The 114,798-nt window shown below is 67.2% G+C and carries 105 protein-coding genes, 1 tRNA gene and 2 pseudogenes (2 of these 108 cut by a window edge); 39 read left to right on the forward strand and 69 right to left on the reverse strand.

What is annotated here, in order from left to right; genetic code table 11:
- The 7 genes from F1D05_RS12575 to F1D05_RS12605 all read left to right on the forward strand — a co-directional run.
- Window positions 1-283, forward strand: the 3' end of a protein-coding gene (locus F1D05_RS12575; RefSeq protein WP_246486638.1) for an RHS repeat-associated core domain-containing protein. 4,592 nt of this gene lie to the left of the window's left edge; the window shows 283 of its 4,875 coding nt (coding positions 4,593-4,875); its start codon lies off the left edge, out of view; the stop codon is at window positions 281-283.
- A gap of 31 nt (window positions 284-314) precedes the next feature.
- A complete protein-coding gene (locus F1D05_RS12580; RefSeq protein WP_185447838.1) occupies window positions 315-689 on the forward strand; it encodes a hypothetical protein in 375 nt (124 codons plus the stop codon).
- A gap of 145 nt (window positions 690-834) precedes the next feature.
- Window positions 835-1,233, forward strand: a complete 399-nt coding sequence (locus F1D05_RS12585; RefSeq protein ID WP_185447840.1) for a nucleoside triphosphate pyrophosphohydrolase — start codon at window positions 835-837, stop codon at window positions 1,231-1,233.
- A 189-nt stretch (window positions 1,234-1,422) separates the two neighbouring features.
- Window positions 1,423-1,869 (forward strand): DinB family protein, encoded by a 447-nt coding sequence (locus tag F1D05_RS12590; RefSeq protein ID WP_185447842.1) that lies wholly within the window; start codon window positions 1,423-1,425, stop codon window positions 1,867-1,869.
- Complete coding sequence (locus F1D05_RS12595) at window positions 1,866-2,507, forward strand: hypothetical protein (protein WP_185447844.1); 642 nt, start codon at window positions 1,866-1,868, stop codon at window positions 2,505-2,507. Before F1D05_RS12590 ends, F1D05_RS12595 begins: the two co-directional genes overlap by 4 nt.
- A 1-nt stretch (window position 2,508) precedes the next feature.
- Entirely contained in the window at window positions 2,509-3,282 is a 774-nt protein-coding gene (locus F1D05_RS12600) for a GNAT family N-acetyltransferase (RefSeq protein WP_185447846.1), read from the forward strand.
- A 106-nt stretch (window positions 3,283-3,388) separates the two neighbouring features.
- A complete protein-coding gene (locus tag F1D05_RS12605; protein WP_185447847.1) occupies window positions 3,389-4,297 on the forward strand; it encodes an SDR family oxidoreductase in 909 nt (302 codons plus the stop codon).
- Here the strand turns inward: F1D05_RS12605 and F1D05_RS40105 are convergent.
- Genes F1D05_RS40105 through F1D05_RS12620 form a run of 3 tightly spaced genes read right to left on the reverse strand, consistent with a single transcriptional unit; the run spans window position 4,294 to window position 7,169 of the window.
- A complete protein-coding gene (locus F1D05_RS40105; RefSeq protein WP_246486639.1) occupies window positions 4,294-4,824 on the reverse strand; it encodes a GNAT family N-acetyltransferase in 531 nt (176 codons plus the stop codon). The two genes, F1D05_RS12605 and F1D05_RS40105, sit on opposite strands and share 4 nt — an antisense overlap.
- The gene (locus F1D05_RS12615) at window positions 4,825-5,601 is read right to left on the reverse strand and encodes an aminoglycoside phosphotransferase family protein (RefSeq protein ID WP_185449130.1); all 777 of its coding nucleotides are present in this window, start codon (window positions 5,599-5,601) and stop codon (window positions 4,825-4,827) included.
- Window positions 5,602-5,651: 50 nt separating this feature from the next.
- Window positions 5,652-7,169 carry a phospholipase D family protein gene (locus tag F1D05_RS12620; RefSeq protein ID WP_185447849.1) on the reverse strand — a complete coding sequence of 506 codons (1,518 nt, stop codon included), beginning with the start codon at window positions 7,167-7,169 and terminating at the stop codon, window positions 5,652-5,654.
- Between the two features lie 52 nt (window positions 7,170-7,221).
- Here F1D05_RS12620 and F1D05_RS12625 point away from each other — a divergent pair, with 52 nt between their 5' ends.
- The gene (locus F1D05_RS12625) at window positions 7,222-7,554 is read left to right on the forward strand and encodes a hypothetical protein (protein WP_185447851.1); all 333 of its coding nucleotides are present in this window, start codon (window positions 7,222-7,224) and stop codon (window positions 7,552-7,554) included.
- A gap of 91 nt (window positions 7,555-7,645) precedes the next feature.
- Window positions 7,646-8,020: a hypothetical protein gene (locus F1D05_RS12630; protein ID WP_185447853.1), complete on the forward strand. Its 375-nt coding sequence runs from the start codon at window positions 7,646-7,648 to the stop codon at window positions 8,018-8,020.
- Here F1D05_RS12630 and F1D05_RS12635 read toward each other — a convergent pair.
- Window positions 7,928-8,965 (reverse strand): LacI family DNA-binding transcriptional regulator, encoded by a 1,038-nt coding sequence (locus tag F1D05_RS12635; RefSeq protein ID WP_185447855.1) that lies wholly within the window; start codon window positions 8,963-8,965, stop codon window positions 7,928-7,930. The genes F1D05_RS12630 and F1D05_RS12635 overlap by 93 nt on opposite strands.
- Window positions 8,966-9,060: 95 nt before the next feature.
- On the opposite strand from F1D05_RS12635, the gene F1D05_RS12640 reads away from it, so the two are divergent.
- Window positions 9,061-10,065, forward strand: a complete 1,005-nt coding sequence (locus F1D05_RS12640) for a hypothetical protein (protein ID WP_185447856.1) — start codon at window positions 9,061-9,063, stop codon at window positions 10,063-10,065.
- On the opposite strand, the gene F1D05_RS12645 is transcribed toward F1D05_RS12640, so the two are convergent.
- Window positions 10,062-11,420, reverse strand: a complete 1,359-nt coding sequence (locus F1D05_RS12645) for an FAD-binding oxidoreductase (RefSeq protein ID WP_185447858.1) — start codon at window positions 11,418-11,420, stop codon at window positions 10,062-10,064. The two genes, F1D05_RS12640 and F1D05_RS12645, sit on opposite strands and share 4 nt — an antisense overlap.
- Before the next feature lie 126 nt (window positions 11,421-11,546).
- Here F1D05_RS12645 and F1D05_RS12650 point away from each other — a divergent pair, with 126 nt between their 5' ends.
- The gene (locus F1D05_RS12650; RefSeq protein ID WP_185447860.1) at window positions 11,547-12,794 is read left to right on the forward strand and encodes a lactate racemase domain-containing protein; all 1,248 of its coding nucleotides are present in this window, start codon (window positions 11,547-11,549) and stop codon (window positions 12,792-12,794) included.
- Window positions 12,795-12,816: 22 nt separating this feature from the next.
- Window positions 12,817-14,274, forward strand: a complete 1,458-nt coding sequence (locus F1D05_RS12655) for a flavin-containing monooxygenase (RefSeq protein WP_185447862.1) — start codon at window positions 12,817-12,819, stop codon at window positions 14,272-14,274.
- Between the two features lie 521 nt (window positions 14,275-14,795).
- Here F1D05_RS12655 and F1D05_RS12660 read toward each other — a convergent pair.
- Window positions 14,796-16,169: a cystathionine beta-synthase gene (locus tag F1D05_RS12660; RefSeq protein ID WP_185447863.1), complete on the reverse strand. Its 1,374-nt coding sequence runs from the start codon at window positions 16,167-16,169 to the stop codon at window positions 14,796-14,798.
- Window positions 16,170-16,267: 98 nt separating this feature from the next.
- On the opposite strand from F1D05_RS12660, the gene F1D05_RS12665 reads away from it, so the two are divergent.
- Window positions 16,268-17,308, forward strand: a complete 1,041-nt coding sequence (locus tag F1D05_RS12665; RefSeq protein WP_246486640.1) for an SGNH/GDSL hydrolase family protein — start codon at window positions 16,268-16,270, stop codon at window positions 17,306-17,308.
- A gap of 484 nt (window positions 17,309-17,792) precedes the next feature.
- Window positions 17,793-18,023 (forward strand): DUF4287 domain-containing protein, encoded by a 231-nt coding sequence (locus F1D05_RS12670; protein ID WP_185447866.1) that lies wholly within the window; start codon window positions 17,793-17,795, stop codon window positions 18,021-18,023.
- Between the two features lie 81 nt (window positions 18,024-18,104).
- On the opposite strand, the gene F1D05_RS12675 is transcribed toward F1D05_RS12670, so the two are convergent.
- From F1D05_RS12675 to F1D05_RS12685, 3 genes are all read right to left on the reverse strand, one after another.
- Window positions 18,105-18,542 (reverse strand): VOC family protein, encoded by a 438-nt coding sequence (locus tag F1D05_RS12675; protein ID WP_185447867.1) that lies wholly within the window; start codon window positions 18,540-18,542, stop codon window positions 18,105-18,107.
- 109 nt (window positions 18,543-18,651) lie between these two features.
- Window positions 18,652-19,473: a Bax inhibitor-1/YccA family protein gene (locus F1D05_RS12680; protein ID WP_185447868.1), complete on the reverse strand. Its 822-nt coding sequence runs from the start codon at window positions 19,471-19,473 to the stop codon at window positions 18,652-18,654.
- 141 nt (window positions 19,474-19,614) lie between these two features.
- The gene (locus F1D05_RS12685) at window positions 19,615-20,049 is read right to left on the reverse strand and encodes a winged helix-turn-helix transcriptional regulator (RefSeq protein ID WP_185447869.1); all 435 of its coding nucleotides are present in this window, start codon (window positions 20,047-20,049) and stop codon (window positions 19,615-19,617) included.
- A gap of 66 nt (window positions 20,050-20,115) precedes the next feature.
- Here F1D05_RS12685 and F1D05_RS12690 point away from each other — a divergent pair, with 66 nt between their 5' ends.
- The gene (locus tag F1D05_RS12690) at window positions 20,116-21,027 is read left to right on the forward strand and encodes an NADP-dependent oxidoreductase (RefSeq protein WP_246486641.1); all 912 of its coding nucleotides are present in this window, start codon (window positions 20,116-20,118) and stop codon (window positions 21,025-21,027) included.
- An 80-nt stretch (window positions 21,028-21,107) separates the two neighbouring features.
- Window positions 21,108-21,752 (forward strand): DinB family protein, encoded by a 645-nt coding sequence (locus F1D05_RS12695; RefSeq protein ID WP_206686185.1) that lies wholly within the window; start codon window positions 21,108-21,110, stop codon window positions 21,750-21,752.
- A 16-nt stretch (window positions 21,753-21,768) separates the two neighbouring features.
- Here F1D05_RS12695 and F1D05_RS12700 read toward each other — a convergent pair whose 3' ends face one another.
- The 4 genes from F1D05_RS12700 to F1D05_RS40110 form a co-directional block, all read right to left on the reverse strand.
- A complete protein-coding gene (locus F1D05_RS12700; RefSeq protein WP_185447870.1) occupies window positions 21,769-22,137 on the reverse strand; it encodes a YciI family protein in 369 nt (122 codons plus the stop codon).
- A gap of 291 nt (window positions 22,138-22,428) precedes the next feature.
- Window positions 22,429-23,190, reverse strand: a complete 762-nt coding sequence (locus F1D05_RS12705; RefSeq protein ID WP_185447871.1) for a hypothetical protein — start codon at window positions 23,188-23,190, stop codon at window positions 22,429-22,431.
- 445 nt (window positions 23,191-23,635) lie between these two features.
- Window positions 23,636-23,716 (reverse strand) — tRNA-Leu (locus tag F1D05_RS12710).
- A gap of 33 nt (window positions 23,717-23,749) precedes the next feature.
- Window positions 23,750-24,811 carry a peptide deformylase gene (locus F1D05_RS40110; protein ID WP_246486642.1) on the reverse strand — a complete coding sequence of 354 codons (1,062 nt, stop codon included), beginning with the start codon at window positions 24,809-24,811 and terminating at the stop codon, window positions 23,750-23,752.
- A gap of 104 nt (window positions 24,812-24,915) precedes the next feature.
- Here F1D05_RS40110 and F1D05_RS12725 point away from each other — a divergent pair, with 104 nt between their 5' ends.
- From F1D05_RS12725 to F1D05_RS12735, 3 genes are all read left to right on the forward strand, one after another.
- Window positions 24,916-26,040 (forward strand): sensor histidine kinase, encoded by a 1,125-nt coding sequence (locus tag F1D05_RS12725; RefSeq protein WP_185447872.1) that lies wholly within the window; start codon window positions 24,916-24,918, stop codon window positions 26,038-26,040.
- On the forward strand, window positions 26,037-26,702 hold the full coding sequence (locus F1D05_RS12730) for a response regulator (protein ID WP_185447874.1): 666 nt from the start codon (window positions 26,037-26,039) through the stop codon (window positions 26,700-26,702). The genes F1D05_RS12725 and F1D05_RS12730 overlap by 4 nt, the downstream gene beginning before the upstream one ends.
- 106 nt (window positions 26,703-26,808) lie before the next feature.
- Window positions 26,809-29,184, forward strand: a complete 2,376-nt coding sequence (locus F1D05_RS12735; protein WP_185447876.1) for a GH92 family glycosyl hydrolase — start codon at window positions 26,809-26,811, stop codon at window positions 29,182-29,184.
- Window positions 29,185-29,292: 108 nt separating this feature from the next.
- On the opposite strand, the gene F1D05_RS12740 is transcribed toward F1D05_RS12735, so the two are convergent.
- The 3 genes from F1D05_RS12740 to F1D05_RS12750 form a co-directional block, all read right to left on the reverse strand.
- Complete coding sequence (locus F1D05_RS12740) at window positions 29,293-30,603, reverse strand: NAD(P)/FAD-dependent oxidoreductase (protein ID WP_185447878.1); 1,311 nt, start codon at window positions 30,601-30,603, stop codon at window positions 29,293-29,295.
- Window positions 30,604-31,102: 499 nt separating this feature from the next.
- Window positions 31,103-31,933 (reverse strand): hypothetical protein, encoded by an 831-nt coding sequence (locus F1D05_RS12745; protein ID WP_185447880.1) that lies wholly within the window; start codon window positions 31,931-31,933, stop codon window positions 31,103-31,105.
- Window positions 31,911-32,915, reverse strand: coding sequence for a type IV toxin-antitoxin system AbiEi family antitoxin (locus F1D05_RS12750; protein ID WP_206686186.1), 1,005 nt, complete (start codon window positions 32,913-32,915; stop codon window positions 31,911-31,913). Before F1D05_RS12750 ends, F1D05_RS12745 begins: the two co-directional genes overlap by 23 nt.
- 192 nt (window positions 32,916-33,107) lie before the next feature.
- Between F1D05_RS12750 and F1D05_RS12755 the strand changes: the two genes are divergently transcribed.
- Complete coding sequence (locus F1D05_RS12755; RefSeq protein WP_185447882.1) at window positions 33,108-34,187, forward strand: serine hydrolase domain-containing protein; 1,080 nt, start codon at window positions 33,108-33,110, stop codon at window positions 34,185-34,187.
- 35 nt (window positions 34,188-34,222) lie between these two features.
- Here the strand turns inward: F1D05_RS12755 and F1D05_RS12760 are convergent, their stop codons facing one another.
- Window positions 34,223-35,053 (reverse strand): uracil-DNA glycosylase, encoded by an 831-nt coding sequence (locus F1D05_RS12760; protein WP_185447884.1) that lies wholly within the window; start codon window positions 35,051-35,053, stop codon window positions 34,223-34,225.
- A 21-nt stretch (window positions 35,054-35,074) separates the two neighbouring features.
- Window positions 35,075-36,508 (reverse strand): MFS transporter, encoded by a 1,434-nt coding sequence (locus F1D05_RS12765; RefSeq protein WP_185447885.1) that lies wholly within the window; start codon window positions 36,506-36,508, stop codon window positions 35,075-35,077.
- Window positions 36,509-36,651: 143 nt separating this feature from the next.
- Between F1D05_RS12765 and F1D05_RS12770 the strand changes: the two genes are divergently transcribed.
- Window positions 36,652-37,227 carry a TetR/AcrR family transcriptional regulator gene (locus tag F1D05_RS12770; protein ID WP_185447886.1) on the forward strand — a complete coding sequence of 192 codons (576 nt, stop codon included), beginning with the start codon at window positions 36,652-36,654 and terminating at the stop codon, window positions 37,225-37,227.
- Window positions 37,228-37,351: 124 nt separating this feature from the next.
- On the opposite strand, the gene F1D05_RS12775 is transcribed toward F1D05_RS12770, so the two are convergent.
- The 8 genes from F1D05_RS12775 to F1D05_RS12810 all read right to left on the reverse strand — a co-directional run bounded on the left by F1D05_RS12775 (window position 37,352) and on the right by F1D05_RS12810 (window position 44,349).
- A complete protein-coding gene (locus F1D05_RS12775) occupies window positions 37,352-38,299 on the reverse strand; it encodes a Ppx/GppA phosphatase family protein (protein WP_185447887.1) in 948 nt (315 codons plus the stop codon).
- On the reverse strand, window positions 38,292-38,834 hold the full coding sequence (locus tag F1D05_RS12780; RefSeq protein WP_185449136.1) for a DUF501 domain-containing protein: 543 nt from the start codon (window positions 38,832-38,834) through the stop codon (window positions 38,292-38,294). The genes F1D05_RS12775 and F1D05_RS12780 overlap by 8 nt, the downstream gene beginning before the upstream one ends.
- A gap of 30 nt (window positions 38,835-38,864) precedes the next feature.
- Window positions 38,865-39,467, reverse strand: a complete 603-nt coding sequence (locus tag F1D05_RS12785) for an FtsB family cell division protein (protein ID WP_185447888.1) — start codon at window positions 39,465-39,467, stop codon at window positions 38,865-38,867.
- A gap of 19 nt (window positions 39,468-39,486) precedes the next feature.
- Window positions 39,487-40,767 carry a phosphopyruvate hydratase gene (gene eno, locus F1D05_RS12790; RefSeq protein ID WP_185447889.1) on the reverse strand — a complete coding sequence of 427 codons (1,281 nt, stop codon included), beginning with the start codon at window positions 40,765-40,767 and terminating at the stop codon, window positions 39,487-39,489.
- Window positions 40,768-40,805: 38 nt separating this feature from the next.
- Window positions 40,806-41,366, reverse strand: a complete 561-nt coding sequence (locus F1D05_RS12795) for an RNA 2'-phosphotransferase (protein WP_185447890.1) — start codon at window positions 41,364-41,366, stop codon at window positions 40,806-40,808.
- The gene (locus tag F1D05_RS12800; RefSeq protein ID WP_185447891.1) at window positions 41,363-41,671 is read right to left on the reverse strand and encodes a LysR substrate-binding domain-containing protein; all 309 of its coding nucleotides are present in this window, start codon (window positions 41,669-41,671) and stop codon (window positions 41,363-41,365) included. Before F1D05_RS12800 ends, F1D05_RS12795 begins: the two co-directional genes overlap by 4 nt.
- Before the next feature lie 136 nt (window positions 41,672-41,807).
- On the reverse strand, window positions 41,808-43,193 hold the full coding sequence (locus F1D05_RS12805) for a hypothetical protein (protein ID WP_185447892.1): 1,386 nt from the start codon (window positions 43,191-43,193) through the stop codon (window positions 41,808-41,810).
- A gap of 13 nt (window positions 43,194-43,206) precedes the next feature.
- Complete coding sequence (locus F1D05_RS12810; RefSeq protein WP_185447893.1) at window positions 43,207-44,349, reverse strand: OmpA family protein; 1,143 nt, start codon at window positions 44,347-44,349, stop codon at window positions 43,207-43,209.
- Window positions 44,350-44,954: 605 nt separating this feature from the next.
- On the opposite strand from F1D05_RS12810, the gene F1D05_RS12815 reads away from it, so the two are divergent.
- Both F1D05_RS12815 and F1D05_RS12820 read left to right on the forward strand, forming a co-directional pair.
- Window positions 44,955-46,556 (forward strand): helix-turn-helix transcriptional regulator, encoded by a 1,602-nt coding sequence (locus tag F1D05_RS12815; RefSeq protein ID WP_185447895.1) that lies wholly within the window; start codon window positions 44,955-44,957, stop codon window positions 46,554-46,556.
- Complete coding sequence (locus F1D05_RS12820) at window positions 46,556-47,221, forward strand: hypothetical protein (RefSeq protein WP_185447897.1); 666 nt, start codon at window positions 46,556-46,558, stop codon at window positions 47,219-47,221. Before F1D05_RS12815 ends, F1D05_RS12820 begins: the two co-directional genes overlap by 1 nt.
- A gap of 106 nt (window positions 47,222-47,327) precedes the next feature.
- On the opposite strand, the gene F1D05_RS42960 is transcribed toward F1D05_RS12820, so the two are convergent.
- From F1D05_RS42960 to F1D05_RS12845, 5 genes are read right to left on the reverse strand one after another with little or no spacing between them, the layout of a single operon-like run.
- Window positions 47,328-48,413 carry a MazG family protein gene (locus F1D05_RS42960; RefSeq protein WP_246486643.1) on the reverse strand — a complete coding sequence of 362 codons (1,086 nt, stop codon included), beginning with the start codon at window positions 48,411-48,413 and terminating at the stop codon, window positions 47,328-47,330.
- 10 nt (window positions 48,414-48,423) lie between these two features.
- Window positions 48,424-49,092 (reverse strand): SurA N-terminal domain-containing protein, encoded by a 669-nt coding sequence (locus F1D05_RS12830; RefSeq protein WP_185447899.1) that lies wholly within the window; start codon window positions 49,090-49,092, stop codon window positions 48,424-48,426.
- Window positions 49,093-49,117: 25 nt separating this feature from the next.
- Window positions 49,118-52,741, reverse strand: a complete 3,624-nt coding sequence (mfd, locus tag F1D05_RS12835; protein ID WP_185447901.1) for a transcription-repair coupling factor — start codon at window positions 52,739-52,741, stop codon at window positions 49,118-49,120.
- A 27-nt stretch (window positions 52,742-52,768) separates the two neighbouring features.
- The gene (gene pth / locus F1D05_RS12840) at window positions 52,769-53,344 is read right to left on the reverse strand and encodes an aminoacyl-tRNA hydrolase (protein WP_185447903.1); all 576 of its coding nucleotides are present in this window, start codon (window positions 53,342-53,344) and stop codon (window positions 52,769-52,771) included.
- Between the two features lie 49 nt (window positions 53,345-53,393).
- The gene (locus F1D05_RS12845) at window positions 53,394-54,023 is read right to left on the reverse strand and encodes a 50S ribosomal protein L25/general stress protein Ctc (protein ID WP_185447905.1); all 630 of its coding nucleotides are present in this window, start codon (window positions 54,021-54,023) and stop codon (window positions 53,394-53,396) included.
- A gap of 419 nt (window positions 54,024-54,442) precedes the next feature.
- On the opposite strand from F1D05_RS12845, the gene F1D05_RS12850 reads away from it, so the two are divergent.
- Window positions 54,443-55,123: a hypothetical protein gene (locus F1D05_RS12850; RefSeq protein WP_185447907.1), complete on the forward strand. Its 681-nt coding sequence runs from the start codon at window positions 54,443-54,445 to the stop codon at window positions 55,121-55,123.
- On the opposite strand, the gene F1D05_RS12855 is transcribed toward F1D05_RS12850, so the two are convergent.
- The 5 genes from F1D05_RS12855 to F1D05_RS12875 form a co-directional block, all read right to left on the reverse strand.
- The gene (locus tag F1D05_RS12855) at window positions 55,117-55,851 is read right to left on the reverse strand and encodes a DUF1932 domain-containing protein (RefSeq protein ID WP_246486644.1); all 735 of its coding nucleotides are present in this window, start codon (window positions 55,849-55,851) and stop codon (window positions 55,117-55,119) included. The genes F1D05_RS12850 and F1D05_RS12855 overlap by 7 nt on opposite strands.
- A gap of 29 nt (window positions 55,852-55,880) precedes the next feature.
- The gene (locus tag F1D05_RS12860; RefSeq protein WP_185447909.1) at window positions 55,881-56,861 is read right to left on the reverse strand and encodes a ribose-phosphate diphosphokinase; all 981 of its coding nucleotides are present in this window, start codon (window positions 56,859-56,861) and stop codon (window positions 55,881-55,883) included.
- Window positions 56,858-58,354: a bifunctional UDP-N-acetylglucosamine diphosphorylase/glucosamine-1-phosphate N-acetyltransferase GlmU gene (glmU, locus tag F1D05_RS12865; RefSeq protein ID WP_185447911.1), complete on the reverse strand. Its 1,497-nt coding sequence runs from the start codon at window positions 58,352-58,354 to the stop codon at window positions 56,858-56,860. Before glmU ends, F1D05_RS12860 begins: the two co-directional genes overlap by 4 nt.
- 73 nt (window positions 58,355-58,427) lie before the next feature.
- Window positions 58,428-59,723 carry a DUF1570 domain-containing protein gene (locus F1D05_RS12870; RefSeq protein WP_246486646.1) on the reverse strand — a complete coding sequence of 432 codons (1,296 nt, stop codon included), beginning with the start codon at window positions 59,721-59,723 and terminating at the stop codon, window positions 58,428-58,430.
- Between the two features lie 87 nt (window positions 59,724-59,810).
- Window positions 59,811-60,221: a PH domain-containing protein gene (locus tag F1D05_RS12875; protein ID WP_185447913.1), complete on the reverse strand. Its 411-nt coding sequence runs from the start codon at window positions 60,219-60,221 to the stop codon at window positions 59,811-59,813.
- Window positions 60,222-60,288: 67 nt separating this feature from the next.
- Here F1D05_RS12875 and F1D05_RS12880 point away from each other — a divergent pair, with 67 nt between their 5' ends.
- Complete coding sequence (locus F1D05_RS12880) at window positions 60,289-60,576, forward strand: DUF1905 domain-containing protein (RefSeq protein ID WP_185447915.1); 288 nt, start codon at window positions 60,289-60,291, stop codon at window positions 60,574-60,576.
- Between the two features lie 518 nt (window positions 60,577-61,094).
- Window positions 61,095-61,469, forward strand: a complete 375-nt coding sequence (locus F1D05_RS12885) for a hypothetical protein (protein WP_185447917.1) — start codon at window positions 61,095-61,097, stop codon at window positions 61,467-61,469.
- 27 nt (window positions 61,470-61,496) lie between these two features.
- Here the strand turns inward: F1D05_RS12885 and F1D05_RS12890 are convergent, their stop codons facing one another.
- The 3 genes from F1D05_RS12890 to F1D05_RS12900 all read right to left on the reverse strand — a co-directional run bounded on the left by F1D05_RS12890 (window position 61,497) and on the right by F1D05_RS12900 (window position 62,866).
- Window positions 61,497-61,868 carry a nuclear transport factor 2 family protein gene (locus F1D05_RS12890; RefSeq protein ID WP_185447919.1) on the reverse strand — a complete coding sequence of 124 codons (372 nt, stop codon included), beginning with the start codon at window positions 61,866-61,868 and terminating at the stop codon, window positions 61,497-61,499.
- An 82-nt stretch (window positions 61,869-61,950) separates the two neighbouring features.
- Window positions 61,951-62,133, reverse strand: coding sequence for a hypothetical protein (locus tag F1D05_RS12895; protein ID WP_185447921.1), 183 nt, complete (start codon window positions 62,131-62,133; stop codon window positions 61,951-61,953).
- 220 nt (window positions 62,134-62,353) lie between these two features.
- Entirely contained in the window at window positions 62,354-62,866 is a 513-nt protein-coding gene (locus tag F1D05_RS12900) for an AAA family ATPase (RefSeq protein ID WP_185447923.1), read from the reverse strand.
- A 340-nt stretch (window positions 62,867-63,206) separates the two neighbouring features.
- Here F1D05_RS12900 and F1D05_RS12905 point away from each other — a divergent pair, with 340 nt between their 5' ends.
- The 8 genes and pseudogenes from F1D05_RS12905 (at window position 63,207) to F1D05_RS12940 (ending at window position 73,254) form a co-directional block, all read left to right on the forward strand.
- Window positions 63,207-63,536, forward strand: coding sequence for a hypothetical protein (locus F1D05_RS12905; RefSeq protein ID WP_185447925.1), 330 nt, complete (start codon window positions 63,207-63,209; stop codon window positions 63,534-63,536).
- A 373-nt stretch (window positions 63,537-63,909) separates the two neighbouring features.
- Window positions 63,910-65,102 (forward strand): annotated as a pseudogene (locus F1D05_RS12910) (IS110 family transposase).
- Between the two features lie 976 nt (window positions 65,103-66,078).
- Window positions 66,079-67,059 (forward strand): acyl-CoA desaturase, encoded by a 981-nt coding sequence (locus F1D05_RS12915; RefSeq protein WP_185447927.1) that lies wholly within the window; start codon window positions 66,079-66,081, stop codon window positions 67,057-67,059.
- 71 nt (window positions 67,060-67,130) lie between these two features.
- Window positions 67,131-67,772 (forward strand): TetR/AcrR family transcriptional regulator, encoded by a 642-nt coding sequence (locus F1D05_RS12920; RefSeq protein WP_185447929.1) that lies wholly within the window; start codon window positions 67,131-67,133, stop codon window positions 67,770-67,772.
- A gap of 129 nt (window positions 67,773-67,901) precedes the next feature.
- Window positions 67,902-69,089, forward strand: coding sequence for a sensor histidine kinase (locus tag F1D05_RS12925; protein ID WP_246486647.1), 1,188 nt, complete (start codon window positions 67,902-67,904; stop codon window positions 69,087-69,089).
- Window positions 69,086-69,760, forward strand: a complete 675-nt coding sequence (locus tag F1D05_RS12930; protein ID WP_206686188.1) for a response regulator transcription factor — start codon at window positions 69,086-69,088, stop codon at window positions 69,758-69,760. The genes F1D05_RS12925 and F1D05_RS12930 overlap by 4 nt, the downstream gene beginning before the upstream one ends.
- Window positions 69,761-70,006: 246 nt before the next feature.
- Window positions 70,007-70,786 carry an ABC transporter ATP-binding protein gene (locus F1D05_RS12935; protein WP_185447933.1) on the forward strand — a complete coding sequence of 260 codons (780 nt, stop codon included), beginning with the start codon at window positions 70,007-70,009 and terminating at the stop codon, window positions 70,784-70,786.
- Window positions 70,787-70,788: 2 nt separating this feature from the next.
- On the forward strand, window positions 70,789-73,254 hold the full coding sequence (locus tag F1D05_RS12940) for an ABC transporter permease (protein WP_185447935.1): 2,466 nt from the start codon (window positions 70,789-70,791) through the stop codon (window positions 73,252-73,254).
- Between the two features lie 47 nt (window positions 73,255-73,301).
- Here the strand turns inward: F1D05_RS12940 and F1D05_RS12945 are convergent, their stop codons facing one another.
- Both F1D05_RS12945 and F1D05_RS12950 read right to left on the reverse strand, forming a co-directional pair.
- The gene (locus F1D05_RS12945; protein ID WP_185447936.1) at window positions 73,302-73,649 is read right to left on the reverse strand and encodes a VOC family protein; all 348 of its coding nucleotides are present in this window, start codon (window positions 73,647-73,649) and stop codon (window positions 73,302-73,304) included.
- A 2-nt stretch (window positions 73,650-73,651) separates the two neighbouring features.
- Window positions 73,652-74,446 carry a methyltransferase domain-containing protein gene (locus tag F1D05_RS12950; protein WP_185447938.1) on the reverse strand — a complete coding sequence of 265 codons (795 nt, stop codon included), beginning with the start codon at window positions 74,444-74,446 and terminating at the stop codon, window positions 73,652-73,654.
- Window positions 74,447-74,542: 96 nt separating this feature from the next.
- On the opposite strand from F1D05_RS12950, the gene F1D05_RS12955 reads away from it, so the two are divergent.
- The gene (locus tag F1D05_RS12955) at window positions 74,543-75,040 is read left to right on the forward strand and encodes a MarR family winged helix-turn-helix transcriptional regulator (protein ID WP_185447940.1); all 498 of its coding nucleotides are present in this window, start codon (window positions 74,543-74,545) and stop codon (window positions 75,038-75,040) included.
- A 454-nt stretch (window positions 75,041-75,494) separates the two neighbouring features.
- Here F1D05_RS12955 and F1D05_RS12960 read toward each other — a convergent pair whose 3' ends face one another.
- A complete protein-coding gene (locus tag F1D05_RS12960; RefSeq protein ID WP_185447942.1) occupies window positions 75,495-77,315 on the reverse strand; it encodes an ABC-F family ATP-binding cassette domain-containing protein in 1,821 nt (606 codons plus the stop codon).
- Between the two features lie 394 nt (window positions 77,316-77,709).
- Window positions 77,710-79,635: a GTP-binding protein gene (locus tag F1D05_RS12965; protein WP_428995014.1), complete on the reverse strand. Its 1,926-nt coding sequence runs from the start codon at window positions 79,633-79,635 to the stop codon at window positions 77,710-77,712.
- Window positions 79,636-79,808: 173 nt separating this feature from the next.
- On the opposite strand from F1D05_RS12965, the gene F1D05_RS12970 reads away from it, so the two are divergent.
- Complete coding sequence (locus F1D05_RS12970; protein WP_185447944.1) at window positions 79,809-82,175, forward strand: XRE family transcriptional regulator; 2,367 nt, start codon at window positions 79,809-79,811, stop codon at window positions 82,173-82,175.
- Here the strand turns inward: F1D05_RS12970 and F1D05_RS12975 are convergent.
- Entirely contained in the window at window positions 82,086-83,408 is a 1,323-nt protein-coding gene (locus tag F1D05_RS12975) for a glutathionylspermidine synthase family protein (RefSeq protein WP_185447945.1), read from the reverse strand. The two genes, F1D05_RS12970 and F1D05_RS12975, sit on opposite strands and share 90 nt — an antisense overlap.
- Window positions 83,409-83,704: 296 nt before the next feature.
- On the opposite strand from F1D05_RS12975, the gene F1D05_RS12980 reads away from it, so the two are divergent.
- Both F1D05_RS12980 and F1D05_RS12985 read left to right on the forward strand, forming a co-directional pair.
- Window positions 83,705-85,081 (forward strand): class I tRNA ligase family protein, encoded by a 1,377-nt coding sequence (locus F1D05_RS12980; RefSeq protein WP_185447946.1) that lies wholly within the window; start codon window positions 83,705-83,707, stop codon window positions 85,079-85,081.
- Window positions 85,078-85,449 carry a hypothetical protein gene (locus tag F1D05_RS12985; protein ID WP_185447947.1) on the forward strand — a complete coding sequence of 124 codons (372 nt, stop codon included), beginning with the start codon at window positions 85,078-85,080 and terminating at the stop codon, window positions 85,447-85,449. The genes F1D05_RS12980 and F1D05_RS12985 overlap by 4 nt, the downstream gene beginning before the upstream one ends.
- A gap of 78 nt (window positions 85,450-85,527) precedes the next feature.
- Here F1D05_RS12985 and rox read toward each other — a convergent pair whose 3' ends face one another.
- From rox to rsmI, 14 genes and pseudogenes are all read right to left on the reverse strand, one after another.
- A complete protein-coding gene (rox, locus tag F1D05_RS12990) occupies window positions 85,528-86,910 on the reverse strand; it encodes a rifampin monooxygenase (protein ID WP_206686189.1) in 1,383 nt (460 codons plus the stop codon).
- A 291-nt stretch (window positions 86,911-87,201) separates the two neighbouring features.
- Window positions 87,202-87,963, reverse strand: coding sequence for a hypothetical protein (locus F1D05_RS12995; protein WP_185447949.1), 762 nt, complete (start codon window positions 87,961-87,963; stop codon window positions 87,202-87,204).
- A gap of 283 nt (window positions 87,964-88,246) precedes the next feature.
- On the reverse strand, window positions 88,247-89,182 hold the full coding sequence (locus F1D05_RS13000) for a 4-(cytidine 5'-diphospho)-2-C-methyl-D-erythritol kinase (RefSeq protein ID WP_185447950.1): 936 nt from the start codon (window positions 89,180-89,182) through the stop codon (window positions 88,247-88,249).
- Window positions 89,183-89,229: 47 nt separating this feature from the next.
- Window positions 89,230-90,075, reverse strand: a complete 846-nt coding sequence (rsmA, locus tag F1D05_RS13005) for a 16S rRNA (adenine(1518)-N(6)/adenine(1519)-N(6))-dimethyltransferase RsmA (protein WP_246486648.1) — start codon at window positions 90,073-90,075, stop codon at window positions 89,230-89,232.
- Window positions 90,076-90,168: 93 nt separating this feature from the next.
- Window positions 90,169-91,281, reverse strand: coding sequence for a resuscitation-promoting factor (locus tag F1D05_RS41945; RefSeq protein WP_185447952.1), 1,113 nt, complete (start codon window positions 91,279-91,281; stop codon window positions 90,169-90,171).
- A 218-nt stretch (window positions 91,282-91,499) separates the two neighbouring features.
- Window positions 91,500-92,069: a nitroreductase family protein gene (locus F1D05_RS13015; protein WP_343066592.1), complete on the reverse strand. Its 570-nt coding sequence runs from the start codon at window positions 92,067-92,069 to the stop codon at window positions 91,500-91,502.
- A gap of 85 nt (window positions 92,070-92,154) precedes the next feature.
- The gene (locus tag F1D05_RS13020) at window positions 92,155-93,069 is read right to left on the reverse strand and encodes a TatD family hydrolase (RefSeq protein WP_185447953.1); all 915 of its coding nucleotides are present in this window, start codon (window positions 93,067-93,069) and stop codon (window positions 92,155-92,157) included.
- 9 nt (window positions 93,070-93,078) lie between these two features.
- Window positions 93,079-95,400: a hypothetical protein gene (locus F1D05_RS13025; protein ID WP_246486649.1), complete on the reverse strand. Its 2,322-nt coding sequence runs from the start codon at window positions 95,398-95,400 to the stop codon at window positions 93,079-93,081.
- A 35-nt stretch (window positions 95,401-95,435) separates the two neighbouring features.
- The gene (locus F1D05_RS13030) at window positions 95,436-95,864 is read right to left on the reverse strand and encodes an SRPBCC domain-containing protein (protein WP_185447954.1); all 429 of its coding nucleotides are present in this window, start codon (window positions 95,862-95,864) and stop codon (window positions 95,436-95,438) included.
- A 144-nt stretch (window positions 95,865-96,008) separates the two neighbouring features.
- Window positions 96,009-96,659 carry a DUF234 domain-containing protein gene (locus F1D05_RS40130; protein WP_246486650.1) on the reverse strand — a complete coding sequence of 217 codons (651 nt, stop codon included), beginning with the start codon at window positions 96,657-96,659 and terminating at the stop codon, window positions 96,009-96,011.
- Window positions 96,660-96,927: 268 nt separating this feature from the next.
- Window positions 96,928-97,422 (reverse strand): annotated as a pseudogene (locus F1D05_RS40135) (AAA family ATPase); the annotation flags it as partial.
- An 81-nt stretch (window positions 97,423-97,503) separates the two neighbouring features.
- Window positions 97,504-98,415, reverse strand: a complete 912-nt coding sequence (locus F1D05_RS13040; protein WP_185447955.1) for an NADP-dependent oxidoreductase — start codon at window positions 98,413-98,415, stop codon at window positions 97,504-97,506.
- 116 nt (window positions 98,416-98,531) lie between these two features.
- Window positions 98,532-100,103: a methionine--tRNA ligase gene (gene metG / locus F1D05_RS13045; protein WP_185447956.1), complete on the reverse strand. Its 1,572-nt coding sequence runs from the start codon at window positions 100,101-100,103 to the stop codon at window positions 98,532-98,534.
- A gap of 28 nt (window positions 100,104-100,131) precedes the next feature.
- Window positions 100,132-100,986, reverse strand: a complete 855-nt coding sequence (gene rsmI, locus F1D05_RS13050) for a 16S rRNA (cytidine(1402)-2'-O)-methyltransferase (protein ID WP_206686190.1) — start codon at window positions 100,984-100,986, stop codon at window positions 100,132-100,134.
- Between the two features lie 55 nt (window positions 100,987-101,041).
- Here rsmI and F1D05_RS13055 point away from each other — a divergent pair, with 55 nt between their 5' ends.
- Window positions 101,042-102,703, forward strand: a complete 1,662-nt coding sequence (locus F1D05_RS13055; RefSeq protein WP_185447958.1) for a dolichyl-phosphate-mannose--protein mannosyltransferase — start codon at window positions 101,042-101,044, stop codon at window positions 102,701-102,703.
- A gap of 65 nt (window positions 102,704-102,768) precedes the next feature.
- Here the strand turns inward: F1D05_RS13055 and F1D05_RS13060 are convergent, their stop codons facing one another.
- From F1D05_RS13060 to F1D05_RS13110, 11 genes are all read right to left on the reverse strand, one after another.
- The gene (locus tag F1D05_RS13060; protein WP_185447959.1) at window positions 102,769-103,422 is read right to left on the reverse strand and encodes a DUF1707 SHOCT-like domain-containing protein; all 654 of its coding nucleotides are present in this window, start codon (window positions 103,420-103,422) and stop codon (window positions 102,769-102,771) included.
- Between the two features lie 20 nt (window positions 103,423-103,442).
- Complete coding sequence (locus tag F1D05_RS13065; RefSeq protein WP_246486651.1) at window positions 103,443-104,630, reverse strand: MFS transporter; 1,188 nt, start codon at window positions 104,628-104,630, stop codon at window positions 103,443-103,445.
- A 14-nt stretch (window positions 104,631-104,644) separates the two neighbouring features.
- Window positions 104,645-105,463, reverse strand: coding sequence for a Rossmann-like domain-containing protein (locus tag F1D05_RS13070; protein ID WP_185447960.1), 819 nt, complete (start codon window positions 105,461-105,463; stop codon window positions 104,645-104,647).
- Window positions 105,464-105,538: 75 nt separating this feature from the next.
- On the reverse strand, window positions 105,539-106,591 hold the full coding sequence (locus F1D05_RS13075; protein ID WP_206686191.1) for a pyridoxal-phosphate dependent enzyme: 1,053 nt from the start codon (window positions 106,589-106,591) through the stop codon (window positions 105,539-105,541).
- Window positions 106,588-108,501: an ABC transporter ATP-binding protein gene (locus tag F1D05_RS13080; RefSeq protein ID WP_246486652.1), complete on the reverse strand. Its 1,914-nt coding sequence runs from the start codon at window positions 108,499-108,501 to the stop codon at window positions 106,588-106,590. Before F1D05_RS13080 ends, F1D05_RS13075 begins: the two co-directional genes overlap by 4 nt.
- Window positions 108,498-109,514: an ABC transporter permease gene (locus tag F1D05_RS13085; RefSeq protein ID WP_246486653.1), complete on the reverse strand. Its 1,017-nt coding sequence runs from the start codon at window positions 109,512-109,514 to the stop codon at window positions 108,498-108,500. Before F1D05_RS13085 ends, F1D05_RS13080 begins: the two co-directional genes overlap by 4 nt.
- Window positions 109,511-110,449, reverse strand: coding sequence for an ABC transporter permease (locus F1D05_RS13090; protein WP_185447961.1), 939 nt, complete (start codon window positions 110,447-110,449; stop codon window positions 109,511-109,513). The genes F1D05_RS13085 and F1D05_RS13090 overlap by 4 nt, the downstream gene beginning before the upstream one ends.
- Entirely contained in the window at window positions 110,450-111,979 is a 1,530-nt protein-coding gene (locus F1D05_RS13095; RefSeq protein ID WP_185447962.1) for an ABC transporter substrate-binding protein, read from the reverse strand.
- A gap of 745 nt (window positions 111,980-112,724) precedes the next feature.
- A complete protein-coding gene (locus F1D05_RS13100; RefSeq protein ID WP_185447963.1) occupies window positions 112,725-113,288 on the reverse strand; it encodes a MarR family winged helix-turn-helix transcriptional regulator in 564 nt (187 codons plus the stop codon).
- A gap of 45 nt (window positions 113,289-113,333) precedes the next feature.
- Window positions 113,334-114,314, reverse strand: coding sequence for a copper resistance D family protein (locus F1D05_RS13105; RefSeq protein WP_185447964.1), 981 nt, complete (start codon window positions 114,312-114,314; stop codon window positions 113,334-113,336).
- On the reverse strand, window positions 114,314-114,798 hold the 3' portion of the coding sequence (locus tag F1D05_RS13110; protein WP_246486654.1) for a copper resistance CopC family protein. It continues 25 nt past the right edge of the window; the window shows 485 of its 510 coding nt (coding positions 26-510); its start codon lies beyond the right edge, outside the window — the gene reads right to left on this strand; it ends in the stop codon at window positions 114,314-114,316. Before F1D05_RS13110 ends, F1D05_RS13105 begins: the two co-directional genes overlap by 1 nt.

The raw sequence follows: 114,798 nt of genomic DNA on the forward strand, positions 1-114,798 counted from the left end.
GACAGCCGTGAATGCTGCCCTCGGTGGGGGAAAGTTCGTCAAGGTGATGCGAGGCAAGCATCTACGGGTTGGCAAGGTCCGAGCGAGATACCGCAGCTTCCGCAGGTTCCATCGAGGCGGCGGCCTGATGGGCGCGTTCAGGCGCACCGCCACCCGCCACGGGCGTAGCCGGGCGTACGGTATGTATTGGGAAGGGAAGGTCCATTTCGCCCATAATTCCGCATCGGCAGTGAGTGATTACCGGAGTGTCAGGAGGTACGGCCGTAGCAAACACTGGTGGTGAGAGCGCCAACTTCTTCTTTCGCACACCGGAGTTGGCCACCTGGGTCATGTTGGCTTTGCTAGCTGTGGTTTGCCTGCTGACTTGGCTGGACCCCTTGGTACGAAAGGATCGCACCACCGCCGCGATCGGAGTGGTCGGCTGGATCGCGGCGGCGGTGTTCTCGACCTGGCGTGCAGTATTCGTTGACAATCCAATGGCGATCGTCGCCTGGGGTGCGGCAGGCATCTACCTGCTGGCGATTGTCACGACGCTAGGCCGGCCGATCCTGATCCTCTCGGACCTGCTGGAAGAGAAGGAGGAAACGGATGGGACCACGTTGCCCGCGAATCTCTGGCGCCGATCCAAGTTTGCGCAGGTCGTGCTGCTCCTGGTCATCGCCGGGGGCATCACGGCGGTCATGATCTGATCTTCTTCCGTCATGAACGAGGACGCCGGTGCAACTTGCCGGCGTCCTCGCGCCAGTCGGCGGTCGGGATCGCCGGACGATCTGGCATGGGCGGTACCTGCGGAGCCGACGGGAGTGAGCCTGTGTGCCGAGTTCGGGAGAAGAGATGAGCGCTGAGGGCAAGCTTGTGCGGGATCGGATTCCCGAGATTATTAGGGCGAACGGGGAGGAGCCGGTTGTCTATCGGGCTGATGCTGAGGAGTACCGGCGGAGGTTGCGGGAGAAGCTCGGTGAAGAGGTGGGCGAGTTTCTTGCGGCCGGTGGGGAGCAGGCTGTTGAGGAGCTTGCGGATGTGTTGGAGGTCGTGTTCGCGCTCGCTGCTGACCTGGGGGTTGACCGGGAGCAGTTGGAAAGAGTGCGGGCTGAGAAGGCGCGTGAGCGAGGTGCCTTCGATCAGAGGATTGTCTGGACTGGGATCCGTTGGGGTGACGGCAAGCCTCCGGAGACGGCGCTTCTCCAGCGCGAACTGATTCCTGGCAAGGCGGGGAGCGCGTTAGCCAGGTGAGATGCACAGCGCGCAGGCCAAGCGACGAGGCTCGCACGACGACTTAGCCGCGACGTTGGAGCGGCGTGCTGGGGTGGGTGGGTCGAGCGGACGACGGAGGAGGCGCGAAGCGGGCTTGTCTGCGGGGTGGGCGGCCGACGTAGAAGGCTCGAGGCGGGGATGTCCGTGGAGTGGGGCAGAGTCCGGGGTATGGATGTGGATCGGGTGTTGGTGGGGTTTCTTCGGGCGCAGCGGGAGCGGGTGCTGGAGGTTGTGGACGGGTTGGATGGGGAGCAGTTGCGGATGGCGGTGTTGCCGTCGGGGTGGACGGTGTTGGGGATGATCGAGCATCTCGGGGATGCGGAGCGGCATTGGTTTCAGGAGGTGGCGCTTGGTGAGACGCCGCCGCATGAGCCGGTCGAGGACGCCTTCGCGTACTACGAGGAGCAGGTTGCGCGGGCGAACGTAGTACTGGAGTCCACTCCGTTGTCCACGGCACCTAAGGGGCAGCACAGCCCGGAGACTGTGGACCAGGTGCCTGATCTGCGGTTTATCGTGTTGCACATGGTTGAGGAGACGGCTCGGCATCTGGGGCATCTCGATGCGGCTCGTGAGTTGATCGACGGCCGGGTCGGGCTTGGGCAGGACGCGCTGTGAGTTATGACCTGGCGGTGTGGGAAGGCGACGTGCCGCAGGACGACAAGGCTGCGGCTCAGGAATTCGAGCAGCTGTACGAGCGGTACTTCGTGGAGTCGCCGCGGCGGGCGCATGGGGCGATCCGGGCGTATGTCGAGGAGCTCACCGACACCTGGCCGGAGGATGACAAGAGTCCCTGGGTGACGCCGCCGATGGAGACCGCTTCGGGGCCGATCGTATATTTCTCCGTGATCGCCAGCCGCGCCGACGAGGTATGCGAAGGTGTCGCGCAGATCGCCGCGGACCATGGGCTGGTCTGCTTCGACGCCAATCGGAGCACTCTGCGCGGGACACAGAAGGGCCTGTCGATCACCACGCGGAGCGGCCGGGTCGGGATGCCCGCATTGTGGTTCGCGTTCGTGCTCAACGAGCTTCGTCAGCCCGACAGCTTCATCACCGTCGGGCAGCCCCGCTCCTACGCGCGAGCCGCTAACGAGCAAGGCACCCTGGTGCTTGAGTATCGCGAAGCCGGGAAGCACTTCCAGGTGAGGGAGGTCCCGCTGGATCGGATCGCCGATGCCTTGTCGCAGTGGGCGGCCGGGCAACGCCAGTTCATCGCCCGCCACAGCTGGCGACGCCTACAGCCCGAGGACCTCTGACATGCGTGAGCGAGCGCTCAAGGCGGCCGACGACTGGGTCTGGATCCCGCCGGACGCGGAGGACTACATCGAGGCGGACTACCGCCTGACTGTGTATCCCGACCGCACCAGCGTTCAGTGGTCCACGACCGAACGCCCGTTGGACGAGGTCATCGCGGAGGTGCGCGAGCGCGCCCGTGGCACCAATCCCGTACTGCGCTGGTGGGTGAAGGGGCACACCAAACCGGACAACACCGCCGCCATCCTGCTGGACCACGGTTTCGAGCTGGTCGAGACGGTCGAGGTGCTCGCGCGCCAACTCAGCACCGCCGACGACCTCAGATCCACCCTGAACCCGCCGAGCGAGATCGAAGTACGCCCAGCAAATACGCCGGACCTCATCTACTTGGCCGGGCAGATCGACGCCGAGGTGTTCGACTGGCCGGCCCCGACGCCGCTGCAGCTCCAGCAGGAGAGCGACTCAGCGGCCAAGGCCATGGGTTCCCCCGAGACGGGCCGCTACCTCGCCTACGTCCACAACCAGCCGATCGGCACGGCCGGTTTCACCATCACCGACGGCGTACTGCGCCTCTGGGGCGGAGGCGTCCTCGCCAAGGCGCGCGGCCGCGGCGCCTACCGGGCCCTACTGGCGGCCCGCTGTGCGCAGGGCGTTGCCAAAGGCGCAACGCTCGCCCTCGTCAAAGGCCGGATCGCCACCTCCGCACCCATCCTCAGAAGGGCCGGCTTCACCTCGTACGGCACCGAGCAGTGCTATCAGGGGGCGCTGCCGACCTGACTTCCCGCGAGGACAGGAATTTTCTCCCGATCCATCCAGGATTCGCTCCCCTGGCCAAAAGGGCTGCCCCGGGTGCAGCATCGGGTGAAGGGACGGGGTGGTCGGGATGTTGTTGGTTGTCGGTGGCACCGGTGATTTGGGTGGGCGGGTTGTGCGGCTGTTGCGCGACCAGGGGAACGAAGTCCGCTGCCTGGTCCGGGAGGGTTCGGACGACTCCGAGCTCCGGCGACTCGGCGTGCAGGTGACGAGCGGCGACCTCACCGAGCCCGGGAGTCTGGCTGCTGCCTGCCAGGGGATAGCCACGATCGTGGCAACCGCGACGGTCATTGCCAGACGCCTGGCCGGGGCGAAGAAGCCGTCGATCAAGGAGGCCGATGAGGTCGGGATGGCGTCCCTCGTCGATGCCGCCGAGGCGGCCGGCGTACGGCGGTTCGTCTACATCTCCTTCCCCGGTGTCGAGGATGCCTCCGGCTCACCGTTGGAACTCGCCAAGCTGGCGATCGAGAAACGCCTGGAAAGGTCGACCCTGCAACGAGTTGTCGTTCGAGCGGACGCCTTCCAGGAGATTCACCTGGCCCCGCTCGGCCGGTTCGACCTGGCCGCCGGCAAGGTCGCGGTGATCGGCAAGGGGAATTCGAGGCGCCGGTGGATCAGCACGGCCGACGTCGCCGCGCTGCTGGCGGCGGTCGCGGTCGAACCAGACCCACCCACCCTGATCGAGGTCGGTGGTCCCGAGGCGATCAGCCGGAACGAGGCCGTAGCCATCGCGGAAGCTCTCATCGGCCGCCCGTTGAAGGTTCAGCACATGCCCAGGCTCGTCGCCCGGCTCGCAGTCCGGCTGCTCAGCAGGTCGAACGACGGACTCGCCTCGGTCTTCGGCACGGGTCTGCTGCAGGATGTGCGAGCGGCCGACTGGGACGACGAGCCACTCCGCCGGCGCGGCATCGAGCCCCGGTCCGCCACCACCTACCTCCGCGAACAAGTCCGCCTACTGGCTGACACCCAGAAGCACTAGGCGAGGCGCAGGGTGATGAACGGAATGGTGTCCCCCGGCAACACATAACGCTCGACCTCGACAAACCCGTGGGCCAACGCGAAAGCCAGTCCCTCCACATTGGAAGCCAGGATGATCGTCTCGACAGCGGAGGCGCCGAGGTCCCGCGCGCGAGCCAACCCGCGCCGGTAGAGCGCCTCGCCGAACCCCTGCCGCCGGTACGCCGGAAGAATTCGCGCGATCACCGTAGCCGCAGAGCCATCAGAAGACGGCGGCCGGACGGTCGAGCAGCCAGCCAGTACGTCGCCGTCGTACGCGACCTCCAGCACGTTCCGTCCCACCCGCTCCCGGACATCGTCCAACGACAACGGATCGGTCGGAATGATCTCGTTGTGCACCAACTGCCAGTCGAGCATCAGCGCCTCGCTGTCCACCCGCTCGATCCGCAAGCGAGGCACAGGAACCGACCCGAAGTCCGCCAGCACCTCATCAATCACGTACTGCGCGTTCGCGGCGATCCCCTTGTTCGTATCGCGGTAGTACGGCAACTAGATCAACGCCATCGACAACGCCCGCCCCCGGCCGCGATTCCAGGCGTCATCATCAACCTCCAAGGCCTCCCGAAAGGCGTCCCGCGCCGACCCCGACAGCAGATTCCACGCCGGAATCAGATCGCAGGCCGGATCCCCCGTCCCAGCAGTAGCGAAATCCAGTACTGCGGTAAGCCGTCCGTCGGCCACCAGCAAGTTCGACGGCATCAGATCCCCATGCACCCAGCCGTCGGAAAACGCAGGAGCAGCCGCCAACGCGGACTCCCAGGCAGCCGTCGCCACAGAGGTGTCGATCCAGCCCTCCAACTTCCCCAACGCGTCACGGGTCTCAAAGTCCTGCTCCACCAACGGCCCACCGCGATGAGCCAACGGCCCGCCCGTGAAGTCGATCCGCCGGAACGCCCGCACGAACGAAGCCAGCTCCCGCGCCAGCACCTCATCGCCACGGGCAGGCACGGTCCCCGGAATCCAGCGCTGCACGGACCAGATCCACGGATAGCCCTCCCCCGGCTCCCCGCGCCCCACCGGCGCCGGAATCTCCACCGGCAGCACCTCCGCAAACCGCGGCAACCACTCCCACTCGGTCGCGATATCGCAGACGCCGCCCTTGATCCGAGGCAGCCTGACCGTCAGCGAGTCCCCCAACCGGAACATCGCGTTCACGGTGCCGCTCGACGGAATCTCGCTCACCGGCAGCCCGGCCCACTGGGGAAACTGGGCCGCGACCAACCGCAGTACGAGCGCTTCGTCGATCTCGGCCTCGTCGGCATGCATCTTCACGCCACCATCCCACCGTCTGCCAACGCCCGCTGTCGAACCGATATTCAGAACTCGTCCCGCCGCCGCATCGCCCGCGGACGACCGTCCGGATCATAGACATGATCGCTCATGAGACGTGACCACACAGCCGCCAGCCCACGCACCGGCACCGGTCGATGGACCCGGATCTGGCCGGCCGGCCGCGGACCGACCCGGCCGGCAGCATGCCAACCATCCAACGCCGCCGCAGTCTCGGCCCACTGCGCGAAACCCTCCGGCGGATCCAGCACCGGCTCCGCCCCAAGATGCTCAGCCCAGAGTTCCGACCGCAAAGAACGCGCGAGCCCTTCCCCGACCACCGCACACGTCAGCTCGCTGTCGTTCGTCCACGACCGCCGATTGAAGTTGTCCGACCCACAGGTGAACCACTCGTCGTCCACCACGCAAACCTTCGCGTGCACATAGATCGGCACCCCGCCGGCGTTCTCCAGGTTGTAGACGGCAACCCGGTCAGGTGCCACGGCCCGCATCGCATCCATCGCCTGCAACTGCGCATAACGAGCCGGCGGACCCGTCACTCGCCCGTCCGCATCCGGATACCGCGGCACGACCGCGATCACGCGCAACTCCGGCGACCGCTCCAACGCAGTACAGATGCCCTCGGCAACAACCGACGACCACAGATACTGGTCCTCGAGATAAATCAACCGCCGCGCCCGCCCGAAAGCCTTCCGATACGCCCGCGCGATGCTGTATTCACCCTTGGGCGCAAAAGGAAATCCAGGACGCTTGTGCCCGTACGTCCTCAACACCTGTACTGCGTGCTGCCCTGCCTCAGGCGGATCCGGGAACGCCTCCGGCAGCTTCGACGGATGCCGCGGCATCCGCTCCTTGCGCTGGACCAGCACCCGGTACGGCGTCCGCCGGTCGAGCGGATGCGGATCGTCCCACCGCTCCACGAACGTCCGCAGCAGATCGCCCACAACCGGACCACGGATCTCCAGTGCGATGTCATGCCACGGCGTCCGATCGCCGTACCGCGGATCCATCGGCGCCTGCTGCGGATCACCCAGATGCCGCTCGTCATCGCGCCGCTGATGACTCAGATCGATCCCACCGACAAAGGCGACATCGCGATCAGCGGCATCCCGATGCCGGATCACGAACAGCTTCTGATGATGCGACGCCAGCCGCCGGACCCGCTGATCGAGCAGCACCTCGGCGCCGGCCTCGTTGAGCTCCGCCCCCAGCCGTGCGTTCTCCTGCGCATTGAACGACAGGTGATCCGAATGCGACCGCCAGAGCAGGCCCCGTATTTCGATCCCCGAGCGCGCCAGGTCGCACAACACCGTGCCGATCGTGGGCCCGTCCGGGTACATCGTCTCGTCGGCGTCACCGCGCCAATCGGTGAAATACACCTGATCGCCAACTCGCAGCGCACAAAGTTCGTCGTACAGGCGCTGGAAGTAGACCGCGCCGTGCACGAGCGGCCGGACCAGGTTCCCGGCGGTCCACGAACCGTCGCGATCGATGTCGGTCGCGGGGTTGCCCCGTTCGCCGGGCGTCAGGAACCAGTCGCTCATGCTGCACGGGTACCCGCCCGGCGTGATCTGGAACAAATGAGAGGGTGACCGGATGGATCTGGTACGGCGCGGAGCCGGGTGGTTGCTGGGAGTGAGCTTGCTCGCGCTGACCGCATGGACCACGGTGGTGTCGTTCCTGATGCCGAACTGGTTCGACACGAGCGAGGATTGCGCGCAGACCTTCGAACGGGCGGACAGCAGCGGGGTCCAGGTCGCCACTCACTGGTTCCCGCCGACCGCGACCTGCGACTTCGGTGGCGGGGACGTCCGGCACTTCATCTCGCCGACCGCGACCGTCCTGCTCACGGTCGCCATGGTGCTGATCGCGGCGGCCCGCCGCGGTCGGTCTGTACTTCACCGTCCGCCGTTTCTTCGAGCCCGATGACGTCGTCCGCTCAGCTGAAGGCGTCGACCTGAAGGCCCGCCTGGTCGCTCAACTCGCCAGCGGCTCGGTCCTGTTCGTCCTGGCGATCGGTGTGTACACCGGGGCGAGCGCGTTCGCGATCATCCTCGGCGGCGCGTCCGGCGGGATCGTGTTCGGCTTCGCCGGGCTGATCATGGTGGCCGGACTGGGCGCCGGGCTGGATCGACAGGTCGGCCCGTTGCCGAGCACCCCACTCCAATCGCGGCGCCGAGGCGCGGCGGCCGGTCTGATCACCTTCGGCGTCGACTTCTTCACCACCGCGGCGGCCGGCCGGATTCCCTTCTTCCAGATCTGGGCGGCTCCGCTCGCGGCGGTCGTGTACGTCGTCGTCGTGCTAGTTCAGTGGTCGCTTCTGAAGCGGGCCAACGCTGCTCCCAGCATTGGGGACACAGTCGAGCAGGACCTGCTGGACGACCCGCGGCCCTGACCCTGTGATCTGATCGAACAGCAGCCGCACCGCCCGCCGCCCGAGCTCCCGCCGCGGTACGTCGAACCCGCTCACCTCGGGCCGATCCTTCGGCCGCCCGAGCGCTGCCACCGAGAGATCCCCAGGCGCCGTCAACCCCGCAGCCGCCAGCGCATCGAACAGCGCCGCGGACAAGTCACCCGTATCGGTCTCCTCGACGACAACAGCCGTCACGCCGTCAGCCACCCATTGCCGTAAGAGCCCCGCATCCACAACAGGTTCCCGTACTACGATCCGCCGCGTCCGGAGCCGGGCCTTTCGGGCCGCCGCGAGCACGCCCTGCTCGCGATCCGTCGATGAAGGCGCATCGTCGTCGGAGCGCAGGTAGCGGATCTCCCGATGTCCGAGCTCGACGAGCCGCTCGACCACGGCAGCCGATGCGGTCACGTAGTCCACGCCCACGAAGGGGATCCGGCCGTCCAACTCGTCGCGCCGCCCGACGTACACGAGGGGGAAGTCGCTCCCGAGCAACCACTCGATCGGCTCCTCGGGCACATGCCGGCCGAAGAACAGGCAGCCGTCGGCGATCCTGGTCCGCCTGATCGCCGTCCGGTCGTGGGCCCGCGCGTCGCCGCCACCGGTCCCCGTGAACAGCACCAGGTCCTGGCCGAGGGCGGCCGCCTCCTCCTCGATCCCGACCAGGATCGAGTAGTAGAACCCGTCCACATCGGTCGGAAAGGCCGAAGCGAAGGTGTAGACGCCGAGCATGTGGTTGCGGGAGGACGCCAATCGGGTCGCCAGCGGATCCGGCACGTAGCCGAGCTCCTCGGCCGCCGCGAGCACCCGTCCGCGGGTGGTCTCGGACAGCCGGATCCCGTCGGTGTTCCCGGACAGGACCAGCGACACCGTGGTCTGCGAGACTCCCGCAGCCGCGGCGATATCCGCTTGCCGCGGAGCTCTGGCCATGTAACCACCTTAGCTAATACGGATTAGCTTATTGACTAGCCTTGTCGACCGATCCCAGACTCACATCGAGCCGCCCCCGATGACAAGGATCCGAGATGACGAACCTACCGCCCGTCAGCCGCCGCACCCTACTCCGTGGTTCCGCCGGACTCGGCCTGGGTCTGGCCGCCGGTGTCCCACTGACCGGTACCGCGAACGCCGCGCCGGCCGGATTTCCCAGCTACGCCTACCAGCGGGTCGCCTTCGACAAGGCGAATCTCCGCTACAACCCCACCGGCGAGCTCATCTTCCCCAGCGTCCGCGGCACCGTCGGCCGGATCAGTAACGCCCTCGGCCGTTTCTACCTGTACTACGCGCCGCACGACGCACCCGGTGGACTCTGCCTGGCGTACTCCAACTCGCTCGGCGGCCCGTACACGGAGTACGCGAGCAACCCCATCATCGCCCGCACCTGGTCCCCGCACTACGACGTCTCGCACGTCTCGTCGCCGCACGCGCTGTGGAACGACGACGTCAACGAGCTGTGGATGTACTTCCACGGCGAGAACACCACCACCCGGCTGGCCCGGTCGACCGATGGCATCCACTTCAGCTACGACAAGGTCGTGCTATCGACCTCGATGATGCCGGCCGGCACCACCGAAACGTCGTACGCGCGGGTGTTCCGTCACGACCTGCCGTCCAAGAACGCGCGCTACGTGATGGTGTTCATGATCAACACCACCGCCAATCGCCGGTCGATCGGCTGGGGCTGGTCGCCGGAAGGCCGGAACTGGACCTTCTCGCAGACGCCGCTGATCAACCCGTCCGACGTCGGCGCCCGCGACATCGGCGCCCCGACGATTGCCGAGCGCAACGGTTCGACGTACGTCATCTACCACACGAACATCGAAGCGGGCGGGTCGATGCGGATCACCGAGGTGGGCACCAACTTCGACAAACGCAACCACCTCGGCGTGTTCCACTACCCCCTGACCGGCGCCCCTGACAACGGCCGGTGCGCCGCGCCCGCCTTCGGCTCGGACGGTGGGGTCGAGTACATGATCTACGAGGCCGGCGAACGCCTTGAAGGGTCGATCGCGATCGCCAAGGCGGTTTAGGCCGGCAAGATGTTCTGGTTGAGGTGGAAGACGTTGCCCGGGTCGAACTCGGCTTTGACCCGGGCCAGCCGGTCGTAGTTCTCCTTGCCGAAGCCGGCGACCACGCGATCATGCCCCTCGTCGCCGATGAAGTTGAGGTAGACCGCGCCGGTCGAGTACGGACGCAGGTCGGCGCAGACGTTCTTGGCCCACGCGATCCCGGTCGCGTCATCGGCCGGATCCGACCAGACGCCGTACGACTGGACTACCCAAGGCGCCGTCCTGTGCGGGAGCGGCCACTTCCCGGCGTGCCGGGCCACCGCTCCACCCCACGGACAGGCCAGTTGCTGGGACGTCATAGGTGCGGGCATCTCCACCGCCCGGGCGCTGAACGCCTCGACGGCTTCGTCGGGCCAGGACGACAGGTGCTCGGCCGACCAGTAGTTCCGGAGCCCTGATGGATCGTCCAGCGCGGACTGCAGTTCGGCGTACGGGAGCTCGGCGAGCATCATGCCGTCCGGGGCGAGCGCGAGGACCGGCGCCATCGCCGACCGCAGCTCCGCCTCGGACCCCACGAAGGTCGCGGTCACGCCGACTGCCGACTTGCCCTGCAAGGCCTGCGGTACGAAGTCCTTCCTGGGTGCGGCGGCGAAGAAGACACTGCCGCCCAGCTCGTCCGGCGCTCCCTGCTCGAACAGGTCGCGGTACGCGCGGATCACCGCCGTACCGGCGTCCGCGGGCCAGAACAACCTGGCCAGCGTCATCCCGGGCAGCGGGTGCAACCTGAACGTCAGCGCCGTGGCGACGCCGAAGTTGCCGCCACCGCCATGCAGCGCCCAGAACAGCTCGGTGTTCTTGGTCTCGTCGGCGATCACCAACTCACCGTCGGCCGTGATCAGCTCCACCGAGATGAGGCTGTCGCAGGCCAGACCGTACTTGCGCTCCAGCCATCCCGAACCACCACCGAGCGTGAGCCCGGCCACGCCCGTCGACGAGACTCTGCCGCCGGTGGTCGCCATCGAGTACGGCCAGGCGGCGCCGTCGAGATCCGACCAGGTCGCCCCACCTCCGACCCGGACGATCCGGGCGTCGGGATCGAGCTGGACGCTCCGCATCTTGCGCAGATCGATGACCAGGCCGCCCTCGCTCACGCCTGTCCCGGCGACCCCGTGTCCGGCGCCTCTGACCGCGATCTCGAGCCGCTGCTGTACGCCGTACCGGACCGCCGCCGCGACATCGGCGGCCGACTCGCACTGGGCGATCACGGCGGGCCGTTTGTCGATCATCGCGTTGAAGACGACCCGCGCCTCGTCGTACCCGGGCTCGCCAGGCCGCAACAACACCCCGCCGAACCCTTCCACCGGCCGCCCCGCCATGGAACCTCCCGCTCGCCCTGCCCGCCCCCAGGCTGAGCCGATGCTGCCCTGCCGCCCCGACCCGGGTCAACGGCTCAGCATTCGACCGAACTTCAGCGGCAATCGCTTGCCGCCTAAGCTTGTGGGATGACGACGACAGACGCGAGGCCGGTCGCGACACTGGGCGGGGCCGGCCAGGTACTGGCCGAGGACGAGGTCCGGGCCTTCGTACGGGACGCGCTGGCGGGCGCCGGCCTGGACGGCCGCAGCGTCTGTGTGATCGTGCCGGACGCGACCCGGAGCTGCCCGCTGCCGTTGCTGCTCGACGCGGTTCACCAGGCCTTGACCGGCAAGGTCTCGAAGCTGACCGTGCTGGTTGCCCTAGGCACCCATGCGGAGATGTCGGCCGATGAACTGACGGCCCATCTCGGCGGCGACTACGACGTCCTCAACCACGAATGGTGGAAGGAAGACACCTTCGTCGACCTCGGCACGATCAGCGCGGAGAAGGTCGCGGAGATCTCGGGCGGGTTGCTGCGCGAGGACGTGCCGGTCCGGCTCAATCGCGCTGTCGTCGAGCACGACGTCGCCCTGGTCGTCGGCCCGGTCTTCCCGCATGAGGTGGTCGGCTTCTCCGGCGGCAACAAGTACTTCTTCCCAGGCGTCGCCGGCCAGGAGGTGATCGACCTGTCGCACTGGCTGGGCGCCTTGATCACCAGCGCCGGCATCATCGGTACGCCGGGCGTCACACCGGTGCGCGCTCTGATCAACGAGGCGGCCGCGCTGATCCCATCCGAGAAGCTCGCCCTGTCGGTCGTCGCCCAGTCCGGCACGAACGCTTTGCACGCCGTGGCTTTCGGCGACACCGTCTCGTCCTGGCAGGCAGCCGCCGCCGTCTCCGCGCAGACACACGTGCGCTACCTCGAAAAGCCCGTACGCCGGGTGGTCTCCCTGATGCCGCCTCGCTACCAGGACATCTGGACGGCCGCGAAGGGCTTTTACAAGGTGGAGCCGATCGTCGCGGACGGCGGCGAGGTGATCCTCTACGCGCCGCACGTCACGCAGTTGGCCGCGATGCACCCGGAGATCGAGCAGATCGGCTACCACTGCCGCGACTACTTCCTCGGCCAGTGGGACAAGTTCCGCGACCTCCACTGGGGCGTCCTGGCGCACTCCACCCACCTCCGCGGCGCCGGCACCTGGGACGCGACCAACGGCGAGCACTGCCGCCTGACAGTCACGCTCGCCACCGGCATCCCCGAGCACGTCGTACGAGCTGCCAACCTCAACTACCTGGACCCGGCCGACTTCGACCTCGCCCAGTACGAAGCCGATCCGGACACCCTCGTCCTCCCCAACGCCGGCGAAATCCTCCACCGGCTGACAAGTAGGTGACTCACTAGTAGCGTTCGCTGGCATGGGGCAGACCGAGGTTGCGATTGTCGGGTCCGGGTTTGCCGGGCTCTGTATGGGGATCAAGCTTCGCCAGGCCGGGTGTGAGGACTTCGTCATCCTCGAGAAGGCGGACGAGCTCGGTGGGACCTGGCGGGACAACACCTATCCGGGCTGCGCGTGCGACATCCCGTCGTACCTCTACTCGTTCTCGTTCGAGCAGAACCCGCGCTGGACCAGGATGTTCGCGCCCTGGGACGAGATCCTCGCGTACCTGAGGCACTGCGCCGAGAAATACGGCATCGCCGACAAGATCCGGTACGGCGCGGAGGTGACCGAAGCAGCCTTCGACGAGACCACCGGGCGCTGGACCGTCACCGTCAACGGCGACGAGACCCTCGACGCGCAGGCGCTGGTCACCGGCGTCGGGAACCTTCATCAGCCGAAGTTCCCTGACCTGGCCGGCCTCGACACCTTCGCCGGTACGACGTTCCACTCGTCGCAGTGGGACCACGATCACGACCTCACCGGCCGCCGGGTCGCCGTCATCGGCACCGGCGCCTCAGCCATCCAGTTCGTCCCCCGGATCGCCGAGCAGGTCGCCCACCTCGATCTCTTCCAGCGCACGGCGCCGTGGATCACCCAGAAGCCGGACCGCGCGATCGGCCCACTCGAACGCGGCCTGCACGCACGGTTCCCGGCCGGGCAGCGCGCGATCCGCAACGTCATCTACTGGGGTCTGGAAGGTCGCGGCCTCGGTTTCACCGGCAGCCCGAAGCTGATGAAGGGCCTCGAACTGCAGGCCAGGCGACACCTCGGCAAGCAGGTGAAGGACCCCGTACTCCGGGCCAGGCTGACGCCGGACTACCAGATCGGCTGCAAGCGGATCCTCCTTTCGAACGACTACTACCCGGCGCTGTCCCGCGACAACGTGGACGTGGTCACCACCGGCATCAGCCGCATCACCCCGACCGGAATCACGACCGGCGACGGGGTCGAGCACCCGTGCGACACGATCGTGCTCGGCACCGGGTTCGAGGTGTCCGGCAACCTGACCCGGATCGGCATCCTCGGCAAGGACGGCGTCGATCTGGCCGACTCCTGGAAGCAGAACGGGATCGGCGCCCACCTCGGCATGACAGTGGCCGGCTACCCGAACCTGTTCCTGTTGGTCGGCCCGAACACGGCACTCGGCCATTCGTCGATGGTGTTCATGATCGAGGCCCAGGTCCGGTACGTCATGCAGGCACTGGACCTGCTCCGGCGCCGCGGAGCGACGTACGTCGAAGTCCGGGAAGAGGCCCAGCAGCAGTTCGTCGGCAGCATTCAGGAGGAGCTCGGCGCGACCGTCTGGCAGTCCGGCTGCGACAGCTGGTACCTCGACGCCCAGGGGCGCAACTCCACCATCTGGCCCGAGTTCACCGTCAGCTACTGGCGCAAGACCCGTCGCCTGGACCCGGCCGACTTCGTGCTGGTCCACTGAGATCTCCCGAGGCCGGGGTCGGTCTCAGGGTTGTCCCGGGCGACTGGAGGATGAGCGGCCGGGGCGCGGTCTACGACCATGGGATGACCTGAAGACTGGTCTTCAGACCGATGTGACAGCGAACGGTTCGCGGCAATCTTGAGGCATGAACCTGATCCAGATCCTCAGCGCGGTCGCGATCGTCGCCGGCGTACTCGTCACGGCCCTGATCGCCATCGTGCCGTCCGTCGTCGACCGCTGACCCCCGCCAGCCAGGACCCAGCGTCCGCAGAGCCGTTCCCCCGGCTTCGGGGACGTTTGCGTTTCCTTGCTGTCGGCAACGGAAGTAGGAGTTCAGGGCAACGATCTGCTACCGCGGGAGGACACCAGGACAGGTCTCCGGGCCGATGTCCGAAGACGATTCCCGAAGCACTCTTGAAGTATGGAAATCCTTCAGATCCTCGGTACAGCAGGCATCGTGCTCGGCATCCTCGTCACGGTCCTGATCGCCATCGTCCCCACGGTCGTCGACCGCTAGAGGCTCAGTCGACGGAGAGATGGCCCAGCAGGTCCTGGCGGGTGAGTACGCCGACCGGCTTGCCGTCGTCCAGCACCATCAGGGCGTCGCGGCCCTCGAGCAACTCGACCGCCTTGGCGACGGGCTCCCCCGCGCCGAGTGACGGCAACGCCGGGTCCATGTGCATCTCGACCATGTCGGCAAGCTTCGCCTTACCGGAGTACAGGGCGTCCATCAGCGTCCGCTCCGACACCGCACCGGCCACCTCGGCCGCCATCACCGGCGGCTCCGCCCGGACCACGGGCATCTGCGATACGCCGTACTCGCGCAGGATCTCGACCGCCTCGGCGATCGTCTCGTGCGGGTGGGTGTGCACCAGCGGCGGCATACTGCCGTCCTTGCCGGCCAGCACCTGGCCGAGCGTCGTCCCCTGCCGCGCGTGCGCCAGGAACCCGTACTGCGCCAGCCAGTCGTCGTTGAACACCTTGGTCAGGTAGCCACGGCCGCCATCCGGCAGCAGCACCACGATCACCGCGTCGGGGTCGTCGAGCTCTTTGGCCAGCCGGATCGCCGCGGCCGCCGCCATCCCGGCCGAGCCGCCGACCAGCATCGCCTCTTCGCGAGCCAGCCGCCGGGTGACGGCGAACGACTCGGCGTCCGAGACCTCGATGATCCGGTCACAGATGGTCTTGTCGTAGGTCTCCGGCCAGAAGTCCTCGCCGACGCCCTCGACCAGATACGGCCGTCCGGTGCCGCCCGAGTAAACCGAGCCTTCCGGGTCGGCGCCGATGATCTGCACCTTCCCGCCGGAGACCTCCTTGAGGTACTTGCCGGTGCCGCTGATCGTGCCGCCGGTGCCGACGCCCGCCACGAAGTGGGTGATCTTGCCCTCGGTCTGCTCCCAGAGCTCGGGGCCGGTCGACTCGTAGTGCGAGATCGGGTTGTTCACGTTGGCGTACTGGTTCGGCTTCCAGGCGCCCTCGATCTCCCGGACCAGCCGGTCGGAGACGTTGTAGTACGAATCGGGGTGCTCCGGGGCGACCGCGGTCGGGCAGACGACCACCTCGGCGCCGTACGCCTTGAGCACGTTGCGCTTGTCCTCGCTGACCTTGTCCGGGCAGACGAAGACGCACTTGTAGCCCTTCGCCTGGGCCACCATCGCCAGCCCGACGCCGGTGTTGCCGGAGGTCGGCTCGACGATCGTGCCGCCCGGCTTGAGCTCGCCGGAGGCCTCCGCCGCCTCGACCATCCGGACCGCGATCCGGTCCTTCACCGAGCCACCGGGGTTGAAGTACTCGACTTTGGCGAGGACCAAAGGTCTCGCGCCGTCGGTGGTCTTCGAGAGCCGCACCAGCGGGGTGTTGCCGACAAGGTCAAGGAGAGAGTCTGCGTAGCGCACGTATCTCACTGTATGGGACAGCGTGGCGATCCCCTATTTTCGCTTGCTTCGTAGTCACAGCGTGTAATCCTTGAACAATGAGCGATCGGGGTGGCGGGGTGGGGAAAGAAACGGGGCGGGTGCGGTCGGCCAAGCGGTTGGCCCAGGCCGCGGCTTTCGGGGGCGGGGGGCTCGGGCTGATCGGCGCGATGCTGTACGGCGTACTGAGTGCGGAGGCTTCGTATGCCAAGCGGTTGATCGGGCCGGCGCGGACCTATCCGACCCGGGGCGACGGTCTGTACGGCCGCTATCCGGGACATCCGATCACGCTGGCGATGATCGGCGATTCGAGTGCCGCGGGATATGGCACGTCGTCACCGGACGAGACCCCCGGCGTACTGCTGGCGTGCGGTCTGGCCGAGCTGGCGAAGCGTCCGGTGCGGCTGGTCGACGTCTCGAAGACAGGCGCCAAGTCGATCAATCTGGCCGGGCAGGTGGACAACGCCCTGCTGGCCGGCCCGCATGTGGCCGCGATCCTGATCGGCGTCAACGACGTGAAGGCGCAGGTACCGCCGTCGCAGTCGGTGCGGCTGCTGGACCTCGCCGTACGCCGGTTGCGCGCGGCCAACTGCGAGGTCGTCGTCGGTACGTGCCCGGACCTGGGCGTCGTACGGCCGATCATGCAGCCGCTGCGTCAGGTGGCACGCACGTGGAGCCAGCGACTGGCCGCGGCCCAGACGATCGCGGTCGTCGAGGCCGGCGGCCGGACCGTCTCGATGGGCTCGCTGCTGAGCGAAGCCTTCCGGACCAACCCGTCGATGTGGGGCCCTGACAACTTCCACCCCTCCGTCACCGGGTACGCCGCGGCCTCGGCCGCCCTACTACCGTCAGTCGCCGCGGCGGTCGGCGTAGGCGCCGAATCGTTCCTGAACCTGGAGTCCTTCCGCGGCGAGGCAGTCCTGCCGATCGCCGAAGCCGCAGCCCAGGCCGCCCGCACCGCAGGCACCGAGGTAGCCCCGGCCCAGGTAGCCGGCAACGAACAAGGCCCCCGCGGCCGCTGGGCCCAACTACGCCACCGCCGCCGCCACCCCAACCCCGAAGTATCCCGAGTAGAAGACCCAACCGAGAGCTCCGCCGACCCCATCCCAGTAGGTAAGTAACACCACGCCTTCCCTCACCCAGCCACCGCCCACGGAAGCCGGGAAGCCATGTCTGTTGGGAGAAAGTGCGGCCCCACTCACCCCGCCTTCCCTCACCCCAGCCACCGCCCACCGAAGCCGGGAAGCCAAGTCTGTTGGGAGAAAGTGCGGCCCCACCCACCCCGCCTTCCCTCACCCCAGCCACCGCCCACCGAAGCCGGGAAGCCAAGTCTGTTGGGAGAAAGTGCGGCCCCACCCACCCCGCCTTCCCTCACCCCAGCCACCGCCCACCGAAGCCGGGAAGCCAAGTCTGTTGGGAGAAAGTGCGGCCCCACCCACCCCGCCTTCCCTCACCCCAGCCACCGCCCACCGAAGCCGGGAAGCCATGTCTGTTGGGAGAAAGTGCGTCCGCTGAGCGATGACTTTCATGAAGAGGGGCTTGATTGCGGCGTTGTCCTGGTGCACAGTCGATAACTACGCGATACCCCGCTGACGGGAGGCGAAGATGGGCCTTAACCACTCCGAGGAGACGCACCAACGTCTGGTGGAGAAGGTGCCCCAGTGCACCGGGCGTGAGATGACCGAGTGGTTCGGGCTGATGAACGACGGACCGTCGTTCCTGCGCTTCGACGACAGGGTGCGGTGGCTTTCCAGCGAGTACGCCCTCGCTCACGGGCACGCCACAGCCATCGTCCACGAATACGACCTGGTCAAAGCGCACCGGCGGATGGGCTGACGAGCCGAACAGGAGTCGAACTTTTCACGAAGGCCTGCCCTTTCAGGTGGAGGGGCAGGCCTTCGCTGTTCCCGCTCTCCGCTAGACCACGCAGAAGTCGTTGCCTTCGGGATCGGCCATCCACAGATGGTCCAGCTTGCCGTTCTGCTCGGCCTCGTGCACCACAGTGGCTCCGACTTCGATCAGTTCAGCCGCCTTCTGCCGGATCCGCTGCTCGCGGACGTCGCTCGGCTGGTCCCGGCCGCCGCTCACCTGAAGATCGAGGTGCAGGCGGTTCTTCACCGTCCGGCGCTCGGGCACCTTCAGAAACGAGATCGACGGCAGCACGCCTTCGGGGTCCGAGACGTTGGCTCCGTCGTTCCATTCGTCCTCTGGCACCCCCTGGTCGGTGAGCCAGGCTTCCCAGCTGTCCCAGCCTCTTGGCGGGTCCGCCTCGCGGTAGCCGAGCGCGAGGCACCAGAAGGCCGCCTGCGCGGCCGGGTCGGTGCAGTCGATGGTCATCGTCCAAGTGGTGGTCATGCCGCCAGCCTCGCACCGCGCACCGACAGGCAGACGGCAGAAGGGGCCGATCCCCCCGGTGGAGGATCGGCCCCTTCGTCGTTCAGTTGCCTGGATCAGAACCTGACGGCTAGTTCCCGCGCAGGATCGCGAGGATCCGCAGCAGGTTCCAGTACAGCCAGACCAGCGTGACGGTCAGCGCGAACGCCGCCCGCCAGGCCTCGTTCTGCGGGGCTCCGGCGCGAACACCCTGCTCGATCATGTCGAAGTCGAGGATCAGGTTGAACACCGCCAGGCCGGCGCCGATCGCGGCGAGCAGCAGGCCGAGCGGGCCCATCCCGGAGATGCCGGTACCGATACCGAACAGGCTCAGCACCAGGTTGATCAGGATCACCCCGGCGAAGCCCATCGTGGCCACGACGACCATCCGGGTGAACCGCGGCGTGACCTTGATGTTGAAGTACTTATACGTCGCGAGCGTCAATCCCGCTGTCACCAACGTGGCGAGCACGGCCTGGACGACGATCGACGAAGTACCGACGTACGACGCGATGAACTTGCTGCCGATCCCGAGGAACACACCCTCGAGCACCGCGTAGCCCATCAGCAGGACGGGGTTGACCCTGCGTGAGAAGGACAGCACCATCGCGATCGCGAAGGCACCCAGCGCACCGGCGAGGAACACCGGCGTCACCAGGCGGGTCGGAACCATCCACCACGCGAAGGCGGCGGCCACGACGACCACACCCAGCGTTGCGGCGGTCTTCACGATGACGTCGTCCAACGTCATGGGCCGGCTGGCCGCCGGCGCGCCTTGGTACTGCTGCGGGGGCATACCGGGTCCGCCGTACTGGCCAGGCTGACCGTACGGAGCGGCCCCCGGGTAAGCCTGGCCTTGGCCAGGCGCAAACGCACTCGACCGGTTCAGGACCGGGTTACTGCTCCTCTGCATGCCATCCTCCTGATGACCCAACTGTCGACCCACTGTGGGCCGTGACCCGGATACTACGGGCCCACCCTTAACAACGCCTGAGGATCAGGTAGGTGTTCCCCAACCGGAATCCACCGCACGCGGTTGCGGGATGGAACCAGATCAGGCATTCGTCGGCGAGGTGACGATCCGTTCGAGGGGCTGCTCGGAGTGGGCGTCGTAGGCCGCCCGGGCGTCGAGGATCTGAGCCACGTTGGCGACGGACCATTCACTGATCGCCGAAGTCAGCCGACCGGCCTCCACACCGAGTGGGGTCAGGCCGTACTCGACCCGTGGCGGCACCGTCGGATACACCGCGCGCTCGATGAGGCCGTCCCGCTCGAGCGCGCGAAGGGTCTGGGTCAGCATCTTCTGGGTGATGCCCTCGAGTAGCCGGCGAAGCTCGCTGAACCGCAGCGGGCGGTCGAATCTACGCAACGCGCCCAGCACGTAGAGCGCCCACTTGTTGGCGAGCACCTCCACGACCGTGCGGGACGGGCAATCGCGTCCGTTCACCGCGATCCAGTCCGCCAATGCCATCGACTCATTGGTATCCATTAGGTACCTAGATATCAAACAGGTGCCTTCTTCACAAGAGGAACTGTCCGAGTGAGGATGGATTGCATGGAGATGCGAGCGATCACCCAGCACAGGTACGGCGGCCCCGAGGTACTGGAGGTCGTCCGGCAACCGCGGCCCACGGCCGGTCCCGGCGAAGTGCTGGTGAAGGTCCTGGCCGCAGGTGTGAACCCGGCTGACTGGAAGATCCGGGCCGGCCAGGTCCGGCGTCTCGGAGAACCACCATTCACCCTCGGCCTCGACTTCGCCGGCACGATCGAGGCCACCGGTGAGCCGGTCTACGGCAACACCTTTCCGCCGAACGGCGCCTACGCGGAGTACGTGGTCGCGTCTTTGGATGCCCTGGCGCCGAGTCCGCTGAGCCTCGATCATGTGCACTCCGCGGCCCTGCCGACCGCCGCGCTGACGGCGTACCAGCCCTTGACTCAGGTCGCCGCGATCGAACCCGGGCAACGGGTGCTGATCCACGCAGCGGCCGGTGGAGTCGGCCATCTGGCGGTCCAGATCGCCAAATCCCGCGGCGCCTACGTGATCGGCACCGCCCGGCAGGCCAAGCACGAATTTCTCCGCGAACTGGGCGCGGACGAACTGATCGACTACACCGTGACGGACTTCACCGAGGCGGCGCACGACATCGACGTCGTCCTCGATCCCATCTCGGGCGACTACGGCCTCCGCTCGCTGGAGACGCTGGCTCCCGGGGGAATCCTGCTGGACGTCCGCGGCACCGGGCCCGACCGCACCGCGGCACGGGCCAGGGCTGTTGAGCTCGACCGCCGGTACGCCGAGATCCGCTTCGCCCCGTCAGCCGACGATCTCCGAGCGATCGCCGATCTGGTCGACGCCGGCCGGCTCCGGGTGGAACTCGCTCAAACGCTGCCCCTCGAGCATGCCGCCAAGGCTCACGAACTCAGCGAATCCGGCCGCGTCACCGGCAAGATCGTCCTCACCGTTTAGACGACTCAGACGGCTTCTGCCGGCGGCTTGCGCCGAAACCGGAGGGGCGCCGTCCCTGTAAGGGCAAGTACGGCGCCGGGGTGGTGGCCGGCTGGGACGGGGGAACGGTCAGGAAGAAGTCGAACCAGACCGCGTTCGCGTTGCCGAAGGTGTGCCGGAAGGGGATCAGCACCGCGCAGACCGCCAATGGCGCCAGTACGACCGACCCACTTCCGCCGTACGGTGACAGGATGGATGAGCGAGTACGGCCGCCGGAAAGCGGCGACGAGCGGACGATCTTGAGCGGGATGCTCGATTTTCTGCGCCAAACCGTGGTGCACAAGGTCTCCGGCCTGACCGACGAGCAGGCGTTCGCGCGCCCGATCGGGACGACCGAACTCGGTCCGGCCAGCCTGGTGAAGCACCTGACCGGCACCGAACGCTTCTGGTTCGCCATCGACTTCGCCGCCGAGGACATCGAGTGGCCGTGGCCGGACGAAGACCCGCACGGCGGCTTCGCACTCGACCCCACCGACACCCTGGCCGACCTCGTCGCCGTCTACCAGACCGAGTGCGTCCGCTCCCGCGCCATCACGGCCGCGCATCCGCTGGATGCCCCGGCCCGAGGCGCCGGCATGACCTTCAACCTCCGGTACGCCCTGACGCACATGATCGAGGAAACCGCCCGGCACCTCGGCCACCTGGACCTCATCCGCGAGGCAACCGACGGTCAAAGAGGTCAATGACTCACCGCTTCTTCGATCAGACGGCGTCCGGGTCGTACATGAACTTGCGGACGTCTTGCGCACACCGGCAGGCGACCGCGACCTTCGAGGCCCACTCCAGCGCTTCTCCCCGGGTAGGTACGTCGACGATGAACACGCCCCCGATGAGCTCCTTGCTCTCCGGATACGGCCCGTCGGTAACCGTCCCGTCGGTCTCCACCACAGCAGGATCCGCGGCGTACCTCTCGTCGTCGGTGTCGTACATCAGCCCGCCGGAGTACACGAGCACCCCGGCATCCTTGGCCTCCTGACACACCGCATGCCCAGCCTTCCCGACTTCAGGAAGGTCCCCCTCAGGGATGTGGTCCATCGCGCCCTTTTCGAACGAGATCAGATACAACGCCATCTCACTACTCCTTGTCCCGGCAGCCAGTTCGACCACCACTCACCCGTACTACGAACACCCCACCCCGAGTCCGACAGCCCGCCGACAGAAACTTCTCACGACCCGTCGCCAGCACCCGTCACCGCCATGGCTCCACGGCTCCATGGCTTCATCTGCACTGCGCGGGCTGTCCTCATCGCCCGGCGGGTGTTGCCGACGGCAGCGCGGCGGTGGGCCCGCTGGTTGTCGCCGCTGATGCGCGAGGCGTTCTGGATGCATGCCTGGCGGCTTCCCGGACGGTCGGGAAGGGATTCACTGTCGGTCGGGAAGTCCCCACGATGACGTTGGGTGTTGTCGGCGTCGATGGTCGGCGCCACGACTCCGAGGTGGTGACAGACATGGAAGACCGCAACCAGATCGAGCAGACAAGGCCCTCCTCATACCAGTCAATCGCCACGAAGACGGCACGCCATTCAATGGCGCTGCGAACAATGGCATCTGCCATGTAGCCGGCACCTGCACGTTTGGGCGCTCTTCCAGCTCGGCGCGACGACGGGCCTGGTGCCGAGATGAAATCCAACTCCTCCAAGAGACCAGCTCGTCCAGGACCTCGCGTGGCATCTTGACGAAGTATGTCTGCTGAGCCCTCAAGGATCGCTTGTCACTGAATCCGAATGCAAAGTACAGCGTGCCCAGGTATCGACTTTCCAGGTCGGCCTGGACGTCTCGCAGCGCCATGTCGTGTGCACGGACGTCTTCGACGGTGATCGGCTCGATGAACGGCGTGTAGTTCTCCAGCGGCATCCGCCAGGCAGGCCGTGCATCAAGCGTGCCCCTGATGCGTCCGACAGTGCCCCGTGCCTGCCAGGAGATGTTCGTGTCCTCGTAAACACCGGTAGCAATCGACCAGCCGACGATGGCAGGCTCACCGATCAGAGACTTGTGCCAGTGCAGAACGATGTCTCCAGCCTGTACATGGGTTATGAGTTCGTAGCCCCAGTACGGCAGGCCTGCCTGTTGTGTGGTCGGCGCGAAGAGGTCGCTACCAAGGTCCGAACGATCCGTGATCTCCATCCAGTACCGCTGCTCAGGGTCACCCAACCACCATTCGTTAATAGCACGGTGAGGAGCATGCCACCGTCACTTGGGATGTACACCGGTGGCGGCGCATGCGAAAGCTGACTCTTCCATGCCATAGGCGGGAGCCATCGCCGAGCTGTACACGGTGTGGCACTTGATCCCTTGGCTGCAAGGCGATCTCGACCTTCTGATTGCAGCGCGTTGCATCCGGTTTCGAGCCGCTCCACCTCCGAGGCTCGGGACGGAGACCTTTGGAGTGGCCAACCGCTGTGGCAGCGAAGACGGTCAGGCCGCGCTGTGCACACTGCAATACCTGCCGAGGCACGAGCACTCCGGTCGCGGCCCGCGGTCGATGAGCCGCGACGAAGGAGCGGCGGAACCGGGTGGGTGGGAGCGCCGACGAAGGAGGTGCGTGGGTGCTTTCCCCCGTCGTACGAGGTGCCCGGGACGGGATTCGAACCCGTATGCCTTTCGGCTGCGAGGTTTAAGCTCGCTGCGTCTGCCGTTCCGCCACCCGGGCCGACGTCAGGGGATGACGATACAAGGAATGGGCCTAGAGGTAGACCTTTCGCGGGTACAGAGCGTGTGCGCCTGCGACTCGGTCGAGGAAGAGCAGGCCGGAGCAGTGGTCGAGCTCGTGCTGGATGGCGCGGGCTTCGAAGGCGTCTGTGGTGAGGCTGACGGAGTCCGTCGTGCCGGGGAGGACGCCGGTGACGGTCAGCCGCGTGGCTCGTTTGACGTCGCCGGTGAGGTCCGGGACGGACATGCAGCCTTCGCGGGCCTTCTCCTGGCGGGTTGCCTCGACGACGACTGCGTTGCAGAGGACGAAGACGCCGTGGCAGGTGCGGGTCTTCGGGTGGCCTGTCACGTCCAGGGCGAACATTTGGGCGGCCATGCCGACCTGGGGTGCTGCCAGTCCTACACAACCGGGCGAGACGCGCATGGTGGCGACGAGATCGGCGGCGAGGGCGACCATCACCGGGTCGAGCGGGTCGATCTCGGCGCCTTCGGTCGCGAGGACAGGGTGCGGCGCGCGGATCACCTCCAGGACATCACCCACGAGGCCGAGCTGGGCGGGGCTCCAGCTAGCAAGGATCTGGTTCAAATTCACAGGTCGTCGCTCTCGGGCCGGGCGCAACGTGACGCCGACGCCGAGTTCCTCCGCGGTGATCTCCAGGGCACGCTGCAGCAGCTCGAGATCGGCGTTCGCGGGGATCTCGACCTCGGCGGTGAGCACGTACAGGGCGCCGCTGAGTCGCGTGGTCAGGTCGGTGATGGTGCCGCCGACGGTCGCGACCATCCGGGTGACGGCGGAGACGATGCCCGGCCGGTCCGCGCCGTGCACGCTGAGCATGTACGGCGCCCCGACCGGCGCGTGCGCCTGCTCGGGGCCCATCTCACGGACCGTGATCACCAGCTCGCCACGCAGCGGCTCCAGCGCCTCCTTGACCGCGGCGAACTCCCCGGAGCAGACGATCATCATCGCGAAATGACCGCGCAGCAGCGTCATCGAGGAGTCCTCGAGGTTCACGCCCGTACCGGCGAGTGCCTCGGTGACGTCGGCGATGATGCCCGGGCGGTCCGGGCCGATGACGGTGACTGCGAGCTGACTCATGGCGGAGAACCTACCTGGCCGAAAGTCTCGACCTGCCGCGACTTCGGTATCCGGACACCCGAGCTGCCACCCGACCACCCCGCGGCGCCACTATCGTCGGAGCCATGACCGGTACCACGCACCGCAGGCGGAGCCGCCGCGACTGGGTGGTCGACACGCTCATCTTCGCCTTCGCCCTGCTGGGCAGCCTCCTCCTGTACGACGCGGGCGAGCACGACCCGATCTCGTCGGACCTGCTCGCGGTCGACTTCGTCAGCGGGATCGCGCTCTGCATCACGCTCTGGTTCCGGCGTCGCTGGCCGGTCCAGCTGGCGATCCTCGGAGCCCTGGTCACGACGTACTCCGATGCCGCCGGCGCCGCCACGCTCGTGCTGGTCATGACCGTGACCATCCACAAGCCGCTCCGCGCGACCGTGTGGGTGTTCCTGGCGAACGCGGTCAGCATCGTGATCTACACCGGAATCCGGCAGAAAGCGGAGCCGTGGGGCGTGACCATCGGCTTCTCGGTGGCGATCTATGCGGCGATAGTCGGCTGGGCACTCTACATCCGGTCCCGGCGTCAGCTCCTCCAAACCCTGCGGGACAGGGCTGATCGCGCCGAGACGGTCGCCCGGCTCCAGGCGCAACAGGCCCAGGGCAGAGCTCGTGAAGAGATCGCGCGCGAGATGCACGATGTACTCGGTCACCGGTTGTCCCTGCTCAGCGTGCACGCGGGCGCACTTGCCTATCGTCCCGACGCATCGGCGGAAGAAGTCGGCGGCGCAGCCGAGATCATCCGAGCCAGCGCACACCAGGCCCTGCAGGATCTGCGCGAAGTGATCGGCGTACTCCGCGCGCCGGTCGGCGAGCTCCCGCAGCCCACCTTCGCGGATCTGCCCATCCTGGTCGAGGACACCCGCAAGGCCGGCCTCCCGGTCGAACTCGACTTCGATGCCCCCGGCCCCCTTCCGGAGCACGTCGGGCGGACGGCGTACCGGATCGTGCAGGAAGGTCTCACCAACGCGCTCAAGCATGCGCCCGGCGAGCCGGTCCGGGTTCGCGTGGTCGGTGCCCCGGGCAACGGGCTGGAGGTCCAGGTGATCAATCCGGCGCCCAACCGGCGTACCGGCGACGGCCAAGGATTGATCGGGCTGACCGAGCGGGCAGCGCTGGTGGAGGGCCGGCTCGAACACGGCCGGACCCCTGCGGGCGACTTCCGGCTCGCCGCTTGGTTACCGTGGCCCGCATGACGATTCGGGTCCTGATCGTGGACGACGATCCCCTGCTCCGGGCCGGGCTCAAGCTGATGCTCGGCGGTGCGCCGGACATCCGCGTGGTCGGCGAGGCGAGTGACGGCAGCGGCGTATCAGGCCTGATCGAGCAACTCTCCCCCGATGTCGTGCTGATGGACATCCGGATGCCGGGGATGGACGGGCTGACCGCGACCGAAGCCCTTCGCCGCCGGTCCGGCGCCCCGGAGGTCATCATCCTGACCACGTTCGACGCCGACGAGCACGTACTACGGGCGCTCCGCGCGGGCGCGGCCGGGTTCGTCCTCAAGGACACCCCACCGGCCGAGATCGTGGAGTCGGTCCGCCGGGTCGTGAACGGCCAACCGGTGCTGTCCCCCTCGGTGACGAAGCGCCTGATCAACCGGGTAGCGGCGTCCGGGCAGGACCAGCGCAAGGCGAAGGCGACGGATCGGCTGGCCGGGCTGAACGACCGGGAACGCGAGATCGCCGTCGCGGTCGGCGAGGGCAAGTCCAACGCGGAGATCAGCGCGACCCTCTATCTCAGCGTCCCGACGGTGAAGACCCATGTCTCGCGCATTCTCACCAAGCTGGACCTGAACAACCGCGTCCAGATCGCCCTGCTGGCTCACGACGCGGGCCTGCTCGACGAGAGCCGCTGACCTCGGACCTCTGGGCGTTGGCGGTGAGACGACGCTCGCTGGTCACCCACTGGCCACCATTTCCCCTTAGCGTGGGGTAATCCGCCCGTCCCCGGAAGGCTTACCCATGCGCCTGCTCGTCAGTGGTCTCGTCCTCACCCTGCTCGCCCCCGCTCTACCAGCCGCGGCCCAGCCGTATCCCCCGCCGGTCAGCGGTCCCGCGATCGTCGCGGACCCGGCGGCGTACGTCGATCCGTTGATCGGGTCAGCCAGGGACGGGAACACCTGGCCCGGCGCGGTCCGGCCGTTCGGGATGATCTCGTGGAGCCCGACCAGCACCCGCGGCGACCAGACCAGTACCGGCGCGGCCAACGGCTACCAGTACGACGTGACGCGGACCCGCGGGTTCAGCCTCACCCACGTGAACGGCGCGGGCTGCAACCCGGGTGCCGCCGGCGACGTACCGATCCTCCCGTACGCCGGGGAGGTGGACTCGTCGCCGACCGCGGACACGACCGACGCGAAGTACGCGAGCAACTTCAGCCACGCCGACGAGATCGCGAAGCCCGGCCGGTACACGGTGACCCTCGACAGCGGAGTGAAGACAGATCTCGCTGTCACCACGCGGGCCGGAGTCGGCGAGTTCACCTTCCCAGCGGGGAAGCCTGCCAACCTGTTGTTCCGGACGTCCAACTCCTTGAACGGCAGCCAGGACGCCGAGATCACGATCGACGCGGGCCATCGCAAGGTGACCGGATCCGTTCTGACCGGTGCTTTCTGCGGTCGCCGGGCCAATGGCGGGATCAACAACCGCAAGTCGTACTACCGGCTCTACTTCACCGCCTCCTTCGACCAGCCGATAGTTGCCAATGGCACCTGGAAGGACAGCTTGCTGTCTCCGGGGAGCACCACGACAACCGGCGGCGAGGGCTACGCGACCGGCGCCGACCGGGCCGGGCGTGGATCCGGCGGCTATGTCGGCTTCGCGCCAGGAGCGAAGGTACGGATGCGGCTCGGCATCTCGTACGTGAGCCTGGCCGGAGCCGAACTGAACACGGCCGTCGAGCTGCGACCAGGTGCGACGGTCGACCGGATCGCCGCCGACGGCTATCGGGACTGGAAGAACGAACTGCAGAACGTCCGGATCGGTGGCGGTTCCGAGGCACAGCGGACCACCTTCTACACCGCGCTGTACCACGCGATGCTGCAGCCGAACGTGTTCAACGACGTCGATGGCCGATACCTGGGCAGCGACCAGGCGATCCATCGGCTCGCGCGTGGCCAGCGAGCGCAGTACGGGACGTTCTCCGGGTGGGATCAGTATCGGGCCCACATCCAGTTGCTGGCGTTGCTGAAGCCGGAGATCGCGGGTGATTTCGCGCAGTCGATGTACCAGTTCGCCCAGCAGAACAACGGGATCTGGGACCGGTGGTTGCACAACAACGGCGCGACCCACGTGATGACAGGCGATCCCGCGGCGCCGACGCTGGCGACCTTTGCTGCGATGGGGGTTCGCAACTTTGACGCCAAGGGTGCCTATGAGTCTCTCCTCAAGCAAGCGACCGTGCAGAATCCTCAAGCCGAGAACGACAGTGGTTGCCCTGGGCAATGTACTGGGCAGCGGCCGGCACTGAACACCTACCTGGCCAAGCATTATGCGCCGCAGGACGCCTGCCATTGCTGGGGTGGAGCGGCGGAGACGCTGGAGAACTCGCTCGCGGACTTCTCTCTCGGGCAGTGGGCGACGAGGCTCGGGCGACCTGAGGCTGCGGCCCTGGCGGATCGCGGGACCTGGTGGAAGAACACCTTCAACCCCGCCGTCGGGTACCAGCAGGCGCGGAAGGCGAATGGCACTTGGCAGCCCGGGTTCACCCCGTCGACCGATGTCGGGTTCGCCCAGGGCTCGAGCGCGACGTACACCTGGATGGTGCCGCAGGACGTGTCCGGGCTCGCTACGACGATGGGGCCTGACGTAGTACAGAGGCTGGACGGGTTCTTCCATGACGCGGCGGGAAACTGGGCCGTCAAGGGCGGGAGCGCGCTCCGGTACGACCCGACGAACGAGCCCGGGTTGCACACGCCGTGGCTTTACAACGGGCTCGGGGTTGCGTGGAAGACGCAGGCGACGACTCGCGAGATCGTCGACACGGTCTATGGGACCGGGCCTAGCGGGCTGCCGGGCAACGATGATCTCGGGACGTTGTCCGCTTGGTATGTGTTCGCCGCGATCGGGTTGTTCCCGCAGACGCCGGGGCGGGCCGAGTTGCTCGTCGGGAGTCCGCTGTTCCCGAAGGTGGAGCTGCGCCGGAGCAACGGCGTACGACTGACTGTCGAGGCTCCGGCGACGTCCGATGCCGACCAGTACGTGCAATCACTGACCCTGAACGGCAAAACGCGGGCCGAGTCCTGGCTGCCGGAGTCGTTCGTGCTGAAAGGAGGCCGCATCAGCGTCGGGCTCGGAGCGACCCCGACCAACTGGGGCACCCCTCCCACCGACCACTGAAGACGCTGACGTCCGAAGAAGTGGAGTACACGTCCCTCCGCTTCTTCGGACGTAACCAGCGTCCGAAGGGGTGAGGGGCAGGACCCTCGGTTCTTCGGACGCAACGCGTTACTTGGAGCCCGCCGCCCGGCGGAACTCGTCGTTGGGGGTTTGCAGGCTGCCGAGGCTGGTGACCTCGCGGCGGAAGAACAGCGCGAGGGTCCAGTCGAGGATGACGCGGGCCTTGCGGTTCAAGGTGGGGACGCGGGAGACGTGGTACGTCCGGTGCAGGAACCAGGCCGGCCAGCCCTTCACCTTCACGCCGTACAGCTGCGCCACGCCCTTGTGCAGGCCGAGGCTCGCCACTGAGCCGACATACTTGTGCTCGTAGTCCTGCGGCGCCTGCCCGTCGACCACCCGGAGGATGTTCGAGGCGAGGCGACGCGCCTGGCGGACCGCGTGCTGGGCGTTCGGAGCGCAGAACGCGCCGGTGTCGGAGGTGAGGTCGGGGACGGCCGCGTTGTCACCGGCGGACCAGGCGTCGTCGAGACCCTCGATCCGCAGGTTCGCGAGGCACTTGATCCGGCCCTTGTCGTCGCGCGGGAAGTCCGTGTTCGCGAGCGCCGGGTTCGCCTTCACGCCGGCGGTCCAGACGATCGTGTCGGCATCGAACTCTTCACCGTCGTCGAGGACCACGTGGCCCTTCTCGCAGGACTCCAGCCGGGTCTCCAGCTTGATGTCCATGTTGCGCTTGCGCAGCTGCTCGACGGTGTACCTGCCGAGGTCCTCACCGACCTCCGGGAGGATCCGCCCGGTCGCCTCGACCAGCACCCAGCGCATGTCCTCGGGCTCGATGTTGTCGTAGTACCGGGTGGCGTAGCGGGCCATGTCCTCGAGCTCCGCGAACGCCTCGACGCCTGCGTATCCACCACCGATGAAGACGAAGGTCAGCGCGGCCTTGCGCAGCGCCGGGTCGGGCTGGGACGACGCGACGTCGAGCCGGTCGAGCACCTTGTTCCGCAGGGCGATGGCCTCCTCGACGTTCTTGAAGCCGATGGCCTCCTCGGCCAGACCCGGGATCGGCAGCGTCCGGGCGACGGAGCCGAGCGCGACCACGATCTGGTCGTACGCGAGCTCGTAGTCCGGGCCCTCCTCCGGCATCACCTTCGCGACCTTGTGCGCGTGGTCGATGCCGGTGACCCGGCCGGTGACGACGCGGCAGCCCTTGAGTGTCTTGCGAAGGGGCACCACGACGTGCCGCGGCTCGACCGAACCGGCCGCCGCCTCGGGCAGGAACGGCTGGTAGGTCATCACAGATCTCGGGTCGACGACCGTGACTCTGATCCTGCCCCGCCTGGCGGCCTTGCGCAGGCCGTACGCGGTGTACATCCCGACGTAACCGCCCCCGACTACGAGGATGTGCGGTACCTGGGCTGTCATCCGGCTCACTCTCCCTGAGTGGTGTTCCAACTTCATGTCTACTTCAGGATAACGCGCTCGTGAAAACTTTCACAAGGGCTCTTCCGGGTGATCTCACACACCGGAATTCCCCCGTCCGAGGGAGGCCATCACTGCCCTATCGTGCGGCCTACCCGCGCGCAGAACCAGCCAACCCACTACCCGGTACACAACCGCAAACCCCTGTACTGCGAACAGCCCCAACGCAGCTCCTGCGTCGCCGCTCCCACCTACCCGGGACGCCGCTCCTCCGTCGCGGCTAGACAACTGCGAGGCGGCTTCCGAAGCGGCCCTCATCAGGTGGCGCTGCGACTGATGACGCTACGGTCGACTTGCAGCCCGTGCGGAAGGCCGCCCATCCGCTGGCCCCGCGATCACCGCGTGGCCCCCGAGACCAGCCGTGCCAGCAGAGGCAACTGGGTCCGGGGCAGCTCGTGCTACGCCGCCCCGGAATCGACGCTGCCGCTGTACCGGAGGGGTGTCAGCCCCAAATTCCGTTGCAGAGTGCATCGACGACAGCGATGCGGCGCTGACCATCCGAAGTCCAACGCGGCAGCGTCTCATGCCCTATCTCGCTGACCAACTTATGCCTGACGGAGGTCGGCCAACGCACCGCCAGTTCGCGAACGCGTTCCGGTCCAATCTCGGCAGCGAGGTCCCGGCCGAGAAGAGCTGCCGATGCCAGCAGACGATCCGCGCTCGTCGCGAGGAGGATCGCGACTCCCTCCGCCGTCTCGTAGAGGCGAGTCTCGATCGCCTTCGACTCCAAGTACCAATAGACAACTGCCGCGATGTCCGATCCGTCACGGAACTCGTAGTCCACAGATCTGTTCACCCACGCCGACAACTTGAGAGCGCAGTACCCAGCAGCGGAGGGGATACGAATTTGCAGATCCTCCGCCAGCGGGAGTTTCAGGGCACGTGCGAAGACCTCGCTGAAGCCGAAGACATCCATGTCTTCCGCGCGTCGTGCCGGCATCACCGTGCCCACCGGATCCTCAACACCGCCAAAGGGCATGAGGTCGACGGGGATCGAACCAACGAGATAACGGATGCCGGTTGAACCAGTTGGTTTCAGCTGCTGCGTCAGTCGCTCGAACGGCGCCCAGGCCGGAAGTGCGATCGCGACATCGACGTCAGTGGTACCGCGCAGAGGAAAGTCATGCCCATACGCTGCGTGAAGGATGTCGCGACATGACGCTCCGACAACCATGATGTCGTCGGGGTCGATGTTGCTCAGCAGATGGAGCTCCTCGATCACCTGCTTGACTAGTGTGAACTGTCCGACATCACTTTTCTCGAAGCGCAGCACTGTCTTGTCTCAGTTCATGAGCGGCCGCTCTCTGGCGCGGTTCTCCGCTCGCCATCAGATCGGCGTAGATGAGCGTCCACGGCACCTTCGACCGACGGACAGACGGTCCGTCTGGCGCGAAGGATTCTTGCCAGAATTTTCGTCTGACCATGATGTTCGGTGGACCATCGGATCGCCAGTGATTGACGATCGGCAGCATCGGATCCAGCTCGTCCACGTAGATCGTCAACGAAGTCGGCCGAACGGCGTGAGCGACAGCAACCTCGCCACTGACGAGGATCGGCTGATCAGGCCGCGCAGGTTGGACTCCTTCGATCTCACCGGCGAACTCGGCCAGCCTGAGTGTGGGCGCAAGCCCGGACGGATACGAGGCGACCCAGTGGTCGAGAAGAGCATCGCTGTCGCGGAGTTCACGACTGGATCCGATACTCAAATAGCCGTTTTGTTCAAGAAGCACGAGGGCTTCATGCGCAAGGCCTGGCGACACCCCGGCGACCGCAGCAAGCTTCCGGATGCTCGCATTGACCAGGTCCGGCCAGGTGATGACGGCGAAAACCACCCGAGCCCGCCGAGAGCTGAACAAATTTGCGGATCTTCCGGACCGGCCGTGCTTGGACCTGGCGATCTGCGGTCTGCGCCCCCTGATGTCGACCAGAACGGTTCCGAACGCGAGGTAGGCGTTACCGGCTGCGTCCAGGTACTGAATGCCGGCTTTCCGAAAAGCAGCGGCGCTCCGTTCGGAGATTCGCTCTCCAAGCACCAGAAGTGGGCGGTCTTCCTTCCCTCGAGCGAGCTGACCGGCATCGGTGAAGGACATTACCGGTTGATAGGTCAGCCAATAGGGGCTCCGCTCCGCGCTCCGCCGAACCTCAACGGGCTGAGGCTGGCCGGAATCAGGGAGTTCCCCCAGAGGCGGACCATCGATCTGGATCCCGGTAGCAGTCAACTGCTGTTCGATGAGCCGAACGACATCGCGATCCACCTCATGCCTCCTGTTCAGGATTTCACTCCGTTCAATATAACTGAACAGAGTGAAAAATTGAACATCAGTTACCGTGGCGCTTTCGTCGAGTGAGCGACGGAAGGCCGGCCGTGAGTCCATTGGGCTAGTGGCAGGTGGGGCACGCGGGGAGGATGGGTTGAGCTAGCGCGGGGGTGCGGAGGGAGACGGGTGGTGGTCGGGTTGCAGGAGCGGGTTCAGCAGGTTCTTGAGGAGCTGGTCGAGGCGGGTGAAAGAGGGCTGCAGGTTGCCGTGTATTTGAACGGTGAGCTGATCGTCGACGCCGTCGCCGGTCTGGCCGATTCCGCGACGGGGCGACCGATGGCGCCGGATACGCCGGTCTTCAGCTTCTCGACCGGCAAAGGCATGGCAGCCACCATCGCCCATCTGCTCGTCAAGGATGGTGTCCTCGGATACGACACACCAGTCGTGGACGTCTGGCCGGAGTACGGCGAGGCCGGCAAGGAGAGCACGACTGTTCGGCATGTGTTGACTCATACGACCGGTCTTCCGGCCATGCCGGCGGAGACAGGGCCGGGCGTTCTTTCGGACTGGCCGCGGATCTGTGCCGGGCTTGCGGCTGCCGAACCGCTCTGGGAACCGGGAACTCGGACCGGCTATCACTCCTACACCTTCGGCTATCTCATCGGTGAGATCGCGCGGCGAGTGACCGGTACGCCGATGCGCCGGTTGCTGCACGATCGAGTCGCTACGCCGCTCGGCATGAGGGGAGAGCTCTTCTTCGGCGTACCCGAGGCAGACCTGACCCGGATCGCGCGACTCGAGGACACTCAGCCGGAGCCGACCAGTGCGCTGGACTCAGACTCGGTCCTGGCGGGCTGGGAGCGGCAGCCGACTGCCGCGATGGGCAACGATTCGACGCTACTGCGAGCCGACATCCCTTCGGTGGGAACCTTCACCGCACGAGGAATCGCCGCAATGTACTCCGCACTCATCGATGGCCGGCTCGTCGACGAGGAGCAGTTACGCGAGTTGTCCGCGACGGCGTTCGAGGGCACCGATCAGGTGTTTGGCAATCCCGCTCGGCTGGCTCTGGGGTATCCACTCGGCAGATTGAGTGCCGAGCCGTTCGAATCGTCGGCCGCGTTCGGCTGGCCGGGCGGTGGTGGCAGCTACGCGTACGCCGACCCGACCTCCGGAGTCGCCTTCGGCCTCACCAAGACCCGACTCGCCCCAACCTTCACCACCGCACAACGCCTCGCCGATCTCGTGACTGCCGAAGTCACCGGGTGAACCGCTAGTCGATCGGCCCCCGTCGGCGCGCATGCTCACAGACCGCCGAGGGTGCGGGCTCGGGTCATCACGGCGTCGAGCATGGGTTCGGTCAGTTTGCCGGTGAAGGTGTTTTGCTGACTGGGGTGGAAGCAACCGAGGACCACCACCTCGCCGTACGGGCCTGGGATCGAGTACTCGACGGCGTGGCCGAACTTCGGGCGTGGGCGCGGGACCTCGCCGCCGACCGCCTGCAGAGCGTTCAGCAGTACGTCGAAGCCGAACTTGCCGAGGCAGACGATCGCCCGCGTCGACGGCAGGACGAGCTCCAGCTCCGCATGGAACCAAGGAGAACAGTTGTCGCGCTCCTCCGGCGTCGGCTTGTTGGCGGGAGGCGCGCACCGCACCGCCGCCATCATCCGAGCGCCGAGCAACTGCAACCCATCCCCCGCATGCTCGCTGGTCGGCTGCGACGCAAGCCCAACCCGGTAAAGCGATGCGAACAACCAATCGCCCGAACGGTCACCGGTGAACACCCGGCCCGTCCGGTTGCCGCCGTTCGCGGCGGGTGCCAGCCCGGCGATCAGAACCCGAGGCGCCGGTGAGCCCCAGCCCGCGATCGGCCGGCCCCAGTACGGCTGGCCGGCGAAGGACTTTCGCTTGCTCAAGGCAATGTCTTCCCGCCACTCCACCAACCGGGGACAAGCGCGGCAGACGGACACCCTGGCGTCGAGTTCAGCCAGGTCGTCCGTCTGCGCGAGCGTCAGCACCTCAGCGGGATCGCCGGCGACCGGCGTACCGCGGCCTGCCGGGTCCTCAGGCCACCCTGTCCCCGGCGGCACCGGGCTCTCGAACAACTCCCCTGTCAGCGGGTGCGGCAGCTTCATCCCCTCAGACTAGGCAAAGGGTCAGCTGACGAGCTCCTCCAGGAGTGGGTCCGGTGCGGCGTACTTGGTACGGCGAGCGGCAGGGATGGCCAGGGCCAGCAGAACCGCGACCGCGGAGAAGCCGGCCAGGAGAAGGAAGGTGTCGGTGAAGCCGGACTCGGCAGGGAGACCGGAGGGTTGGAGATGGCTGGTGATGATCGAACTGGCCACGGCCGTGCCGATCGATCCGCCGATGGTGCGGATGTTGGCGTTCATGCCGGTGGCTGCGCCGGTCTGCTCGCGGGGCACGTTCTGAACGATCAGACTGGTCATCGACGCGTACGCCATGCCGAGCCCGATACCGAAGACCGCCGTCGAGATCGCGACCTGCCACGGCTCGTCGTGGAACTCCGCGAACGCGAGTGAGGCAACCAGACTCAGCGCCGACCCCCAGACCACCTGAGCCTTGGCGCTGAAGCGAGGCGCGAGCGGCCCACTCAACGAACCGGTGACGGCCATCGTGACCAGCATCGGCAACATCAGCAGACCCGCCTGCGACACGCTCGAACCGAAACCGAATCCCGCGACGGTGGGGATCTGCATGAACTGCGGCACGAACGCGTAGACCGCGAACATGGCCGCACCGAACAGCAACGCCACCAGGTTCGTCGTCCAGACTGCCGGTAACCGCATCATGCGCATGTCGATCAGCGGGTTCCGCGAGCGCAGTTCGACGGTGATCCAGCCGGCCAGCAGGACGACGGCCAGTACGAACAGACCGATGGTCCGGGCCGAGCCCCAGCCCCAGGACCGCCCGGAACTCAGCGGCAGCAGGAGCGCGATCAGCCAACCTGACAGCAAAGCGGCGGCCAGCCAGTCGATCCGGCCGGGCACCCGGTTCGGCGACTCGGGGATGTAGCGACGCACCATCCCCGCGGCGAGCGTGACGATGACCATCGGGATCCAGAACAGCCAGCGCCAGCCGAGCGCTTCCACGATCGGCCCGGCCAGCACGATTCCCAGCCCACCGCCGGCCGCGATGACGGCCGACACCACGCCGACCACGGACGGCACCCGCTCGGCGGGGAACTCGTCCCGGATGATGCCGAACGACAGCGGGAACACCGCGCCGCCGAGCCCTTGGACGACTCGGGCCGCGATCAGTACGCCGATGTTGGGCGCGACCGCCGCGATCAGACAGCCGACCGCGAGGGCGATCAGCCCGATCAGCAGGGTGCGTTCCTTGCCGACCATGTCGCCGATCCGGCCGAGCAGCGGCGTCGCCACCGAGACCGACAGCAGCAGGCCGGTGAACACCCAGGTGATCGCGGCTGGGGTGGTGTGCAGGTCGTGCTGGATGAGAGGCAGCGCTGGGGTCACCAGCGACTGCAGCATTGAGAAAGCAGCGACGACGGTCGCCAGCACAGCCAGCGTCAGCCGTGGTGAGGTCGTCTTTCGATGCCTGATTCTGGGCATGCCGAAGTCCTTCGAAAGGGTGGTGAGCGCGCCGCCGTAGGGCGGTGCGGGAAGACCCGACCTGGTAAAGTCGAGGCGTGCCTCCACTATAGCGGAGGTATGCCTCCGTTTCTAGTGAGAGGAACGCCGATAGGGTGGATGAGGTGACACAGAACCCGCGTTCGAGCCTCGGAGTGGCGGTACGGCGGCCGCAGCGGGCTGATGCCCGGCGCAACTTCGACGCCCTGCTGTCGGCTGCCCGGGACGCCTTCGCCGAGCACGGCACCGGCGCGTCCCTGGAGGACATCGCGCGCCGCGCCGGGGTCGGCATCGGCACCCTCTACCGCAACTTCCCGACCCGCCAGGACCTGTTCGACAGCGTCTACCTGGGTGAGATCGAGGAATTGTGCACAGCTGCCGTCCAGGTTGCCGGCCTGCCGCCATGGCAGGCATTGGAGACCTGGCTGCGGCGCTTCGTCGAGTACGCCGCCACCAAGCGGGCGATCTACGAGGAGCTGAACCGCGACTCCGAGACGTTCAGCGCGGCCCGCGAGGCGATGTACGGCGCCGGCCAGCCGCTGTTCGACCGCGCCCAGGAAGCCGGCGTGATCCGCACCGACGCCCTCTTCGACGATGTGCTCCGGATGGTCAGTGGTCTGACCGGCGCCGGCTTCGTCGACGAGGACCAACGCACCCGGGTCCTGCAACTGGCCCTGGACGGCCTCCGCCCCCGCGCCTGACGGAGTACGCCGAGCCGTTCTGGCGTCCCGGTGACGGCCATCAAGCAGCCGCTTGGCAAGGCCGCCTACCGAACAGCTTCGCCCTGCTCGCCCGCAAAGAGCTAGAGCCGCTCGCTCGCAGGGGCTAGCGCGACTCGCTCGCAAGGGCCAGCGCTACGCCGTCGAGGATATCGTGCTCGGAGACCAGCAACTCGTCGTACACGAGGTTGTCGGCCAGCCGGTCGTGCAGCCGTTGCAGGATGAGCGCTCCGGCCCCGATCACGTCCACCCGGCCCGGGTGGATTGCCGCTACTTCGGATCGTGCGGCGCGGGTCGACCCCATCAGCCATGAGGTCGTGTCGAGCAGCAGCGGCGCCGAGATCCGCGCGTGGTGGATCGCGCCGGGGTCGTACTCCGTGAGCTGCAAAGCGACCGCGGCGACCGTGGTGACGGTCCCGGCCACACCGACCAGACTGCGTGCCTGCGACAGCGGCACCGAGGTCGATTCAAGCAGCGCGTCGACCTCTCTGGTCGCGGCTGCCATCTCCTCGATCGATGCCGGATCCGAGCCCAGATACCGCTCGGTCATCCGCACCGACCCCATGTCGAGGGACTCCGCCGCGATCACTCCCGACGCGTCGCCCAGTACGAGTTCGGTCGAACCACCGCCGATATCCGCGACCAGATAGGGCCCCGGTACGTCGACTTCCGCCAGTCCCCCGGTCGCGCCGGTGAAACTCAGCTGGGCTTCCTCGGCGCCGGAGATGATCTCGGGCTCGACCCCCAGCCGGGCCTTGATCCCGGCGAAGAAGGCGTCGCGATTGCTCACGTCGCGAGCGGCCGAGGTCGCGACGAACCGGATCCGCGCGACTTCCGCAGTACGGATGAGTGCCGCGTACTCCGAGGCCGCGGCGAAGGTCCGCTGCAAGGCTTCAGGTGCGAACGCCCCGGACGAGTCGACCCCCTGGCCGAGCCGGACGACCCGCATCTGGCGGTCGACATCGGTCAACTGCCCATCGGCGTAGTCGGCGATCAGCAGGCGGATCGAGTTCGTCCCGCAATCGATCGCCGCGACTCGAAGAGGCTCAGTCATCGAGGCCGCTGACGGCTCCCGCCGCGGTACTCGCCTGCTCGCCGGTCAGCTCGGACGAGCCGGCCGCAGCTACACACGGTCCGCGGCGGCCCCAGTCCGACAGTGCTGCCAGCGCCTCATCGCCGAGGGGGTTGATCCCCGGACCGACGGCGAGCGAGTGACCGATGAGCACATGCAGACACTTGACCCGCGTGGGCATTCCGCCGGCGGTGATGCCGTCGATCTCGGCGACGTGCTCGATCGACTCGCGGTGCGCGAGGTACGACTCGTGCGCCGCTTGATAACCCTTGGCGAGCTCCTCGTCGGTGCCGAGGCGCTCGGTCATCTCCTTCATCATCCCGCCGGCCTCGAGCGTGCCGATGGCGGACGCGAGTCGCGGGCAGGTGATGTAGAACGTGGTCGGGAACGGCGTACCGTCCGGCAGCCTCGGCTCGGTCTCGACGACATCGGGCAGCCCGCAGGAGCACCGATGCGCGATCGAACGGATGCCGCGAGCGGTCCGGCCCAGCTGGGCACTCACCGCGGGCCTGGTCAGTTGCGCCGACCTGGCTCGAACTGTCTGATGTCACCGATTGGCCTTGGGAGTCAGGATGGGTTTCGGGGTGGGCTTGGCCGGTGGTGGGGCGGCCGGCTTGACGGGCTTGCCGGCGCCCTCCACGCTGCCCCAGAGCTTCGTGTACCAGGTCGGGTCCTGCGTATCCGCGGCCGGATCGACCGGCCCGGCAGGCTCCGGCGGCGCACCGACGGGCTTGCCGTCGGCACCGATCACCCGGTAGCCGACCTCACCGGGCATCACCCAGCCGAGCCGCTGCCTGGCCTGGGCCCGGACGTACGCGTTGTCGTCCCAGCGGGCGATCTCGTCGTCCAGCTGGTTGACCCGCTTCTCGCGGTCCCGGATCTCCTGCTGCAGCGCACTGATCTGCTGGTGCTGGTCGAACCACACCCGCAGGCTCTGCGCGTACGACACGACCAGCGCACCGAGCACGAGCAGCACCACGGCTGCCCGGCCGGTGAGATTGCGGGAACCCCGGGTCCGGACCGGGCCGGCCGGGGTCCCCGTCGTACGGCGTTTGGGCTGGTTGCCGTCCCGGCGGGCAGGTGGACGCGACTGGCTACGACTCGCGGGTCGCGAGCCTGGCCGTGCACCTGGATCCCGGCGGGAGGACATTCCAAGAACCTTAGCCCGGTCAGCCCTTGAAGCGCGGGAACGCCGAGCGACCGGCGTACCGGGCCGCGTCGTCGAGCTCTTCCTCGATCCGGAGCAGCTGGTTGTACTTCGCCGTCCGGTCCGACCGGGCCGGAGCACCGGACTTGATCTGGCCACAGTTGGTCGCGACCGCGAGGTCGGCGATGGTGGTGTCCTCGGTCTCGCCGGAGCGGTGGCTCATCATGCAGGTGAAGCCGTTGCGGTGGGCGAGGTCGACGGCGTCCAGCGTCTCGGTCAGCGAGCCGATCTGGTTCACCTTGACCAGCAGCGAGTTCGCCGCCTTCTCGTTGATGCCGCGCTGCAGCCGCTCGACGTTGGTGACGAACAGGTCGTCGCCGACGATCTGGATCTTGTCACCGAGCTGACCGGACAGGCTGATCCAGCCGGACCAGTCCTCCTCGTTCAGCGGGTCCTCGATCGAGACGATCGGGTACGACGCCACCAGGTCCGCGTAGTACGCGATCATCTCGTCGGACGACTTCTTGCCGCCCTCGAACGCGTACACGCCGTCGGTGTGGAACTCGCTCGCTGCCACGTCCATGGCCAGCGCGATGTCCTTGCCCGGCTGCAGGCCGGCCTTCTCGATCGCGACCAGGATCAGGTCGAGCGCGTCGCGGTTGCTCGGCAGGTTCGGGGCGAAGCCGCCCTCGTCGCCGAGGCCGGTGGACAGGCCGCGCTCCTTCAGCACCGCCTTCAGGGCGTGGTAGACGCCGGCACCCTGCATCAGCGCCTCGGAGTACGTCGCCGCACCGATCGGGGCGATCATGAACTCCTGCACGTCGACATTGCTGTCCGCGTGCGAGCCGCCGTTGAGGATGTTCATCATCGGGACCGGGAGCACGTGCGCGTTCGGGCCGCCGACGTAGCGGTACAGGTCCAGGCCGGCGCTCTCCGCGGCCGCCTTGGCCACCGCGAGGCTGACGCCGAGGATGGCGTTCGCGCCCAGCTTGGCCTTGTTCGGAGTGCCGTCCAGGTCGAGCATGGCCTGGTCGATCAGCCGCTGCTCGTGGACGTCGTACCCGACGATCTCCTTGTCGATGTCCTCCAGGATGGCCGTGATGGCCTTCTGGACGCCCTTGCCGCCGTAGCGGGACTTGTCCCCGTCGCGCAGCTCGACGGCCTCGAACTGGCCGGTGGACGCGCCGGAGGGCACCGCCGCCCGGGCTACGGTGTCGTCGTCGAGCAGAACCTCGACCTCGACAGTGGGGTTGCCGCGCGAGTCAAGAATCTCGCGAGCGCCGACGGCCTCGATGGTGGCCACATCTACTCCTCTGTTCACACCTGATGTCAGCCCCGAGCCTAGCCGCCAGACCACCCACCCCAGTGGACCGCGTCAGCCTTTTCCACAACGCGGATGGCGATCGCGGGAACGAATCTGGTCAGCAGCACGCCGTTCGGCGCTTCGAAGACCGGCTGGCCGAGCTTGCCGGGATCGATGCCGAGCAACACGTCTACGGCGGATCTCCTGCCCACGTGGCTGTTTCTGGCGGGTGCAAGATGCACGTGCGTACGCCGACCCGCCCGCAGCCCCTCCTGCAGGATCGCGTCCAGTGCGGCCAGGTTCGTGCCGTGCCAGAGCAAATCGGGCGGCGCGACCCGTCGCCAACTGTTCTCCAAGGCTTCACACGTGACCGGCATCCCCTCGGCGGAATGACCCTGGCAGGCACGGATCCGGTCTGCGTGGACCTGTAGGCGGGATTTGTCGTTCTCCTCGACGGCACGGTCGAGTTCGACGCGGCCCATCGCCAGCAGCACGCAGACGTCGTCGATCGAGGCCCAGCCGTCGGGGGTCATCGCCAGGCCGCGCTCCCCCGCGGTATGCCTGAGCAGACGCGACAGTTGACGACTCTCCCGACTCATACTACGAAGCGTTTCAGCAGACCCCGCAGGATGTCGAGCCGGTTGTCAGCGGGATGGTTCCGCCGGGTGATCGCGTAGTAACGCACCGGCGGCAGGTCTCTGACAGGAACGGTCCGTACGGCGGTCGGCGTACGGACCGAGCCGTTGACCACGGCCGGGCCGATTCCGAGCCGGACGAATTGGACCAGCAACTCCCAGCCTTCCGCCTCGACCGCGACGGACCAGTGGACCTTCTGGTCGAGCAGGCTCCGCTCCAGCAGCTGGCGATGCGGCCGGACTGGCGGGGGACTTTGCAGATGGAACAACTGGTGGCTGCTGCGCGGAGTGGCTTCGCGCTAGTACCGGTCGACGCACAATCGCCGACCGGTACTAGCTACCCGAGGAGAGCCTGGACAATGCCGGGCTGAGAGCGGGGGGCCAAACCCTTCCCCGTGGTCGGCCTCACCGGTCGAGAGTGCGTTCGCTCCGAGAGTGATCCCAGGGGTGCGCAGACAAGGCGCGGAAGCGCTTGTCCAGGTCCGCTATGCGTCCCCGGAGTGCCGCTAGACGGGCGTTGCGATCGACTACCGGCTGCAGGCTGATCGCATCGGCACCCGGGATCCCATTACTGATCGACCCCGCTGGGTCAGTCGTAGCGACCGCTGTCGAAGGCACCGTGTGACTGCCGGACAAGCCACCGATCTGAAGCCGCAGGAAGTCGTAGGGAACGTGTGCCTCGTTGACGAGATCTTGCACCTCACTGCGGATGGCCGGTACAACCTTCTCGACCAACTCGTGGTCGATGTTCCTCGCCGCGGCAAGGTCCAGCTCGACCTGGTCGACCAGTTCGTCGTGCCAGTCCAGATCCGCGTCGAGATCTCGCGAGAGTGCGTCCCGCTCCCGCGAGACCTTGCTGCCGTCCAGGGCCTTACCCAGGAAGGTCAGAGTCGGCATCAACAGCCCAGTCGTGAGTGCGAGCACTATCATCACGGCCGTGATCGCCGGCTGGGCATTGCCGAGAGCATCGAGGCCGCGCTCGATCAATGCAGCGGTGATCCCGCCCGCGATCCCGCCGGTCACCAACAGGTAGCCGAGACGCTGGCGCCGACTGGTCTCGGCAGAATGCTTCTGACCATCTGCCTGGGCCTCACGACAGTGATTGTGCGCACGAGCGGCGTGATCGACCAACCAGGTCTGGCCGAGGATGATGTACACGACCAGGATCAGGGAGAAGGTCCACCCCATCCAGTCCTGCCAAGGAGACAGGATCGGCACATTGAGGTAGTAGGTGAGGAAGGCGAGGAACCCCATGGCCTCGGCCCACGGAGCCCACACCGAAATCACTCGCAACCAGCGCGGTGCCCGGTCGTGATGCCGATGGCCCATGGCACGTTCGGTCTCCACGCGGTCGGTCAGCTCGCTGACACGACTCACGGCAGACCGGCCGCCGTACACCTTGTTGGTCTCGGGCGTGCTCAGGTCTCCGGGCCGCTTCTCGATGGTGTCGATCGCGGTGGAGACGCCGATACACAATCCCTCGATGTCGTCGAGCGCTGGGTCGACATCCTCCTCCAGCCGCTCAGCGAGCAGTTCGCGCCCGTCTTGCACGAAGTCCGCACTGAGCTGGCAACCGACGACATCTTGCGGCTCCCACCGCTCGCGCGGAGTATCGCTTGCCAGATGGTTTCGCACTACATAGTCGTAATAGGTCAGCGCCAAGGTATAGACCTTCTTCGTACAGAGCCCCGCTCTGACCGCCTCGCGGCGGGTGTAGTGAGGCGGAGGACAACTCTGGTTTCGGCCGGTCTGGTCTCCACTGTCTGGCAGCGAGGTCGCTGGAACGGTCATGGCCTTCTCCTACTCAACTGGCACTCTTGAAGCGGACGACCACAGAGCGGTTCCTGGGGTCGCTGGGGTCCGGGAACGGCTGGTTCGCATTGCCGTAGCCCTTGACCGTCAACTGGTTACGGCTAACTCCCAGCTGTTCGAGAACGCCGGCGACGACCTGGGCTCGCTGCGTGCTGAGCGCGACGGCCACCGGGTTATTGGATTTCTTCGCCACCGACGAGGTGTGGCCCTCAACAGTGACTCTGGTGGTGGGGCGGATCTTCGCGACGCAGGGCTTCAGCGCCGCCAGGGTCGCCTGGCGGTTGAGCAGAACCGCCTTGTCCGCCTCGAAGTACGTGCCCGCGCTGAGGGTGCAGGTCTTCTCCCCAGGGGCCGAGCTCCGCACCGGCACCGGCGTACCGATCGGGGGCGGGACCGGTACGACGGGCGCCACCTTGGTCGACTGCGACGGCAGACCGTCCGGATACTCGAAGTGGACGCTCGCTGCCCCGGCCGCCCGGAGCAACGTGTCCCAGACGGCCTCGCGATAGACCATTTGCGGCCGCCGCAGTGCCTGCTGTTGCCCGCTCGAAGGCGTGATCACGAATGTCACCGCCGCTCGCGGCATGGAAGGGAGTTCCCCGGCCGATCGCAGATCGTCGGCCAACATCTTCGGTGACACATCGAAGGCAAGCTTCCGGAAGTCCACCGGGTTCGAAGTGTCCAGACCCGACGAGTAGATGAACACGGGCTTGGAGGTGTCAACCTGGATCCTCGAGAGTCCGTTGAAGAGCGTCTGCCCGGCGTACTTCGAGCTCGACCCGTTCAAGGTGGCCTGAATCCTCCCGATGGTCCGCTCGATCGCATCATCGGCGCGCTGACGCACCTTCAGCGGTTCCCCGTCCGCCTTGTCATCGAGCCTCGGCGTCATGTCGACCAAGCTGGACGTCACCGCCCCGTCCCCATCGATCCGAACCAGCTTCACCGACTGATGAGCCAACCCGGCCACCTTCAACATCACCTCAAGCGATCCGCCGATCTCGACGCCTCCCTCGTTCGCCGTCTGCGCGGTGTAGAAAACCGTCCCACCGAGCCCGGACTCCGGCTGCAGCCGATGCTTCACCAACCAAACGGCAGCCGAGGCCGCCGCCAGGGCAAGCACTACGGCGACAACCACGCCGGCCACCCAGATCCGCTGCGTGCCGCTCCTCCTGCGGCGGCGAAGCGATCCGCGCCGACCGACGCCCAAGCGCCTCCGCCGAATCACTCGGCGCCGCGGCCGGCGCCCCCGGCTCATGAGGTCCCACCTCCCCCGGACAGCACGGCGGGAGACAGCAAGTGAACGAGACAGCGGCCGAATCCTGAGTAACGGGATGGGCACGCTGTGTTGCGAGCAGCACGCGATCGGCTACGCTTCTGAGTCATCATCGGATCGACCCTTCACTTGACCTAAGTCGGGGGGCTAGTTCGGTGATGTGAGGCGGTCCGGTTGCACCCGGGCCGCCTCTTTACGTCATGTCACCCAATCTCAGAGTAAGCGGGTGTGCAGCCTTGGTCAACACGTGTGCGCACATGCTTGCACAGTCCGCACAGTTAAGCGCATGATTGAACTATGAGCGCACGAATTTGCACGCATGGCCATCAGTTGTCGGTGAGACTCTCGGACACGGCTGCGTTGCGTCTTGACAAATCTGCCGTGTGGCGTCTTGCACACACCCAAATCAGTCCCCTAGGGTCAGCTCAGCGGCGCGAAAGTCAAGCAATACGGGGAGGGGAGGCAGCGTGACAGCCGCAATCGGCGAAGCTGGTGAGCGGGGCAGTGAGCCGACCAGCACAAGAGTGCACATCGCCGCACTGATTCGCGAAGCTCGTGTCGCGAGCGGAATGAGCCAGGCGCGTCTCGGCGATCGCGTCAGCGTGAGCAGATACGTCATCAACCGACTAGAGGGCGGGGCCCAGGACCTGACCCTTGAACTCGCGCCAAGGCTCGGCGAGGTGCTGAACCTTCCCGAGTTGGAGGAACTCACGCGAGGCCAGTTCCAGTCGTCAACCCGGGTGCGGTACGCAACCACTCGAGATGCGCGTCTCCGCGAACTCGTCAGCGCGCCCGGACTCGACAAATTGGTCATCGTCGCCGCCGACGAGTTCGACATCCTCGGGCTCCTCGAGAAGGCGCTCATCGATCTGCCTCCCACCGTCACCATCGTTTTTCCAACTCACGCGCGGCAGCAGCAGCTCCGCGGCCCCGCCGACCCCAAAGCAACGACTTGGGCTGTTCAGAACCAGATCACGCGGATCTTCGAGGCCTTGGCATCGGGCGGCAGGCTTCGCCCGGACGAAGGCCCGATCGGATCTGAGATCAAGCTCTACGAGTCAGACCATGTGCGGCAGTCCTTTGTGGTCGTCGCCACTGCAGAGGGCGGCACCCAATGTGCCGCCTGGCCGATCATGCCCAATGTCCGGCCGGAGTCCACGGAGTCGATCCCTGTCACCGTGTCGAGCGATACGTCCTTCATCCAAGTGATCGACGACCATGTGTCCGAACTGCAGTCCGGCAAGGAGCCACTGACCCATCTGAAGGCCGTGGTCGTTGTCGGCCAGGACCGCCAGAAGACAGGCGACACTCCAACTGCACTACATCGGCTGTCCAGCTATTTCCACCTAGGAGTCGACGACGAGCGGGCCGCCGCCAGGAGCGGTCAGAAGAGTCGCTTCGGCTTCGGCGTGTCGCTCGTCCTCATTCACGGCTACGCGTCGCAGAGTGGTCGCCCGCTAGCGCGGAGGATTCTTCTGCCTCGGGATCCGAAGTCCGGCTCGTACCAGCTTTTCAGTACTCACATCTCGGATGAGGATCTGGAAGGAACGGGCGAACAAGGCCCGCGATCGACGTCGACCGCCGGGGCAGCACAACGCAAGTTCATCACCAGCGACAAAAGGGCGATCGTCACCCCGGAAGCCTTTATCCGCGCTGCAAGACACGGTCTTCTGGATGAGTTCGGCGCGGACGTACCCGTCGAAGCATTCCAGCCGGTCGAACTACCGGAATCGCTGTGGATTGTTGAGAAGGGTCAGAACGACGACCGGCTGATGCCGGTCTTACCCCGCCTATTCCACCTCGACCTGTCACCTCAGGCCCACGAGGAGGAAATCGCCAGGCGTCGGCGCGAAAATAGCGCGCCGGGGAGCATCGGAGGGGACCAGGAAGGACCGCCGTGGGTCGGCATACTCGAGACCAACCTCGAGGCTGCCGGCAGCCTCGCCTTCGGCCAGCAGGATCTCCGGAATCCGACCGTCAGGCTCAACAATTTTCTAAGAACGGCACGGACCCAGACTGAGGACTGGTTTTTCTCTGTCCTCAACGACCTAGAAATTGAGAAGGATTGATGAACACGACTGGTGTTGAGTACGACCTCAAGCGCCTTCCCCGCCAATGGCTGGACGACTTGAAGCTCATTCCTGGCTTTGCGGAGCCACTGAGCGCGTTTGAACCGGTGCTCGCACTGACGATCACTCGCGAAGCGGACGGAGTACGGCAGGTTCTAGCCTGCGTACGCGACGCCGCCGAGAATCGCACCCATCCTGGGGTACTCAGCTCGCCAACAGTGCGCCTGCGTGGCGTTACTGACATTTCAGACCTCGTAGCCGGCTCGATGACCGGCGAACTGCCTTCGTGGTTGACAGCCCATATTCATCGATTGGTCGACGAAAAATTGTCAGCGGCAAGTGAGTTCAAGGACTCTTTCGTGCCTGACTTTGTGCAGGTTTGGCAGGCGCACAGTGTTATCGGAATTACTAACGGACAGCCGGTGACGGAAGCGTTGACGATGATCAATGTCCATCTCACCGTGCCGGGAGATGGGCAGCCTTTCCCGGAGCAAACGACGTCGTATTCGTGGATCGGCTTTGTACCGGAAACCCATCACGCCAAGGTGGTCGAGAGTCGGGACGCGTCGATTCTCGATATTTCGTTCGATGGCGAGATGCCGCTGGTCTACGGCCTCTGCACACATAGCACGGCAGAGATGCTGGAGGCAACCTCCAAGATCTGAGGAGCGTAACGCAGTACCGTGCGTGCCTCCTGAAGCAACGGCCGCCGGCCCGGAGTGAACAACTCCAGGCCGGCGGCCGTTTCCAGTCAACTCTCAGTCTTTGCTTTCAATGATCCGAATCTCGTCCGCCAGGCGGCGGGTAGCGTCGCGGAGGGGCCTGCTCGGCGTCTACGCCTGCGGCCTGGGTACGCCGCACCAGGGCTAGCAGTTCTGCCCCGAAGCGCTCGTGATCGTCTGTCAGGGCCTGTAGGGCGCCACTCTCCGCCTCCTGCGGCAGTATCTTGGCTGACCGGGAGAGCACCTTGTCCGCCAACGCGAGGGCAGGCAAGGCCAGCGGAATACCCTCCAGGACCGAACTGCGTTGCTTCTCCGCGGCTTTGATGGTCTCCCAGTTGGCCTCGACCGTCGCGAGGTCAGCGGAAGTGTCATCGCCGAAGACGTGGGGGTGGCGGCGGATCAGTTTTTCTACGATGCCGGCGGAGACGTCGTCGATGGAGAAGCCTTCGTCGCCTGAGTCTTCGGCGACTCGGGAGTGGAAGACGACCTGGAGGAGGAGGTCGCCGAGTTCTTCGCGGAGGTGGTCGCGGTCGCCCGAGTCGATTGCTTCGAGGGTTTCGTAGGTTTCCTCGAGGAGGTACTTCGCCAGGGTCTCGTGGGTTTGTTCCTGGTCCCAGGGGCAGTTGCGGCGGAGGCGGTCCATGACGCGGACGAGGTCGATCAAGCGGGCGCCCGGTACGTCGTACGAGCCGTGCAGGATCTCCACCTCGTACTCCGGGCGTGGGCCCGTCTCGGCGGCGCCGTGCAGTGCGTCCGCGATCAGGCGGAGGAGCCCCGGTTCGCCGTCGTCGCCGACCAGCCAGGCCACGTCTGCACCGGAAGCAGCCGCGGCCGTCAGCCGGGTCCAGTGGTCGACAGCATCTCCGTCGACCAGCTCGACGGCATACCCAGAGCCCACCAACGCCTGCACATCAGGCCGCTCAGCCAGCACCCGAGTCGCCCCGCCATCAGCCGAGGAGCCATCCGCGCCCCCGTCGCCAACCGGCGTACCGGGAGGGACCGCCTCGCCGCCTGTTGGCCTTCCGGAGGCGGCGAGGATGGGGCCGGCGTCGTCGAAGGCTTGCCAGGCGGTGCGGGTGAGCAGACCTGGCGCCACTCGCGGGCTGGTGAGTACGACCTTGATCGAACCGTTCACGGGAAAGCGATCAGCCCTGCGGTTGCGGCTGGCTCGGTTGCGGCTGGTTCGGGTCCTGCGGCTGCTGGTTGGGATCCTGCTGCTGCGGGTCGGCCGGCTTGTTGCCGGCCTCGGTCTGCTTGGACAGCGTCGAGAGCGAGCCGGAGACCTTGCCGTCGATCGTGCCGTCGGTCCACTTGCCGAACCGCGGCGCGATGTCCACGGTGATGTTCTTCGCCGCGTCCTTGACGATGCCCTGGCCGGCCTGCTGGGCCTGCTGGACGTTCGGGTCCTTGACGCCGGTGCCGCCGCCGAGCTTGATCGTGCCGATCACGGCCTCGGCGACGTCGTGCAGGAAGGTGTTCGCGACCGGGTCCTTGGCGAACCGGTCGTACGTCGTCTGGTCCGGCACGACCGCCTTCATCGCCTCGGCGACCTCGGCGTCGGTGACCGCGATCGACCGCTGCTCCGTGATCTGCTCGACCAGCGCGCTGTTCACCAGTTCACCGAGCGCCAGGCCGGTGGTGAACGGCTGCGCGAGTGCCTTGCTCACCGAGCGGGAGGTCTCGTCGACGTCGGTCACCGAGATCTCGGTCTTGCCCACCTTGGCCGCCGCGCCCGGGTGGGTACCCGCGGCACAACCGCCCAGCAGCACGACCGAGGCCAGTGCGCCCGTCACCTTGACGAGGTTTCTGCTCAACGGACTCTCCTCCAGCTGGAACTCATCAGGCCGGTGGCCCTACGGGCTCGGCGATCACATCGTCGATCAGTCTGGTACACCACCGCAGCAGCTCCTGGTCGCGGAGCGGCTGACCGGCGACCGGCCGGGTGGCAGGTCTTGGCACCAGGATCGTACGCAGTTGCGCCTTGACCAGACTCTTCGGGTACAGCCTGTTCAGCCGCAGCACCTTCGAATCGGGCAGGTCGACCGGTCCGAACCGGATCAGATTGCCCTGCAGAGTGACGTCCTGCAGCCCCGCAGTACGGGCGTGGTTGCGGAACTTCGCCACCTCGATCAGGTTCAGCACCGGCTGTGGGATGTCGCCGTACCGGTCGTGCAGCTCTTCGACCAGCTCCGCGATCCCGTCCGCATCCCGTACGGCGGCCAGCCGCTGGTACATCTCCAGCCGCAGCCGCTGTGACGGCACGTAGTCGTGCGGAAGGTGTGCGTCGATCGGCAGCTCGATCTTGACCTCGGGCTCGTCGGCCTGGGTGTCACCCCGGTACTCCGCGACCGCCTCGCCGACCAGCCGGACGTACAGATCGAACCCGACGTCGGCGATGTGGCCGGACTGCTCGCCGCCCAGCAGGTTGCCCGCGCCACGGATCTCCAGGTCCTTCATCGCAACCTGCATACCGGCACCGAGGTCGGCGTGCTGCGCGATGGTGGCGAGCCGGTCGTGCGCGGTCTCGGTGAGCGGCTTCTCCGGTGGGAAGAAGAAGTACGCGTACGCCCGCTCGCGTCCTCGCCCGACCCGGCCGCGAAGCTGGTGCAGCTGCGAGAGCCCGAGCAGGTCGGAGCGCTCGACGATCAGGGTGTTCGCGTTCGAGATGTCGATCCCGGACTCGACGATCGTCGTACAGACGATGACGTCGGACTCCTTCTCCCAGAAGCCCTGGATGACCTGTTCCAGTTGGTGCTCCGGCATCTGCCCGTGCGCCACGCTGACCCGGGCCTCCGGGACCAGCTGGCGGATCCGCGCGGCCGCCTTCTCGATCGTGTTGACCCGGTTGTGGACGAAGAAGACCTGGCCCTCACGCAGCAGCTCGCGCCGGATCGCCGCGGTCACCTGACCCTCTTCGTAAGCACCGACGAAGGTCAGTACCGGGTGCCGCTCTTCCGGCGGCGTCGCGATCGTCGACATCTCCCGGATGCCGGTGATCGACATCTCCAGGGTGCGCGGGATCGGGGTCGCGGACATCGTCAGCACGTCGACGGCCGTCCGCAGTTGCTTCAGCTGCTCCTTGTGCTCGACGCCGAACCGCTGCTCCTCGTCGACCACGACCAGTCCGAGGTCCTTGAACGCGACCTCGCCGCTGAACAGCCGGTGCGTCCCGATCACCACGTCGACCGACCCGTCGGCCAGCCCCTCGATGGTGGCCTTGGCCTCCTTGTCGGTCTGGAACCGCGACAACGGCGCCACGTTCACCGGGAACGCGGCGTACCGCTCGGCGAAGGTCGCGTAGTGCTGCTGGACGAGGAGCGTGGTGGGAACCAGGATGGCGACCTGCTTGCCGTCCTGCACCGCCTTGAAGGCCGCCCGGACGGCGATCTCCGTCTTGCCGTAGCCGACGTCGCCACAGACGATCCGGTCCATCGGCGTGACCCGCTCCATGTCGCGCTTCACGTCGTCGATGGTGGCCAGCTGGTCCGGCGTCTCCACGAACGGGAAGGCGTCCTCCAGCTCGCGCTGCCAGGGGGTGTCCTTGGAGAAGGCATGCCCCTTGGTCGCCTGCCGCGCGGCGTACAGCTTGATCAGCTCGCCCGCGATCTGGCGAACCGCCTTGCGTGCACGGCCCTTGCGCTTGGCCCAGTCGCCGCCGCCCATCTTGTCGAGCGTGGGCTGCTCGCCGCCGACGTACCGGGTGACCTGGTCGAGCTGGTCGGTCGGCACATACAGCCGGTCACCGGGTTGGCCGCGCTTGCTCGGCGCGAACTCGATCACGATGTACTCGCGAGTGGCCTTCTGGGAGCCGGTGCCGACGGTGCGTTGCAGCATCTCGCCGTACCGGCCCACGCCGTGCTGCTCGTGCACGACGTAGTCGCCGGGCGCCAGCTCCAGCGGGTCGACCGCCTTCTTCCGGCGGCTCGGCATCCGTTGCTGGGAACGCCTTTCGGCCGCACTCCGCTGGCCGGCCAGGTCGTTCTCGGTCAGTACCGCGAACTTGATGCCCTCGGCAATGAACCCGCGATCCAGGGCGCCCTGGGAGATCAGTACGACGCCGGGCTCGGGCACGCCGTCGATCTCCTCGACGGTCCGCGCCGGCAGCTCCGCCTCGGAGAACACCTCGGCCAGCCGCTGAGCCGGACCGTGACCCTCGGTGACGCAGACGACGCGCCAGCCGTCACGCAGCCAGGCGCGCACATCCTCGACGGCAGCAGCGGTTTCGCCGCGGTACGGGTCGACCTCGTGCGCCGCGACCTGACGGCTCCGGACCGCACCGGCGTCCGTGTCGATGTCGAGGGAGATCCGCTCCCCCATCGAGTCGCGCAGCTCGGGTGCGTCGGTCGGCGCCGCCGCGAACGGCGACATGCTCCACCAGGCCAAGCCCTTGCTCAACGCATGCGATCGGACATCCGCCAGCGACATGTACGCCGCGGCACCCAGGTCGATCGGCGCGTCGCCACCACCGGCAGCCGCGGCCCACGACGCCTCAAGGAACTCCTGACTGGTCGCGACCAGGTCGTGCGCCCGGGCCCGGACCCGCTCGGGGTCGCTGACCACGACGTGCGTCCCGGCCGGCATCAGATCGACCAGCAACTCCATGTCGTCGACCAGGACGGGCGCGAGCGACTCCATCCCCTCGACGGCGTGTCCTTCGGCGAGCTTCTCGAACAGCTCCGACAGCTCGGGGTGTTCCTTGGCCAGTACTGCGGCGCGGGAGCGCACCTCGTCGGTCAGCAGCAGTTCGCGACACGGAGGTGCCCACAGCCCGTGCTGGGCGATCTCCAGTGACCGCTGGTCCGCGACCGCGAAGTACCGGATCTCTTCCACGTCGTCACCGAAGAAGTCGACCCGCAGCGGGTGCTCCTCGGTCGGAGGGAAAACGTCGATGATCCCGCCGCGTACTGCGAACTCGCCGCGCCGCTCGACCAGGTCCACCCGGTTGTACGCCGCGCCGGACAGCCGCGCGGCCACGTCTTCGAGGTCCACGGAGTCACCGACATGCAACTGCACCGGGCGAAGGTCCGCGAGCCCCGCGACCTGCGGCTGGAGCACGGATCGCACCGGGGCGACCAGGATCTTGATCGGGCCGGTCGTCTCGTCGGACGGATCCGGGTGCGCGAGCCTGCGCAGTACGGCGAGGCGGCGGCCGACCGTGTCCGATCGGGGCGACAACCGCTCGTGCGGCAGCGTCTCCCAGGCCGGGTAGTAGGCGACCGTGCCGGGCTCGACCATGCACTGCAGGGCCTCGGTGAGCTCTTCGGCCTCACGGAACGTGGCGGTGACCGCCAGCACCGGCCTGTCCGCGCCCTGGTGCGCGGCGAGCGCCGCCATCAGGACAGGGCGGATCGAGCCGGGAGCGCTCAGGTCGAGTGTCGTGACGCCCTCGGTACGGGCATCACGAACGGCCTCCGCCACCACCGGATCGGTGATCAGGGTGTCGACCAGACCGGCCAGTTTCACGAGTTGTCCGACCTCACGAGTTGTCCATCAGGAGTTGTACTTCGCTTGGGTTACTTCGAGACCGTCCGTGAGCAGAGATTCGACCGCGTCGGCGCTCCGATCGACCGCGAACGGGAGATCCTTGCGCTCGGCCGGGGAGAACTCGTTCAGCACGAAGTCTGCCGGGCTCTGCCGGCCGGGTGGACGGCCCACCCCGAACCGCAACCGATAGTAGTCACCGGTGCCAAGTGATTTCCGCAGCGACTTGAGACCGTTGTGGCCGTTGTCGCCACCGCCGTACTTGGCCCGCAGGACGCCGAAGTCGATGTCGAGCTCGTCGTGCAGCACCACCATGTTGGCCGGTTCCACCTTGAAGAACTTCAGCAGCCCGGAGACCGGACCGCCGGACTCGTTCATGTACGACCGGGGCTTGGCCAGGATCGCGCGGATCCCGCTGATCCTGGCCTCCACCACCTCGGCCTTGGCCTGCTTGTGCTGTTTCCAGCCGCCACCGACCCGGGCGGCCAGCTCGTCGGCGACCATCTGGCCGACGTTGTGCCGGGTCTTGACATAGGAAGGGCCGGGATTCCCCAGCCCGACGACCAACCACACGTCGTCCGCCACGAATCCCGGCCTTCCTGATTGAAGCTCTGCGCTTGAGATGAGTCCCGAACTACTCGGCGACGGCGGCGGCGACCGGCTCGTCGCGCTCGATGCCCGCCTCGGCCTCGGCCTCGGCCATCTCGGCGTCGGCCTGCTCGGCGGTCTGGGCCGCGGTCACGTTGATGATCAGGGTGTCCGGCTCGATGGCCAGCGTCGTGCCGGCCGGCAGCTTGAGGTCGGACGCGTGGATCTGGTCACCCGCGTCCAGGCCTTCGACCGACACGGTGACGCCGTCGGGGATGTGGGTCGCCTCGGCCTCGACCAGGATGGTCTGGCTCTCGACGACGACCAGGGTCTCGCTGACCGCGTCGCCCTCGACGTGCACCTGGATCTCGACCTGGACCTTCTCACCGCGCTTCACGATGACCAGGTCGACGTGCTCGATGTGACCCTTCAGCGGGTCACGCTGGACCTGCTTCGGCAGCGCGAGCAGGCTTTCGCTGCCCTCGACCTCGATCAGCAGCAGGGCGTTGGCGGTCTTCAGCGCCAGCATGGTGTCGTGACCGGGCAGCGTGATGTGCACCGGGTCCGTGCCGTGGCCGTAGAGAACGGCGGGCACCTTGTTGTCCCGGCGGATTCGGCGGGCAGCACCCTTGCCGAACTCCGTGCGCGACTCGGCTTGGATCTTGACCTCGGCCACGAGATGAACTCCTCAAGTGCGTTGCGGTGATCTGTTGTCAGTGGAACCAGTTGCTGGCCTCAGCGGGCGCTTCTTGACTCCGGAAAAGGCGTCAGGCAACGAACCACCGCGTCGATCACGGAGCCGCGCCCGCCAGGTCCAGTGAAGGACTTAGTCCGGGGGGCGTCCCTCGCCGAGGCAACCAAAACAGTCTACCCACCACCCAGCCCAGACGGGAAATCCGGTCCCCGGCCATTTCCGCCTCCACCTTCACCGTCCACCCTGATCTGCCCCCTTGCGTCCGATGAACCGAGGGTCCTGCCCCACGGTTCTTCGGACGCAAGGCTTCGGGAGGTCGTAGGGGTGGAGGCCCTCGCCGGATCCTCAACGACGGTCGCGTCGACCCGGAAGTGGCCCGGCGCGTCCGCTAGGTTCCTGGCATGTATTCGGGGTTCCTCGTCGTCGGCGCCATCGCGGTGGCACTGTTCGGCTCCGTCATCGCGCTCGCGATCTGGCAGGCCAAGAAGCGTCGCGCGTTCCTGCAGGCCCGGGCCCACGCCGCCGGACAGCTCGGTTGGTACCTGGCCGCGCCGAACCAGTGGCTCTCCCAGGTCGCCGCCGGCATCTACCAGCGCGGCAGGCCGGGCGAGATGTTCGCCGGCGACTTCCGCGGTCGCGGCATCTGCGCGCTGGACTACACGTACACGACGACGACCTCGAGCGGACCCGACGGCCAGACCACGACGACCACCCACCATGTCTTCGTCGTCGCGCTCAATCTGCCGGTCGCGCTGCCGCCGCTGCAGTTGACGATGGACTCCAAGTTCCGGCGGATCTTCGGCGGCCAGGACATCGAACTGGAGAGCCAGGCGTTCAACGACGCGTTCCGGATCAACTGCGCCGACCAGCGCTACGCCTCGGCCGTGCTGCATCCCCGATTGATGGAGTGGATGCTGCACAACCCCGGCCTGGAGTGGCAGTTCGCCGGCAACGCCATGGTCAGCTGGGGCGTCGGGCTCTTCACCATCCCCGACGTGGTCGCGCGGCTGGAAGCGATGACCCGGGTGATCGATCTGGTGCCACCCTTCGTACTGCGGGACTACGGCCAACGGACCTACTGACTCAAACGGGTCCAGACCTGGCGGAGCGCGCGGGCAGTGTCGCCTTCCAGACCGGCGTCGTCGAGAGTCTCGGCCAGCTCGTCGAACTCCGGCCCCCACCGCCACGCGACGCTGGTCAGCCCCTCCGGCAGACCAGGATCCTTCAAGGATCCGGCGTCCGCGCGGATCTGCTGCGCCACCAAGGCGTCCGTGACTCCATGCTTCGCGGCCAACTCGAACGCAAGCACAGCCAGGGCGGCCTTGCCCTTGTTGTAGAACGCGTACGCCGACTTGGCCGCGCTCGCGGCACCCGGCTCGTCGCCCACGACCATCGGCGTCACTGCTGTCCCGGACCACAACGCGGCGACCTGCGAGGCCGCAGCACCGGACAACATCAGGTGCGTCGGCGAAGGTCCACCGGTCGGTGGCGGGCCGACCACTCCCGCATCGACGAAAGTTACGTCAGGCAATGACTCGACAGCGGCAGCGAGCGACCTCGGCGAAAGCGGATTCGCTTCTACGTACAGGCCCTTGAAGCCCGCCTCGCCAACCCTGCGAGCGATGTCCACAGCACCTTGCGGCGCACATGAGGACAGTACGACGTCTGCCCATCCAACTGCCTCGGCGAACGGCGTACCGATCAATCCCGCCGCCTCGGCCCGCTGCACCGACGCCGTACTACGCCCTTCGGGGACCCAGTGCACCTCGTGCCCAGCCACCACCAGTTGCGCGGCGAGCTGGGAGCCCATCGCGCCCGGGTGGAAGACCGCGACGCGAATCAGGCACGCCCCTCGAACAAGCTCGTCACCGAGCCGTCCTCGAAGACCTCACGGATCGCGCGGCTGATCAGCGGAGCGATCGACAGCTCGGTCAGCTTGTCGAACTTGCGCTCGGCGGCGATCGGCAGTGTGTTGGTGACGATCACCTCGCTGGCCTGGCAGTTCTTCAGCCGGTCGACCGCCGGGCCGGACAGGATGGCGTGCGTCGCGGCGATCACCACGCCCGCGGCGCCGTCGGCCATCAAGGCGTCGGCCGCCTTGCAGATGGTGCCGCCGGTGTCGATCATGTCGTCGACCAGGATGCAGACCCGGCCCTTGACCTCACCGACGACCCGGTTGGCGACCGTCTCGTTCGGCCGGTCGATGTCGCGGGTCTTGTGGATGAAGGCCAGCGGCGCGTTGTTCAGCCGGGCCGACCACTGCTCGGCCACCTTGATCCGGCCGGCGTCCGGGGAGACGACGGCGAGCTGCTGGTCGCCGTACTTCTCCCGCACGTAGTCGGACAGGATCGGCAGTGCCATCAGGTGGTCCACCGGGCCGTCGAAGAAGCCCTGGATCTGCGAGGTGTGCAGATCGACGCAGATCAGCCGGTTGGCGCCCGCGGTCTTGAACAGGTCGGCCATCAGCCGGGCCGAGATCGGCTCGCGGCCGCGGTGCTTCTTGTCCTGCCGGGCGTACCCGTAGAACGGCAGCACCACCGTGATCCGCTTGGCCGACGCCCGCTTCAGCGCGTCGACCATGATCAGCTGCTCCATGATCCACTCGTTGATCGGCGAGGTGTGGCTCTGGATCACGAACGCGTCCGAGCCCCGCACCGACTCCTCGAACCGGACGTAGATCTCGCCGTTGGCGAAGTCGTACGCCGACGTCGGCACCAGACCGGTGCCGAGTTGCTCGACGACCTCCTCGGCCAGGCCGGGATGGGCCCGGCCGGAGAACACCATCAGGTTCTTCTCGGTGGTCCGCTTCATGCCGCTCATGGTCGCGCCTCCCGTTGGGCCTTCTCGCCAGTGTCGCTCAGCACGTCGGATTGCGCTGCCTCTTGCGCTGCCTGTGCTTCTTCGGCGGCCTTCGCGGTCTTGGTACCGCCCCGCTTACGGGCCACCCAACCGCGGATGTTGCGCTGCTTACCGCGCGCGACGGCGATCTCGCCCGGCCCGATCGCGTCCGTGACCGCGGAGCCGGCCGCGACGTACGCGCCGTCCGCGATCGACGCGGGCGCGACCAGCACCGAGTTGCTGCCGACGAACGAGTACCGCCCGACGGTGCTGTGGAACTTGTTGATGCCGTCGTAGTTGGCGAAGATCGTGCCGGCGCCGATGTTGGCGCCCTCCCCGATCGTCGCGTCCCCGGCGTACGTCAGGTGCGGGACCTTGGCGCCGTCGGCGATCGCCGCGTTCTTGGTCTCCACGAAGGTGCCGATCTTGCCCTTGACGCCCAGCGTCGTACCGGGCCTGAGGTAGGCGAACGGCCCGACCGAGGCGCCCGCGCCGATGACCGCGCCGGAGCCGTGGGTCCGGATGATCGAGGCGTTCTCACCGACCTGTACGTCGGTCAGCGTGGTGTCCGGGCCGATGGTGGCGCCGGTGGCGACCGTGGTCGCACCGTGCAGCTGCGTGTTCGGCAGCAGGGTGACGTCGATGGCCAGTGTGACGGTGCTGTCCACCCAGGTCGTGTTCGGGTCGACGATCGTGACACCGGAGCGCATCAGGGTGTCGAGCGTGCGGCGGTTCAGCTCGGCGCGGAGGGTCGCCAGCTGGACCCGGTCGTTCACGCCCTCGGTCTGCATCGCGTCCTCGGTGACGAACGCGCCGACCCGCTTGCCGTCGCCCTTCGCGATAGCGAGTACGTCGGTCAGGTACAGCTCGCCCTGAGCGTTGTCCGTGCTGATCCGGCTCAGCCCGTCGCGCAGGGTGGCCGCGTCGAAGACGTAGATGCCGGCGTTGATCTCGTCGATCTCGCGCTGCTCTGGGCTGGCGTCCTTGTGCTCCACGATCCCGGCAACGCTGCCGTCCTCAGCCGGGATGATCCGGCCGTAGCCGGTCGGGTCCGGCACCCGCGCGGTCAGCACGGTGACCGCGTTCCCGCTCTTGTCGTGCTCAGCGACCAACTCCTGCAGCGTCTCCGCCTCCAGCAGCGGCACGTCGCCGGACGTGACGATCACTTCACCTTCGAAGCCGTCCGGTACTGCGGTCAGCCCCGCCCGGACGGCATCACCGGTGCCGAGCTGCTGCTCCTGGACGGCGGTGCGGACCTCGGAGTCGATCGCGGCCAGATGGGCCTCGACCTGCTCCCGGCCGGTACCGACCACGACGACGAGATGCTCCGGCGCGAGTGCACGGGCGGTAACCACCGCGTGCCCGACGAGGCTGCGCCCGCCGATCTCGTGCAGCACCTTCGGGGTCGCGGATTTCATCCGGGTCCCCTGACCGGCGGCCATTACTATGACCACCGCAGGACGATGGGAAGTCACGCGGTCTTCTCCTCGAGTTCCCTGCGAATTCGGGCGAGGCACTCGAAAGGGGTGCCTGCGCAAGCGTACTTGCTCAGCCCGCGAGACTTCGCAGGGACTCCACCAGGGTCGCTTCGGTGAACCCGGTGTACTCCTTCATCAGGCGCTCCTGGGCGAACTGGTTGTAGCCCCGCCGGGCCACCTGAACGTAGTACTCGGTGACCGGTTTGAAGCCGATCTGCTTGATCAGGTGCTCGACCGCGACCCAGCTGATGTCGTAACTGTCCGTAGCCGAGAACTCGTCGTCCGCGGGCAGCCGGGTCAGGTCACCGAGCACCCGCTTGTTGATCTCGGTCCGCGCCTCGGCGATCTCCGGACCCCGTCCGGCCGCGACGAGTTGCTGGTTCTCGGCGTACCGGGCCATCCCCTCCGCCAGCCAGCGGGGCGCGGAATCACCGAGCCGTACGGCGAGCAGGTGGACCAGCGCGTGCGTCTCCTTGGCGGAGTCGAACGTCCTGAGCGCGGCCGGGCGGATCACCAGGTAGCCACCGACCGGCTGCGAGTTCGCCGCCGGGTTCGGCATCGCCTGGATCCGGGCCGGTTCGTCGTCGGGGATCATCTGCGGCAGCTCGGTCAGGACGTCCGGCTCGCGCATCGCGACCACGACCGGGACGACCTGGAGATGGCCCTTCCACAGCTTGCGGACCGCCTTCGCCGTCCGGACCGTCTGGTCGGCCAGATTCTGCGCCAGCAGTTCCCCGCCCTGGTTGACGATCACGAGGATGTTCTTCCGCTTGACCACGGCGATCTTGCCGTAGTCCCAGGGCTGCCGGCCGGACCCGATCGCCCGGTCGAGGTGATCGTCGGCGACGAGCCACAGCCTGTTCTCGCGAACTGTGTAGGTGTAACCCACGTCTGTTGCGGTCTGGGCGAGCCTGGCGTCGGTGATCTGGTACCGCATGCTGACCCGGAACGTGCCGGTGGCGAGGCCGAACTTCCGCAGCGCGGGCCGATCGGTCCACGGCTCAGCGCGGCGGTAGGTGACGACCATGCCGACGGCGCGCAGATTCTGGAACAGCACCCGCTGCTCGTCCCTCAACTCGGGAGCGACGTCCGCGAGGAACATGTTCACGTCCCCGGTCCGTACGGCGATGCCGCGGCGGGCCAGGATCGCGTCGACCGCCGCACCCAACCGGGGATCGACGTCACCGGTGTCGCTCGGCCGAACCTGCTCGAGCGTCGTACCGCCCATCGCGGCGGCGGTCAGGTCGAGGTTCTGCGTCGACGGCGTCACGGCGAGCCAGAGACTGCCGCCCACCACCAGGGCAGCAACCACCGCAGGCCAGGCAGCCAGAATCCACCGCCGCCCCACCGCCCAAAACCCCACCATCAACAAACCCTCTCGCCCTACCCCACTCACCCCACGCCGCCCAATAGTCGCCCACCCCTCACCCACAAACAAACCGCCGCACCCCGATCACCGACCCGCAGCCCATTCGGTGATCCGGTACGCCGCGCTGCCGGGCCCGGGGATCGCCCCGGAGCTCATTTCCGTAGAGGTCCATTTCGGCTGGAGGAAGGCGAAGACTTTGGAGCCATCGCGCAACTGGATCCGCATGCCGTTGTAGGTGAACCGAGCGGAGGAGACCTCGGCCCGTGGAATCCGGCGGGTGCCGATGGGATAGCGCAGTACGAGCTCGTCCTCGGTCAGACGAGCGCCGCCGCCCCGTCCCCAGACGTACGCCATCGCGGCCAGGAACAGCAGGAACGGCCACAGCTCGAACCAGCCGCCGGCCACGACGAACCACCCCAGCGCCCCGACGAACGGCACGCAGGCGAGCACCTTGAACGGTGTCTTCGTGCCCCACTGAAGCTCCTCCGGTTCCATCCGGCGCCTCCTCTTGAGGTAAGCATCCTCCCCCGTAGGACCTCCGGGGGCTTCTAGGCTGGGCACTATGGACGTCGAGTTCACCGGTGAGGTCTGGTACTGGCGGGGGCCTGCGCCCTGGTACTTCGTGACCGTGCCGGACGACGAGTCCGGGCAGCTGGAGGCGACTTCAACCGCGGTCAGCTACGGGTGGGGGATGATCCCGGTCACCGCTCAGATCGGCGACACCTCGTGGCCGACGTCGCTGTTCCCCAAGGACGGCACGTACGTCGTACCGCTCAAGGCCTGGGTCCGAAAGGCCGAGGAGATCGACGAAGGCGACCAGCTCACCATCCGGCTCACCGTCAATGTCTGACCGCGCCAGGCGCATCTCGACGCCGTACCACCGAGGCTTCTGTACTGCGGTCCTGGTGCTGATCGCCTCGCGATCATCGGCGGTCTCGGCGAGCATGGCGGCCCGAACTGGCCCGGCTGGGTCTTCTTCGCGATCACGCTGGCAGCTCTCCTCCGCGCGATCCGCCTCGGCCTGGTGATCACCCCGACCGACGTCATCATCCGCTCCTGGTCACCACCCGCCGCATCCCTCACTCGGACATCCTGAGCGCCCGCGCCACGGCGTACGACGGCTGGCTGGGCATCGACACCGACCGCCCCTGCCAGCTAGAACTCCAACTCCGCAGCCGCTCCGAGCCGCTGCCGATCCGCGCCCTGGTAGCAACCGTCCGAAGCCGCCGCATCCAGCGCATCGCCCCCCAACTCCGCACAGAACTCAGCAAGGCTGTCTGAATACGTCGTCTGCGGTCGCCCGGCCTGTACGCCTGGCGCTGATCCGCGTGCTCGGCCTGACACTCGGAGTCACCTAAAGTATCCGGCGTGAATGCCGCCGCTCTGCTGTTGGTGCTGGGTCTGCTGATCACTGCCCTGGTCGCGGGAATCACCGCTGCCCGCCAGGCCCGCCGGCTCCCGGCAGCCCGTACGCCGTCGGCCCCAACCCGCGGCTCCGACTTTCCCCCGCCCATGCAGCGGCAGGACCCGTCTGTCGATGAACTCCCCAGCCGCGAGCGACCCCGCCCGAAGCCGCCCGCCGAGACCCCCTTCGAAGATGACGCGAACTACCGCGCTTTCCGGGCCGCCCTCGACGCCCACTCCAAGATCGCGGACCGCAAGGCCCTCTACTCCAACCTGCTGTTCTTCGCCGCCGGAGTCCTGGCCAGCATCCTCACCACTCTCCTGGTCCACCCGCTCTGAACCCCCGCGTCCCGCGAACCGCCTGCCTCAAACGCTGAGATGCTCATGCAGCATCAGCCACCGGCCATCCCGGCGAACCATCACATTGGTCCCCCGGCCGGCACCCGAGATCTCCTGACCGTCCTGGACCCCAACCCAGCTGAAGCGATACCGCACCACAGCCGAGTCCTCAGCTGCCGCGACCCACTCGACATCGCTGATCCGGTAGACCTCATCCTCGATCACCCGAAAGTTGTGCTCGACGGCCTCCATCACGGCTGCCCGACCAACGAACGACCCGGTCGTGAACCAATACACGGCATCCTCCGCAAGAAGCTCCCCCCACGGCCCAACCAGATGCCCATTGGTCCGCCGCTCGTACTCCCGCCAAAACTCCACCAACTCCGCCCGCACCGTCATCCCCCAGACGCTACTTGCACCCACCGACACCTCCCGCGCTGTGGTCGTACTGCGCTCTGCGCGGTGGTTGTAGGCACAGCCTCTACTCGTCCCGATCAGCCCAGGGCAGCGCACGGGAGTCCCCTGGATAGAGGACGCACCACAGCGCGATGACGACAGGCCAGTAGGTGGCAACCGCGACGAGACCGTAAAGCGGCTTAGAGGTCTGGCCCACCCAGTCGGCGTGCCCATGCCCCTTCGCCCACTCGGCGGCCAGCACAACCAAACCCCGAACCCCGCAAGAAAGATCGCACCCCAGGTCCACCGCATGGCGCTAGTCGCCCTGCGAGCCTTCCACCGCCGCACCCAGGACCGCGAGTGTCCGGGACTGTCCGCCATGCCAGGAACTATGCCCCACCACAAGCCGACTCCCACACCTGCCCAGGATGTTCGGCGCGGTCGTCGCCGACTCGTCACTTCGTTGACAAGCCGGGCCAGTCTGTGCCCTACCGCGCGGTGTGCGGGTTCTCTACGTCGCTTTGACGGACGATTTCGTCCACGACGTCAGCGAGCGGCGCGGTGGCATCGACGACGATCCCGTCTTTGGGGATGTCCTCTTTCGTTTGATGCAATCGCAAAACAGATTCACGCTCTGCCTGTTTTCCGCCCCACTCATCTTCCGATCGCCCGCGCAGCCGCCGATCCAAGGTGTCACGGTCAACCTCCAGGACAAAGACACCATCGAACAAATCGATGAACCTCGAGAAGTTCCTGGAACCACCGCAGAAGAACGTGACCGGATCATCCTGGCTGGCAACCAGCGTTCTGACCCTGTCTACATCCCAAATGTGATGCTCATGCATGAAGCCATCCGTAGGATGGCCAGTCTCAGGATCACCTTGGTAGGCCAGCTCATTGTCCCCATTGACGGCGTAGAAACCACGCCGCTGCAATTCTTTACATACCGAAGTCTTACCAGTACCGGAAACGCCTTCAATCAAGTAATTCTTGATGCCCATCGTCAGATGATACAAACCAACGACCCCCGCAAGCAGCGACGATGGAGTCCTGAGCGTGAACCCGGCCCAGCCTCAGCAAGCGATGCCCGCAACGATCTCATTCACCGCGGCCCGCTCGGCCGACTCACCGAACTCCACACTCCAGAGCGCCCCGTCCACCCCGGTCCACGCTAGGTTTCTACTCACTCCGGCCCGAGCGTGGACCGGCCCAGTTCGCGTCTGCTCGTCCACCCGGGTCCACATCGTTTGTTAGCAAATCCGTTAGCAAAGGCGGGGTCCGCTGTCCGGGGAGATGAGACAGTTGAGCACACTCAGATCACGCGGCTTGGGAGGGGAAGCTATGGCGCTGGTGAAGAAAGGTTCTCGAGCCATCGTCGTCGACGGTGTGATGTACCGATGGCGGCTGCGCGGGCGGCCAACCTACAGCCAGGGCCTTTGCTGGTCGCCCTGCACCTTCGCGGTGGAGCACGCTGAGGACCCGGGTTCCACGCTTGCGGTCACAACGAACCAGCCGCACCCCAGCAACTGGATAGGCCAGGCCCCCAAGGCAGTTCTGCCCTCCGACGTCGCTCGCGCCATTCGGCTCGCCCTCGAACGCGGGTGGACTCCCATGAACTCCGGCTCGCCGTTCGCGCTGGACCTGTCTCAGGGATTCACAACCTGGACTTGACGTGACGGCGATGCGCCGACATGCACCCGACTGCCCGCTCCTTGACACAGCTCGACCCCGCGTCTTCCCGTCTGCCGTTCAGCCCACGCGTAGCGCGATCAGGAGCTGACTGGGCTGAGCGGCAGGCGAGAAGACGCCCCGTTACCTTTTTCGTGGCTCCTGATCAAGGGGCTGCTGGTCGCCAGGCCCGGCATGACTTATGCCCCCGGTCGAGGTTCATGATCCGGGGGGTGGTGTCACCGGGTTTGGCGGCATCGAGGGACCGCTGATAGGGACACGGCCGCCCGTGAGGGGTAGGTCTCGTCGTAACGTGGCTGCCGGCCGTCGATGCCTGACTGGCAGACCAGCAACGACGACACGAAAGACACCGCGAGTGAACCACGACTACAACGTCTTCCTCGGCCTGGACGTCGGCAAAAGCGACCACCACGCCGTCGGGATGGACCCCACCGGGCGGAAGTTGCACGACGCGCCGCTGCCCAACAGCGAACCGGAACTGCGGGCGATGTTCGACAAACTCGCCGCCCACGGACCGATCCTGATCGTGGTCGACCAGCCCAACACGATCTGCGCGCTCCCAGTCACGGTGGCCCGGGCCTGCGGCCACGACGTGGCCTACCTTCCCGGGCTGGCAATGCGCCGGATCGCCGACCTGTATCCCGGCAACGCCAAAACCGATGCCCGCGACGCCTTCATCATCGCCGACGCCGCCCGCACACTGGCCCACGCACTACGCAGCATCGACGTCGACGACGAAGCCCTCGCCGAGCTCGACGTACTGCTCGGCTACGACGACGACCTCGCCGCCGAAGCGACCCGGCTCAGTAACCGCATCCGCGGACTGCTCACCGGTATCCACCCCGCCCTCGAACGCGTCCTCGGACCCAAAATCGCCCACCCCGCAGTACTGGAAATCCTCAGCCTCTGCGGCGGACCAACCGGGATCCGCACAGCCGGACGCCGCAAGCTGACCACGATCGCCACCAAACACGCACCCCGCATGGGCACCAAACTCGTCGCCCAGATCCTCACCGCACTCGACGAACAGACCGTCATTGTCCCCGGCACCACGCCGCCGACACCGTCCTGCCACGCCTGACCGAAAGCCTCAAAACCGTCCTCGCACAACGCAAAACCGTCGCCGGCGAAGTCGAGGAGATCCTTGATACGCACCCTCTCGCCCAGGTCCTGATCTCGCTGCCCGGCATCGGCATCAGGACCGCAGCACGCATCCTCCTCGAGATCGGCGACGCCTCCGCCTTCAAAACCTCCGGACACCTGGCCGCCTACGCCGGCATCGCGCCCGTCACCCACCACTCCGGCACCAGCATCAGAGGCGAACACCCCGCCCGCAGCGGCAACCGCAAACTCAAACGCGCCTTCTTCCTCGCCGCCTTCGCCGCCCTGTCCGACCCCACCAGCCGCGCCTACTACGACCGCAAACGCGCCGAAGGCAAGAAACACAACGCAGCCCTCATCTGCCTCGCCCGACGCCGCTGCGACGTCCTGTACGCCATACTCCGCACCAAAACCCCCTACCAACCACCCGCACTCCGCGCCGCTTGACGAACCCCATAGGGACACCCCCCTGACCGATTAGACCCGTCATCCCAGAGTCGCGAGGCCCCGCCGAAGTCAGGTCGTTGGTCCTGAGTAAGACACCGAGAGCGGCCGACAGTAATACACCGAGGTGCATCCCGGCCCGGCAGTTCTGCCGACCCTAGGTGTCCCGGAGAGATGACAAAAGACGGCGGTGAACGGCCGGATGCGCACGTCCGCGCCGCGCCCCGGCTGAAGCCGCTCCCTCCGGCGCGCCTGTATGACCTGCGTCACAATCACGCCACCATGCTCCTGACTGCTGGCGTCCCGGGCCACGTCGCCGCTGAACGGCTGGGTCACGCCGACCCGGCCCTCAGCGCCCAGCTGCCTGCACGCGCCGACGACCTGCGGCAGCCCTCTCGTCTGTCTTTTGCTCTTGTCTGTTTTGCTATTGGCTTCCACCTGGTGTGGCGGAACGGCCGCTATCCGAGCTCCCCAGCGCTCAGCTGCCTGCAGGCGCCGACGGCCTGCGGTAGCTCTCTCGTCTGTCATTGTTGTTGTCTAGTCTTGCTCTTGGCTTCTTCTTGCTGCCTGGTTCGGGTTGGTGGCGGTTCGGTTGCTCTTCGAACTCGCCAGCGCCTGGCTGCCTGCACGCTCCGACAGCCTGCGGCAGCTCTCTTATTTCTCGTGTTCTTGTTGTCTGTTCTGAGTCTGTGGTTGTCCTGTCCTGGCTGGTGAGTCCACCTCGCGGGTGGGTGGGCATGAGAAAACCCCCAGGTCAGAAGGCTCTGACCTGGGGGTTCGTGGTGCTCCCCCGCCTGGTTTCGATCCAGATCTTCGAGATTCAAAGTCTCGCGGGCTGCCGATTACCCCACGGGGGATCGCTGTGTCGCCGGAACAGTGTGCCATGAGTGAGGGGGTGACACGCGAAGGGGTTCCTTACCTACGGAGGCGTAGGTTACGGTTGCGTAGGTAACCCGTCCAACGTCACGAGGGATACGCCATGACTCCAGTAGCCGCACCGGAGGCGCCTACAGGCGCTCAGCAGGCCGTCGAGTTCGACACCGACAAGGGCACGCTCGGCAGTGAACAGAAGGGTTTCTGGGAGCAGTTGGCCCTGGCGCTGTTCATCGGGATCCCCTTCCTCGCGCTGCTGGCAGCGGTGCCGGTCGCGTGGGGCGGCTTCCTCGGCTGGCACGACGTCGTACTCGCGGTCGTGTTCTACACGCTCAGCGGCCACGGCATCTCGATCGGCTTCCATCGGTACTTCACCCACAAGTCCTTCAAGCCGAACCGCCCGCTCAAGTACGCGCTCGCGATCGCCGGCTCGCTCGCGATCGAGGGTCCGGTGGTCCGCTGGGTGGCCGACCATCGCAAGCATCACAAGTTCTCCGACCGCGAAGGCGATCCGCACAGCCCGTGGAAGTACGGCACCAGCCTCGGCGCGCTCAGCAAAGGTTTCATGCACGCGCACATCGGCTGGCTGTTCGACACCGAGCAGACCCCGCAGCGGCAGTACGCGCCGGATCTGCTGAAGGACCGTGACATCGTCCGCGTCTCCCGGATGTTCCCCGCGCTGGTCCTCTTCTCGCTGCTCGCCCCCGCGCTGATCGGCGGCCTGTGGTCCTGGTCGATCGAGGGTGCGCTGACCGCGTTCTTCTGGGCGAGCCTGATCCGGATCGGCCTGCTGCACCACGTCACCTGGTCGATCAACTCGATCTGCCACACGATCGGCGATCGCCCGTTCAGGAGCCGGGACAAGTCCGGCAACGTCTGGTGGCTGGCGATCCTCAGCCAGGGCGAGTCGTGGCACAACCTGCACCATTCCGACCCGACCTGCGCGCGCCACGGCGTACTCAAAGGTCAGCTCGACACGTCGGCGAGGTCGATCTGGTTCTTCGAGAAGTGCGGTTGGGTGTCCGATGTCCGCTGGCCGGTCAAGGAACGTCTGGAGGCTCGTCGCGTTCGTGCCGCCGAGGTCTGAAGAGGTCTTCAGCCGGTAAATCTCCCACGCGACAACACCTATGTACGGCATGATGCTGACGTGATCTCGACGTGACGGAACCGAAGCCAAGGCGCTCTCCCCGGGTCCGGATGACGAGTGCGGATCGACGCGAGCAACTCATCAACATCGCCCGCGGACTGTTCGCCGAGAAGGGGTACGAGGCGACCTCGGTCGAGGAGATCGCTGCCCGCGCAGAGGTCTCCAAGCCGGTCGTCTACGAACACTTCGGCGGCAAAGAGGGCCTGTACGCCGTGGTGGTGGACCGCGAGGTGCGCAAACTGCTCGACACGGTCACGGCCTCGCTCACCGCGGGTCGCGCGCACGAACTCGTCGAGCAGGCCGCGCTCGCCCTGCTCGACTACATCGAGAGCTCGTCCGACGGTTTCCGGATCCTGGTCCGCGATTCGCCGGTCGGCAGCTCCACCGGCTCGTTCATCTCGATCCTGAGCGATGTCGGGACCAGGGTCGAGCACATCCTGGCCGAGGAGTTCAAGCGCCGCGGGCTGGATCCGAAGTTCGCCCCGATGTACGCGCAGATGCTGGTCGGCATGGTCGCGCTGACCGGTCAGTGGTGGCTCGACGTCCGCCGGCCGAAGAAGCCTGACGTGGCAGCTCACCTGGTCAACCTGGCCTGGAACGGCCTGTCCGGCCTCGAGGCGAAACCGACCCTCTCCACCCGCCCGCACAAGTAGGCACGCCACCGCAGTACGGCGAGGCCGCACAAGTAAGCACCGCCCACAAGCAAGCAAGACCACGGTAGGACGGCGAGTTCCGCCCGTGGCATGACTTGGCGGGCAGTGAATCGCCGTACCCTGGCCCGCATGACGGGGATCCTGACCGCGCGCGAGCTACCGGCGAAGAGCAAGGCGTTCGACCTCTTGTTCGCCGGCGCGCTGACACTGTTCTTCGGGCTGATCTCCCTCACCCAGGAACATTTCGGCGGAATCCTCGGGCTGCTCATGCTGGTCCCGCTGATCTGGCGCCGTACCCATCCCGAGCTCATCTTCTTCGGCGTCTCGGCGGTCGCCGTCTTCCAATGGCTCATCGGGATCCACCTGCAGGGCGGAAACGTCGGCCTACTCGTGGCGCTCTACGCGATCTCCGTGTACGGCGAAGTGCGCTACAGCCGGATCGCCCTGGCCGTCGGCGGCATGGGCGTCCTGATGGCGACGGCTCGCTACAACACGAGCAGCGACTGGCGTCAGCAGGCCACCATGATGGTGTCGCTGGGAGCACTCGTGTTCGGCATCTGGGCCTTCGGCGAACGCCGCCGGACCAGAGGCATGTACGTGCAGCAGCTCGAGGAACGCGCCGCCCAGCTCGAACGCGACCGCGACCGCGAGTCCAAGCTGGCCGTCTCGAACGAGCGGACCCGGATCGCCCGCGAGATCCACGACGTCGTCGCGCACGGGTTGTCGATCATGATCGTCCAGGCCGACGGAGGCCTGTACGCCGCGGACGCGTCGCCCGAGCAGGCAAAGAAGGCGCTGGCCACCATCGGCGACACCGGCCGCGCCTCGCTCACCGAGATGCGCAAGATGCTCGGCCTCCTGAAGCAGGACGCCCAGCCCAGCGACGTGGATCCGAACCAGCCCCGCCCGCAACCTGGCGTCTCCTCGCTGCCCGAGCTGATCGACAACGTCCGCCAGACCGGGCTCTCGGTCGACTACGAGGTGACCGGCACACCGCGGAATCTCCCCGCGTTGCTGGGCCTCACGGCGTACCGGATCGTTCAGGAAGGGCTGACAAACACGCTGAAACACGCCGGGCCGGGAGCTCGGACGTCCGTCCTGCTGGACTTCGGGCGCGAGATGCTGACCGTGGTGGTCACCGACGACGGCCGCGGTGCCGGCCTGGTGCCGGGCAGCGATCCGGGGCACGGCCTGATCGGGATGCGGCAACGCGCCTCGATCTCCGGCGGTACGGTGAGCGCCGGACCGAAAACGGGCGGCGGTTACGAAGTGATCGCCAAGCTGCCGTACAACCTGCCTGCTGGAGGAGATCAGTGACCGAGACCGACGACGGTGTGATCCGGGTGTTCCTGGTGGACGACCAGGAACTCGTGCGGGCGGGGTTCACGATGCTGGTGGACTCCCAGCCCGACATGCGGGTCGTCGGTCAGGCCGGTGACGGCGGTGAGGCGCTGGAGAAGCTCCAGGTGACCGCGAGCGACGTCGTACTGATGGATGTCCGGATGCCCCGGCTGGACGGCGTCGAGGCGACCCGGCAACTACAGTCGTTGCCGACGGCCCCCAGAGTGATCGTGCTGACGACGTTCGACCTGGACGAGTACGCGTTCGCGGCGATCAAGGCGGGCGCGGCCGGTTTCCTGCTGAAGAACACCCCGCCGGCGGATCTGCTGTCGGCGATCCGGCAGGTGCACTCCGGCGACGCGGTGGTCTCACCCAGTACTACGCGGCGCCTGCTCGAGCACTTCGCCGGCGCACTCCCGGACGAGGAGACCGAGCGCCCCGACCTGGACGTGCTCACCGCTCGCGAGCGCGAGGTGCTGGTCGAGGTCGCCCGCGGTTTGTCGAACACCGAGATCGCCACGCTGTTCACGTTGTCCGAGGCAACGGTCAAGACCCACATCGGCCGCATCCTGGCCAAGACCGGCCTGCGCGACCGGGTCGCCCTGGTCGTCCTCGGCTACGAAACCGGCCTGGTCAAAGCGAACTAGTGCCCGAGTTCGAAGTTGTTTGACAGTGGGCGGTGCCCAGGTGCGTGCATCGGGGGTGCTTGCCTGGGCGCCGGTCCACGTCAAAGAACTTCGGACTCGGGGCACTAGGACTACGTCGAAGCGTCGGCGTACGACTCAGGTCGTACGGCGATTGCAGTCCCTGGTCCGAGGCTTCGCGGGCCGCTGATCACTAACTTCTAGGAGCGTGGGCGAGGACGGCTCGCCCCCAGCGCTTCGAGGAGAACGATGAGCATCCAGACCGGCGAGTTGCCGCTCGGCCGTTTGCCGCAGAACACAGCGGACCGTACGGCGATCCGGGCGCACGAGTTGCGCAAGGTGTACGGCTCCGGCGATACCGCGGTCGCCGCGCTCGACGGGGTGTCGGTCGACTTCGGCGTCGGCCGGTTCACCGCGATCATGGGCCCGTCGGGCTCCGGCAAGTCGACCCTGATGCACTGCCTGGCCGGCCTGGACACTCCGACCGATGGCCAGGTGCTGCTCGGCGAGACCGAGTTGACCCAGCTGCCGGACGCCGAGCTGACCCGGATCCGCCGGGACCGGATCGGCTTCGTCTTCCAGTCCTTCAACCTGCTGCCGATGTTGTCGGCCAAGGACAACATCCTGCTCCCACTCGAACTGGGTGGCCGCAAGCCCGACCAGCAGTGGATGAGCACGCTGATCGACGTACTCGGTCTGGCGGACCGGCTCACCCACCGCCCGTCCGAGCTGTCGGGCGGTCAGCAGCAGCGGGTCGCCGTGGCCCGTGCGTTGGTCAGCCGGCCCGAGGTGGTCTTCGCCGACGAGCCGACCGGCAACCTGGACTCGCGTTCCGGCGCCGAGGTGCTGGGCTTCCTGCGGCGGTCCGTGCGTGAGTTCGGTCAAACCGTGGTGATGGTGACGCACGACCCGCTGGCGGCGTCGTACGCCGACCGCGTGGTGATGCTTGCCGACGGCAAGCTTGCCGGCGAGCTGCTGGATCCGACCCCGGAGTCCGTGCTCGGCGCGCTGCGGCAGCTGGGGGCCTGACCGTGCGACGTTCGATCCTCTCCTCCCTGCGCGCCCACCTGGGCCGCCTGATCGCCGCCTGTCTGGCGATCGTGCTGGGTGTCGGCTTCGGCGCACTGGCAATGACCGCGCACGCGTCTGCCTCGCACGGCATCGACGCGACCATCGGCAAGCAGCTTGCCGGTGTCGACGCGGTGGTGACGCCGCAGAACGACAGCGTCGGTCCGCAGGATGTGGCCGCGGTACGCAAGCTGCCGCAGGCCGACTCTGTGGTCGGCACCACCTCGGCGTACATGCGAGTCATTTGGACCGGCAAGGTCCGGCCCGACTCGCTCGGCGTAGATGCCCGCTACGACACCTCGCAGATCGCCGGGCCCAGCACGATCGCGGGCCGGCTGCCTGACAGCACGCTCGAGATCGCCTTGCCGGCGAAGCTCGCCGAGAAGAACAAGGTCACGCTCGGCTCGAAGCTGAGGCTGACCACCTACAACGACAAGGCCTTCACCGTCACCGTCGTCGGTCTGCTCGACGACTCGGCAGCGGTCGGCACCGCGAATGCGGTCGGTACCGCCCAGACTGTGAAGGTCTTCGAACCAGAGGGCTACATCAGCGAGATCCGGGTCTCCGCCATGCCGGGCGTCTCCCAGGACGAGCTGGCCGCGGCCGTTACCGGTGCCGTCAGCAACAAACTGCGGGTCTACACCGGCAAGGCCTACGTCGACCACGAGGTGGAGAGCTTCACGCACGGGATCGACGTCCTCGGCGGGGTGTTCGGGATGTTCGCCGTGATCGCGTTGTTCGTCGCCTGCCTGGTGATCGGCAACACCTTCACGATCGTGATCGCCCAGCGGACAAGGGAGATGGCGCTCCTGCGTTGCGTCGGTGCCTCCCGTCGCCAGGTGTTCTCGTCGGTCCTCGCCGAGGCCTCTGTGGTCGGCCTGGTCGCCTCGGCCATCGGTGTGGTGTTCGGCGTCGCGCTGTCGGCGCTCGGACTCGCGCTGACGCGTGAGTTCGACTGGGGTATCCCGAAAATCGACCTGCACCTCAGCCTGGCCTCGGTGTTCCTGCCACTGCTGCTCGGCACGATCGCCACGATCCTGGCAGCCGTCGTACCGGCTCGGCGGGCGACTCGGGTCGCTCCGCTGGCCGCGCTTCGGCCGGACGCCGCTCCGGTGGCCGCGTCCAAGGCCGGCGTTGTGCGGCTGATTCTCGGCTTCCTGCTGATCGCCGGTGGCGGTGCCCTGCTGGCCGTCAGCGCGAGTTCGCATCAGGTGATCGTCGGTGTCGGCGGTGGCGTGGTCTCGTTCGTGGGTCTCCTCGCGATCGGCTCGTTGGTGGTGCCCGCGCTGGTCAGGTTGCTGGGCGCGCTCCCGGCGCGGGGCGGAGGGGTCCCCGCCCGGATCGCGGTGGGCAACGCCGTACGGAACCCGAAGCGGACCGCGGCGACCACGTCGGCCCTGCTGATCGGCGTCACCCTGATCAGCCTGACCTGCGTCGGGATCGCCTCGGTCCGGAAGACGTTCGACGTCACGATGGACGACCAGTACCCGGTCGACGTGATGGTGATGACCTACAACGAGAAGATGCCCGCGACCGGGCAGCAGCAGTTGCACGACATCAAGGGCATCACCCAGGTCGTCCCGATCCGGACCGTGACCATGAAGGCCGGCGAGAACGAGGTCAGCGTCACCGGGGTCGACCCGGTCACGGGGGCCTCGGTGATCCACAACGCGGATCTGGTCACCAAGCTGAAGACGCCCGGTACGGCGCTGCTGGACTACAGCTCGATGCAGATGCTCCATCTGGAGGACGGAGCCAACCTGACCTTGATCTCCGGCAAGCAGCAGCTGACGTTGAAGGCGTACGTGGCGACCGGGCTGGATCCGGTCACGATCAGCCTGCCGGACCTGGAGAAGATCGCTCCCAAGGCAGGTGTCACGGGGTACTGGCTAGCTTCCGATCCGAAGGCGGACGGGTCCGATGTGATCGACGCGGTCCAGGAGTCGCTGCCGACAGTGAAGGACCTGTCCGTCAGCGGCGGGCTGGCCGAGCGTACGTCGTACACGAAGATCTTCGACGTACTGCTGATCGTCGGGATCGGCCTGCTCGGCGTCTCGGTGCTGATCGCGCTGGTCGGTGTCGGCAACACCCTGAGCCTGTCGGTGCTCGAACGGACCCGGGAGAACGCTCTGCTGCGGGCGTTGGGTCTGACCAGGCGGCAACTGCGGGGCATGCTCGCGATCGAGTCGTTGCTGATGGCGCTAGTCGCGGCAGGGCTCGGGATAGGGCTCGGCCTGCTCTACGGCTGGACCGGCACGATGGCACTGATGGGTGGCCAGACCGCGTCCGGCGATGTCCAGTACGCGTTGCCGGTCGGGTTGCTCGTCACGATCGCCCTGGTCGCGGCCGTGGCAGGCCTGCTCGCCTCGGTGCTGCCCGCACGGCGCGCCGCGAAGGTCGCTCCGGCCGGCGCTCTCGCCACCGAGTGAGCCGGACCGGTCCGGGAATCTCTGGGGGATTCCCGGACCGGTCTCACTCAGACGATCTCGATGCGGTTGCCGTGACCGTCGGCGGTGTGGAATCGCCGGCGGCCCGGGATCGTCTCGTTGTCCCACTTCACCGGGTAGCCGAGTCCGGTCAGTTTCTCGGCCAGGCCATCGAGGTCATCGACGGCCAATGCGGGATGCGCCTTCTCGGCCGGCCGGAAGTCCGCCTCGACACCGACGTGGACCTCCGCCGTACCGTCCTTGAACCAGCAGCCGCCTCTGGCCGCGAGCAACGGCGGCTTCTCCAGCTCAGCCATCCCGAGCGCGTCGCGATAGAAGGCCCGCGCGACCTCCTCGCCACCGGCTGGGCAGGACACCTGCACGTGATCAAGCCTCATCGTCACCCCTTCTTCTGCGCTACGGCGAAGATCCGGCGGAACGGCAACACGGTCCCGTAAGAACGACGCGGGTACGCCGCCGCCAGCCGAGCGCCGTACTCGGTCTCGAAGTCGGCCCGCAGGTCATCGGGCAAGGACTGCAGAACCGGCCGGGCGCCGGTGCCCTTCACCCACTCCAGCACCGCGTTCTCCCCCGGCAGGATGTGGTTGTACGTCGTCTCCCACGCATCGACGACGCAGCCTTCGGCAGTGAGAGCTTCGATGTACTGCGCTGGGCCCGGCGCGTCCGCCCGTTGCGACTTGTCCGCGGCGTACTGCGCGTAGGGCTCGGTCCCGGCCAGTTCGCGCAGGATCGAGTGCGAGGGCGCGTTGCCGTTGCCCGGAATCTGGATCGCGAGCCAGCCACCCGGTCGCAGCGCGCGAACGAACCCAGGTAGCAGGTCCAGCTGCTCCGGGATCCATTGCAGCGTGGCGTTGGTGACGATGACGTCCACCGGCGGCGTCGATTCGCCGGGCCACTCACGGACATCGCCGACCGTGAAGCTGAGCCGGTCGGTGGCATACGACTGGGCCGCGTCGATCATCGCGGTCGAGCTGTCGATGCCCTGGATCGAGGCGGTCGGCCAGCGATCGAGCAGGGTCGCGGTGAAGTTCCCGGGACCACAACCCAGGTCGACGACCACCTTCACTTCGTCGGGCGAGACCTGGATCCGGTCGACCAGATCGGCGAACGGGCGGCCGCGTTCGTCGGCGTACTTGCCGTACTGCGTGGGGTTCCAGATGGGTGAGGTCCGCATTCGTCGCGCCCTTCCTGAGAGATCTCTTGACGTCGAGATACTTTACGCCTGCGAGTTGTCTTGATGTCAAGAGTCTTGATGACATACTCTCGAACTATGAGAGACGAGGTCGACCGGCTGATCGAGGCCTGGCGCCGGGAACGGCCGGACCTCGACGTGGCACCGATGGAGGTGCTGTCGCGAGTCAGCAGGCTGGCGCGGCATCTGGATCGTGCCCGCAGCCACGCGTTCGAGACGCACGGCCTGGAGTCATGGGAGTTCGACGTACTCGCCGCGCTTCGCCGGGCCGGCAAGCCGTACCAGCTCTCCCCCGGCCGGTTGCTCAAGGAAACCCTGGTGACGTCCGGCACGATGACGAACCGGGTGGATCGGCTGACCGCACGTGGCCTGGTCGAGCGACTACCCGACCCAGGCGACCGCCGCGGTGTGCTCGTCCAGCTCACCGACGCCGGGCGGGACTCCGTCGATGCGGCGATGGCGGACCTGCTCGCGCACGAGCGCACCCTGCTCGGCGCGATCAGCGAGCGCGACCAGCAGAAGATCGCCCGCGTACTGCGCGAGTTGGTCGGCCCGTTCGACCAGGAAAGCCACTGAAAGACTTTTCCGGCGCCGAGTTCGTGATGACCACCCCGCGCCCGCGAGGCTTTCCGAGTTCGGCCGGAATTCGGTCGGAATAATCTGAAAAGACCGCGCGTCACTTAATGCCGCTACCGGTCGTTGCTAGTTGCAACGAGATCGTGAGATTGCTGTAGCCCACGACTATCGACACTGAGTCATCGGTCCAACTAGTGTCCTCACTGTCGGTACCTGACCGACTACAAAACGTTCACATCACGGTGACTTCGGCGGCAAGAGGTGGTCCGCCGAAGCCCGCCGATGGTGTCCGGGACTCGGGGCTCGGACAACGTCGGCGGGCACGGGGCCCGCTCACCCTTGGGATGCGGCATACCCTCCTGATCACAGGGGATGGGAGGGTGTGCCGCTACTCCCGTGGCCGGAGACGACGGCCCGAAGATTTGATCATGTATACGTTCTTCGGAATGCGGGACTATTCAGCCCGTTCCGCCGCTTCGAACCATGCGGTTTCCAGCTCGGCGCGTTCTTCGGCCAGCTTGCGCAGTTCGGTGTCCAGCTCGGCGAGCCGTTCGTAGTTGCTCGCATTCGTGGCCAACTGGCCGTGCAGCTTGGCCTCGGACCCGATCAGTTTCTGCAACTGCCGCTCGATCCGGTTCAGTTCCTTCTTCGCCGCCCGGGAGGCGGCCGCGTCGACCGGCTGCTCAGCGGTCTGTACCGCGACCGGCGACGCCTCCGTCGCCGCGGCAGCGGCCGGCTCGGCGACGACGCGGCGGGGCGTAGTACCGGCTTCCAGTTGCTCGAGGTACTGGTCGACGCCGCGGGGCAGGTGCCGGATCTGGCCGTCGCCCATGATCGCGTAGACCATGTCGCTGACCCGCTCGAGGAAGTACCGGTCGTGGGTGACGATCACGACCACGCCCGGCCAGCTGTCGAGGAAGTCCTCCAGCACCGTCAGCGTCTCGACGTCCAGGTCGTTGGTCGGCTCGTCGAGGATCAGCACGTTCGGCTCGTCCAGCAGGATCCGGAGCAGCTGCAACCTGCGCCGCTCACCACCCGACAGGTCGCTGATCCTGGTGGTCAGCTTGTCGCCCGTGAATCCGAACCGCTCCAGCAGCTGAGACGAGGTCATCTCGCCGCCGCGGCCGGCCAGCGCCGCCGTACGCCGGATGTCGCTGATGTGCGTCAGCACCGTCACCGAGCCGTCGAGATCCTCCAGCGTCTGGGACAGGTTGGCGACCCGGACGGTCTTGCCCTGCTTCACCAGGCCCGCGTCGGGCGCGAGCCGGCCGGTCAGCACGTTGAGGAAGGTCGTCTTGCCGGCACCGTTCGGGCCGAGCAGGCCGATCCGGTCGGCCGGGCCGAGGCGGAAGGTGACGTGGTTCAGCATCACCCGGTCACCGAAGCGCAGGGTGACGTCCTCGGCGTCGAAGACGTCCTTGCCGAGCCGGGAGGTGGCCAGTTTGGCCAGCGCGAGCTTGTCGCGGGGGGCCGGCTCGTTCTCGATCAGCGCGTTCGCCGCGTCGATCCGGAACTTCGGCTTCGCCGTCCGGGCCGGTGCGCCGCGGCGCAGCCAGGCAAGCTCTTTCTTCATCAGGTTCTGCCGCTTGCCCTCGACCACCTGCTCGTTGCGGGAGCGCTCGGCCTTGGCCAGCACGTAGGCGGCGTAACCGCCCTCGTACGAGCTGACCTTGCCGCCCTGCACCTCCCAGGTCTCGGTGCAGACCTCGTCGAGGAACCACCGGTCGTGGGTCACCACGATCAGCGCGCCGGCCCGGTCCACCACGTGCTGGGCGAGCCAGTTGACCGCCTCGATGTCGAGGTGGTTGGTCGGCTCGTCGAGGATCAGCAGGTCGACCTCGGTGAGCAGCAGATGCGCCAGTGAAGCCCGGCGGCGCTCACCACCACTCAGTGTGCCGACCTTGGCCTCGTGGTCGATGCCGCCGAGCAGGTGCTCCATCACGGACCGTGCCCGCGGGTCGGCGGCCCAGGTGTAGGTCTCGACATCGCCGCCGAGCACCGCCTGGATCACCGTCGCGTCCGGGTCGAGGTCGTCGGTCTGGCCCAGGTACCCCAGGCGGAGGTCGCGGTTCTGCGTCACCCGGCCCGTGTCGGCCTCCTCGCGGCGGGCGAGCAGCCGCAGGAGGGTCGACTTGCCGTCGCCGTTGCGCCCCACCACGCCGATGCGCTCACCCCGGCCTACGCCGAGACTGACCCCGTCCAGCAGGGTGCGGGTACCGAAGCCCTTCGAAACGGCTTCCAGATTGACCAGATTAGGTGCGGGAGTGGCTGCCATGTCCCCAACAGCCTAGTTGCTGGAGCAGCGGGTACCCCACGCAGGCTCCTGCTGCTCCCCGGTACCACCCTCTGGTTGACGTGAGCGCGCCAGGCTGCGGACCGCCAGCCCATCAGTACTCCGACCGTAGGCCTTCAATCTGCACCCCGCCCGCCGGCGTGAGCGTGGCAGCGCCCGCTGCTCGGCGGTACTGATGGCGTGGCGGTCCGCCTTCAACGCGAGACACCGGCGACGGCCCCGCCGGGCCGAACACAGCGAGAGAATTTGGTGGGCCCCTGGTGCCTGTCCGGTCGGGAGTACACGGCCGGACGGCCACCTGAACACCAGGGAACCCGAGGGGGATCCCATCATGAGATGGGATCCCACGCAATGGCTAACGCAATCGGTGTGGAGTTCAGGCCTGGTTGAGGTGCAACAGATACTGCTTCTGGTTGAGCGGGTTGCCATCGGTGCGTGGATGGGTCGGTGGGACACCGCTGACAGGGCGGAAGGCGTCGAAGGTGGTGAGCAGGATGCCTTCGCCGTGAGTGAGGCCTGGAAGCTGGGTTTCGAAGGTGTGCACCCGGCCGGCTGGAATCGATCCCGCAAACCGGGCTGTCCCTTGCCCGACAGTTGTGTCCTGCACTGTCGCGCCGGCTTCCGCGAGTTTGCCGAGGACCGGCGAGACCGCGTCGGACGGAAGGTCCAGTTCGAAATGGTTCACCGGTTCCTGAACCCGCGTACCGGCTTCTTGCAAAGCCTGCATCAGCACCAGCGGGACCAGCCGACGGAAATCGGCCGCCACCGTCACCGGACTGGAGTAGCCGGTGCGAATGAGTTCCACCCGGCAATCCACCACCTCCCAGCCGAAAAGCCCTTGGAGCAAGGTTTGCCGGACCGTTTCCTCGATAGCGGTGTGGAATGCCCGCGGCAGACCGCCGAGTTCGACTTCAAGCCGGTAATCGAGGCCGCTGCCGACAGGCGCCGGTGAGACCTGGAAGCCGACGGCGGCGGCCCAGAGGTTGCCGGGATCACCCATCTCGCGTTGCGCCGAACCGATTCCGATCGGGCGTTCGACATGGATCGGCGTGGTCTCGCTGAAGCTGACCGCCAGCCCGTACTCACTGTCCAGCAAGGCGGCGATCACCTCCTTCTGCACTTCGCCGTACAGGCTGACGGAGATCTCTTCGTTCTTGCGAACCTGGATCAGCGGATCCTGCTCGGCGAGTTGCTGCAATGCCAGGAACAGCTTCGTCCGGTCGGCTCCGTGCACCGGCCGGACCATCGTTTCCAGGGTCGGTGGTGCGAAGAAGTGACCATCGCGAGCGACCGCGGTACCGATCTGATCGCCGATCTGGATCTCCTTCAGCCCACGTAGCGCAACGATCCGGCCTGCTTCGGCAGCGTCGACCGGAGTCGTGGCGCCACGCTCGAACACCCTGATCGACGTCGGCTTGGCCTCGTACGACGCCGCTACGCGGTGGACGTCCACCACCTGGCGCGCGTGGAGTTCACCGGCGAAGATCCGGGCGGACGCGATCTTCTCCCCCGCTGGTCCGCGTTCGACCTTGAAAACCGCGGCCTGTAAGGGATCTCCAGGCAGATCAGTTGCACGCGGCAACCACTCACGAATGCCGTCGATCACTTCGGGTACGCCGACGCCGGTCATCGCTGACCCGAAGTACACGGGGTGCACCTGCAAGTGCCGCACCTGCTCGAAGAGCTCGCGGCGGTAGTCGGCCGAAGTGAGGGTGTCGTCGAGATAACTGGCCAGGAACGAATCGTTGCGCTCAGCAAGGGCTTCCCCAAGTCCCTTGTGCACAAGCGGAAACTCCTCGTACTGCGCGGCGCGGGTGCCGAGATCGCGAACGGCACCCATCGGCACCGCGGACGGGGTGAGGAGTCGCGCGATGTCGGCGAGCAACTCGTCGTACCGGGCTCCCATCCGGTCGATCTTGTTCACGAACAGCAAGGTGGGGATGCGCAACCGGGTCAGCGTGCGCATCAACAGCCGGGTCTGGACCTGGACTCCTTCGACGGCCGAGATCACCAGCACCGCACCATCCAGAACGGACAGCGCGCGCTCGACCTCGGCGATGAAGTCGGAGTGGCCCGGAGTGTCGATCAGGTTCACCGTCAGGTCGCCGAGCTCGAACGAGACCACGGCGGAGCGGATGGTGATACCGCGACGGCGTTCGAGCTCCATCGAGTCGGTCGTGGTACTGCCGTCGTCCACACGGCCGACGGCGTCGATCACGCCGGCTGCGTACAGCAGTCGTTCGGTCAGGCTGGTCTTGCCGGCGTCAACATGCGCCAAAATGCCCATCGTCAGGGTTTTCAAGGGTCCTCGCGGGTGCGTCGATGCGATCAGTTGTGATGGCATGGATCGACGTCCGGCGCATCTCGTTCTCCCTCTCGCTCAACCTCATCGATGGACTTCTGGTCAGACTAACAACAGGGCCCTCCCGCGGCGACTAGATTTAAGCCGACCCCGTCGCCGATCAGGGAGGACCTGTGGAGTTCGCCAGCCTGCTGACCCGCCATCGACGCTCGGCCGGGCTGACCCAGGAGATGCTCGCTGAGCAGGCCAAGATGAGCAGCCAGGCGATCAGTGCGCTCGAACGTGGGGTCCGCCAGTTTCCCCGCCGGGCGACCGTGACGGCACTGGCCGACGCGCTGAAACTGCCACCCCAGGCACGCGACACCTTCATCGCCGCGGCGGCCCGGCCCCGCGGACCTCGTCAGGAGACAGCCGCTCCGGCGACTACGACCCCGTACCAGCTCCCCACGCCGGTCGCTGACTTCACCGGCCGGGAGGCGGAGCTCGAGCAGCTGATCGAGACTCTGTCCGGCCACGGAATCGTCGCCGCGGCGGTCGTCGGCATGGGCGGCGTGGGCAAGACCGCCTTCGCGCTCCGGGCGGCCCACGCCGTGCTCGACCGGTTCCCGGACGGTCAGCTGTTCCTGAACCTGCAGAGTCATGGTCCGGGTGAGCCGATGAGTCAGGTAGACGCACTGACCTACCTGCTCCGCGGCCTCGGCCTGCCCCCTGACCAGGTGCCCCGGGATCCGGACCTGGCCGCCGGCCGGTTACGCACGATCCTGGCCGAGCGCCGGGTCCTGCTGATCCTCGACGACGCGCAGAACGCCGAGCAGATCCAGCGGATGCTGCCGGGAACCGGCGGCTCGGGCGTGATCATCACCAGCCGACGGGAGTTCGTGGGCGTCGCGTTTCCGGTGCTGCGGCTCGCCGTGCTGCCCCCGGCCGAGGGTCTCGAACTGCTCCGCCGGATCGCGTCGGCCGAACGGATCGATGCCGATCCCGCGGCGGCCGAGGCCGTTCTGTCCGCCTGCGGCTACCTGCCACTCGCGATCCGGATCGTGGCCGGCCGGCTGGTGACCCGGCCGGCCTGGCCGCTCAAGCATCTGGCCGACCTGCTCGCGGACGAGAGGCACCGGCTGGACCAATTGAGCCGCACCGACCACGGCGTACGGGCCAGCTTCGCGCTGTCGATGCGGCAGCTGGTCCGCAGTACGAACGAGCTCGAAACGCAGGCCGCGGACGTGTTCGACCGGCTCGGGATCGCCCAGGTCGACGAGTTGTCCATCGACCTGGTGGCGCGGCTGCTCGATCTTCCGCAGCGCCGCGCGGGCGTCCTGCTCGAACAGCTCTGCGACCTGCATCTGCTCGAGCCGGTCGCGCCGGGCCGGTACAGATTCCACGACCTGCTCCGGACCTACGCGCGGGAGCGGGCCATCGACCGGATCAGCCCAGCGGACCAGGCGACGGCGCTCACCCGGATAGTCGACCTCTGCGCGGCCGTCGCCTGGCACTGCGTCGATCTGGGCCATCCGAACTCCGCCCGGGCGCCCTGGTTCGATCCGCGGCCGACGGACCAGACCTGGCTACCCGCCGCCGGCGATCTGAGCTCGACCCTCGCCTGGCTCGATCGCGAACGGGCCCAACTGGTGGCGCTGACGATCCAGGCGGCCGGTACGCCGGGTGTCCCCGGCCGGTCCGTACTCCGGTTGGTGATCGGGCTGGTCGCCTTCTACATCACCCGCGGACACTGGCTCGACTGGCTGCGCGTCATCCGCGTCGCGGTCGAGGTGGCTGTCGCCGAGAGCGATCGGGGCGCGGAAGCCATCCTCCGCAACGATCTGGGGCTGGTCCTGTCGGATGTCGCGCTCTACGGGACGGGCGACTACAGCGATTCGGTTGCCGAGCTCGAGCGCAGCCTGGCGGCGTTCGAGGACCTGAGCGACCTGCCCGGTATGGCGATGGCCCTCGCGAACCTCAGCCACGTGCTGGAGCGGGCCCAGGACTACGACGACGCGATCGTCTACGCGGAACGCGCCTTGAGCTGCTACATCGAACTGCACGACCCGGCCGGCGAGGCGACCGCACTGATCAACCTCGGCCAACTGCACGGCAACCTCGATCACGCGACCGAGGAGCGGGAGTGCTTCGACCGCAGCATCGCGCTGAGCAGTTCGCACGGGCATCAACGGGCACTGTCCATCGTCCTGCTCAGATCCGGCATCAGCTATCTGAGTGCCGGTGAGGCGGGCCTCGCGGCGGCCCACCTGCAGGGCAGCGTCGAAGGCTTCGAGTCCCTCGGCAATCAGGTCGGCCTGGCCGAGGCACTCGTCGAACTAGGGCGCGCCTACGAGGCGCTGGGCAACCGGAAGACGGCGATCGAGCACTACACCGACGCTTACGAGCTCGCCCAGTACTACGACGACGGCGTACGCCGGGAAGCCGCGCTCAGGTCGCTCCAGCGCCTGAGCTCACCGCTCGTGGAAGCAACAGGTCCCGAGGGCGCCGTTGCCGAGGTTGACGACGGTGCCGTCGACCCCGCGCGAACCCCGGATCCATAGCCCGCCGGCACCGCGCGCGACCAGGAACGCACCCCAGACCAGGACCCATGGCTCGACCCCGTCGTCGGTCGGGAACAGCTCCGGCACCGGATCGATCCGGCGCTGCAGGATGTGCGGCGAGTCCATCGCGGCCGCGAGCCGGCTCTTCCAGCTCTCCTCGTCCGTCTGCCAGCCGAGCACCACGCCTTGCCCACCGTGCAACGTGGTCGGCTTGAGCACCAACTGCTCCCGGTGGGCGAGGGCGTACTCCGTCAGCTCGCGCTGCTCGCCGTCGACAGTCACCGTTCCTGGCCTGACCAACCGGGTCCAGGGCAGGATCCGGTCGAGGCGGACCAGTTCCTCCTCGGAGTACAGGTGCCGGTTCGCCTCGTCCGAGACCAGGGCGAGCGCGCCTTTGCTGCCGTAGAGCTCGGCATCCAGCGTGGTGAAGATCGACACGTTCCCCAGCTCGGCGGCCCGCAGTACCGGCTCGAAGAGTTCGACCGCGCCCGGTTTGAGCAGGTCCTCGAGCATGAACAGCCGGTAGATCGTGTCGACCCGGCGGCCGTCCAGGTAGAGGTGGTCGTCGTCGCGGAGTTCGAGGCTGTCCACCGAGCAGGCGGTGGCGTCGACCCCGTACTTCGCGAGCTCGGCGGCGCCCTTGTGCAGTTGCTCCTCGAGCTCCGGGTAGCTGTCGGGGAAGTCCGCGATGACGACGAACGGTTTCCCTTCGGACAGCTTGCCCTCGGCAATGATCGTCTGGACCAGCTCGTCCATGGTGTCCAGGTAGACGAGGTCGTGCTCCGCGACGAACTCCTTCACGAACGGCAGTTCGAGCATGGCCCGGTTCAGCATCTGGTTGTCGACCCCGCCGGCCGTGCTGCCGGTGTTCAGCTCCAGGAGATGGAAGCCGTCCGCGTCGCGGTACAGGTCGGCGCGGCACAGCCGGCTCGGAGCGGCCGTGCTCCCCCGCGCCACCACCCGCGCCTGCAGGTCGGACAGCCCGATCGCCCGGGCGAAGGCGGTCAGATCCCCGTCGTACAGGCGATCCTTGAGCCCGGTGATGGCGGCGTACAGCACCTCCAGGTCGGCGTTCAGCTCGTCGAAGGCCTCTCGTTCGAGGAACACCGGACGCGACAGCGAGCGACCGCTGTACGAGCTGGCCGAAACGGCGTCGGTCACAGCGGCGTGGATCTCACCGGGTTTCGGGCCACGATCGGCGGCCGCGGCAAGGTAGTCATCGGTCAGCGTCATCCGGATCTCCGTCGAGTTCGATGGCCCGTCGAGTTGGTTCGCCGGCGCGTTGGCGGGCGGCGATGGCGGGGACAGTACCCAGCCGTCCGGCGCGCTGCCAGAGGGTTGGCAGGATTGCTCCGGAAGTCAAACGGTCGTTTGGCAGATCTGGGAATTCACCCTTGTTTGCAAGGGTTTTCCCACCTGGCCGAGGCCTTGCCGCAGGAGTAATCTCGCGGACTGCGACTGCCTCGGTGATCACAGTCACCGAGGTCGAATGCCGCCGACCGCCCCTCGGACAGGAGTCGATCATTCTGATGAGTACCTCCACGAGAACCGGTGTCACCGTTGTCATCGTTCCGCCGGCCACCGCCAACGGACCGATGCACGTAGGTCACCTCTCCGGGCCCTATCTGGCCGCGGACATCGCCGCCCGCGCCGCCCGCGCCCGCGGCGAACGGGTCGTCACCACAGCCGGGTTCGACGTCCATCAGAACTGGGTGCTGACCCGGGCCGAGCGCGACGGCGTCGATGTCGAGAAGCTGGCCGCCTCGTTCCGCGAGGAGATCATCGCCGCGCTGGATGCCGCCAGAATCCAGTACGACGTGTTCCTGAACCCGCAGAGCGAGGACTACCAGCGCGGCGTCACCACCCTCGCCGCCGACCTCACCGCGGCCGGCCGTTTCCCGATGCGCAAGCTCACCTTGCTCGCGTGCTCCGACTGCAAGCGGACCCTGCATCAGTCGTACGTCGTCGGCATCTGCTGCTGGTGCGGATCGGAAGCGGCGGGCGGCGGCTGCGAAGGGTGCGGCGGCTACACGTCGGCCGAGAATCTGGTGGATCCCAAGTGCAACCGTTGCGGCGGAGCGCCCCGGTCGTTCCTCGCGACCGTGCCGGTGCTGCCGATGGAGGACTACCGCGAGGCGATCATCGAGGTCTGGCTCCGCGCCGAACTCCCCGACCGCGCTCGCAAGATCGTTGCCCATTACCTGGAGAACCGGCTTCCCGACGTACCGATCGCCTATCCGACGAACTGGGGTCTGGCCGGCGTCGGACCGCATGAAGGTCTGCGGCTCGAGGTGTATGCCGAGGTCGGTCTCAGCACGCTGCACGGGGTGGCGCAGGGGATCAAACCGGGGACGCTCGGGTTGGAGGCGACCGCGGAGGCGTGGTCCGAGGTCGACTCGCTCTGGCACTTCAACGGGATCGACAACGGGTTCTACTTCGCGCTCTTCTGGCCGGCGCTGTACCTGGCCGCCGGCGTGCCGCCCGAGGCGTTCGGCGGGGCGCAGGTGAACGAGTTCTACACGCTCGACGGGGAGAAGTTCTCGACCAGCCGCAACCATGCGATCTGGGCCAACGACTTCCTCACGGAGGAGGACGTCGACGTCGTCCGCCTCTACCTGGCCTGGGATCGCCCGGACCGCTTCGCCAGCAACTTCACTCTGTCGTCCTACCGCGAGTTCGAGGCCTATGTACGCCCCCTCCTCGACAGCGCCAGAGAGTCCTCGCCCGACGACACCGGAGATCATCCGCTGCCGCCGACGCTCGCCGAGGCGGACGTGACTCGCGGCATGGCTGCCTTGAAGCCACGCGGTTTCGACCCGGCGCTCGCCGTACGGGCCGTACTGACCGGGATGGCAGCGAGTGCACCCGGCGTCGAGGCGCTCCTCCAGATCCTGACCGGGCGATGACGATGGAGACCCCCGACTACGACGGCCGCATCTTCCGCCCCGTCGGCAATCCCCCCGGCGCCCCGACCGGCCGCTACCACCAGAACGGCAAACTCATCTGGGCCGACTTCGGCGGCGGCAAGCTCTACTTCGGCCGCCTGGTAGGCACCTGCGACGCCACCGGCACCATCACCGCCACCTACTGCCAACTCGGCACCGACGGCTCAGTAACCGCCGGCCAGGTAACCAGCGTCCCCGAGCTGGACGAGACCGGCACCCTAACCCTCACCGAACACTGGCACCGCCTGGACGGCTCCACCGGCATCTCAGTGATCGAAGAGGTCGCACCAGCCCTGGCCCCACCTCCACCCGAGTCCCTCACGGGCTAGTACCCCCACGCACCTCGCCGCGTTCGTCACTCCCGCCTCACCTGTGCGTTCGCCGTTCTTACCCGCCCAGGGGCGCCGTCAGTTGGCGGGGTTGCCGAACCAGCGGGTGAGGTGGGTGTTCAGGTCCTGCTGGTTGTCGCCGAGCCAGGCGACGTGGCCGTCGGGGCGTAGTAGTACGCAGGGAGCGTCCAGTGCTGCAGTGGGGTCCGCGAGGTAGTCGACCCGGTCTGACCAGGCGCCGACGGTCAGGTGTTCGGTGCGGTCCAGGAGCAGGCCGCGGCCGTGGTGCAGCAGGTCGTAGAGGTGGCCCTGTTTCAGGTCGAGGTCGCGTAGGCGGCGGCCGAGTAGGTCGGGCCCTTCGCCCAAGTCGTAGCGGATGCTGATCGCGGTGATCTTCTCGATCAGATAGCGGTTCACCTCGTCGAAGTCCATCAGTTCGGTGAGCAGCCTGCGTACGGCTTGCGGGCCCGGTTCGGTGGAGAGCAGTTCCATCTGCGCGCGGGTGTTGTCCAGCACGTCCGCGGCGACCGGATGACGTTCGGCCTGGTAGGTGTCCAGGAGTGTTTCCGGCGCCCAGCCGCGGATCTGTGCGGCCAGTTTCCAGCCGAGGTTGAAGGCGTCCTGAACGCCCAGGTTGAGGCCCTGTCCGCCGGTGGGCGGATGAATGTGGGCCGCATCGCCGGCCAGCAGCACCCGCCCGACCCGATAACGATCGGCCAGCCGGGTGGCATCCCCGAAGCGGGACAACCAGCGCGGGGAATGCACGCCGAAATCGGTTCCTGCAATGGTGCGCAGCTGTCGTCTGAAGTTCTCGAGGGTGGGCGGTTCCGCACGATCGCTGACTCCCGCGACGGGTACTACGACGCGGTAGATCCCCTCGCCGAACGGTCTGAGACTGAAGGTCTTGTGGGTCTCGTAGATTTCGGCCACCTTGGCAGCGATTTCCTCCTGCGGTACACCCACTTCCATCTCGCCCATCAGCGTCTCGTTCCGCGAGGGCTCGCCGGGGAAGCCCACACCGAGCCGTTTGCGCACCGTGCTGGGCCCGCCGTCACAGCCGACGAGATAGCGCGAACGCAACTGCTCGCCGTCGGCCAGCTCGACGGTCACGCCCTCGTCGTCCTGCTCGAAATCGACCACCGCACAACCGCGCCGTACCTGCGCACCCAGCTGGATCGCATGTTCTTCGAGCAGGCGAACAATGACGGGCTGCGGGATGCCGAGCAGATAGGCGTGCGCGGAATCCAGGCCCTCGGGCGCGGGTTTGGCGATGGCAGCGAAGAACCCGCCCGCCGGACGCTGTCTTCCGTGGTCGAGCAGGCGATCCAGCAGCCCGCGCATCGCCATCAGCTCGACACTGCGAATATGCAGACCGACCAAGCGGGCGAACGACACCGGCTCGGTTTCCTTCTCCAGCACGAGTACCCGCACATCGTGCAGCCGCAGCTCGGCGGCCAGCATCGCGCCGGTCGGCCCGCACCCGGCAATGATCACGTCGAACGACGACGGCTCGGCGGTGAACTGCGAAGTCTCCACAGGTGTTGCCTTTCGGGAGTGCCAACTTGTCGAGGCGCTCCCGGCGACACCTACATCAATCGCCCGACCGTGACGGAAGGGGGAGCACCCACATCGATCCAGCGTTCATGGGTCTCACCTCCTCGCGCAGCGTCACAGTCCACTGCAAACTACAGCCCGAGCATCACCCCGTCCACCCCATTCCAAGCCACATGATCAAGAGTGGGAACGGCCGGGTTAAGCGGGGTTGTTGCGCGCGTCGGCCGCGGCAAGCCCGGCGCGCATCGCGTCACGTACCTCGGGCTCCCACGGTCCGGTCGCAGTCAAAGGAATCTCGGTCATGAACCGCCGCTCGCTCTCGGGTATGCGCGTGACGATCAGCTCGGGCTCGTTCGCCACGGTCGCGTAGAGATTGGGGCCATCGGCACCGAACAGGTCAGCGGCGACGAGACGCCCATCCGCGGCACGCATCACGTTGGCCGGGTTGTCGTCCACCTTGATCCCGAACCACGGCGCCTCTCTGCGGGCACGTTCATGAATACGCCGTACGACCTCAACGAGACCTGCGACTTCCGGCTCCCGCCCAACGATCGCCTGGTGAAACGCGACCGCCTCGTGCTCGGGAACGGGCTGAAGCCATTCCATGATCTGAAAGTCGCCGCCACCTACCAAACGCCGGTGCGCGAACAGCTCGGGCACTTGCCGGGTATGCGCCGCCTCCCGATACAGCGCCACGGAGTACGGCCCAGCCGGATCGAACGGACTGATCCGCGCCGCGGCCGCACCATCCGGCGAGCAAAGCGCAATCGCCCAGTCACCGGCGCCGCCCGGAGTCCACCCGGCCGCAAGAAGCAGCCGTTCCGCATCCCGATGATCAGATTGCCGACCCAGCAGACCGAGCGTCTCGCCGTACGGGCCCGCTTCCTCAAAACTCACACCGCCGACCCTAAACGCCCTTCGACGACCACCGCCCACAATTAAGGACCACGCCAGCCGCATGCAGCAGGCGCTGCGCTGCTACTTCACCACACCGCAAGCCACCGGCAGCTTCCCGGCCGGCCCACGGTACGGATGCCTTTGTGCACCGGCTGCGTGTTCCGTGCCGATCGCGTACTCAGGCCGTGCACAAGGCGCGGAGCGTCGGCGTCGGTTGCCGGCCTTTGTGCATCCGGTGAGCATCTTCCAGGGACGGAATGCTCAACTGGTGCACAAAGACGCCCGGATTGGCGGGAAGTGGACCGTGGGTGGGGAGCGGCGAATAGGAGCTGCGTGGGGCGGAGTACTAGCGGTTGATGGGGGCGGGTAGTACTCGGGCGCCGGGGACTGGGCCTTCGGCTTGGCGGACCATTCGGCAGAGGCCGGATTCGGCTAGTGCTACGGCTAGGTCCACGGCTCGGCGGCTGTCGGTGGAGAGGAAGAGGCAGGTGGGGCCGGAGCCGGAGATCATCGCCGCGAGGGCGCCCTGGTCGAGGCCGAATTGGAGGGTGGCGGCCAGTTCGGGGCGCAGTGAGAGGGCTGCCGCTTGCATGTCGTTGCTGAGGGCAACCGCGAGGGCGGCCGACTGACCCGACAGCAGAGCCGACAGGAGTTCAGGCCGTACTTCGGGCGACTCGACCCGGCGGAGCGGGCGGAGGCGGTCGAGTTCCTTGTAGACGGCCGGGGTCGAGAGCCCGCCGTCGGCGATCGCGAAGACCCAGTGGAAGGTGCCGCGGGACATCACCTCGGTGACCTGTTCACCGCGACCCCGGCCGAGTGCGGTGTGGCCGACCAGGCAGAACGGTACGTCGCTGCCGAGCTCCGCCGCGATCCGTTCCAGCTCGGACTGGGACAAGCCAAGTCCCCAGAGCCGGTTGCACGCCACCAGGGTCGCCGCGGCGTCGGTTGAGCCGCCGGCCATCCCACCCGCGACCGGGATGGTCTTGCGGATGGTCAGATCGACGCCTTCCTCCACGTCGAACTCGACCTGGAGCATCCGAGCCGCCCGAACCGCGAGGTTGGAGTCGTCAGCGGGGACGTCGACCGCGAAGTCGCCGACCACCTCGACGGTGATGGCGGAGTCGTCGCGCAGGGTCGCCGTGACGTCGTCGTACAGGGCAACGGCCTGGTAGACCGTCGCGAGCGGATGGAACCCGTCGGGGCGCGGCGGACCGACCGACAGGCCGAGATTGATCTTGGCCGGCGACCGCACCGTGACCTGGGCATTTGGTGGCACGCGCAAACCCTAGCGGCTCGGGCCATGTCAGCACGTGCTGCCTGTACTGCGCGTCACTGGTCGGGAGTGGCGCCCTGCCCCTGGTGGGCGGCGCCGGCGATGCGGGCGAAGTCTTCGATGCCGAGCATCTCGCCGCGAAGCATCGGATCGATGCCGGCTGCCTTGAACACCGCGTCGAGGCGGGCGCGGTCCGGCATCCAGCGGGCCAGCGCCGAGCGGATAGTTTTGCGGCGTTGCGAGAAAGCGCCCTCGATGACGGCGAAAACCTCCTCGCGGGTCGCCACAGTCTCCGGGGCGGGACGCCGCGAGAAGGCAACCAATCCGGAATCGACGTTCGGGGCGGGCCAGAACACGTTCCGCCCGATCGGCCCGGCGCGGCGCACCTCGGCGTACCAGGCGGCTTTGGCGGACGGTACGCCGTACGTCCGGGAGCCGGGCGGCGCGGCGAGGCGGTCCGCGACCTCTGACTGGACCATGACGAGGCCGTGCCGCATCGTCGGGGCGATCGCGAGCAGGTGCAGCAGGACCGGCACGGAGACGTTGTACGGCAGGTTGGCCACGCAGGCGTCAGGAGCGCCGATTTCCTCAGCCGAAACGGCCATCGCGTCCGCCTCGACGACAGTCAGCGCGGAGGCCTGCCCCGGCGCGAACTCGGAAACAGTGCCGGGCAGGGCCGCGGCCAGCACCGGATCGATCTCGACCGCGGTGACGCGGTGACCCTCGGCAAGCAATGCGAGCGTGAGCGATCCGAGCCCCGGACCGATCTCCAGCACCGTCTCACCGGCCGGAGCCAGCTCGGCCGCGCGGACGATCCGGCGAACGGTGTTCGGGTCGATGACGAAGTTCTGGCCGCGCTGCTTGGTGGGCCGGAGCCCGAGCGAGGCGGCCAGTGAACGCACTTCCGCCGGACCGAGGAGTCTCGGTCCGGCGGAAGTGGATGAATCAGCGCTGGTCACATGCGCCAGTCTCGCACTAGTGCGCGAGGCACTAGGTCAGGCCCGCTTACCGCAGACCGGCCAGGCACCGTAGCCACCGCGGTCGGCCTTGACCTTCTCCGCGATCGCGATCTGCTGAGCCTTCGAAGCACCGTTGGCGTTGTTCGCGTAGGCGTCGCCGCCGTACGCCACCCAGGTGCCGTGATCGAACTGCAGACCACCGTAGTAGCCGTTGCCGCTGGCGATCGACCAGTTGCCGCCGGACTCGCACTCGGCGATCCGGTCCCAGGCACCGGTGTTACCGGTGGGCGGGGTACTGGTTTCGCCGGTCTCGGCCTTCTTGGTGCCGACCGTGACGAGCTCGTCGACCGGCGCCGCGATGACCTTGCTGGCGACGATCTTGGTGCTGGTCAGCTTGCCGTCGACGTACGTCAGGATCTTGCTGACCGACTTCTTGCCGGCCGTGCCCTTGGTGGTCGTCTTGGTGTCGCCCTCGGCCATCGTCGCCGACTTCGTTTCCTTCTTGCCGAAGGCGATCGACTCGAGGCTGCTGACGTTCTTGACCTCGACCTTGACCACGGTGATCCGGTTGACGACACCGGGCTTCAGCGCGGTGGCGGTCGCCGGAGTGATCCGGTCGTCGGCGTCGTAGGAGACTCCGGCACCCTTGAGCGCCTCGGCCACGGTCATCGCCATCGACTTCACCGTGACGGCCTTGCCCTGCCGGACGAACTGGACGACCTTCGCGGTCCGGACCTCCAGCTCCAGGCCCTGACGCCCGATCGGGGCGCTCCGGCTGGTCGAGAGGAACGCGCCGTCGTAGCGCAGGCCCAGGTCGGCCAGCGCCTCGTTCACGCTGTCGGCCGTGGTCCAGAAGCTCTTCTTGGTGCCGTCGGCGTTCACAGTGAGCTGGCGGCCGTACTGCACCGCGATCTCCTGGCCGTCCTGGAGCTTGGCGTCCAGAGCCGGAGCCACCAGGTCGCGCTCGCCGACCTGGATCTTCTTGGCCTGCAGAGCGTCGCCGACGGTGGAACCGAAGGTGTGGACCTTCTGCACCTGCCCGTCGATGGACAGACTCACAGTCTTGCTCTTACTGGCATAAGCCACGCTGCCGCCCACGACGGCTAACACAGCCGTCGCACCGACAGCCGCGATGATGGACTTGCGCACTAAAAGCTCCCAGGTAGGGCTACCCGGGCACGGGGTGGGACAGCACTGGCGGACGCGGCGTATGCCAGGTTGCAGGGCCTGGCAATCACAGTCTCCGCCGAGGGGCGTGCTATCCGGGACCTTCCCCGATCCCGGCCAACATCACGAGACAGTAACGAAGAAGTCCCGAGAGCGCCAATCCCCTGGCCGGAAAGTCTGGAAAAGGTGTAATGACCCGCTCACTCGTCGTGACGGCCCCACTGCCCCCGATGGACCACTTCAGCAGTACTGCGACGCCCTCGCTTGAGCGACGGGGACCGCTTGTCGGGAGCCCGGTAACCGATCGAGATGACCCCGATCGGATCGAAGCCCGCCGGTACGCCGAACTCCGCCTTCAGCCGGCCGACCTTGTCGGCGGGAGGACCGAAAAGGCAAGCAGCCAAGCCTTCGTCGACCACGGTCTGCAACATCAGCAGGGCCGCCATGCCGGTGTCGATGTACCAGTACGGCGCAGTCCAGTGCGACTCGTCGCGGTCAGTCCAGCCCTTGTCCGGCTCGGTGTACCGGTCGAGGTATGCGTCCTTGTGAGCAAAGGCGAAGATCAGCAGCGGCGCCCGGCGCAACCCTGTGACCCACTCCACATACTTCGGGTCGGGATCCTCGGCCGCGATGCCCCAATAGCGGTCCCGATCGTCGCCTTCGAGGGTCAGGAACGCCCACCCTTGGCTGAAACCACCGGAAGGCGCCCGGAGACCGTTTTCCAAGATCCTTTCCCGGATCTCGTCCGGTACCGGCCCGGGACGGGTCATAGTTGCGAACCATGCGTCGCCGCCGGACGACCTCACTGAATTCCATGCCGCCCTGTCTATCAGCCGGGCAGCCGGGTCCGCACAGCTACCAGGCGCCACCGAAGGCGTTGTTCGCGTTGGTGGACAGGGCTTCGCAGAGTTCGGCGACGGAGATGTTCAGGACACCGGCCATCTTCCGGACGGTGTGCGGGATCAGGTACGACGCGTTGGGCTGTCCGCGATGCGGCGACGGCGTCAGGTACGGCGCGTCCGTCTCGACCAGGATCCTGTTCAGCGGCGTCACCGCGAGCGCGTCCCGCAGCGACTGCGCGTTCTTGAAGGTGACCACCCCGGCGAAGCTGAGGAACGCCCCGCGCTCGACACACTTCCGGGCGAACTCGGTGTCGCCGGAGAAGCAGTGCATCACCACCCGGTCCGGCACGCCTTCGCGGTCCAGGATGGCGAGGATGTCGTCGTGCGCGTCCCGGTCGTGGATCATCAGCGTCTTGTCGAGCCGCTTCGCCAGTTCGATGTGCGCGGCGAACGACTCGTGCTGCGCGGCGCGGCCGTCCTCGCCGGTCCGGAAGTAGTCCAGCCCGGTCTCACCGATCACCCGAACCTTGGCCGAGGATTGAGCCAGCCGCTCGATCTCGGCCAGCGCGCTGTCGAGCTCACCGGCGGCCTTGAGCCGCGGCGCCTCGTTCGGGTGCAGCGCGACGCCCGCGATCAGGTTCGGGTACTGCTCGGCGGCTTCGACGGCCCAGAGCGCGCCCGGCAGGTCGCAGCCCACCTGAACGATCCGGGTCACGCCGACCGACGCGGCCAGCTTGATCGCCTGGGCGGCCCCCAGCCAGGCGCCGTCCTCGCCGTCCGCGATGTCCAGGTGGCAGTGCGCGTCGACCACGCTCATCGGCAACGGATCCGGCACCGCGGGCCGGGTCCGGTCCCGGGACCGCCCGTCCTCTCCGATGGCAGCGCGTTCCCGCGTCGGACGCTCGACCTCCACATTGTCGGTAGACATGGGACCAGCCTACTTAAGCCGGTAGATCCTCATGTCCCTATTACTGAAGGCCGGTACTGCGAGCTTGTCGAGCGCCAGGGATACCGACCCGGCCCGTAGGTCGGCCACGATCCAATCCACGCCGACCTCGTTCCGCAGCTTGGTGAGCAACCGCGGCGTCGGCCGCTCGATGGCGTCGAGGCTGTCCTTCAAGCGATCGGGCCATGGCGGCGGCCGGGTCAGGAAGCTGGTTTGGTAGTCAGCGGCCAGGTTCGCCGGCGCATACGCCCAACCGCCGAGATACAGCTGTACGCCGCTCAGCCCGGACACCCAGTACGCATCCTCGGCGCACCCCGGCCGGTACCGCACCGGCAGACAGAACACGTTGGTGATGGCAACATCGTCCTTCTCCTTGTGCTTCCGCAGCCAGAGCATCGCGTCCTGCTCGTCCTGGGTGAGATAGGTCCGGCTCGTCTCGTTCGGCGCGGGCCGTGGTTCCACCATGGCCTGGATCCCGGCGCCCAGGTTGACCAACTGGGCCGGCAGACTGGCCGCGATCGTCAGCACGATCACCTGCACTGCGATGGCCGCCGCATCCCGGGCCCGATTCACCAGCAGAATCACGACCGCCCCCACCACCGCGAGGATCGCGAACGGAACCACCAGAGTGGTCAGCGATCTGGCGACCGTGTGGATCCCCGGCTTCACCGGCCAATAGAGGAACAGCGCGCTGGCTGTGAGTGCACCCGCCCAGGCCGTGATCACCAGACTGAGCAGATCCGCCCGCCGGGCCAGATCGGCGCCGACGGCAACTGCCGCGACGATGCCGAGCGCGAGGACGGCAGTCAGGAAGTAGTACTCCGAATAGCCGGTGTGCGAGAACACCAAGGTGATTCCGACCCCGGCGGCCACACATCCCCCGCTCCACCAGTACGCCGGATCGCGTCGTACCGGCTTGATCGACATGCCCAGCAGAGCGAGCAGCCGCGGGACCTCGGTGACCAGGTACCAAGTGGCCAGAGTCGCGATGAAGAGGATCATCCGGGGATCGCCGGAGGCCACGGACTGGATGAACCAGCCACCTGTGGCCGGAAGGGACATATCGCCGGTCACGGACTGGTAATACGGCTGGACTCGCAAGGCGGCGAAGAACTGGATCCGGCTTCCCTGCGCACTGCCGATCAGCGTGAACGAGGACGCGAGCAGGAGGAGCGCGGACAGGCCCGTCAGGAATACCAGACGCCAGGGCGGCCGCCGTTCCGCCAACCAGGTAAAGGCCCCCGCGAACAGGCAGCCGACCAGCATGATCGGGAGCAGAGTCGGCTTGGTGCCGCCGGCGAGCCCCAGCAGCATGACCATCGCGACCCAGGCACCTCGGCCCGCTTCCCGTCGCAGGATGAGGACTGTCGGCCCGACCAACCCGAGCAGGACGACCGCAGCCATCGTCCCGGTCGGCGACTGAACCGACTGCGCGCCCGCCATGTTGACCGTCGGGGACACCGCCAACTGCAAAGCACCGGGCAGTACTCCGGCCAACGCTCCAGCGATCGGCCCTACCCAGCGTCGTTCGCTGAGCGCTTCGCCTGCTGCCCAGCCGACCAGTACGAGGGTGAGCACCATCGTGATCGGCCACTGGTGCAGGAGCACCTGCGGCGGGTCCACATCCGACATCACCGACCCGCTCGCCATCGAAGCGGTCGCGAACCAGTGGTAGATCAGCGGCTCACCGAGGGCCGAGGGATCGGGCGGTGGGACGTGCTCCGTAAGCACCTGCACGAGCCCGAGCTGGTACCAGATGTCCTGGTTGCGGACCGCTGCTTCGGGCGGCAGCGGCAGTGCTCGCAGCAGGCTGGCGACAGTTCGCAGTACGGCGAGAAGCAGGCTCGCCACCAGCAGCCCGTGCCACCACCGAGGCGGCGCGGGCGCCATGCCACGCAAGCCGAGATGAGGCCTGAGCGCAGGAACTACCGCGAACGTCAGAACGAGAAGGGCGGCCGCGGCCCATTGGAGGAGCGGCAGGCCGATCGCAGTACAGATCGCCCACGTCGCCAACTGCCAGGCGAGGCCGAGCACCGCGCCGAACCCGAGGTCCTGCGACACCGACCGTCCGCCGGCCAGCGCCCGCCACAGCAACGTGCCCGGGAGCAGGACTGCCAGCAACCAGGTGATGAAGAAGCGGATGCTCTCGCCGCCCGAATCGCCGATCCACGCGAGCAGCAGGACCCCGGTGATCGGGACCAGCAACCAATAGCCGACCAGCCCGAGCCCGAGCTGCGGTCCTGGCCGGGCGGATCCTGGAGCGGGTGCGGGCCGAGCGGGCGCCGACCCGCCGACCACCGTCGTGCCGGTCATCAGTGCTAATGATGCCCGCTACGGCGGTGGTTGTGTCAGCCGCGTTCGGTGGCTTCCTTGACGCCGTTGACGAGCATCTCCCACATCCCACGCGAGTGCTCGGCCTCTTCCTCGCTGGCGTTGTTGTCCTGGCTGAGGGAAAGGTGTGTCGAAGTACCGCGCTCAGCCAGTTCGTAGGTAAGCGTGTGATAGTTCTCCGGCACATCCGGCTGGCCGGTCAGCGGACTGTAGTGGGTCATTTTCAGCAACCGGCCGGGATCGACCTCGAGGATCTCGCCCTTGTCCTCGTAGTCCTTGCCCTCGTAGACGCCCTGCCAGGTGATCGGGCTGCCCGGCTGCCAGTCGGTCTTCACCTCTGCCCCGAACATGAACTTCTTGATCTGCTCGGGATCCGTCAGTACTTCCCACACCTGGGCGGGGGAAGCGCTGATCTCGGTCTCGGCGGTGGCCAGATAGCCAGTCATCGTCCTCGACTCCTCTCGGTCATCCTCAGACGCTAACGCTGACCACCCCGGTACCTCTTGTAAGAAAGCGTCAAACCAGCCGGCCCAACTCCACTTCCACCACCGACGGCGCTCGAGCTATGAAACTTTTGGCTCCGAAAGGTGTCACCAGGCGGCTAGGAGTTCGGTGGGACCGAACGCTGCCTGGAGCCCCTGACAGGAGACGCCGGATCGGCTGACCGCGACCAGCGGGACGGGATCGTCGGTCAGTGCAGCGCGATGTTTCTGCAAAGCGGCCAGGTCGTGCGAGTCGAACTGCTTCTGCTCGAGCCATTTGATCGAGCCGACAAAGTGCAGCTTCTTGGCAGCCGGCTCGCGATCCGCGCCGACCAGGTCGATCTCGACATCGTTGCTTCTCGTCCAGTACGCGCCGACAACGGGTGCAGCGGGAAGGTCGGCCACCGGCAGGATCCGGGCGAGCGACTCGCGAACCAGCGGTTCGACCGCACGACCTCGCCACGACATCCAGCCCGCTCTGATTCTGGCCAGGGTGAGATCACCGCGCAGGCGCTCGATCTCGGCCATGTGTGAGTCGACAAAGGCCAGCCAGAACCGCAGATACGGATCCGCGATCCGGTACCGCCGTTCCTTGGAAGGACGCAGCGACAGCGGAAGCTCGGCGGCCACGACTCCCTTGTCGATCAGGAGATCGAGCGCTCTGGTCAGCGTGGAGTGAGAGATGCCGCCGGCAGCCCGGGCGATGTTGGTGAATTTCCGCTCGCCGGTGCCGATCGCCCGGAGTACCTCCGCACCCATCGCTTGTGGCGGAAACTCGGCGGCCAGCGAACGCTCGGCGGATACCAGCAGGGGCCGCGGTCGGGTCGGCCAACGACTTCGCCAGGAACTTCCAGTGCGAGGCACCGCGCGGCCAGTCGCGGCAGATCAACGGCAGACCACCGGTGATCAGTGCCGCATCGAACGCGACGGCCGGTGAGAGATCGAGCATGTCTGCCAGATCTGCGGGACTGAGCGGGCCGACGACCATCTCGCGTCCTCGTTGATGAAAGGGCCGGTCGTAGCTGTTCAAGGCTTCCATCATCGATAAGTCAGAGCCGACCAGCAGCAGCAGTACCGGCTTGCGACTGAGCAGCCGATCCCAGGCTCGCTGCAAAACACCCTCGAAGGCGTCGATTCGATCCATCAGGTACGGGACCTCGTCGATCACCAGGACGCTCGGCTGATCTTCTGGCAGCACCTCGGCCAGCAGGCGAAGCGCCGCACTCCACTGGTCCGGCCGCTCGTCGGCGAACAGAGCCCGGTCCGGCAAGTTCGACTCGGCGATCACCTCGGCAAGCTCGGCCAACTCCCTGTCCGCCGGTAGCCCGGCCGCGGTGAAGAAGACGGCAGGCACCTCTGCGTGGCGAAGAAACTCCTCGACCAGGCTGGACTTTCCGACTCGCCGACGGCCGCGGATGAGAATGCACCGGCCCGGTTGCGCGGAGGCACGACCCGCCCGCACATCGGCCAGGGCGTCCTGCAGCACCTGGAGCTCCCGCGCTCGCCCGACAAAACGTTCCACCGGACACCCCCTGTCGGCTGACTTCCAACAGAGATAGTACCAACAAAGATAGTATCTCTGTCGGTACTATCCTGCGCTCAGCTAATACGGCTTGACGACCAGCTTCCCGCGGACGTGACCGCCCTCGGAGATCTCGGCAGCCTTCGCTGCCTCGTCGAAGCCGAAGGTGTCAGCGACCTTGAGCTTGAGCTTGCCTTCGGCGGCGAACTGGAGCTGCTCGCGGAGGCCGGCAGCCTGTACGTCGGGAGGCGTGCCGCCCGACGAGAACGGGATGCCGAGGTCCGTGGCGCCGATGTCGGCGACAGTGATGATGCGGTCGGTGCCGCCACGAAGCTCGATCGAGTCCGGCAGCGCGCCCTTGCCCGCGACGTCGTACACGGCGTCGATGCCCTGCGGTGCGACCGCGCGGACCCGGTCGATCAGGCCCTCGCCGTACGCGACCGGGATGGCGCCGAGCGAGCGCACGTAGTCGTGGTTGGCCTCGGAGGCGGTGCCGATCACGGTCGCGCCGAGCGCCACCGCAAGCTGGACACCAACGGCACCGACGCCACCGGCCGCGCCGTGGACGAGCAGCGTCTCGCCGTCCTTCAGGTCAAGCTCGCGCAGCACCCGAGCGGAGGTCTCACCAGCGACCGGAAGCGCTACGGCCTCTTCGAACGACACCTCGGCCGGCTTCTTCGCGATGATGCCCGCCAGCGCGTACTCCGCCAACGAGCCGGTCTTCGCCCACCCGGCGACCTCGTCACCGACCGCGAACTCGGTGACGCCTTCGCCGACCTCGTCCACCACTCCGGCAAGCTCCAAGCCCGGTACGACCGGGAAGACGGCCGCCTCGGCGCCGAACCAGCCGTGGCGCAGCTTGTAGTCCATCGGGTTCACCCCGGCCGCGCGAACCGCGACCCGGACCTCGCCAGAGCCTGCGTGCGGCTCCTCGACCGCGCCTACCTGCAGCACCTCGGGACCACCGAACTCTTCGTACACGACCGCCCGCATGAGAAACCTCCGCTGGAGATGAGTTGACGCTTCAAGTTTTGTATTACTTGAATAATCAATCGTCTCCGCGCAGGAGGTATTCCCATCCGCCGGAAAAACTTCCGGCCACCCAGTACTTACGCCTCGACTTCGGCCAAGCGGGGGAAGAGGGCTTCGCCCTTGACCAGGACCGCGCCGGCCGGGAGCTGCCCCCAGGTGCCCGCGTCCTGGACCCGCTGGTCCGCGAGCGGGCCGAGCTTGGCCTCGGCGCCGAGCAGGGTCCACAGCTTGGCAGCCGTCTTCGGCATCGTCGGGTTGTGCAGCACCGCGACAGCGCGCAGTACCTCGGCGGAGCTGTAGAGGATCGTCGCCAACCGCGAACGCTGGGCGTCGTCCTTCGCGACCTCCCACGGCTCCTGCTCGGAGACGTAGCCGTTGACCGCACCGACCAGATCGTTGATCGCGGTCAGCGCCTCCTGGAAGGCGAGGGTGTCGATCGCCTTCTCAGCGGTCGCCACCGTCTCGGCCAGCTTGTCCGCCAGCGCCTGCTCGGCCGGCCCGTGGTCGCTCGCCTCGGGCAGCTCGCCGTCGAAGTACTTGCCGACCATCGCCGCGATCCGGCTGGCCAGGTTGCCCAGACCGTTCGCCAGCTCCGAGGTGTAGACGGCGTTCAGGTGCTCCCAGGAGAACGACCCGTCCGAACCGAACTGGATCGTCCGGAGGAAGTAGTACCGGAAGGCGTCGGAGCCGAAGTGGTCGGTGATCTCGTTCGGCGCGATCGCGGTCAGCTTCGACTTGCTCATCTTCTCGCCGCCGACCAGCAGCCAGCCGTGCGCGAAGACCTGCCTCGGTACGGCGACGCCCGCGGCCATCAGCATGGCCGGCCAGATCACCGCGTGGAACCGCAGGATGTCCTTGCCGACCAGGTGCACGTCGACCGGCCAGAGCTGCTCGAACCGCTCCGGGTCGGTACCGTAGCCCGCGGCCGTGACGTAGTTGAGCAGCGCGTCGATCCAGACGTAGAGCACGTGCTCCTCGTCCCAGGGCACCGGAATGCCCCAGTCGAAGGTGGACCGGGTGATCGACAGGTCCTGCAGGCCCTGCTTCACGAACGAGATGACCTCGTTGCGCGCGCTTGACGGCGCGACGAAGTCCGGCTGCGACTCGTACAGCGCGATCAGCCGGTCGGCGTACGCGGAGAGCCGGAAGAAGTAGTTCGTCTCCGAGACCGTCTCCAGCTCGGTGCCGTGGATCATGCACCGCTGGGTGCCGTCTTCGTCCGTGCGGATGTCGGTGGGGAGCTTGAACTCCTCACAGCCCACGCAGTACAGGCCTTCGTACTCGCCCTTGTAGACGTCGCCCTTGTCGTAGAGCGTCTGCCAGAAGTCGCGGACCCGGTCGGTGTGCCGCTTCTCGGTGGTCCGGATGAAGTCGTCGTAGTCGATGTCGACGTCGACCCAGGCCGGCTTCCAGGACTCCTCGACCAGCTTGTCCGTCCATGCCTGCGGGGACATGCCCTGCGCCTCAGCGCTGCGCATCACCTTCTCGCCGTGCTCGTCGGTACCGGTCAGGTACCACTTGCGCTCGCCCCGCTGGGCGTGCCAACGGGTCAGGACGTCCCCGGCCACCGTCGTGTAGGCGCTGCCGATGTGCGGCGGAGCCGTGACGTAGTAGATCGGGGTGGTGACATAAAAGGACTTCTCGGACATACCTGAAGCCTAGTCGGGCACGCCACCGCTATTTACCAGGGTGCCGGGCCGCCAGTACCGCGTCGTACACCGTCCGTTTGGGGACACCGAAGCGCTTGGCCACGTCGGAGATGGCCTGCTTGCGCGGCGTACCGGCTTCCTCGTCGGTGGCGACCTCCGCGGCGAGCTCCTCGGGACCGAGCTCACGGGCGGACGGGTCGGCGCCGCTGACCACGATGGTGATCTCGCCGCGAACCCCGTCGGCCGCCCACTCGGCCAGCTCGGCCGCAGTACCGCGCTTGACCTCTTCATAGGTCTTGGTCAGCTCGCGGCAGACCGCCGCACGCCGATCCTTTCCGAATGCCTCGGCCATCTCGGCCAGCGAATCGGTCAACCGGTGCGGCGCCTCGAAGAAGATCATCGTCCGCTGTTCCCTGGCCAGCTCCTGGAAGCGCTTGATCCGCTCACCCGACTTGCGCGGCAGGAACCCCTCGAACGTGAACCGATCGACAGGCAGCCCACTCAGAGCCAGTGCGGTCAGTACCGCGGAAGGCCCCGGAACCGCCGTCACCTGGATCCCGGCCTCGATCGCCGCCGCGACCAGCCGATACCCCGGATCGGACACGCTCGGCATCCCCGCATCCGTCACCACCGCTACCGTCTGGCCCTCGACCAGCGCGGCCACCAACTCATCCGTCCGCTGCCGCTCGTTCCCCTCGAAGAAACTCATCACCCGCCCGGTGACGACGATCCCCAGCTCGGACGTCAGCCGTTTCAACCTCCGGGTGTCCTCCGCGGCTACCACATCCACTTCCCCCAGCACCCGCCTCAACCGGGCAGAAGCATCCGAAAAGTCCCCAATAGGAGTCCCCACCAACACCAATCGCCCGGTCATGGGAGCCATCCTCGCAGGGGCTCGGGGTGGTGTCGGGACGCGGTGGCACCGACGGCTCCGTACCATGGCCACCGTGACTGCCGTGATCGATGACGACACCGCGACGCCCGCCGAGCCTCGGGAGACGCTCGGACGCGACGTCCAGGGGCGCCGCCTGCCGCCGCTGAAGGAGCGGTTGTACCAGCCGATGCCCCGGGATTTCGAGGGCGGCTGGATCGCCACTCTGGCGATCACCGCGATGGCCGCGATCCTGCGGTTCTGGAACCTCGGCAACCCGGTCAAGTTCGTCTTCGACGAGACGTACTACGCCAAGGACGCGTACTCGCTGCTCAAGCACGGGTACGCGCTGCAGTTCATCGACAAGCCGGAGGGGGCCGCCGACAAGGCGATCCTGGCCGGCAACCTGGACGTCTTCAAGAACACCCCGAGCCTGACCGTGCACCCCGAGGTCGGCAAATGGATGATCGCGGCCGGTGAGCAGTTGTTCGGGATGAACACCTTCGGCTGGCGGTTCATGCCGGCCCTGTTCGGCACCCTGACCGTGCTGCTGCTGATCCGCGTCGTCCGCCGGATGACCCGGTCGACCCTGATCGGCTGCATCGCCGGCGTACTGCTCGCCGTCGACGGCCTGCACTTCGTGATGTCGCGGGTCGCGCTGCTCGACATCTTCCTGGCCTTCTGGCTGGTCGCCGCGATCTCGTGTCTGGTCGCCGACCGCGACTGGAGCCGCCGCCGGCTCGCCGATTCGGTCGACCGGATGACGGAAGGCAAGATCGGCCGCTGGATGCTGATCCGCCCCTGGCGCCTCGCGGCCGGAGTCTGTTTCGGGCTCGCGCTCGGCACCAAGTGGAGCGCGGTCTGGGTGATGGCCGGGTTCGGCTTGCTCGCCTTCGCCTGGGACCTCGGCGCGCGCCGGATGATCGGCGTACGGCATGCGTTCTGGAAGTCCGCCCTCGTCGACGGGCTCCCGGCGTTCCTGAGCATCGTGCTGGTCGCCGTCGTCACCTACACGGCGACCTGGACCGGCTGGCTGCTGCACGACAACGCCTATGACCACGACTACGCGTCCAAGAACCCGGCGCACGGCGTGATGAAGATCGTGCCCGACGACTTCCGGTCGCTGATCCACTACCACCAGGAAGTGCTGGCGTTCCACACCGGCGACTACATCAGGAACGCCACTCACCCGTACCAGTCACACCCGGCGGGGTGGCCGATCATCGCCCGCCCGATCGGCTTCGACGCGATCAACGACATCAAACCCGGTCAACCCGGGTGCAACACCAAGAACGGCGAGAACTGCCTCTCGGTGATTTCAGCAGTCGGTACGCCGTTGCTGTGGTGGGGTGGCGCGCTGGCCCTGCTCGCAGGCCTCGTCCTGTGGATCGCCCAGCGGGACTGGCGGTTCGGCGTGGCGGTGATGGGCTACGTGACGTGCTGGGTGCCGTGGTTCGCCTTCGACGACAGACCGATCTTCTTCTTCTACGCGGTGACGATGATCCCGTTCACGGTGATCGCGTTGTCCCTCGTCCTCGGCAAGATCCTCGGCCCGGCCCGCGCCGCGCTGCAGACCTCCACCCCGCGCCGCCTGATCGGCAGCGCGGTCGTCGGCGCCTTCGTCGTGCTGGTCGTCCTCAACTTCGCCTACACCTGGCCGATCCTGACCGACAAGGTCCTCCCCCACTCGGCCTGGCTGAACCGAATGTGGTTCAAGTCCTGGATCTAGCCGCGCCATTCCTTGCGTCCGAAGAGCCGTGGGGCAGGCCCCCCGGCTCTTCGGACGCAAGGTGGCTAGTGGCCTCTGTCCTTCTTGTTGCGGTGGCGGCGGGAGCTGGTCTGGCCGCCGACGCCACCGAAGAGGGCCAGGCCCTTGACGACAACCGTGGGCGCGTTCGGGTCCGGGTCGTCGCTGCCGCGGGCCGCGAAACCGCCGAAGATGCCGACGCCCTCGTTGCGGACGTTGACGCTGTCCGGCACGGTGATGTCGACGCCACCGAAGATCGCGATCGCCCAGATCGTCACCTCGCGGCCCTCGAAGACCGCATCGGTCATGTCCAGGTCGTAGCCGCCGAAGATGCACAGGGCGTTGGTCCGCCGCTTCACGCGCCAGCGGCCGCGACGTTCGCCGCCACCGAAGATGCCGACCATGGTCTCGAAACTGTCGGACGGATTGGCCGGCTCCTCGATCGGTACCGGGCTGTTCGACGGCGCCGCCGCGGCGGCCGGCCGGAAGGTCTGTCCGGGCACGGCCAGGTCCTGGGTGATCGGCTCGAGCTCGCCGATGGTCCGCGCCGTCAGTGTCTGCTCGAGCCGCTCGGCATGCTCGTCCTGCGTCAGCCGCCCGGTCATCAGCGCATCCCGCAGTACCTCGACGACCTGGTCGCGGTCGGTGTCGGACGCGCGCAGATGCGCATGCGGGTTCTGAGGCTCGGGCAGGTTCTCCATAGGACCGAACGATAGACCTCCTAGCGGCGCACTCGGAACGCGAAAAGGAGCGCGACGAGGGTGATCACCGCGAAAGCCAGGGCCGTACCGGGGTAACCCCCGAGCCCCAGACCGAGTCCGCCGACCGCCGCACCGAGGAAGACCCCGAGACTCATCCCGGCGGCATTGATCCCCAGCGCGGATCCGCGCAGATCGCCACTTCGCCGTACGAGCAATGTCGTGACGCACGCGGCAACCGTCGCGTGGCTCGCGCCCATCAAGGCGGTCAGCACCAGCGTCGACGGCAGCGTCGGCGAGAAGTAGAAGGCGGTCACGCTGACCAGCGCGACGCTCACCCCGAGCACGAGCAGTTTCTCGGGCCTGATCCACGGCCGCTCGAGCGCGAGATAGCGGCCGGAGAACAGATTGCCGATGAAGAACGAAGCCCCGCTGAGCGACCAGACCAGCGCGAACCACCCCGGTGCCAGGTCGAACTTGTCGTCGTAGAACGCTGCCAGATAAGCCAGATAGCCCATGAACGCGGCTGTCCGCAGCAACGCCACCGCGAGCAACGGAAGCGCACCTGGGATCCGCGCCAACGCCCTGTACGTCGCGACGTACCCGAGCCGTTCACCGCTACCTCGCACTGGCGCCTTCCGCCCCCGGCCACGCCAGAAGAACGCCGCCGACAGCGCGAGCGAGATCACCGACGCGGCGAGCAGATTCCCTCGCCACCCCCAGACAAGACCCGGTACTGCGAGCACGGGCGCGGCCAGCATCGCCATCATCGACGTCGTCGCCGAGACCAGCGTGACAGCCCGACCGGCCGCGGCAGGAGACGCGAACCGGTCCGCGGCAGCGGCACCGATCGACGGCCCGAGGATCGAGGTCGACGCCCCGATCAGCAGGCAGAACGCGGCCAGCGCGAAGACGTTGCCAATAGCACCCGATGCGGCCGAGATCCCCAGCAACGCAAGACCACCGGCAGCCACGAGCTCGCGCGCGAGCCGGTCGATCATCGGCGCCAGCGCGACTCCGACGATCAGTGCCGCGAGTCCGCCGAGCCCCCGCAGCCCGCCGATCTCCGCCACGCTCCCGCCCGTCGCGGCCGCGATCGGCACCAGATACATGCCGAACACGGTGAACGGGATGAGGCTGACCGTCGAGGCCAGCAGGAACGGCCACAACCGCTTGGCCATCCGCAGGTCCCCCGGCACGGTGTCAACCATGAGGTTGTCGGTACTCACGTCCGGACGTCTCCGATCATGCTGCGATAGCGGTACAAGCTCGACGGGCGGGAGCTGAACTGGGAAAAGGGAAAGGGCTCCGCGGACAGTGCGGTCACCCCGGAGCCGAGGAACGCGCGCACCACCGCACTGCCCGTCTGAGCATAGACCGCCAACGGCTTCTCTTGCTCACGGCAACGATCAATGAGTAGGTCGAAACTCCCGTTGCTCAAGGTCATTCCGGTGGCCACGACGGCGTCGGCGGCATCGATGACCTCCGTCATGTCGCGAGAAACCGGCAATCCGGAAGCTGTCTGGACGAGGTTGAAATCACACGGCAGACAGACTCCGCCGCGTTCGGTGATGGCGTCCACCAGCGGGTTCACCACGCCGATCAACGCGACCTTGGAACCGGCCCGGACATCCAGGAGTCCCGCGACCGCGGCATCCCGGGCCCGCGCGCGAACGTCCGGCGTACCGGCTGGCAGGACGACTTCTTCCGCACCGACTGCGGTGTGGTGAGGCTCGACCGATGCGAGGTACGCATCGAGGGCGGCGATACGGACCGGCAGTGGCGCGTCCGCGATCAGCTTGTCCAGCGAGAGTCCGGACGTCTCCTCGCAGTACGCCGGGTCCAGCTCACCCGCTTCGAAGGAGCACGCGCCGAACACCTCACCGACGCGGAGCAGCACGTAGTAGTTCCGGTAGGTGACATCCGCACCCGGCAGCCGGGTCGTGTGATGCAGCCAGAAGGCGCTGATCACGGACAACTCGGACGGCGCCGGACCGCGCTCCCCCGCAAGCACCGATTCAGCAAGTAGAGCAACAGAGGTCATGGCAGATCAGCCAGCCTTTCGGCGTCGTAGGACAGGGCGGACAACTGCGGCACATACCCCGGCACCCAGCCCACACTAATGCGACGGGGTCGCAGATGGGAACTCGCGGCGCCGCAGCTGGGACGACTCGCGCCGGTCCCAGGACATCGCCGACCACGGTACGGCGAGGTCGTCCAGCGACTCGATCTCGCGCGGTCGCATCGCGTTCATCGGCCGGGCCTCGGCATGCCGGGCAAAAGCCGACTCGACGTACCGGGTGCCTGTGTCAGCAGCGAGGAAGACGTGCTTCCGGCTGCTGTCGCAGTTGTGCTCCCACAACGCCGACAGATAGGCCGCTCCCGCGGACAGCCCGGCGAAGACTCCGGACGTACGGAGCAGATCGACCGCGGCCGACATCGCGTACTCGAACGAGACCCAGTGCAGCCGGTCGTACAGGTCGTGCCGCACGTTCTGGAACTCGATCGAGCTGCCGATGCCGGCGATGATCATCTCCGGATCCTGGGTGTGCCCGGCCCCGAACGTGATGCTGCCGAACGGCTGGACGCCGACCAGGTTCACATCCCGGCCGCGATCCCGCAAGAAGGCCGCGATCGCCCCGGTCGACGCCCCCGTCCCCACGCCACCGACCAGGCACAGTGGCCCGGTCGGCACCAGGTCGTCGACGAGATCCGCGACCGCGCTGTAGCCGAGGTAGTGGATTTCGTCGTGGTACTGCCGCATCCAGTGGTACGTCGGGTTGTCGCGCAGGATCTCGCCGATCCGGCGGACCCGGAGGTTCTGGTCCAGCTGCAGGTTGTTCGACGACGGCACCTGCTCGATCGTCGCGCCGAGGATCTCGAGCTGGATCTTCAGAGGCCGGTCGACGGTGGTCGAGCCGACGATGTGGCACTTCATCCCGTACCGGTGGCAGGCCAGCGCGAGCGCGTGCGCGTAGATCCCGCTGGAGGAATCGATCAGGGTGTCACCCGGCTTCACCGCGCCGCTGTCGAGCAGATGCCGGACCGCGCCGAGCGCGGAGTACACCTTCATCGTCTCGAACCGCAGGCAGATCAGGTCGTCACCGACCCGGATCGGGTCGGGATCCTTGATCGCCTCCGCCAGATGATCGTGCAATCGGGACGGCTTCATCGCTGCGGTTCGCTCCTCGTGTCGGCACAACTCAGCGCGGGCGGAGGCTCGAGTGCTTCGGTTTCTTCCAGTACCGCGGTCTCGGGTACTGCGGTCTTCGGTACTGCGGTCTCGGCCCCCGCGGTCTTCGGTGCCGCGGTCTTCGGTGATGCGTCTTGCGGCGTGGCCGGCCTCTGCGGCCGGGGATCCGGGCCGGGTTCGCTTCGGCCGATGCGAGCGGCCCTCACCAGCCGCTGGGTCACGTCGTGAACCGGCTCCGCCATCACCGCCTTCGGCGGCCCCTGCTCGATCACCCGGCCGTCGTCCAGCACCAGCACGTGATCGGAGACCGCGGCGACCAGTCCGAGGTCGTGACTGATCCAGACCAGCGCCGTCCCGGCGTCCTTCAGCTCGGTGAGCAACTCGACAACGAGACCGGTGCCGTGCTCGTCGAGCGCGGTGGTGATCTCGTCGCAGACCAGTACGTCGGGACGAGCGAGCAATGCTCGTGCGATCGCCGCTCGTTGGAGCTCCCCACCCGACAACCTGCTCGGAGGTCTGGCCGCCACCGTGGCAGAGACACCCAGCCGGGCGAGTGTCGCGATCGCTTCGGCTTTCGCTTCCACTTCGCTGATGCCACGTAGGCGCACCGCAGTACGGGCTACCTGGTCGTCGACCCGACGGCGTTCGTCGAAGGAGCCGCGGACCTCCTGCCACACGTACTGGACCCGCCTGGTCTGCTCGGCGGACCGCTTCCGCAGTACGGGAAGTTCCTGACCAGACAGGGTGATCCGGCCGGTCTGGCGTTCGTGCAGGCCGGCCAGGCAGCGGGCCAGCGTCGTCTTGCCACTACCGGAACGGCCGACCACACCCACGCAGCCACCGGCCGGCACGGCGAGATCGACCTCCTGCAGGATTGGGTCGCGCCCGCGAGTACGGACCGAGGCGGACAGGTTCATTGCCTGGAGCAACGGTGCCGCACCCTCGGTGGTTCCCGGCCGGGCCCGGATTTGTGTTGCAGCTGGAAGAACATCCGTCCCACCGGCGTCGAGCACCCGCCCCGCGTCCAGCACCACGACGTACTGCGCCAGCGCACGCACCAGGTCGAGATCGTGACTCAGCAGCAAAACCCCCAGCCCTTGCTCAGCCAGCTCCCGGAGCTCAGTCACCAATTGCAACCGGGTGATCGAATCCAGCCCCGTACTCGGCTCATCGAGCACCAGCACCTTCGGACGGCAGACCATCGCCTGCGCCAACGCGATCCGCTGCCGCTGCCCCCCGGAGAACTGATGCGGAAACCTCCGCAACGTCCCCCGATCCCCCGCCAACTGCGCCGCCCGCACAGCCTCCGCAACCACCCCCTCCCCCGGATGATGCAATCTCCCCAACTCCCGAAGCCCAGCCCCGATCCGCCGCGCCGGATTCAACGCACTCCCCGGATGCTGAGGCATATACGCCACCACCCGCCCCCGAATCCTCGAGGCAACAACCAGATCCACCCCGCCTCCCCAGGAGGCGAGGCCCCTCCCCAGACCAGAGGCACCCCTCTCGCCCGACCGCGTCCCCGTCCCGGAGCCCGAGCCCGAGCCCGACCCCCTCCCCTCGCCCGACTCCGCTCCCTCGCCCGAGCCCGATCCCTCGCCCGAGCCCGACCCCGACCCCGCTCCCTCGCCCGACCCCGCCCTGCCACTCGCGCTCTGCACCTTGGGCGCCAGCAGGAGATCCTCGCCATCGACCGTTACCCGGCCCGCGAGGCGCACGCCGGCGCCGTGCTCGCCCAGCAGTGCGAGGGCGGAGGTGGTCTTGCCTGAGCCTGAGGCGCCGACCAGGGCCGTCACCTGCCCGGGCCAGACCTGGAAGTCGACCCCGTCGACGAGAATCGCGGAACCCGCTACCGCCGACAGCCCACTCACCTCGACCACCGGCTTCATCCGTTCACCTCAGCTCTCGCCAGGCGTCGCGAGCGGTGGACGAGGCGGTCGGCGAGCAGGTTGAAGCCGAGCGTGAACGCCACCAGCATCAGGGCCGGCGCTATCACCGCCCACGGCTGCAGCAGTACGCCTTCCCTGTTGCGCGAAACACTGACCGCCCAGTCGGGTGCGGTCGGGCTCAGCCCCAATCCCAGAAAGTTGACCGAGGCAACAAGGAACACCGCCAAGGTGATCCGCGTCCCGACATCCGCCGCCACCGGACCGAGCACCGACCGGCCGACGTACCCGAGCTGGATCCCCACCCAGCTCTCCCGCTGCATCCGCAACGCCTCGACCACCGGCCCACTCGCAGCATCCAACGCGGCGGCTCGCACCAACCGAGCCACCGTCGGAACGTTGACCATGGCAACAGCCAAGGTGATCGCCAAGGGCGAAGCCCGCCACCCGACGGCCACCACACTGATCACGAGCAAGGACGGCAACGGCAACAACACATCCAGCGGGCGAATCAGCACCTCGTCGACCCACCTATGCCTCGTGGACGCAGCGACCAGCCCGATCAGCCCGCCGATCAGATAGGCGATCGCCACCGCACCAACCGCCATCCCCAGCGCCGTCCGACCGCCGACAAGCAGCAACTGAAGTACGTCCCGCCCGAGCCCGTCCGTCCCCAGCCGTGCACCACCTTCGTACGGCAGCCCCCGCCTCGCATCCAGCGACACCAACGGCCCGAAGATCGCCACCAGCAACGGAACCAGCACCAGCGCAGCGGACACGACCAACGGCGTACGGGCTCCAACCGAACGCCACGGCCGCCGCACCCCCGCCCCATCGGACGTGCGCCGTCCCACCCCCGCCCCATCGGACGTACGCCGCCGCACCCCCGCCCCATCGGACGTACGCCGTCCCACCCCCGCCCCATCGGGCGTACGCCGTCCCACCCCCGCCTCATCGGGCGTGCGCCGTCCCACGACCGGGTCGTCGGCAGCAGGCCGCGGCTCGTCGGAGGTCATCGCAGCAGCTCCGTCCGGGGGACGAGGCGGTTGCAGACCAGGTCGGCGGCGAGGTTGATCAGCAACGCGGCGACCGCCAGTACCAGCGTCAGCCCTTGCACCACCGGCACGTCCCGCGTCTCCACGCCGTTCACCAACGCCGTCGCGAAGCCGGGGATCGCGAAGATCGCCTCGACCACCAGAACCCCACCCAGCAAGGTGTCCCCGGTCCGCGCCAACTCCTGCACACCAGGCACAGCCGCGTTCGGCAGCACATGCCGCAACAGCAACTGCCGACGCGGTACGCCGAGCCGCCGAGCCTGTACGACGTAGTCGGCATTGAGCGCGTTGATCGTGCCGGCCCGGACCTGGCGCGACAGCAGACACACCGTCCGACCGAGCAGGACGGCGACCGGCAGCACGAGCAACACAGGACTGGCGAGCACGTCACCGCCGACCCAGGTCGCCGGAAGCCAACCGAGCTTCAGCGAGAACAAGGTGACCAGGACGACCGCGATCACGAAGTCCGGGATCGCGCTCAACGCCAGCGTGATCGACGTGATGACCCGATCGACGCGACCGTTCTCCCGGGTCCCCATCAGCAACCCGAGCGCGACCGCAGCCGGAACCACCACGGCCAACGTTGCCAGCGTCAGCACCAGCGTCGCGCCGACCGATGCCTTCACGATGTCGAGCACCGGTCCGCCACTGATCAGCGATGACCCTAGATCGCCCGTCAGCACGTTCCCGAACCAGTGCACGAACCGTTCGACCGCGGGCTGATCGAGCCCGAGTTGCGATCGCAAGCGCGCAACCTGGTCAGGTGTGAGCGTCTCGGTGAACCGCATGTCGGCGGCATCGCCCGGCAGCAACGCGGTCAGCACGAAGACCAGAACGGACAGGACAGCCAGCTGGACTACCGCCAAGGCGGCCCGCTGGGCGGCGTACGACCGCATTCAGGCCAGCCACACCTTGTCGAACCGACCCGAGTCGACAGTGTTCGGCGGCACCGCCTGGACGCCCTGCACCTTCGACGAGATCGCGATCAGGAAGTCCGGATGCCCCCAGGCAAGAATCCCACCCTCGTCCCGCAACGCCTTCTGCAGTATGCCGTACTTCGCGGCGCGGGCGGCCTCGTCGGTCTGCACCTGTGCCGCGGCGAAGGCGGCATCGAAAGCCGGCCGGCGCCAATGCGTCACATTGAACGGCGACTTCGTCAGCAACCGATCGGTGATGTATTGCGGGATCGGCATCGCGCCGGACCGATGACTCCCCATCGCGCCCTTGGTGAGCAGGTCTTTCGCGTAGGTCTGGGCGCTTCCGGTCGTCACCTTGAGCTTCACGCCGGCCTCGGCGACCTGCTCGGCGAACAACGTGGCCGCTTCGACGAACCCGGCCGACGCATCGGAGGTGAAGATCTCCACCTCCTTGCCGATCAGGCCCGCCTTCTTCAGCAACGCCTTGGCCTGCTCGACATCCCGCTCGCGCTGCGGCAGCTCGGCCGGGTAGTACTGGAATCCCTTGCCGAACAGGTCATTGCCGACGACGCCGCGGCCGGCGAGCACCACGTCCACCAGCCGCTGCCGATCCGCGAGCAGCTTGAAGGCCAGCCGGACATCGGGGTTGTCGAACGGCGGCTGGTCGACCTTCATCACGAACGCCTGCGTGGTCGATCCCTTCGCAGCGACGATCTTCACCGTCTTGCCGGCCTCGGCCGTCCGGGCGAAAGTCGCGGTCATCTCGTTCGCGTACTCCGCCTGACCACCCTGTACGGCGTTCGCCCGGGCCTCGGCGTCGGCGGAGAGGATCTGCAGCTCCTCGATCTTCGCGGCGCCGTCCCAGTAGTCGTCGAACCGGGCCGCGACCATCGAGCGACCGGCCTCGAACGAGGTGAACCGGAAGGCGCCGGTCCCGATCGGTTCGGTCGGGTCCTTGAACCCGTCCCGGACGATCTGGGTGCCGATTCCGGCCAGCAGGGCAGGGAATTCCGCGTTCGGCGCGGCCAAGGTCAGCTCGATGGTCCGCTCGTCGATCGCCTTGCAACGGCGCAGGTCGAGAGCGGCGAGCGAGGATTGAGCGACCCGCTCGGGCGCGGTCGGATCGGCGATCCGGGACAGGCTGTAGAGGACGTCCTTGCTCGTCAGCGGTTTGCCGTCGTGGAAGGTGGCGTCCCGCAAGGTGAACCGCCAGGTCGCGGCCTGCGCGTCCGGCTCCCACTTCGCCGCGAGCCGCGGTACGGGCTTCAGGTCCGGCCCGAGCTCGACCAGCTTCTCGTAGATGGCTTTGTGCCGCGCGATGTCGACGAACAAGCTCTGCACATGCGGGTCGAGGACCTCTTTGGCGCCACCCCCGGCGAACACCGCCCGCAGCCGCCCACCGGACTTCGGCGCCGCCGGGCTGTCCCCCGAGCCACACCCACTGACCGCGGCAACAGCCAAACCGCCTGCCAGGCTTAGGAATCCTCGTCTGTTCAAAGCTTCGGACATCCGCATTTCCTTCACGGTGAGAGGGCCCCGACGAGGAGTGGTCGCCGGGTCGAATCCTGCCGTTAATGAAAATCGTTGTCAAATTCAGGCGCATCTGAACGGACTCCTCTCATTCTTCCGGCCGACCACATCCCCCGCCGACCGTAACGGCGTGTCACCGCCACCTACCTCCGCGCACTGGCGGTAGCCGCACCCCATAGCGCGGAAGGCGGCCACAATTCGCATCACCGAGCCGGGCTGACTGACGGGCTGGTGTGGTTCGCGCCGCCCGGGCACGGCCGACCCCACCCACCTCCGCAACTGGCGTGGTTCGCCCCGCCGCGTGGGGGTTCGCCCCGCCGCGTGGGGGTTCGCCCCGCCGCGTGGGGGTTCGCCCCGCCGCGTGGGGGTTCGCCCCGCCGCGTGGGGGTTCGCCCCGCCGCGTGGGGGTTCGCCCACTGGTACAGCAGTGGGCAAACCCCGACAGGAGGGGGCGGAGCACACCGAACGGGGCCGAGATTCCCGGCCAGGACAGGTTGGGGTGAGGCGGGTGCAAGGTCGGCCGCACGCCGCGCGGGGCGGGTCGCTGGCAGGCTGTTCGCTGGATAGCGCGAAGTTGGCCCGACCTTGTGCACCAGATCAGTAGATCCGGCGAGGAAAGTACTCAGCTCGTGCACAAGGTCGGTCAGGCGGCAGTTCGGACACAGCGCGATCCCCGTGGTCCTGGTCGCGCTGTGCAGTACGGACGGTGGCCAGAGTGTCGCGCCTAGCGGATGGCGGTAGCCGGCGTGGCTGCGGTGGTCTCTCCAGCGGTCCCTTCGGGGCAGGGAGCGTCGCAGTCTGTGGAGTCTGCTGGGTCGACGCGGCACAGGTCGCGGTACGGCAGACCTGCGAGGACGCGGTCGAGCAGGGTGGTGAGGACGTCCTGCTCCTCGCGGGTGAGCTTGTCCAGCAGGTAGGTGCGGACGGCGTCGGCGTGATCGGGCGCGGCTGCTTCGACCGCCGCCCGGCCGGCGTCCGTCAGCCGGATCATCGAGCCGCGAGCGTCGGAGGCGCACTCCTCGCGGACCACCAGTCCGCGCTTCTCCATCCGGCTGACCTGGTGCGACAACCGGCTCCGCTCCCAACCGATCGAGCGGCCGAGATCGCGGGTCCGCAGTACTCCTTGCGGGGACGTCGACAACGGGTGAAGCAAGGCGTAGTCCGCCCCTGACAGCCCCGAGTTCTTGATCAGCCGTGTCTCCAGTGCGCTGGACAACTCGCGGTTGCTGTCACGGTACGACTGCCAGAGATGCGCCTCGCGCGCATCAAGCCACCGTGTCCCCGCCATGTCCCCATCGTACCGGCCATCGTTGACATATCACCTAGGTGACGATTAGGGAGTGCGCGAGAGGGCAACGGCGAGCCCGACGGTCGCCCCCATCAGGACCAGCTCCCCCGCGGCCAAGCGCCAGAAGGCCGTGGGCGAGGATGCGAGTGACGGGAGTGTCGCCTTCCGATGCCACCAGCCGATACAAACGAGTACTGCGAAGGCGACCGCCTTCGCGAAGACGAGCGCTCCGTACCCACTCGTCACCCATTGCGTGATCAGCCCCCAGCCGTCCTCCCGCCCCCCGAGGTGGATCTCGCCCGTCAGCAGCCCGGTGACACCGACCGAGACGGCGCAGATCAATGCCAACGCGCTGAACCGCTCGACCGCCACCCGATCCCGGGCGTACCGCAGGAGAGCGCCAAGCCCACCGATCCACACTGTCGCCGCGAACACATGGACGACGAGTGAGGCAGTCGCGAGTACGGACCAAAACGCGGTTCGCTCGATCGCCCCATGCCCGTTGAGCAACGGCCCGAGCAGCGCGGCCGCCGCCAGCACCAAGCAGACCCGAGCAGTGGCGACTGTGCGACAACCGCTGAGCACCACTGCCAGAATCGCCATCAGCACGGTGGTGACCGCCAACGCCCTGACCTGGTTGAGGCCACCGGCCAGCTCCGCGTGTTCGGCCAGATGCGAGAGCGGTACGCCGAGAATCACCGACGCCGTCGCGACCAATCCGCCGAGGCTCGCCACTGCCCACACTCCGGCGACGACGGCCGCATCCTGAACCGCCCGAAGCCCTTGCCCTACAAGCTTTCCACCCTCAGCGGGAAGGAAAACCACGGCCGCTAACAAGCCACCGACGCAGGCGACCGCGGCGAGGTCGGCCGCGAGCCGCAGTACGGGAAGCGCCCAGGACACCGGCATGCTCGCGCCGGAAAGGCCCGCAGGCAACGGTTTCGGTGTGCCTCCCGCGACCAGCAGGGCGACCACCAGTACTACGATGCCTGCGGCAACCATCCCGACGCCGAGGAATCTCCTCATCACGAAGCGGGACGGCGACGGACGATCACGATCGCCAGCGCGACGACCACGAGCATCACCAGCACCATCGCGACGATGACCACCACGTTCGAGTTGTCCTTGGCTGCGGGTTGACTCGTGGGCACCACGCTGCCCGGAGCGTGGCCGGCGTGCGTCACGGTGAAGCTACCGGTGACCGTGACCGGGTGCCCGTCGGCGGAGACGATCCGCGCATCGACGGTGTACTTCCCGGCCTCGATCATCGCCCCGACCGGCTGGGTCACCTGGTTGTCGATCACCTGGATGTCACCCGAGGACACGTTGTTCCCGGTCGGCGACTTCACCTGGACCTCGGCGCCGGTCCTGCCGACCGGCTCGTTGAACGTCAGGACGACCTTCGTCGGCGGCGCGGCCATCGTCGAGCCGTCGGCGGGCGTCATGGACTCCAGCTTGGAGTGCGCCGCCGCCGCCCCGGCGGACACCACCAGGGCGAACAGCGACGCCA

It is taken from the genome of Kribbella qitaiheensis, from assembly GCF_014217565.1.
Classification (GTDB): Bacteria; Actinomycetota; Actinomycetes; order Propionibacteriales; family Kribbellaceae; genus Kribbella; species Kribbella qitaiheensis_A.

Coding starts and splice junctions, on each gene's coding strand:
- F1D05_RS13070 (WP_185447960.1), bottom strand. CDS start 105,463: ATGACCTCTGTTGCTCTACTTGCTGAATCGGTGCTTGCGGGGGAGCGC.
- F1D05_RS12670 (WP_185447866.1), top strand. CDS start 17,793: ATGGGCCTTAACCACTCCGAGGAGACGCACCAACGTCTGGTGGAGAAG.
- F1D05_RS13080 (WP_246486652.1), bottom strand. CDS start 108,501: ATGAAGCCGGTGGTCGAGGTGAGTGGGCTGTCGGCGGTAGCGGGTTCC.
- F1D05_RS12935 (WP_185447933.1), top strand. CDS start 70,007: ATGAGCATCCAGACCGGCGAGTTGCCGCTCGGCCGTTTGCCGCAGAAC.
- F1D05_RS12875 (WP_185447913.1), bottom strand. CDS start 60,221: ATGGAACCGGAGGAGCTTCAGTGGGGCACGAAGACACCGTTCAAGGTG.
- F1D05_RS12850 (WP_185447907.1), top strand. CDS start 54,443: ATGTATTCGGGGTTCCTCGTCGTCGGCGCCATCGCGGTGGCACTGTTC.
- F1D05_RS12600 (WP_185447846.1), top strand. CDS start 2,509: ATGCGTGAGCGAGCGCTCAAGGCGGCCGACGACTGGGTCTGGATCCCG.
- F1D05_RS12890 (WP_185447919.1), bottom strand. CDS start 61,868: ATGACGGTGCGGGCGGAGTTGGTGGAGTTTTGGCGGGAGTACGAGCGG.
- F1D05_RS13095 (WP_185447962.1), bottom strand. CDS start 111,979: ATGTCCGAAGCTTTGAACAGACGAGGATTCCTAAGCCTGGCAGGCGGT.
- F1D05_RS13075 (WP_206686191.1), bottom strand. CDS start 106,591: ATGAAGCCGTCCCGATTGCACGATCATCTGGCGGAGGCGATCAAGGAT.
- F1D05_RS13065 (WP_246486651.1), bottom strand. CDS start 104,630: ATGGTTGACACCGTGCCGGGGGACCTGCGGATGGCCAAGCGGTTGTGG.
- F1D05_RS12740 (WP_185447878.1), bottom strand. CDS start 30,603: ATGACAGCCCAGGTACCGCACATCCTCGTAGTCGGGGGCGGTTACGTC.
- F1D05_RS40110 (WP_246486642.1), bottom strand. CDS start 24,811: ATGAGTCAGCTCGCAGTCACCGTCATCGGCCCGGACCGCCCGGGCATC.
- F1D05_RS12785 (WP_185447888.1), bottom strand. CDS start 39,467: ATGTCCTCCCGCCGGGATCCAGGTGCACGGCCAGGCTCGCGACCCGCG.
- F1D05_RS12645 (WP_185447858.1), bottom strand. CDS start 11,420: ATGGCGGGGCGGCCGGTGGAAGGGTTCGGCGGGGTGTTGTTGCGGCCT.
- F1D05_RS13105 (WP_185447964.1), bottom strand. CDS start 114,314: ATGAGGAGATTCCTCGGCGTCGGGATGGTTGCCGCAGGCATCGTAGTA.
- F1D05_RS12705 (WP_185447871.1), bottom strand. CDS start 23,190: ATGGAGATCACGGATCGTTCGGACCTTGGTAGCGACCTCTTCGCGCCG.
- F1D05_RS12880 (WP_185447915.1), top strand. CDS start 60,289: ATGGACGTCGAGTTCACCGGTGAGGTCTGGTACTGGCGGGGGCCTGCG.
- F1D05_RS12620 (WP_185447849.1), bottom strand. CDS start 7,169: ATGAGCGACTGGTTCCTGACGCCCGGCGAACGGGGCAACCCCGCGACC.
- F1D05_RS12640 (WP_185447856.1), top strand. CDS start 9,061: ATGACGAACCTACCGCCCGTCAGCCGCCGCACCCTACTCCGTGGTTCC.
- F1D05_RS12635 (WP_185447855.1), bottom strand. CDS start 8,965: ATGGCCAGAGCTCCGCGGCAAGCGGATATCGCCGCGGCTGCGGGAGTC.
- F1D05_RS13020 (WP_185447953.1), bottom strand. CDS start 93,069: ATGTCTACCGACAATGTGGAGGTCGAGCGTCCGACGCGGGAACGCGCT.
- F1D05_RS12945 (WP_185447936.1), bottom strand. CDS start 73,649: ATGAGGCTTGATCACGTGCAGGTGTCCTGCCCAGCCGGTGGCGAGGAG.
- F1D05_RS13055 (WP_185447958.1), top strand. CDS start 101,042: ATGGCCACCGTGACTGCCGTGATCGATGACGACACCGCGACGCCCGCC.
- F1D05_RS13085 (WP_246486653.1), bottom strand. CDS start 109,514: ATGACCTCCGACGAGCCGCGGCCTGCTGCCGACGACCCGGTCGTGGGA.
- F1D05_RS12585 (WP_185447840.1), top strand. CDS start 835: ATGAGCGCTGAGGGCAAGCTTGTGCGGGATCGGATTCCCGAGATTATT.
- F1D05_RS12925 (WP_246486647.1), top strand. CDS start 67,902: ATGACGGGGATCCTGACCGCGCGCGAGCTACCGGCGAAGAGCAAGGCG.
- F1D05_RS12915 (WP_185447927.1), top strand. CDS start 66,079: ATGACTCCAGTAGCCGCACCGGAGGCGCCTACAGGCGCTCAGCAGGCC.
- F1D05_RS12690 (WP_246486641.1), top strand. CDS start 20,116: ATGGAGATGCGAGCGATCACCCAGCACAGGTACGGCGGCCCCGAGGTA.
- F1D05_RS12725 (WP_185447872.1), top strand. CDS start 24,916: ATGACCGGTACCACGCACCGCAGGCGGAGCCGCCGCGACTGGGTGGTC.
- F1D05_RS13090 (WP_185447961.1), bottom strand. CDS start 110,449: ATGCGGTCGTACGCCGCCCAGCGGGCCGCCTTGGCGGTAGTCCAGCTG.
- F1D05_RS12680 (WP_185447868.1), bottom strand. CDS start 19,473: ATGCAGAGGAGCAGTAACCCGGTCCTGAACCGGTCGAGTGCGTTTGCG.
- F1D05_RS12590 (WP_185447842.1), top strand. CDS start 1,423: ATGGATGTGGATCGGGTGTTGGTGGGGTTTCTTCGGGCGCAGCGGGAG.
- F1D05_RS13040 (WP_185447955.1), bottom strand. CDS start 98,415: ATGCGGGCGGTCGTGTACGAAGAGTTCGGTGGTCCCGAGGTGCTGCAG.
- F1D05_RS12905 (WP_185447925.1), top strand. CDS start 63,207: ATGGCGCTGGTGAAGAAAGGTTCTCGAGCCATCGTCGTCGACGGTGTG.
- F1D05_RS12950 (WP_185447938.1), bottom strand. CDS start 74,446: ATGCGGACCTCACCCATCTGGAACCCCACGCAGTACGGCAAGTACGCC.
- F1D05_RS12805 (WP_185447892.1), bottom strand. CDS start 43,193: ATGACCGTTCCAGCGACCTCGCTGCCAGACAGTGGAGACCAGACCGGC.
- F1D05_RS13060 (WP_185447959.1), bottom strand. CDS start 103,422: ATGGAGAACCTGCCCGAGCCTCAGAACCCGCATGCGCATCTGCGCGCG.
- F1D05_RS12860 (WP_185447909.1), bottom strand. CDS start 56,861: ATGAGCGGCATGAAGCGGACCACCGAGAAGAACCTGATGGTGTTCTCC.
- F1D05_RS12870 (WP_246486646.1), bottom strand. CDS start 59,723: ATGGTGGGGTTTTGGGCGGTGGGGCGGCGGTGGATTCTGGCTGCCTGG.
- F1D05_RS12855 (WP_246486644.1), bottom strand. CDS start 55,851: ATGGGCTCCCAGCTCGCCGCGCAACTGGTGGTGGCTGGGCACGAGGTG.
- F1D05_RS13030 (WP_185447954.1), bottom strand. CDS start 95,864: ATGACTGGCTATCTGGCCACCGCCGAGACCGAGATCAGCGCTTCCCCC.
- F1D05_RS12650 (WP_185447860.1), top strand. CDS start 11,547: ATGACGACGACAGACGCGAGGCCGGTCGCGACACTGGGCGGGGCCGGC.
- rsmI (WP_206686190.1), bottom strand. CDS start 100,986: ATGGCTCCCATGACCGGGCGATTGGTGTTGGTGGGGACTCCTATTGGG.
- F1D05_RS12900 (WP_185447923.1), bottom strand. CDS start 62,866: ATGGGCATCAAGAATTACTTGATTGAAGGCGTTTCCGGTACTGGTAAG.
- F1D05_RS12615 (WP_185449130.1), bottom strand. CDS start 5,601: ATGCATGCCGACGAGGCCGAGATCGACGAAGCGCTCGTACTGCGGTTG.
- F1D05_RS12820 (WP_185447897.1), top strand. CDS start 46,556: ATGAACACGACTGGTGTTGAGTACGACCTCAAGCGCCTTCCCCGCCAA.
- F1D05_RS12795 (WP_185447890.1), bottom strand. CDS start 41,366: ATGAGTCGGGAGAGTCGTCAACTGTCGCGTCTGCTCAGGCATACCGCG.
- F1D05_RS12980 (WP_185447946.1), top strand. CDS start 83,705: ATGAGTACCTCCACGAGAACCGGTGTCACCGTTGTCATCGTTCCGCCG.
- F1D05_RS13100 (WP_185447963.1), bottom strand. CDS start 113,288: ATGGCGGGGACACGGTGGCTTGATGCGCGCGAGGCGCATCTCTGGCAG.
- F1D05_RS12765 (WP_185447885.1), bottom strand. CDS start 36,508: ATGCCCAGAATCAGGCATCGAAAGACGACCTCACCACGGCTGACGCTG.
- F1D05_RS12985 (WP_185447947.1), top strand. CDS start 85,078: ATGACGATGGAGACCCCCGACTACGACGGCCGCATCTTCCGCCCCGTC.
- F1D05_RS12655 (WP_185447862.1), top strand. CDS start 12,817: ATGGGGCAGACCGAGGTTGCGATTGTCGGGTCCGGGTTTGCCGGGCTC.
- F1D05_RS12975 (WP_185447945.1), bottom strand. CDS start 83,408: ATGACGCTGACCGATGACTACCTTGCCGCGGCCGCCGATCGTGGCCCG.
- F1D05_RS13015 (WP_343066592.1), bottom strand. CDS start 92,069: ATGACCCGTCCCGGGCCGGTACCGGACGAGATCCGGGAAAGGATCTTG.
- metG (WP_185447956.1), bottom strand. CDS start 100,103: ATGTCCGAGAAGTCCTTTTATGTCACCACCCCGATCTACTACGTCACG.
- F1D05_RS12955 (WP_185447940.1), top strand. CDS start 74,543: ATGAGAGACGAGGTCGACCGGCTGATCGAGGCCTGGCGCCGGGAACGG.
- F1D05_RS12730 (WP_185447874.1), top strand. CDS start 26,037: ATGACGATTCGGGTCCTGATCGTGGACGACGATCCCCTGCTCCGGGCC.
- F1D05_RS12735 (WP_185447876.1), top strand. CDS start 26,809: ATGCGCCTGCTCGTCAGTGGTCTCGTCCTCACCCTGCTCGCCCCCGCT.
- rox (WP_206686189.1), bottom strand. CDS start 86,910: ATGCTGGCCGCCGAGCTGCGGCTGCACGATGTGCGGGTACTCGTGCTG.
- F1D05_RS12675 (WP_185447867.1), bottom strand. CDS start 18,542: ATGACCACCACTTGGACGATGACCATCGACTGCACCGACCCGGCCGCG.
- F1D05_RS12625 (WP_185447851.1), top strand. CDS start 7,222: ATGGATCTGGTACGGCGCGGAGCCGGGTGGTTGCTGGGAGTGAGCTTG.
- F1D05_RS40130 (WP_246486650.1), bottom strand. CDS start 96,659: ATGGGTGCGGAGGTACTCCGGGCGATCGGCACCGGCGAGCGGAAATTC.
- F1D05_RS12775 (WP_185447887.1), bottom strand. CDS start 38,299: ATGACTGAGCCTCTTCGAGTCGCGGCGATCGATTGCGGGACGAACTCG.
- F1D05_RS12685 (WP_185447869.1), bottom strand. CDS start 20,049: ATGGATACCAATGAGTCGATGGCATTGGCGGACTGGATCGCGGTGAAC.
- F1D05_RS12700 (WP_185447870.1), bottom strand. CDS start 22,137: ATGGCGTTGTATCTGATCTCGTTCGAAAAGGGCGCGATGGACCACATC.
- F1D05_RS12960 (WP_185447942.1), bottom strand. CDS start 77,315: ATGGCAGCCACTCCCGCACCTAATCTGGTCAATCTGGAAGCCGTTTCG.
- F1D05_RS12605 (WP_185447847.1), top strand. CDS start 3,389: ATGTTGTTGGTTGTCGGTGGCACCGGTGATTTGGGTGGGCGGGTTGTG.
- F1D05_RS12760 (WP_185447884.1), bottom strand. CDS start 35,053: ATGAAGCTGCCGCACCCGCTGACAGGGGAGTTGTTCGAGAGCCCGGTG.
- F1D05_RS12995 (WP_185447949.1), bottom strand. CDS start 87,963: ATGCGGCTGGCGTGGTCCTTAATTGTGGGCGGTGGTCGTCGAAGGGCG.
- F1D05_RS13025 (WP_246486649.1), bottom strand. CDS start 95,400: ATGACCGGCACGACGGTGGTCGGCGGGTCGGCGCCCGCTCGGCCCGCA.